The sequence below is a fragment of the Moraxella catarrhalis genome (genome assembly GCF_001632285.1).
GTDB classification, from domain to species: Bacteria; Pseudomonadota; Gammaproteobacteria; order Pseudomonadales; family Moraxellaceae; genus Moraxella; species Moraxella catarrhalis.
On record NZ_LWAH01000016.1, the window covers coordinates 115,344 to 230,686 of the forward strand.

Sequence of the window (115,343 nt, forward strand, 5' to 3'; positions counted from 1 at the left end):
CAAATTAGACGATTGACGCTTAAATCATGAATGATAATTTAAGCGTATTTTTAAGATTAACTATTTGTTTAAGGTCTTGACGGTTATTTGGTCTGTTTTAGTGTGAATTGATGATCTTATCTAAAATGCAATTTTGGGGCAGGCAAGATAAGTCAAGGTGCCTTAGTCTTTCTTGATACAGATGAATACACAATGTGTCAGGCGTGATAATATCTTTGATAGATAAACGAGAATTTAATAGATGCCCAATACAGTGATGATGGATGGGATAAAAAACATCAATACTTTGGGCAAAATGAGCTATCTGATAGTGCTGGGCATAGTATGTGATGGCATCAGGCCCAATCACACCCCATGGCATGTTTGCAACATGTCTTGAAAATCCAAATTGTTTGCGTATTTTAAGTATTTTTTGTTTTCTAGATTTATACCATGGTGGTACAAAATAGGGGTCGTAAGCTGATTTTAATAAGGCATGTAATAACTCACTTTCTTTGGGCAGGGCCAATATTGCTCCGTTGATTTTAGTATCATCTTCATATCCTAAAAGATAACCATGATTGGGCATGGTTATGGGTTTTAAGCAATACACATCACAATCAACATAGATGCCATGATTTGTCTTATTTAATAGCTCATAACGAAAAATATCAGAAAATAACGCATAACTGCCTGTGGCTTTATGCTTGATGATTTTTTCTTTGGGAATAATTAAGTTAGCATCGCATATATCAATACCAGATGGCACATCACTGATGGGTGTGTAGGCATGTAAACATACCCGATGCCCTTGTTGAACAAAAGAAGACAAACAAGCAGCGGAGAGTTTTCCGAGTGTATCACCAATCCATAATGCATGAATTATCGGTAAATTTTGGTTGGGATAAGACATAATAATATACCTGTTTTTGTACTGAATGTTGAGCTATTATTTAAAGCCAAGTGATGATGGTTTGCAAGATGATTGAATTGTTTTTTAAAAAATTTCTGTTAATATATGATGTAAATTATCATTTGTCAATTTTAGGCTTATTGCACTGCTCATTTATGAAAATATTACATGTTTTACTCACTCGCATGCCCATTCCACCGACCAAATATGGCGGCACAGAAAGAGTATTATGGGCATTGTATCAAGGGCAAACTGCCTTGGGGCATGAAGTTAAATTTTTAACCAAGCATGACAATAAGCACCCTGATGCTTTGGTGTTTAATCCTAATATTAGCCTTGAAAAACAGGTGGAAGGTTGGGCGGACATCATTCATTTTCATTTTTTATATCGTGGTGAGATTACGACACCTTTTGTCTGCACCACACACAATCAACAAATCACACCTGCTAGCTTTCCTAAAAATACCATTTTTTTGGGAAAATTACACGCCCAGAGAAGTGGTGGGCAAGCGTATGTTCATAATGGGCTGTATTGGGCAGATTATGGTCAGCCGAATTTAAATATGCCAAAAAATTATGTACATTTTTTGGCAAATGCGAAGTATAAAGATAAAAATCTCAAAGATAGTGTTACCATCGCCCGTCAAGCAGGCAGACCGTTACATGTTATCGGCAGTAAACGCTACTCTTTAAAATATAAAGCAGGCAAGTATCAACCTTATTATTACCAAGGGGCTGATTTGACATTTTATGGTATGCTTGGTGGGGATAAAAAAAATGAGGTCATTAAAAATTCAAGTGCATTGCTTTTTCCAGTACTTAATTATGAAGCGTTTGGGCTTGCGATGATTGAAAGCTTATATTTGGGCTGTCCTGTCATTGGCAGTCGGTGTGGTTCATTGCCAGAGCTGATTATCCCAGAGGTGGGCATTAGCACCCAAAGCAAATCAGAGATGGTAGAGGCAATCAAAAACATCGCCATATTTAATCGTAAGCATTGCCATGAATACGCTCAAGATAACTTTAATCATTTGGTCATGAGTCAAAATTATCTTCACTATTATGATAAAGTACTCAATGGTGAGTCGCTACATGACCAAGAACCAAGCGTAACACAGAATCTACCCACCCAATTTCATTTGGTGGCTTGACCATGAAAATTTTACATGTATTATTAACTTCATTGCCGATACCACCGAATGATTATGGCGGTACAGAAAGAGTATTATGGGCATTGTATCAAGGGCAAACTGCCTTGGGGCATCAGGTGCGTTTTTTACTCAAAGCCAATGCCAATCATGCACCTTATGTGCAGGTTTTTGATGAGTCAAAGCCATTACATGAGCAAATTGATGACTGGGCGGATATGGTACATTTTCACTTTCCTTATGAAGGTGAGTTACATAAACCTTTTGTTTGCACAGAGCACAGTAACAGTGAAGTTGAAAAAGAGTTTCCAATCAACACCATTTATCTGTCTTCTAAACATGCCGAAAATAATCACGCAACTTGTTATGTGCATAATGGATTATACTGGCCTGATTATGGCGAGCCAAATTTTAAGCCAAAAGATTACTGCCATTTTTTAGCCAAAGCATCTTGGCGTATTAAGAACTTACAAGGTGCTGTACGCATTGCAAAAAAAGCAAACAAACCATTGCATATTTTGGGGGGCAATCGCTTTAATATCCGTCGCAATCCCTATTGTTATTTATCTTCACGGTTGCATTTTCATGGAATGGTTGGCGGAGTAAAGAAAAATGAGCTAATTGCCAACTCACAAGCGTTAATCTTTCCTGTGTTGTGGCATGAGCCTTTTGGGCTTGCAGTCATTGAAAGCCTATATTTGGGCTGCCCTGTATTTGCCACACCTTTTGGGGCAATGCCTGATGTTGTTACCCAAGAAGTGGGGCTTTTGTCAGACAGTTATGCGGTTTTAAGTGAAGCCCTTAAAGATGTGGCACAATTTGACCGCCTTGCGTGCCATGAACATGCTAAGAGACATTTTAGTCATTTGTCTATGTCAAACGCTTATTTAGACTGTTATGAAAAAGTTTTGGCAGGTGAGAGCCTAAACCCATCACGACCCATTTCAAAATCAAATATTAAAGCTCGTCAAAAAATGTCAGATGAATAAAATTTTATGGTCATTAATTAATCAGCGAAATGCGACAGTAATATAAAAAAATCGTTTTCCAAAACTTCTATAAAAGCGTTTGACTATCTTGTTGAGTTTGGTGTATAGCGATTCGTTGGCATGATAAATATACTGGTGATTTTTTCTATCCTGCTCCAACTGACTTTCTAGATTTTTTATCTGACTGTCTGACTGCTGGCACAGTGCAGGGCATAACTGTAGTACTTTGCCCTTAGAGAGATAAGCACCAAACATGACATGGTCAATGGCATAATATTCATATTCATCAATACTTTTAATAAATTCTAGTAGCCGCTTAGCACCTGACTGGCTGATAATATAGCCAGCGGTGCCGACATGGGTGCTTTTTAGAGGGTTGAGCGTTCTGTTACCATGGTGATGGATACTTTTGCCAATATGAACCAATTCATGCTGAGTTTCAAGTTTTATAATATCAAACTCAAAATATAGCCAATCATTTTTAATAAAACAAGCTGCATCATTCCCCAAATAGACATCGTCCTCAAAAATTGCCATATAATCCAAGTTTTCATCAATCATCTGTTGCCATAGTGCTACATGGCTTAAAAAGCAGGCTTTTTCGCCATCGGTGAGTCTTTGGTTGTTGATGATTGGGATTGAAAGCTTTTGGGCATACTTGCTAATATCAGTGGGTGTTACTGCATCAAAAAACTCAAAGGCAATGCCTTGTTTGCCAAATTCACACATAATATGTTCTCTTCTTTTTGTGGCAGTTTTTATGCTGATGACAAAATTTTGTATCATGGTTTCTCCTTATTGTTTAACCACCATAGTATGATATATTTATCTAGGGTATAGCCCATCGATGCCATGGCAAGAATATAGCCATAAGCACCACCCAATAAGTCGCCACGAATGACATACTCTCGGATAAAAGAAAATACCGCCCGAAAAAAACCAGCGATGAGTGATGTGTTTTTGTTGTGGGTGAATTTATCTTTTGCCCAATCGTAACTATATCGGATATTTTTTAATAAAAAATGATGCAAATTGTCGTTGGTTAAATGTTTAAGATAACCATCTAATACCATGCTTGGCTTGCCATATTGATTGAGTGATTCGTGGACTTTTAAATCAGAATATTGAAAATGTTGGCGTGCATAAAGTCGTGATAGTTTGTCGGCATACCACCAGCGTGGTTGTATCTCAATGCCACAAAAGGTATTAACTCGTGCCACACTAAATACTTTATCGGTTTGCACAGGATTTTTGAGTACATCGGTAATGGCTTGTCGCAAGGGTTGGTCAAGGCGTTCATCCGCATCAAGCGCAAGCACATAATCGCCTGTGGCATAAGCTTGGGCAAGCTGTCGCTGTTTGCCAAAACCTTGCCAATCGGTATTGACATGCCATTTTGCCCCATAACTTTTGGCGATTTGGCGAGTGTTATCAGTACTGCCACTGTCTAACACAATGATTTCATCAACGATATCATGCACCGTCTCTAGACATGCTTTTAGATGTTTACTTTCGTTTTTACAAATCATCACCAATGACAGCGTGGATTTTTTTTGTGAGACATTAATGGGTTTTAAGTTTTGTGCCATCGCCACCGAATGTAAAAAAGCGTGTTCGGCTTGGTTGTGGGTTAAATCATACAGACAGGCATATTTATTAAATGTATATTGGGTAAAAAATAATGAATAAATCAGCCCATAACGACCTTGTAAGAATCGACCGTCAAGTAGGTATTGTTTAATAAATGCCCATAAAGGATTAACCACAACTTTATAAAACTTGCCCTTTTTGCCTTGAGCGTGCCTGTCATCTGCCCATGCTTTGGCATAATCTAAGCGTTTATTTAGCCAAAACAGTGGCGTGGGGGCGGTGTGGTGGTGTAAAAAACCACTTAATTTTTTGGTTGTTGCGTCATTTAATATCACAGATTCATGCACTAGGTTGTTGTCATATTGAAACTTTTTGGGATACAGTCGCCAATGGGCCTTAACCCCCCATAAGGCATTATCAATTTGATGCCCAAAGACAAAATCAAGCCGTTTGATGCCATAAACCGTATCGGTAGGGGGGTTTTTGATGACCTTCAAAATGCTGTTTTTGAGCTGTGGTGTCACCACTTCATCAGCGTCCAATGCCAAAATCCAGTCGCCTGTGGCATAAGCTTGGGCAAGCTGTCGCTGCCTGCCAAAGCCTTGCCAATCGGTATTGACATGCCATTTTGCCCCATGACTTTGGGCAATTTTTTGACCATCATCGGTGCTGCCACTGTCTAAAATGATGATTTCATCTACCCAATCGGCAATGGCAGGCAAAGAAACCTTAAGATTGTCAGCTTCGTTTTTGACAATCATCACGACAGATAATCGGTACCGCTTGGCTGTATTCATGATAATAAGCTTAGAAAATGGGTTGAAGATGAAACATTGAACAATGGGAATTTATTTTACTTAACTTTAAGTTGCTTTTCCAGTTATTTTAAACCTAGCCAAAAATATAATTTCTAGGTACAATAGCGACAAGCAATCATGGCAACATGAATGATCATTTAATCACGGTATTAAAATTTAATGAAACTCATCTTTTTTGCAAATGTTGTATTTATCATGGTCATGTTGGTGGCTTGTGGTGATGAACCTGCTGTATCAACATCAGCCAAGACAGCAACAACAGATCCCAAACAAGACTTTTATATCGGCTGCTATACCATTGACAAAAATACGCCTGCCAGTATTAAGATCAGTCAAGCACAAGGCGGCTACAAGATGCAAATGAAAGAACCAAACGATGCCGCCAAAACTTGGGATACGCCAGAGCCACTGCTTGTACTCACCAAACAAGATGGCTGGAAGTATTTTTCTACCAATGCCATCAATTTATCAGTCAATGATATCACCGATCAGGTTATCGTAAGACCTGACGGGCTATTGGTTATCGCTAAGCTGCATGATGCCAGTACGAACACCAATCCCATGCTTGATAGTCGCTATGCTGTTGCCTTAATGGGTGCGGTAAATACCATCTACCAAGTCGCTTGTGATGATAAACGCATTAATTTAATACAAGCGTTTTAACATAACCAATCACTGATTTGGGCTTAAGTACTAAAGGGTAAGGAAAAATGGTATGGGATTTTTAGGTTATTTGTTGATGGGTGGCATTGTTTATACCATTGGTTTTTTTATTAATCTTAAACGATTACACCCCAAGCGTCAGGCGGGTGCGGTCATTTGTGTCACACACCCAATCATGATTGGTTATTTGCTGGGATGTTTTATGATTATGCTTGGTGTGTCGGTATTGCTTGGGCGATTTGTATTACATCATGATGGGCCAGATTGGGCGTTTATTGGCGTGAATAGTTTGGTGGCAACAGTCGTATTTTATTTTGGTCTAAATCCTGACACGACCAAGATGAATCTGCCTGATTGACTGCGTAAAATTTTGATACTTTTTGACGCTGATCGCACTTGTGAGTGCGATTTTTTTTATGACAATCACAGTGATGCTGCGTACTAATATATCATAATAAAAACTAATGATATCATCATATATTATTATTACTAAAAAAATAATAAAAATAGTTATTTAATTTATTTAATATTACATAAATTCAATAACTTTATAATAGACACATAAAATAAATATAATCAAATACTTATAAATAAAAAAATTAAAATATCCATCTATATATTTTTATTAATTATAAATATATAGTTATTTATTCTTTATATAAATAATAAGGGTTTGGTTGGGTTTTCACCTTTACCTTTATCCAAAAAAAGCGTATGATACTTGTTAGGTTAATTGCTGATACTTGATCAGATCAGCAAGCGTAATTAAAAATTGAATAAAAAATCAGGAGTGTACGATGTCAAACAAATTATTTGACCTGATTGAATCATCAGGGGCGAAATGGGTGGATTTTCGCTTTACAGATACGCACGGCAAAGAGCTACATTTAACTTTTCCAGCATCGACCGTGGACGAAGATACGCTAGAAGATGGTAAAATGTTTGATGGCTCGTCAGTGGCAGGCTGGAAGGGAATTGAATCTTCGGATATGATTTTACTCCCTGATGCCAAAACAGCATATTTGGATCCCTTTTATGAATCACCGACTGTCGTGGTTAGCTGTGATGTGATTGAGCCTGCGACAATGCAAGGTTATGAAAAAGACCCCCGCTCAATTGCACGCCGTGCCGAAACTTATCTGAAATCAACAGGGATTGGCGATACGGCTTATTTTGGCCCTGAGCCTGAATTTTTTGTTTTTGATGATGTGAAGTGGCAAATTGATGAATCAGGGGCACAGCACAGCATAAGCTCCGAAGCGGCATCTTGGTCGTCAAATAAAGAGTATGCTTGGGGTAATAATGGTCAACGCCCAGCTTTAAAAGGTGGCTATGCGGTGACTGCACCCATGGATTATTATCACGACATGCGTGCAGTTATGTGTGATCGTATTGAAGATATCATGGGCGAGGGTCGTGTCGAGGTGCATCATCATGAGGTGGCATCGGGTCAACTTGAGATTGGTGTGTCTTTTAATACTTTGGTTAAAAAGGCCGATGAGGTTCAGCAATTTAAGTATGTGGTGCAAAATGTCGCCAATCAATTTGGTAAAACAGCAACCTTTATGCCAAAACCGATTGTTGGTGATAATGGTTCTGGCATGCATGTACATATTTCCATCTCAAAAGAGGGTGTGAATACTTTTTCTGGAGATGAGTACGCTGGCTTGTCAATGACGGCATTGTATTTTATTGGTGGTATTATTAAACACGCTCGTGCGTTAAATGCCATCACCAACCCAACCGTCAATAGCTATAAGCGTTTGGTACCACATTTTGAGGCACCGATTAAATTGGCGTATTCAGCATCAAACCGCTCGGCGTCCATTCGCATTCCACATGTCTCTAGCCCAAAAGCGGTGCGTATTGAGGCCCGTTTCCCAGATCCTGCAGCAAATCCTTATTTGTGTTTTGCGGCATTGTTGATGGCAGGCATTGATGGTATTGAAAATAAGATTGACCCAGGCGAGGCAGCTGATAAAAACTTGTATGATTTGCCACCAGAAGAAGAAGCATTGATTCCGACTGTGGCAGAAAATCTAGAAACTGCCTTAAAAGCTTTAAAACAAGATCATGCTTTTTTATTAAAAGGTGATGTGTTTAGCAAAGATATGATTGATGCTTATATTGATCTAAAAATGCAAGAAGTTCATAAATTAAATGAAGCGGTGCATCCGCTTGAATTTGATTTATATTATCGCTGCTAATTGCTGACTTATCAGTTGGCAGATGTTTATCGTTGAAATAAACCCCAAGCAGGTAGAACCTTTGGGGTTTATTTGGGATAAATGTTGAATTGAATAGCCCAAGCTTATCAGCGTCAAATTTTCTCTGAAAAATAAAAGCAGATGCGGTAAAATAAACCATATTTTACCGCATCTGATTATTATGACCGTTCAAAATCATCCAGCAGACAATCCACCAAGCTCATGGGCTTATCCAAAATCTCAAATAAAACAATATGATATTGCCATTATCGGTGCTGGTGTTGTCGGTATGGTCTGTGCCATTTTACTTGCCAAAAGAGGCAAGCAGGTCATTATTTTGGATAGTAAGCCTACCCCTAGTAAGGCATCGTTTGATCAGAGATTGGCTCAGCGAGATGCCAGAGTCTATGCACTCAATCTTAGCAGTATCGATTTATTAAAAAGTGCCGATGTATGGGACGGTATCACCAGACGCGCCGATTATGACCAAATGCATGTATGGGCGAGAGATGATTTTGGTGAATTGATTTTTCAAGATGAACACGCCTTTGAAAATATCATGCTTGGGTCTATGGTTGAGCCATCAGTATTGGATGAAGCACTTTGGCATCGTGCAAAAGCTTATGAAAATTTAACTTTAAAATATGAGATCAGCTTGGCGGCTCATGGCATGGCTTTTGATGAGATGCCTGACGGTGTGTGCATACGCTATCAAGCTGACAATCAAGCCAAGATGGTGAAGGCTAAGCTATTGATTGGTGCCGATGGCCGTGCGTCTTTGGTACGCCGTGAGATGGGGGTGGGGGTAGATACCTTAAATTATCACCAAAAAGCCATCTGCTGTGCCATACGAACCGATCAGCCACATGGTAACACAGCACGCCAAGTGATGTTGCCAACAGGCACTTTGGCACTATTACCCATTGCCAATCTCAATCAAGATGATCAATGCCGATGGCAGTCGATTGTTTGGACATTGCCCAAGCAGATTGCAGAGACATATTTGAGCGACTACCACCAAAATCCTGATAGCCTAATCAATAGGCTGGCTTTGGCAAGCGGCTATGTACTTGGGGATATTCATAAGATACAGTCGGTCGCAAGTTTTCCACTATCTGCACAAGCCGCCAATCGCTATCATAAGGGTTTAATCGCACTGATGGGTGATGCTGCACATGGGGTGCATCCGTTGGCAGGACAGGGGCTTAACTTGGGCTTATCTGATGTGAAGGCATTGCTGGCATTGGTAGATGTGTATCATGCCAAAAATATGCCCTTAAGCACACGCTTATTAAGCGATTATGAACGCACGGTCAAAGGGCATAATTCGCTGATGATGCATAGCTTTTCTATGATTAATTTTGCTTATACATCAGCACTGAGCAATATTTCTGTGATACGCCATGCACGCAGTGAGATTGTCAAGGCAGTTTCTAAGTCACCATCCGTCATGCGTCTGCTGATTGGGCGGGCCAATCGCTAAAGTAACTCGGTTTAATGCTTTGGTTTAATGCTTTGAATGTGCCTGATGAATCATCCAAATGAGCTAAACAGCACCATTAGCACAGGCGATACGATATTAACGATAAACCCAAAGCTGATGGCGATGGGCATAATCTGTGTACCGCCTGCCTGTAAGATGGTTGGTAGGGTGAAGTCAAGACTGGTTACACCGCCTAAACTCACAGCGACAGATGTCGAATAACGCATGACCCATGGGATAAAGATTAAGGCAATCACTTCACGAGCCAAGTCATTAAGCAGGGCGACACTGCCCCAAACCGCACCATAAGCATCTGTCATAATCGTACCTGATAGCGAATACCAGCCATAACCTGATGCCAAAGCCAAACCCTGCATCAGCGTGACTTCATGAAAAATGCTTGCAAAAATGATGCCTGATAAGGTGGTACAAAAAATAAATATGACACTGACCTGTAGACCTGTTTTATTGACCAAGGCTTGCTTTAATCCAATCCCTGATCCTTTTAGGCTGACACCCACCAAAAATAATAGTACCATTAGCAGAATCGTGGTCGTTTTTTCAGGCGGTATAAACCCAGCTGGCAAAAATTTAGCAGCCATAAATCCAATTGCCAAACAAATGAGCTGAGCCAAACTGCCCCTTAGGCTGATTTTGGGTTTTTGGTTGGGTAGTGTGTGTTTAGATAACTGATTTTTTTGAGTGAATTTATCAAAAAAAACCAAGCTAATCGCTCCAAAGCCAATGGTCAGTGTGATTAACACAACCAAATATTTGATAATGTCCCCAACCTTTTGCACCAAATCATCCACCAAACCAAGCTCAATACCAATGACAATCAAAATAAGATAAATCAGATAAGTCAGAGCCTGTCCACCAAATGCGGCCAACTTTTGTGATGTTGGTAGTGCAAAACCAACAAACATTGGACTTAAAATAAGTAATAATGTGATGATTCCCTGCATCCAATTCCCCAAATTCATCAAAGTAAAAATAAATCGGCATTGTAACATTTTTACAAAAAATTTTCGTGATTATCCACCATATTTTGGATATTAGCCATGTTAATTTTAGATTTGATATAAAATGAGTGGCTTAAAGTGAGTGAAAATCAGCAAATTGATAAAAAATGGTTTAGTTTTTGGTAACTTTGGCGTAAAATTAGATAAATTTTTATTGGAAATAGTCATGACCGCAACCGATCCAAAACTTACTCAAAAAAAATCTGCTGCCAAAGCTGCTTTAAGCCATATTGAAGATGGCATGATTTTAGGTGTTGGTACAGGCAGTACAGTCAATTGCCTGATTGAGCTTTTACCAAAAGTGCGTCTTAAGGGTGCAGTTGCCAGCTCACAGGTTACCGAGGATAAATTAAAGGCCTTGGGTATTGAGATTTATGATTTAAATCAATTGGGTGTGCTGGATTTATATATAGATGGTGCTGACGAGATTGACGCTAAAGGCAATATGATTAAAGGTGGTGGTGGTGCATTGACACGAGAAAAAATCGTTGCCGCCGCCTCAAATCGGTTTATTTGTATGGTAGATGACTCAAAAATCGTCAATACACTGGGCAAATTCCCTGTTGCAATTGAAGTTTTGCCTCAAGCGCGTTCTTATGTGGCGCGTGAATTGGTGGCAATGGGTGGCGATCCTGTATATCGTGAAGGGTTTGTGACAGATTATGGCAATGTCATTTTGGATACCTATGACCTTGATATTACCGATGCTGCCAAGATGGAGTTCACCTTAAATAATATCGTGGGTGTGGTTTGCCATGGTATATTTGCATCGCAGTCAGCGGATCTAATGCTAAAAGCTGGCAGCACAGGCGTGGACACTGTTGTATTTTAATAAAACTGTTGTATTTTAATAAAATAATTAAAATACAACACATCAATATAAAACACCGCATGATTAGGCTCATGCGGTGTTTTTTAGCGATTCATATCAAGGTCGGTACGAGGAATGTAGTAAATATAAAAGCTTATAAACATTGTTAAAAGCGATAATGAAACGATGAAAATCATAGGTGCAAAAGCGATATGAGCTGAGGCTGAATGTAGAACAAACGGCAACAAACCGCCGATAAGTGCGATGATGATATTATAAATGATACTGACGCTTGTTAATCGAATCTTGGCAGGGAATAGTCGCACGACAACCGAAGGAATTGCACCAATGATACCTGAAGCAAATCCAAATAGGGCAAAAAATATCAACCCATATTCACCACCATTACGCAAATGATTAAAAAACAAAGCCACTTGCATCGCCAAGAATAGGCTACCAAAAGTTAGCACAATACCAGGATTAAGCCTATCCACCAAAATGCCAAATATCAAGCAACCAATTGCCATAAATAAAATTGCAAGCACATTGCCAAACCATAAAACCGTTTCAGAGATTCGAAAGCTACCATCAATCAAATCTACCAATAAAATTGGCGTAAATATCAATAAACTGACCATAATACTGATTAACATTATGGCAGGAATAATACTGATGAGCATATTTTTATTGCAAATGATTTGAAAAAACGAGATTGACGACCTAGCAAAGCTGGTTAGTTTTGAGGTCAGTCGCATGGCTGTTGTGACTGTGCGTTGATCTATCTCATTGATTTTGGGTGGTGGTGTCATTGAGCTTGGGCTTATGCTGTGATCGGGCATTTTTGTATCTTCAGAAAGCTGAAACTCAATTGCTGGCAGATGATCAAGCTGCTTGATTTGTGAGTTGGTCAAAGTGGATAAACTCATGTTACTAAGCATTGACTCATGTTTGGGGCGAAATGACCGCTCAGAGTGTGCTTCTAAAAAAATGGGCGTTTCTTGCAAGTGTTTGTATGATATTAAGATTAAAATAACGCTTAATAAACCGCCACAAATAAACGGAATACGCCAACCAAAACTCATCATCTGTGCCCAAGTTAGCGTATCGTCTAGCCAGTTCATTAATAAAATTAAAAAAATCAAAGACAGTACACAGCCAGATAAGATTGCACCACAACCTACGCCAATATGGCGTGTTGGTAGATGTTCGGTGACATACACCCAAACGCTTGGCATGATGCCACCAATGGCAAGACTTTGGATAACTCGAGCAACGATAAAGATAATGGGGGCGATGAAGCCAATTTGACTATACTGTGGTAATAACCCGATGAATAAAGTGAATATTGTTATGCCCAGTAAACTGATGAATAGTGCAGGCCTGCGACCTTTGGTATCACCATAGTAGCCAATCATCAAACCGCCCAAGGGTCTGGCAATATAACCTGCTGAAAACAGTCCAAACAACTGCAGGCGAGAAAGCCAAGTATACTCCGTACCACCAAAAAAGATCTGTCGTAATAAATCAGACAGATATATAAAAATAGCAAAGTCAAAAAAAGCCACGCTGGCGATGAGACTTGTAATGAGAATGGCACTAAAATAGTGCTGGCTGGGTAATTGGTTGGCTGGCATGATAATCTTCTCATGAAATACCAATCAAACATACGGTTTGATGGTGCGAAGTATCGATAATATCTTGCAAATCTGATGCTTCATAAGATCTTATCAAAAGCAGATACACTAAATATCCATAAAGCATTGATTGCTCATGGATATTCTACAAATAAAACATACAAAACACTAGTATTATTTATACAATTTGGTTCAAGCTTTCATTTAGATGGTATATATTTGATGATTAATATCAAAGTAGCCAATCGATAGGCATCAGTCCAGCCAGCCAAATGATAATACGATCTTTATGATTCATGTGTGGTTCGTGATGCAAAATGACTGGTTGACCATTTTCGATGGTATGCCAATTAATATTACCTTTGGCGTCAAGTTTTAGTTCATAGGCTTGATGGGTGATGGCTTGGCTATTACTCAAAGCTTTGTGTAGCTGTCCTGCCAATTTACTATCTTTGATAAGAACACCAAGCTCGGTATTGATATTGGCTGAGCGTGGGTCGACATTATATGAACCAATAAATATTTGATCATCATCTACCGCAAAGGCTTTGGCGTGTAGACTTGTGGTGCTGTGCTGGCGTGTACGCCAAAAACGATTTTCGTTATCTTGGATACTCTGAGCACTAGATTTAATCTCAAAAAGATGCACGCCTGCCGCCAGTAGTTGCTTTCGCCAGTGTGCGTAACCTGCATGTACAATACCAACATCGGTGGCATCAAATGAATTGGTCAAAATACGCACCTCAACACCCATTTTAGCAAGCGTGATCAGTGTGTCGATACCTTCTTTGGTAGGAACAAAATAAGAAGAGATGATGCTGAGTTTTTTGCTTGGTTGACCCAATTGTGTTTGTAGCTGTGAAACCAAAAATTCATTAGGATCTGAGTGACCGTTTAATTTGATAACATTATCTGCTATCAAATCAATCTCTGTCCAAAAAAATGGTACTTGCTGGGCGAGTAAATCTTGCCCAATGGTTGAATTTTGCATGGCTTGGCGATAAGTGCGTAGCTCACGATCAGCATCTGAGCTGTCTTTGACTTTTTCAAGTTCATCAAATACCACAGGTTTGATGCCACTGATGTCATCTTTGTTGTCATGTTTGACAAGTGTTTCAATATCAAAGGATAGGGGTGAAGCCCAATAAATCTCAAAGCTTTGGGTAATTTTGCCAACGACATGACCAACTAACATGACATCCAAATCAGCAAAATGATTAACAGGTGCATTATTTAAATATTCATTACCGATATTACGACCACCTATGACACTGATTTTATTATCAAATGTCATGCTTTTATTATGCATACGCCGATTGGTGCGTATGGGATGTAACATATAGTTTAGACTACGGAAGCCACGATAAGGCATGGGATTGATTAATCTGACAGCAATATTTTTATGCTTTGAGATACGTAGTAGGAGCTGATCAAGTTCAGGTGAGCTATTAAAATCATCAAGCAGCAATCGAACAATCACACCACGATCAGCCGCTTCCCACAGGTCTTTAAGCATCAGTTGACCAGCTTCATCGTTATGCCAAATGTAGTATTGAATATCAATGGATTGGTTTGCCACATCAGTCAGCGTACTGCGTGCAGCAAACGCATTGGCACCTGTTGTAATCGGATAATATCCAGATTGATTGGGGTGATGATGGCTTTGGGCGTTGATGGCTGAGATGAGACCATCTGAACTGCCACCATGTTTGACCATTTGGTGACGCTCTTGAACCTGTTTGGTCAATGCCAGACTCTTTGGTAAGTGAGGCGTATCGGGCAAATTTTTGCAGCCAACAAGTAATACCAGCATGACAGTATGTATACTGATGACAAACAAAGAGCGAAAATGATGAGTCATGACTCAAAAAGTCTAAAAATTTGATTTATCATAGCAAATTTATCCAAAAAAAGAAGTGCTTTATTAAAATTTTACCAAACAAAATCGCTTCTTTTTTAATCATTTTGGCGATGATTGTTATCAAATGGCGAGCTATTACCAAATCATTTAACCACAAGTAAACCAATTAACCAAAAGCGGGCATTCGGCGAGGTACAGCATCCAAAAATTCACGGCGTGCGTCATGATTGGTGGTAAACTCACCCAACATGCTGGTGGTGCGTGTGGTGGATTGTTGTTTGCCAACACCACGCATCATCATGCACATATGACAGGCATCCATAATAACCGCAACACCACGGCAACCCGTCAGCTCTTCGATAGCACTGGCCACTTGCTTGGTTAAGTTTTCTTGGATTTGTAGACGGCGTGCATACATATCAATGATGCGTGCCACTTTAGATAATCCTAATACTTTGCCATCTGGCAGATAGCCAACATGGGCAACCCCATAAAAAGGTAGTAGATGATGCTCACATAGCGAATAAAATTCAATATTTTGTACCAAAACTAACTCAGGATTATCAGAATCAAAGACGGCATTATTAGCCACGGTTGCCAAATCCTGATGGTAGCCACGAGTAAGATAACCAAACGCCTTGGCAGCCCGCATTGGTGTGTCAATTAATCCATCACGGGTCAAATCTTCTCCTGCTGAGGAGATGATTTCGGCATAATGCTTAGACAGGATTTCGTAATCGTGGATAAAGTTTACGGTATCAGAATTTGACATATTTTAAGCGTCTAGTAAAAAAATGCATAGCTTATCATAAAATAGCGATTGATTTAACAAAAAACTGATTTTTTCATCACTTTTTGAGCGTTTATCAAACACTTTGGACGAGTTGATGTTTAAAATTAAGTTTACATTTGTACTAATTATATCCCACATTTTAAAATTCTATGCTATAATGGCAAAAATTTCTATCAAAAGGATAAAGTCATGTTACTAAAAGGTCAGCGTTTTGTGGTGACTGGGATTGCCAGTAAATTATCAATTGCTTGGGCGATCGCTGAAAGCTTGCATCGTGAGGGGGCGCAGCTGATTTTAACCTATCCGAATGATAAAATTAAAAAGCGTGTGGATATGGCTGCCGAAGCATTTGATGCGGTGGCGGTGATTGAGTGTGATGTTGGCTCAGATGAGTCGATTCAAGTGTGTTTTGATGAAATCGCCAAACATTGGGGCGTAGGTGACGATAAAGGCATCGATGGCATTGTGCATGCCATCGGTTTTGCCCCTGCCGATCAGCTTGATGGCGATTTTACCCAAGCAACCACTCGTGAAGGCAGTCAAATTGCCCATGATATCTCAAGCTACAGTTTTGTCGCACTTGCCAAAGCAGGGCGTGAATTACTTGCTGCACGCCAAGGCTCACTGTTGACTTTAACTTATGAAGGCAGTATTTCTGTATTGCCAAACTATAATGTCATGGGCATGGCAAAAGCAAGCCTAGAAGCTTCGGTACGCTATTTGGCATCATCATTGGGTGGTGAGGGCATTCGTGTCAATGCCATCAGTGCAGGCCCTATCCGCACGCTGGCCGCCAGTGGTATTAAATCATTTCGCCGTATGCTTGATGTTAGCGAAAAAATCGCACCACTTGGGCGTAATGTCAGCCAAGAAGAAGTGGGTAATGCTGCGCTGTTTTTGTTATCACCTTGGGCAAGCGGTATTACTGGCGAGATTTTATTTGTGGATGCAGGCTTTAATACCGTTGCCATCAGTGAAAAAATCATGATGATGGCAGGCGACGGCGAACAATAACAACGATTTAAAACTTTCATAAAAAGTTAAGTTGGTAGTGAGCAAAATTGTGCCAATGACATCAAACATTGGTACAAATATCCGATTTTTGGTATGATACACCATACCATTTAATTGTTGAGAGTGATTATGACCCAGCCTTTTTTGATCGCCCCATCGATTTTGTCTGCTGATTTTGCACGGCTTGGAGCGGATATTGAAAGCGTTCTTGAAGCTGGTGCAGATGTTGTGCATTTTGATGTGATGGATAACCACTATGTACCAAATCTAACTTTTGGTTCGATGATTTGTCAAGCATTAAAAGACTATGGCATCACTGCACCCATTGATGTACATTTGATGGTTAAGCCAGTTGATGGTATGATTGAGCAGTTTTTAAAGGCGGGGGCTGACATCATCACTTTTCATCCCGAAGCCAGTGAGCATATAGACAGAAGCCTTCAGCTGATTAAAGATGGTGGTGCCAAATGTGGTTTGGTCTTTAATCCTGCAACACCTTTATATTATTTGGATCATACATTGGATAAGGTTGATCAAATTTTGCTGATGAGTGTCAATCCAGGTTTTGGTGGTCAAAAGTTTATTGATGCAACATTAGATAAATTAGCAACTGTGCGTCAAATGATTGACGATAGTGGTCGAGACATTCGCTTGGAAGTTGATGGCGGTGTCAATGTGGCAAATATTCGCACCATTGGTGAAGCGGGTGCTGATATGTTTGTAGCAGGGTCGGCGATTTTTAATCAGCCTAATTATAAGGCTGTAATTGATGCCATGCGTGATGAGTTATCAAAGGTAAATCGATCATGACCATACCGCACCATCAAGCCCAAACCACGCATCACAACCCCCCAAAACCCAACAAACCCGCCAGCGTCGTACCGATGGGTTTTACCATAGGGCTATGTTTGGCAAGTTTGCTATTAAGCTTGGCAGGCTATGGATTTCGATTGATGTTTGGTGATGAGATGTCTGAGGTATTGCGTCATGCTGCTGTCGTTGTGCCTGTATTTGTGATTGGCATTCCGCTGATGACTTGGCTTGGTGCAACTGGACTAAATAAACTGGGTAAAACCAATATCCACCCTAGAAATGCTTGGACTTTTGGTTGGTTATTATCGACTGTTGCGATGTTATCCATTATGGGAGTGTATAGCTGATGCTCTCCAAGCTAATTCCTGATATCATCACGCCAAAAGATATCCCTAAAGGCTTGATTTTATTGCTTATTGTGGCGTGTTTGCTGGTGGGTTTATCAGGGCTTAGATATGGCGGTGTGGAAGGATGGCTTCATGTCCTTGAAAATTGGCTCGTCGCTTTGGTGGTGATTCCTGCCTTAACTGCATTGATCTCATTGCCTTTAAAGTGGCGTGATAGCACCTTTGATGTGCGTATGGTCTATTATTTGGGTATGTTTGTTGCACTTTTATTTATGTTGGCAAAGCTACGCTACTGGCGATGACTTGAAAAGTACCAAAATGATGCCATATACCAAGATAGACTAAAATAATGATGAGATGGCAATCATAATGACAAATCAAATTTCACAAACCATTGAAAATTGGCAAACGATGAGTATTGCAGAATGCCTATCATTTGTTGATGATTTGGTATATCATGCGTCTGATTCTGATGAAGAGGACACACTATCAATTTTACATGAGCTGTTTTTTCAGGAAATCAATGGGCGTGGTGATGAGACGCTGATTGATGCACTTGCTTCAGCCATTTCTCAGTTTATGGATTCTGCGACAGTTGAGGAGCTTGCACAGCAAGTAGAGCGGACATTAGGCATCGATTTAGCCAGATTATCAAAACTGGCACGCACTCAGCGATTAAACGCACAGGTACAAGCATCTGACGGTGAGCATCGCCCCAAGCGCAAGCGTCGTCAGCGTAAGCAGCAAGATCAAGAGGATTTGGGTACCAAAGAGCGTGTATCACGGTTGCAACATCCCAGCAAATCAAAAAAGACCAAAGATGGTTTTGTCCAAGAAACTTTGCTTGAGTTTATTGAAGAGTCATCAGGGGTGATGATTTTGCGAGAAGTGGGCCATGATCATGATGAGCCTTTGGTGAGTATTGCTTTTTCAGAGCAAGTCCAAGATATGCTAGGTGCTGATGCCAGAGTGGTTGGGCAAGCGATGATTCATGCTGCCATCGCAAGTGTTGTACAACGCCAAAGTAATTTTTGGCATGCACATGTGTATGATGAAGAACCAGCACATTATAGCTGATGTATTTGAAACTGATTCAATTGATTCAATTAAGAGATTAAATCATGCCATATTTAATCTCTTTTTATTTTGGCTATTTGGTTAACAGATGATGAATTGGCATTATTTTAATCTAATTAGCCTTTGATCGGTAATGATGATGTCCACCGACATATCCCAAGGCTGTTTGGGTAGCCGATCTGCCACTTGAAAATCATAACACCAAGCGATTTTTAGGCAGTTTTTGGCTTTTGCAAATGTGCGGTCATAGTAGCCGCCCCCCATACCAAGGCGTATACCGTCAAGATCAACCATCACCAAAGGGCAAATGATGGCATCCATGTGATTGGCAGATAATATCAGTTTTGAGCGGGGTTCATGCATACCTAGGCGATGCTTTTTAAGAGGTGTTTTATTCAGTGGTTGAATGATGGGGGCAAATGTCAAGGGTTTGTTTGGCGTGGTGATGGGTAAATACGCTTGATAGTCAAGTTTTTGACAAAATTGGGCAATGGTGGCGGTTGGTAGTTCACAAAATCCATCCAAATAAAAACCAATATTGGCTTTTTTGGGTAATAGCGGTATTAATTTATATAAAAATCTGGTTGCTAGGTAAGCGGATCTTTGACGCTCACAGTGACTAAGCGATCGTCTTTGCATACGCATGTGTTTACGCAAATGGACAGCGGATAAATTGGTTTGGTGGTTGGTCTTGGTCATTGTGTTTATATTTGGTAATGATTATTATTTGTTATTGAATCCTAGGTAAACTGATGGTATGCTAAATCATCTCATCATTTAGATAAAGTGGTACAATTCAGTTAGTAGAATTGCATCGCTGGTCGTATCACTCATCTTAAGCGACTTTTATCAAAAAATCAATGGAGTAAAATATGACAATACGCACCGAAAAAGACACCATGGGAGAGATTGCTGTACCTGCTGATGCTTATTGGGGGGCACAAACTGAACGCAGTCGCCAAAATTTCCGTATTGGCGGAGAAAGACTGCCAGAGCCTTTAATCCATGCGATGGCAACTGTTAAAAAAGCCGCCGCCATGACTAATGCGACACTTGGCCGCATCACTGACGAACAATCACAGCTAATCGTTCAAGCCTGTGATGAGATTTTGGCAGGTAAGCTTAATGATCAATTTCCGCTTGTGGTGTGGCAAACAGGGTCAGGCACCCAGTCTAATATGAATATTAATGAGGTTATCGCCAATCGTGCCAATGAAATTGCTGGTAAACCAAAAGGCAGTTATCAGCCGATTCACCCCAATGATCATGTCAATCATGCCCAATCGACTAACGACAGCTTTCCGACGGCGATTCGGGTGGCGGCTGCTCAAGAGATGAGTAATAAACTGTTGCCAGCCATTAATAATTTACGCCAAACATTGGCACAAAAATCAGCTGATTTTGATGAGATTATCAAAATCGGACGCACGCATTTACAAGATGCCACGCCGCTGACTTTGGGTCAAGAGTTTAGTGGTTATGTCATGCAGCTTGATTATGCTTTGGAGCGTATTGAGGCGGCCTTAAGCGGTCTTTATCAGTTACCATTGGGCGGTACAGCAGTCGGCACAGGGCTAAATAGTCATCCTGATTATGCTGTCAAAGTCGCTAAAGTTCTGGCAGAATTAACCAAGCTGAATTTTATCACAGCACCCAATAAATTTGAGGCTTTGGCCGCACGAGATGCCGAAGTATTTGCTTCAGGTGCACTAAAAACACTGGCAGCAAGCCTAAATAAAATCGCCAATGATGTGCGTTGGCTGGCTTCAGGCCCACGCTGCGGTCTAGGTGAGCTTAGCATTCCTGAAAATGAGCCTGGTTCATCCATCATGCCTGGTAAAGTCAATCCAACTCAGTGTGAGGCGATGACCATGGTGGTTACCCAAGTCTTTGGTAATGATACGACCATTTCTATGGCAGGGGCTTCTGGTAATTTTGAATTAAATGTTTATATGCCTGTGATTGGATATAACTTATTGCAGTCGATTCGTCTGCTAACGGATGCGATCAATAGCTTTAATGAGCATTGTGCAGTAGGCATTGAACCAATTTACGAAAAAATTGACCATTATTTACATCATTCTTTGATGTTGGTCACCGCACTCAATCGCCATATTGGCTATGAAAATGCCGCCAAAGTTGCTAAAACCGCTTTTAAAAATAATCAATCTTTAAAACAAACTGCCATTCAGCTGAACTTATTAACTGAAGCTGAATTTGATGAGATTGTGCGTCCAGAACAAATGGTTGCCCCAAAATAAACTTTTGATACTCAAACACCGCCAGCGATTTGGCGGTGTTTTTGGTTGAAAAAAAGCCATAATTTAGCGATAATAGCTTATTTGTCCATTATCATACGCCATTCATCATGACCACCACGCAAGCCCGTCTTAAAAAGCCCAAAAAACCTCGGCGTTCACAAGCTGATATCGTGGCTAATAATTTTTTAAATTCTGTTTTTCGTCCTGCAAAAAAGCAGCTGACTTTAGCATGGCTGTGCGATGTCATTAGCTTGCTATTATTCATGGTACAAGCTTGGATTTTGGTAATGATTTTTGATGGCTGGCTTTTGCCATTTATTCCTGAATTATCCCAGCATCAAGTGATGGCGATCGAGGCTTTGGCTGTTTATGTGATGGCTTTATTTGGCGTGATGTTATTACGCGCATTGATTGGTTATGCCAAAGATGCACTACTCACACGCATCGGTGTGCAAGCAGCCAGTGATGTGCGTCAGCGGCTATTGGTTAAACTGGGTGACATGGGTCCTGCTAGACGCTTTTTTGGCTCTGATGGTGCACTGGCAAGCAAAATCATTGATGAACCTGAGCATCTCATCGGTTATGCTCGCTTTGAAATTCAGAAAAAAACTGCCGTTAGTACACCAATTTTATTGGCAGTTTGTATTAGTTTTTTAAATAAAACTGCTGCAATGATATTACTGGCGACGGCACCACTGGTACCGATTTTTATGGCGATGATTGGTGTAGCAACTGCACGCAAAAGCCGTGAGCAGATGGATGCGATGGCACAGCTTGGCGGTCGATTTTTTGATTGGATACGAGGGGTGAATACACTATCTCGTCTGGGCGTGGTTGATATCGCTGTTAAAGATATTGATGTCAGTAGCGACAATTACCGTAAAAAAACCATGGCAGTGCTACGCATTGCTTTTTTAAATAGTGCGGTGCTTGAATTTTTATCGGCATTATCCATTGCACTTGTGGCTGTTTATTTGGGTTTTGGGCTGATTGGAATTTTACCTTGGCAATCTGGTGTTGTCATAACAACTTATAGCTCAGCTTTGATGATTTTATTATTGGTGCCTGAATTTTATGCACCACTACGCCGCTTGGGTGCTGAGTATCATGTCAAAGGTCAAGCCGTCGGTGCTGCCAAGGAGATGGTTGGCATACTTGATTTTAAACATAGCAAAACCGAGCTACATCAGGTGGATTTGATGGGAAAAGTGGGATTTTGTTTAAGGCAAGTGGCTGCCTTTGGTGATGATGGGCGAGTCAGGTTAACGCCGACGACGCTGCATTTTGTGGCAGGTAAATCAACATTATTAAAAGGGGAAAGTGGCGCAGGCAAATCGACACTTTTACAGATTTTATTGGGATTTGGGCAATATACTGGCGTGGTTGAGGTGTATGATGATCAAGGACACTATCGCTACGATACGCTGGATATGGCGTATCTTAGACATCAGTTTGGCTATTTGGCACAAATGCCAGCACTGCTGCCCATCAGTATTCGTGATAATCTGACATTGGCAAAATCTGATGCGACCGATGATGAGCTGATTGATGTACTAGATGCTGTTGGACTGTGGTCTTTGATCCGTGATTTGCCCGAGCAGATGGATACCATGCTTGGTGAGCGGGGTGGTGGGCTGTCAGGTGGTCAGGCACATCGCCTTGCCATTGCGCAGCTTTTGCTTCAAGATGCTAAGGTGTGGCTGCTTGATGAACCAACAGAACATCTAGACAGTGAGACTGCCTTTATGATCAAAGATTTATTAAAACGCTTATCAGTGCATCGGACGGTCATTTGGATTACCCATGATCAAAGTGTTGATATCGCCTTTGATGATATCCATCATTTAGGGGGTTATGATGAAATCAAATCAACCATTTAAGCTTCGTGAACTCATCAGTACCCAAGTTTGGGTATGGATCTTGGCTTGGCTTCTAGGGCTTGTGACTGTTTGGTCAGTCTTAGGATTATCGATGGTATCAGGGTGGTTTGTGACCATGTCAGCAGTGGCAGGCCTAGTTGCGGTAGGTACTCATACATTTAATTATATGATGCCAGCGGCCATTATACGCACCTTTGCCATTGCACGCACGCTATCTCGCTATGGTGACTTGATGGTATCGCATCATGCTGTCTTTGGGCTGTTAAAAGATTTGCGTGTACGATTTTTTGCCGATTGGGCAAGTTTGGATTTTAATGCCCGAAACCTGCAAAGACAGTCTAGCAGCCAAAAAATGCATCGCCTTGTCAAAGACATTGATGTTTTAGATGAATTTGTTTTACGCTTGATATCACCTTGGATTATGGCAATCGGTGCGGTGATTTTGGTGGCTGGTGTTACGCTGTTGCTATTACCCAAAGCATGGTTTGGGCTAGTGCCGATCGGCTTGGCGATTTTGATTGCTGCTTTTGTGGTATATCGTGGCATTCATTTGGCGTATGACGAGAGTACTATACTTGAAACTCGCAAATCAAAACTGCTGGATACCTTGCCAGCACTGACATCCTTGCTGATTTGGCATCGCTGGGATGCGTACATACATCAGCTGAGTGATTTGGATGCTCAGCAAACCAAAATAACACTGTCATCACATCGTCTACGCAGAATGGGCATGTTGGGGGTGCAAGTGGCACTGGCACTGGCGGCGACACTTATGCTTTGGGGTGTAGGGAGATTTTTTAGACAGACAGATAGTGTTGCTTTTACCATTGAGACATTAAATGATTATCCGATGATGAGTTCGGCGGTCGCACTGGCAGTATTTTTAGGATTGATGGGCTTGGGTGAGTTTATCCAAAACTTGATTGCTGAGCCATTGGCTTTGGGGCGTAGTCAGGTAGCCAAGCAGCGCCTCAACGAGATGCTTGTCGGCCAAAACGCTGCTCCCAAAATCAATTTTAATCAGATTACCAATCAGCAGGATGCTTTGACTTTATGGCTTAATAATGCCATTGTTAGGGCGCCAAATGCCATCATCAGTGCTCATATTCACCATGCCAAGATTCGCTCTGATAAGCCTTGCTTGATTATAGGTCCTTCAGGTGCTGGTAAATCCACTTTACTGCATACACTTGCCCAAGAGCATGATTTGACCTCGGGTGAGATTTGGTTATGTACCGACACCAAAAAATATCCGTGGCAGTCAGTTGATTTTGACCAATCACTGGGATTTTTGGGGCAAACAGTTGATATTTTTGATCAAACGCTGGCAGATAATCTTCGTTTGGGTAAACCAAACGCAACCGATGATGAGCTTATAACAGCTCTTAAAAAAGTAAATTTATTAACTTGGCTAAATAATCAACCAAAAGGTCTGGCAACTCGGCTCGGAGAATATGGTATGGCTGTGTCTGGTGGGCAAGCACGGCGTATCGCCTTGGCTCGACTGTTGCTATCCCCAAAAGCGGTCATGATGCTAGATGAGCCTTTTGCAGGCTTGGATCCAGATACACGCCACAATGTATGGTTGAGTCTAATTGATGCCCAAAAATCTGGTGATATTGGCTTGTTATTAATTTGCACCCACCAGCTGTGGCAACAGATGGGTGAGGTTCAGGTCATCAAAATCGAGGGTGAGGGTCAAGTTTAATTTATCACTCTGTGCTTTGCTTGACTAAGTCTTGATAAACTTGAATTGTATTATCGACCATATCATCAATCTCATAAGCATGCGTCATGGCAGGCGGAATGGGGTTTGATAATAAAAACTTAACACTTTTACACAGCATGATCGCAGTCTGTTCTTTGACCAATCCTTGGGGGTATAAGTCTCCTAGGATATCTGCAAAGGCACCTTTTGCCCAACCAATCACTGGTGTTCCTAAATGAATGGCTTGAAGTGCTGTCATGCCAATACTTTCGGGGTGATTGGCAAGCGATAATACGATATTAGCTGATGACAACCATTCACGCATATCAGGTGGATTTTTGCCGATAAAAGAGACCCGATCTTGTAAGCCCAAAGTATGCAGGCGTTGGACAAAATCTTCATAAAAAACACACTGATGAATGCGTGCTGTGGGGTCATCATCCATGATAATTGCGTGAATTTTTGGAAATTTTTCTTGTAGATTTCCTAAAATATCAATGAGCCATTCTTGACCATATTCAGGACCGATCGGTGTTGGAAAAACCAACCATTTTTTGTGTTCAAGCTCAGGAAATTGGGTAAAGGTTTGATGTAGCCAATGCACAGATGAGTGATGGCGATAGGGGTATTTTCGAACATCCACCCCACGCGGCACACAAATGATATCAGGCAACTTGATGGATTTATCAATTTTTTCTGATTTTACTTTTTCAAAAATTTTATTAAAATGTTTATCAATACTTTTAGATGCACTGATCAGCAAATCAACATGAAACAGTGCTTTTGAATAAGAATTGACAGGATAAAATCCGTATAAACTTGAAATAATTTTGGGGCGCTTGTCATTTGGAAAGGAATGCATTGCCCAATATAACACCCAAGCAGGCGTACGAGAATGTATGTGAATGATATCGGGCTGATGCTGTTCAATGATTTGACGAAGCTTAAGTGTGTGTATCAATGCCCACCAGCTTTTTTTGGGCATAGGTAGGCGGTAATATATTGCCCCATCACGCACAAGACGCACAACAAGCTTGCTATCGCTTGGAGCACTGCCGATGATGATAGACTCATGACCAGCTTTAATGAGCGCATGGGAGATGGGATAAATGCCACGCTCGGACTCATCATGCCTAAGCGAGGATGACAGTTGAAGAACTTTCATAACTTATTATCTGATGGGTCAATTGGTTTTATTTTCAAGAAAATCTAAAATTTTCTCAACATGCTCTTTGGCTTTGACATCCCGAAAACTACCAATCATCTCGCCATTTTTATTGTACACAAATGTAGAGCGTACCACGCCAAGATGGGTTTTGCCATACATCTTTTTTTCTTTGATGACATCGTAATATTGGCAAAGTTTTTCATCGGTATCACTAATTAAATCAATTGATAAGGCTTTTTTATTGATAAAATTTTGATGAGATTTGATACCATCTCGAGAGACGCCAAGGATATAAAATCCCAATGATTCAAGCTTGGCTTTATGATGACTAAAATCCACCGCCTGAATGGAACAGCCTTGCGTGTTGTCTTTGGGGTAAAAATACAAAATCAAGCCCTGATGACTTTGATTAAGCAGTTGATTGAGCTGCACAGCAGTGGCTTCTTGGGTATCGGCTGCCACCATGGTTAACTCAAAACTTGGCAGCGTGATGGTTTCGTTAGAATTTTGTAGCATTAGGTATCTCGTTGTCATTTTAATCATAACAGTTAAACGATGTATATTTTAGCAAAATTTACCCATGAAAGAACATTTTTATTCATCATAATTGCTTAGTAAGCATCAATTCTTTCTAAAATACATCAATTTGCAAATTTTTGTTTGGCATCATAATGACTTTGCGGTAGAATTATGCGTTTTTATTTTATGAATAACCAAATTGCCTTGCCATTTGGCTTACCGCTTTTGAATTAAGGCTTTAGCGATTATTATCTGGATAGAATATGACTTTATCATCCTATTTAAAAATTAATGAGCGTGGCTCATCCGTGCGTCAAGAAATCATTGCTGGCTTGACGACTTTTTTGGCGATGGTGTATTCGATCATCGTTGTGCCAAATATGTTATCAGCAGCTGGATTTCCTGCTGAATCCGTTTTTGTTGCAACATGCTTGGTGGCAGGCCTTGGTTCAATATTAATTGGACTTTGGGCAAATGTACCGATGGCGATTGGCTGTGCGATTTCTTTGACGGCATTTACCGCTTTTAGCTTAGTGCTTGGGCAAGGTGTGAGCATTCCTGTGGCACTGGGTGCAATTTTTTTAATGGGCGTGGTTTTTACCTTAATCTCGGTGACTGGTGTTCGTGCGTGGATTTTACGCAACTTGCCTGCATCGATTGCACACGGTGCAGGCATCGGCATCGGACTGTTTTTACTGCTGATTGCTGCCAATGGTGTGGGTTTAGTCATCAAAAATGATGCAGGTTTACCTGTGACAATGGGTGAGTTTATGTCGTTGCCTGTGATTTTATCTTTAGTGGGGCTGGCGGCGATTATTGGTCTTGAGCGATTACGCATTAAGGGCAGTATCTTATGGGTGATTATTACCATTACGATGATTGGGCTACTTTTTGATCCTGCAGTGAAGTCAGATGGTGCCATTTTAAAAGTACCAAGCTTTGGTTCAGACTCTTTATTTATGCAAATGGATGTCATGGGTGCGCTAAATACAGCGATTTTACCGGTGGTGTTTGCCTTAGTTATGACAGCAATTTTTGATGCAACAGGTACCATTCGTGCCGTGGCAGGTCAGGCAAATCTACTGGACAAAGATGGTCAAATCATCAATGGCGGTCGTGCTTTGACATCAGATTCAGTCAGTAGCCTGTTTTCGGGTATTTTTGGGACAGCACCTGCTGCGGTGTATATCGAATCTGCTGCCGGTACGGCAGTAGGCGGTAAGACAGGCTTGACAGCGATTGTGGTTGGCGTGCTATTTTTATTGATGCTATTTTTTCAGCCATTGGCATTTTTGGTACCAAGCTATGCTACCGCACCTGCACTCATGTATGTCGGTCTTTTGATGCTAGGCAATGTCTCAAGACTTGATTTTGAAGATTTTGTCGGAGCAATGAGCGGTTTAATTTGTGCTGTATTTATTGTTTTGACTGCCAATATTGTCACAGGAATTATGCTTGGTTTTGGTACATTGGTGCTTGGACGACTAATTTCTGGTGAATTTAACAAGCTTAATCTTGGTACCGTGATTATTGCTGTCGTGCTTGTCGCATTTTATGCATTGGGCTATGCCATTTGATACTAAGCACCCAAAAACTCTGTCAAAAATTAAAACCCACCTCAAAGTTAGATTGCTAATTTTGGGGTGGGTTTTAGGCTAAATCAGACTGGCTAAGGTCTCATAAATCTCATGTTGTTTGGCTTGGTTGGATTTTAGTTCGGTGTCAAGCTGAGCACCTTCGATGGCGTAGCGTACCACTTGATACTGTGGATGACTATCGGTGGCGGCGAACTGCTTTTGTTTTTGAGCCATCCAGTTTTGCCACACCTCAAACATATTAGCATCAGCATGAATGGCTGTTAGTAGCCCAGACCAGTTGCTGTTCATACCAATCTTAGAATCTTGAAAAATCACTTGCAAATACGCTTTGGTAAATCGACCTTGAATAGCACCCAATTCATCAGTGATGGATAAAATTGCAGTATTTAGCTGAGCGATATAAAGACCCACCACGGCATTTAACAGCTCTTCTTTATTTTTAAAATGATGAAATAGTCCGCCTTTACTGGTACCTGCAGTGTCCGCAACTTTTTGCATGGATAAATTCGCCACACCATCACTGACCATCAAGTGCTTGGCCGCCATGATCAACCCATGTTTAAGCTCCTCTGGTTTATTTTTTCGCTTTGTACCTGATGTGCCAGCGTGTAGATTGTTTTCACCAATAGATAAATTGTCATTCATATGATAAACCATTCAAAATTAAAAAATATTTAATAAAACTTATCGTTAATTGGGATAAATAAAATTGGGATAAATAACGGTAAAACTAAATGAAACCAACTGGTCGGTATTTTATAAAACTCTATGAGAATTTGCAAGCACAGATGCAGCAGGATGATGAATTTTATTTCTTAGCAGGCAAGGATGATTTACCAAAAATTATGCTACAATAAGGGGTGTTTTTATCAGTTTATTTGGAGCGTGCGATGTCAAATCAGAAAAAAATTCCCCATGTATTGATGATTTTGGATGGTATTGGCCATCGTGAAGAGACCAAAGATAATGCCGTTGCCGTAGCCAATACACCAAACTTAGATGCTTTATTTGCCAGCTATCCCAATGGGCTGATTTCTGGTTCTGGTATGGATGTTGGATTGCCAGAAGGCCAGTTTGGTAATTCTGAAGTGGGGCATATGAATTTGGGTGCTGGGCGTATTTTATTTCAAGATTCAACCCGAATTATGAATGAGATTGCCTCAGGAGAATTTTTTAATAATTCAGCATTGATAGATGCCATTCAAGCCACACTGAATAATAAAGGCGTGGTGCATATTTTAGGACTGTTGTCTGATGGCGGGGTGCATGCACACATTGATCATATTAAGGCGGCAGCTAAGCTTGCGTTATCTCAAGGCGCTATGCAAGTGTTTGTGCATGCGTTTTTGGATGGTCGTGATACACCGCCACAGTCTGCCAAAGGCTATGTGACTGATATTGAAGATTATTTTACTCAGCTTAATCAAGAATTTGAAGGTAATGTTAAAATTGCCAGCGTCATCGGTCGATTTTATGCCATGGATCGTGATAAGCGTTGGGATCGTGTGGAATCTTGCTACCAGCTATTAACCGAAGGCAAATCGGTCAGAACCGCAGATAATGCTCTAGATGCAATCAAGCAAGCATATGCTGCAGGGGAGACGGATGAATTTATCGCTGCAACTTTCATTGAAGATGATGGCGTGATTGGTGATAATGATGGCGTGATTTTTATGAATTTCCGTGCTGACCGTGCACGAGAAATCAGCTTGGCTTTTGTGGATACAAATTTTGATGGCTTTAATCGTCATATTGTGCCTGAGTTATCGGCATTTGTTATGCTCACCAAATACTCAGATGAGCTTGAAAATAATCCAAAAACCGACATTGCCTATCATCCAACAAGTCTGACAAATACGCTGGGCGAATATTTACAAAATTTGGGTAAAACCCAACTTAGAATTGCCGAAACCGAAAAATACGCACATGTAACCTTTTTCTTTAGTGGTGGTCGTGAAGATCTGTACAACGGCGAAGATCGCATTTTGATTAATAGTCCTGATGTGAAAACATACGACCTAAAGCCTGAAATGAGTGCCTTTGAGGTTACCGAAAAATTAAATAATGCGATTGACTCGGGCAAATATGATGTATTGATTGTCAATTATGCCAATGGTGATATGGTGGGGCATTCGGGGGTATTTGAGGCGGCAGTTAAGGCAGTAGAGGCGGTGGATCAGTGCATTGGCGAGGTGGTCAAGCATATTCGTGCCGCTGGCGGCCATTTATTAATCACCGCTGATCATGGTAACTGTGAGCAGATGCAAGACTACCAAAGTGGTCAGGTACACACGCAGCATACCACAGAACTTGTACCTTTTATCTATATTGGTGATAAAAAAGCGACTGTGCGTCGTGGCGGCAAGCTGTGCGATGTGTCACCAACACTGTTGGATCTGATGGGGTTAGATAAGCCAAGTCAGATGACTGGAGAGAGTTTATTGGTTTTTTGAGTGATTAAACAAAGAAGGTTTGGTATGCGATTTTCGGCAGTAATAACGGCTTTATTGATTGGTGCGATGGGCTATATGAGTGCATTTGCCAATCCACGGGCTTTTGATGATCAAGCAGATGTAGACGATCTGATAATAGATACGCCTGCTTTGGATGTAGCACCAAATCATTTGTATGGTATTGACGGTTTGCACTCTGGGCGAGTGCCTTTGAATACCATCAGTCCCACCACGCTCAAAACTTTTGTACAAGTGGTTGATTTGATGCGTCGTGAATACATTGAGCCTGTAGATGATGAGATGTTGTTTTATCACGCCATTCATGGGATGCTAAATCGTGTGGATCGCAATGCTGAGTTTCTTGATGCGACTGCCTTTGCCAATCTTAGCTCATTTACCACAGGTAATGTGGCAGGCGTGGGTCTAAAGGCAGTTTGGAGGAGCCAAGATGCACATTGGGTGGTGACTGAAGTGATTGCCGATAGCCCTGCCAAAAGTGCAGGCATTAATGTTGGTGATTATCTACACCAGATTGGTGATATTAAACTTAACCAATCCCAAACCGAAAATGACATCATTCAGCTTTTAAGTGGTATCGCAGGCTCAAGCGTTGATATCACTTATTCAAGAGCAGGTCGATCCAAGCAATCCGTCAATGTCATTCGTAACCAAGCTCAAAAGAGTAGCATTGAAGTTTTTGTTCAAAATGGTATTGCTGTCATCAAACTTCCCGTCTTTCAAAATAACACCAGACAAGATATAATTGATCGCCTTGCCTTAATAGAAGGGCAGGTTCGGGGTGTGGTGATTGATTTACGAAACAATCCTGGCGGCGTGCTTGATTCAGCCGCTGAGGTGGCCTCTTTATTTATGCGAAAGCAAGTCGTTACCCAAGTCCAAAACCGAAGTGGCATAGAAAGGGTGATAGAAACGCATGGTTCACCCGTACTAGAATCCATGCCAGTGATTATTTTACAAAACCGCTATTCGGCATCAGCAGCTGAAGTACTGGCAAGTGCATTGCAAACCCATGGGCGGGCAATGATCGTGGGTGAGGCGAGCTACGGTAAGGGTTCGGTGCAGTCGGTCATCGCTTTGGGAAATCATCAAGGGATTAAGATAACTACCGCACATTATCTAACGCCCAATGGCAAAAAAATCGATAAAATCGGTGTGGTGCCTGATGTGAGTTTTAAACCACCTTCTAACGATTCACAAGACGATGAATGGTTGCGTTTGAGCCTAGATTTGATGGAGCGAGTAAAAACAAACCAAAGTTGATTTAAGACAACCAAAATCGCCATCATAAGATTATCAAGTGACGCTTTTGATGGCTAATTTTATCAGTGAGTCTGTACCAGCCCATGCCTGATGGCAAGGTGCGTGAGTTTGACATCGCTATCAATGCCCAGTTTATCAAAAATCCGATAGCGATAAGTATTGACTGTTTTGGCGCTTACAAATAGCTGATCGGCAATTTGCTGTGTACTTTGACAGTTAACAACCATCATGGCAACCTGTTTTTCACGCTCAGATAAGGCATCAAAGGGCGACTCTTTTTGTTCACCAAGTACAGTTTCGGCAAGCTGCTCGGCAACATCATGACTAAAATAACGCGATCCTGCGTGTACTTTTTTGATGGCACGAATCATCTCATCAAGCGGCGTGCCTTTGGTAATATAGCCATTGACACCCGCTTTTAAAAGCATGGAAGGATATGGCTGAGCTGTCAAACTTGAAACAGCAAGTACCTTGATGTTTGGATTAAACTGTTTAATGCGTCGAGTGGCTTCTACACCATTGATATTTGGCATATTGACATCCAACAAAACAACATCAGGACTTATGGCGCGCACCTGTATCACCGCACTGTCGCCATCAATCGCTTCACCGATAACTTCAATATTTGGATCGTCATCAAGCATCCGAGTGATGCCCATTCTTACCAAATCATGGTCATCTACGACCAAAACTTTAATACTCATCAAACGCCCATACTATTTATTGATTAGAATATTGTAACAAGAATTTAGGTTTGTGTCGCCATTTTATTGCAAAATCATGCATTAATAAATGAGATTTGGCTAATCTATCATTTTAGATATAAAAAGAGCCCAAGATGACTTGAGCTCTATGATGCTGAGCAACTATTAGCCTTTTAATATTAGCCTAGCCTTTTAAAGCTTTAATTGCGGCATTCAAGCGGCTCTTGTGGCGAGCGGCTTTGTTTTTATGGATAATGCCTTTATCAGCCATACGGTCAATGACTGGCACAGCTTTGTTATAGGCTTCGGTTGCAAGCTCATAAGATTTTGCTTCAATTGCAGAATTGACGCGTTTGATGTAGGTACGCACCATAGAGCGTTGAGATGCGTTGTGCTGACGACGCTTAGTATTTTGACGAGCGCGTTTACGAGCTTGTGCAGAGTTTGCCATAGGGTAAATCCTTAAAAAGTAAAATGCTAAATTATAAAAAGTGGGGCAATGTGTTTGAGGAAGACACACCGCTTGGACAATATGCCGTCTATGATACCAAAATCTTGGCAATCTCACAATATGCAAATAAAAATTTTCTTAGTCGATTGACTGACGGACTTGGTGCTTGATTTTTTTGATGGATTTTGTGCTAGAATAATCTAGAACAAGAAATGTAAAATCAGCACTTGGTGCAATCGCTTGATTGCTTGAAGATAATTTATGTATTATTTAGCGTGAGTGAAAATTGATGAAAACCAAAGCAATCTTAATCGGTGGTTCGAGTCGAGTGGGCGAGGCACTGGCACAAGAGCTTGCACTGATCTATGAGTCGGTGATACTCATCACGCGTACTCAGCCGCGTGCCATGAGTGCAAATATGCAGGTGTATCATGTGGCGGATTTTCGGGCACTTGCATCGACCATTGAGACGGTGGCGATTGGTGCTGATACAGATGCTTTTAGTTGTCTTGGTGTCTCAAAACAGCAAGTACCAAGTCATGATGAATTTTATCAAGTCAATGTCCTGTATAATTTAGAATTTGCCAAAGCGTGCAAACAAAAGGGCGTGCAACAGTTTTATTTTTTATCCAAAGAAGGTGCTGATACCCCCAATCATGATGATGAGCTAACTGCCAAGGCAGATGTAGAATATGATTTACGCACGCTCAGCTTTGATACATTGGCAATTTTTCGTTTGTATCGCTTAACCTTACCCAAGCACCGCCTGAGCCTAAAAAGCCTCGGCAGTCAAGCACTCAATGGTGTATTATCTACACTCAATAAAAACAAACGCGCGCTTGAGCCAAAACAGGTCGCCGCTTGTATGGCGATTACCGCCTATAAGCATAACCATCAGCCGCAGCTACGCACACCAAACCAAGCCACGATCATCACACATGAACAGATGCTCAACAGCGTCATTCGCCCCAATAAAAAATCCAAATAACCAAATCTTCATCCAAGATGGCTATCTGATGTGTGATTAAGCGTAACACGGTTTAATTGGTGATTAGATTTGGGATATGGATTGGCTGGTCTTGATTTGACCACCCAAATAAAATCCGTGATTACCTACATTTTTTGGGCATTTTGTGCTAAAATATTGCCTTATTTTTAAGGTATTTGTGCATGGGTTTGGTGATGAGATATTTACCATAACCGTGTAAATTAATCGTTTGTAGCAAGGATTATTTATGAGTGATTCGGTCAGTCCAATTGGCATTGTCGAAGAATTAAAGCGTTCGTATTTGGATTATGCGATGAGTGTCATCGTTTCTCGCGCGCTACCTGATGTGCGTGATGGACTTAAGCCTGTTCACCGCCGTATTTTATATGCCATGCATGAGCTTGGAAATGATTATAATAAAAAATACCTCAAATCGGCGCGTGTGGTCGGTGATGTGATTGGTAAATATCATCCACATGGCGATACTGCCGTCTATGATGCCATTGTGCGTATGGCACAAGATTTTAGCTTGCGTTATATGCTGGTCAATGGTCAAGGTAATTTTGGGTCAATGGATGGTGACCCGCCAGCAGCCATGCGTTATACAGAAATGAAAATGCAGAAGCTAACGCATAAAATGCTTGCCGATCTTGATAAAGAGACTGTCGATTGGGAAGATAACTACGACGGTTCGATGAAAATGCCAAGCGTGTTGCCTGCTCGCATTCCAAATTTATTGGTCAATGGTGCAACAGGGATTGCTGTTGGTATGGCAACCAATATGGCACCACATAATCTCACAGAAGTACTCAATGCCTGCTTAGCATACGCCGAAGATCCAAATATTTCAACCGATGAGCTAATTAGCCATATTTCAGGGCCGGACTTCCCAACGGGCGGCATTATCCATGGCAGAAGCGGTATCATCGATGCTTATCGTACTGGCAAAGGTCGTTTGCACATTCGTGGTCGCTATCACATTGAGCCAATGGGCGACAGCGGTGCAAACAAAGACCGTGAGCGCATTATTTTTACACAAATTCCCTACCAAGTTAATAAAGCCAATCTGATCAAGCATATCGCCGATTTGGTCAATGCCAAAAAAATTGAAGGCATCACCGAAATCCGAGATGAATCAGATAAAGAAGGTGTGCGAGTGGCGATCGATTTACGCCGTGGCGAAAATTGTGAGGTAATGGTTAATAATTTATTTAACCAAACGCCACTTGAAACAAGCTTTAGTATTAATATGGTGGCATTGGATAATGGTCAGCCTAAGCTTATGACGCTGCGTGACTTGGTGGCGGCGTTTATTCGCCATCGTCAAGAGGTGGTCACACGCCGTACAATTTTTGAGCTGAATAAAGCATTGGCACGTGGGCATTTGCTTGAAGGATTGGCCATTGCACTTGCCAATATTGATGATATCTTACAGACCATCAAGCAATCAGCCAATCGCAGTCAAGCTCGAGAAAATTTATTGGTGCGTACTTGGCAGTCAGCTGGTGTTGTCGCCATGCTTGACGCAGCAGGTGCTAAATCTATCCGCCCTGAGATGATTGATGGCGAGGATCTCAAAGCACCGTATGGCTTGATTGAGAATAAAACCCGCTATCGTCTGTCACCTGACCAAGTGAACGCCATTTTGGATATGCAGTTGCATCGTTTGACTGGGCTTGAGCAGGATAAATTAACGGGTGAGTATCAAGAAATTTTGGGTGAGATTGCACGCCTGACCCTGATTTTGGATGATTTTGATGTCTTAATGGGTGTGGTGCGTGCCGAATTGATTGACATTCGTGATGAATTTGGTGATGAGCGTAAAACCGATATTGTCGATGCGCGTCATGACTTTAATCGTGAAGATTTAATCCCTGAACAAACGGTTGTTTTGACGGTTTCTCGCACAGGCTACGCCAAGACTCAGCCGATCAGTGACTATCAGGCCCAAAAGCGTGGGGGTAAAGGACGCTCAGCGACTGCCATGAAAGAAGATGATGTTATTGAGCATTTGTTGGTAACCAGTACGCATGCCCATATTTTATGCTTTACCAATACAGGTCGTGTCTTTAGATTGCGTGGTTTTGAAATTCCGATTGCCAGTCGTGGCTCAAAAGGCCGCCCTTTGGTAAATTTGATTAATCTTGAGTCAGATGAGTTGGTCACAGCAATTTTGCCTGTCAATGACCTAAAAGACGAAAATAGCTTTGTGTTCTTTGCAACAGCATCAGGGACAGTCAAGCGTGTGGCTTTATCACAATTTGCCAATCTGCGTGCTGGAGGCTTACGAGCGATTGATCTAGCAGAAGGTGACACATTAATTGGTGTTGCGATCACCGATGGCGAACAAGAGATTATGCTATTTAGTAATGAAGGTAAAGCCATTCGCTTTAAAGAACAGAGTATCCGTGCCATGAGCCGAGTTGCCAAAGGCGTTCGTGGTATGCGTGTGAATCTGCTTGCGACAACTGATGAAGAAGAGCTGTTGGATGAAGATGGCGATGAAGTCGGCGATGATTTTGCGGTGAGCCGAGTGGTGTCTTTGGTGGTTGCACCCAAACAAGGTGAGATCTTGTGTGCTTGCGAAAATGGTTTTGGTAAACGCACGCCGATTGATGATTATCCAACCAAAGGCCGTGGCGGCAAAGGCGTTATTGCAATCAAGACCTCTGAGCGTAACGGACAATTGGTCAAGGCGATTGCAGTGACTGGCGAGGAAGATGTCATTTTGATTTCGGATAAAGGCACTTTGGTGCGTACGCCTGTGGCTCAGATTGCTAATGCTGGTCGCAATGCTCAAGGCGTTAAGCTGATTCGCATTGCTGATGAAGAGGTATTGGTTGGCATGGCATGTGTTGAACATGATGACGATGAAATCGAAGAGTCAGAGGTATTGGCTGATGTGGTGCAACAGGCATCCGAGTCTATTCAATAAATATTCAGCCAAGCTTATTGGCGTGGCTTTTTGGAATTGTCAATCATGTTGCACTTATATCATTTGAATAACTCTCGTTCTTTTAGAGTGGTTTGGCTGCTTGAAGAGCTTAAATTGGCTTATGGCTTAGAGTATCAGCTCCATTTGATTGAGCGTGATAAAAAAACTTTTTTAGCGCCCAAAAATCTTGAGCAGATTCACCCCATGGGGAAGGCACCGATTTTAATCGATGACAGACTGCCTAAGGGGGAGCAAGTTTTGGCAGAATCTGCACTGATTTTATCTTATTTATTAAAAGCTTATGATTCTAAAGCGTATTTTTATCCTGCCGCAGCTGCCCCAAAAACACAAGCCAATGACAAAGTATGGCGTGATTATACTTTTTGGATGCATTTTGCAGAAGGGTCAGTGATGCCACCTTTGGTGATGGGGCTGATTTTAGATAAAGCTCGCCAAAAATCTCCTTGGTTTGTTAAACCTGTACTCAATAAATTCAACTTAAGTATTCATCAGATCATTTTGGATAAGAATTTGATGAATGCTTTAAAGATGCTAGAGACGGCTTTGTCTGATAAGTTATACTTAACAGGTCAATTTAGTGCCGCTGACATACAGATGTATTTGGCAGTGTATGGTGTACGCTTGCGTGGATTGATACCACAAACGCACACCAATACGCATGCTTGGCTTGGCACTTGTGAAGGTCGCCAAGGTTTCAAATCCGCTATTTCTTTGGCAGGTTCACCTTTATAATTAGGTAATTACCAAGGAGATGATGGTGATGAACAAGAATAAACCAGTCATTTTACAAAACAGTGGCGTCAAGATTTTGGTGGGCATGCTATGTTTCTTGAGCTTTGTGGCAGGGTATTTTGCCCATCAGTCACGCCAAATGAATTATTGCAAATCTATCAACCAAATACCCATCATTCAAAGCGGTATTGTGATTTGCCAAATTAGCAATCCAAATACTTAAAGATCAAGATAGATAGTATGATACGCCTTTGATGGGATTTGGCTTATTTCGTTAAAATTTCTGCCAATTTTGATTTATTATGGATATTATCCCAATGAACCAATGCTTGTAAGCGTCTTTTATAAACTTCTGATAAAATTAAATTTTTACTGTCAGTTTGTTGTTTAAGCAGAATATCTTTTAAGGCGGTGCAAATCAGTCCATAAAATACTGGTGTGATAGCTTTGAGATCTTGATTAGACCAAGATTGGATGAATCTTTGCCAGTATCGCTGTATTTGACTTTTATGAATATCACCCAAAGCAGCAATGACAAAATACGCACAGCTTTGAGTCGTTGTTGTATCATCTTGTAAGAGTTCATTTGGTAATGTGCTGACTGTGGCAATGATTTCATCTAATAATGGACTTTTAAAACTTGCCCAATTGGGCAGTTTGGGCAAATTAATCTCTTGTCGCTTAAGATGGTTAGATAATGGTAAATGTGCTTGTGCCATGCCTGAGTGTTCGATGACAAATGCCAAAGGATCAGATTTGAGCAAAATGGGAGTGTAAATCAGATGCAGTCCGATTTCGGTGATTGCATCGGTGGCGTCGTGGCGGTTATAGTTAATTAACTCAACTTTTGGGCTAAACTGTCCTTCTCGACCAATGGCTTTTAATTTTTGATAAATATCGCTATTTAACCACCATTTTAAGCTAGAGCCTTTTGGTAGCAGTTCGGTCAGCTGCCTAAGTGTTGCCATAGCTTGTGCCTTAGATTCGGGGCGTGTCAGGTCATATTGACTTGCCAAAACGCCATAAATATAATCCGATAAGCTCACCGCACCCTCGATGGCATCACGCATTGCAGCTATCCCGTGAGATTTTAGGTAAGTGTCAGGATCATGATGATCGGGCAAAGTTAAAAATTTAAGCTCACGGCCATCGTTTAAGACAGGTGCGGCAATTTCTAGCGTACGCCACGCTGCTTTTTGCCCTGCATTATCACCATCAAAACATAAAGTCAGCTGATTATTATAGCGTAACAGTCGCTCAATTTGCTTTTCGTTGGCGGCAGTACCCATAGGCGCTACCGCCCCATAAATCCCTGCTTGGTATAAGGCAATAACATCCATATAACCCTCAACCAGTAGGTAGTTTTTGGCTTTTTGTTTGCGTGATTCATACAGACCATACAAAATCTGCTGCTTTTGAAAAACAGGCGATTCACTTGAGTTGATGTATTTTGGGTTTTCATCACCTAGGCTTCGCCCAGCAAAGCCCACAACACGCCCTTGATTATCACGAATGGGGAAAATCACCCGATGACGCAATAAGCAAAAAGTCCTGCCATTGCTTTTAGATGATTCTCGAACCAAACCTAATATTTTCAAACCCTCAATATCCTGAGGGAAAACTTGTTCCAAGTGCTGCCAACCGTCAGGTGCATAACCTAGGCCAAAGGTTTGTATGGTCTCTTCGGTAAGGCCACGATCTAAAAAATACTGTTTTGCAAAAGTAAAACTGCCAAGCATCGACCGATAATAGTCATGCACTGCGGTTAATAGACTGTATAAATCACCTTGTGCTGCATTGGGTGGCTGAGCCAAAATGGATGCTTGAGTGCCATAAAGTTCATTCACTTGACTGGCGTGATGGCTTGGATTAGCCAATCCAGAATAAGTATCGTATGCTGATAAATCATCGGTCCAGTCGGTTGCTGGTGATGGGTGTGTATCGGACTGATGATTGGTGAGGTTTTGAGCAGTGTGATTGGGCAAAGGTTGAGTTGGGGGCTGAACACCCTGAGTCTTAACGGTTTTTTTGTATTTAAATTTTTTTTGATAAGTGTCATCTTTGGGCAGCTCGATACCCGTTTGTTCGGACAAGAATTTGACCGATTCAATAAAGCTCATCCGTTCAAATTCTTTTAAAAAAGTGATCGGATTGCCCTTGGTGTGGCAGCCAAAGCAATAATATAAGTTGGTTTCAGGATTGACATAAAAGGAAGGCGTTTTTTCACCATGAAAGGGGCAACAGCCTTTGTATTCACGACCTGCCGCTTTGAGCGTGGTATGCTTGCCAATGATTCCCACTAAGTCAGCTTGACTATTGAGCTGCTCAATGATGGACTCGGGGATATTCATGTCCAAAATTCCAATTGATGTAATAATCTCAGGCGACCATACACCGCCTGAGATTATAATTAACATAAGGTTATAATTAACAAATGATAACTTGCTTAAAAACTGGCATTAGCGTGGTATTTGATTTAATTGTCCAGCGTCTGCCTCTGCTGATGGCAAGTCTAAACTGATGGCAGGGCGATGATTTGTACCACCAGCTGTAGGAATTTCTTCTGGGACTTGGGTTGTGGCAGGTAAGCTAATCGCACCTGCTTGGTTGATGATTTGGGTGCGTGTTGCGCCATGATATTGACCTTGATAGTTGTCAAGATTTTCGCTGACACGCCCCAAACGCCCAAAGCTTAGTGCTGATAATACCTTTTGTGTGCGTGTCTTGGCACCCGTATCACTGAGGCGTACTGAACCATCTTGATTGAGATATTGCGGATAATTAATTTGGAGTAACTGCTTGTACTGTTTGGCGGTCTCAGTCAAGCCAAGCTTTTGATTGCTATAAGCCAAAATTGCGATAGCTTCTGGCACACCTGTGGACTGTGGATAGTATTGAAACACCCACTTAGCTCGGTTGGCAGCAGCCACCATCGCATCACGCTTGACATACCAACGCGCTGCCGCCAATTCATGCTCAGCAAAGTCATTATAAATGGCAATCATGCGTTGTGCGGCATCGGCAACATATGGACTATCAGGATAGTGCTTAAGCAGGTTTTGAAAATCTCGGAAAGCTAGGCGTAGATAAGTCACATCACGATGAGATTGATCAAATCTAACCAAACGAGAAGCTTTGGGAGCGCCGCCCATATGAGTAACGCCTTGGACATATAACGCATAGTCTACCGAGCGGCTGTTTGGGTATCGGTGAATAAACTCTTCTGTACTTTGTAGAACTGCTTCAAAATCATTGGCTTTATATTGGGCATAAATGAGATCTAGCAGTGCCTGCTGTGCATATTGACCTGTCGGATAAAAGGTTCGGATGTTATTTAGTGCTTCAATGGCGTTGCGATTTTGATTTTTATCAAGTGCTTCACTGGCTTCTTGATAATATGCAGCATCTGTTTTTTCAGCCGTTTCTACGGTATCAGCCTTGCGGTCAAACAGTCCATTCACGCTCTGGCAGCCTGTAACAGTCAAAGTCGCTGCCATCATGGCGGCAATCAGCTTGTTTTGTGATTTCATAGGAATTCTCATGAATTGGTCTAAATTTGGGCTAGTTTAGCATGTTTTTATGGGTCTGACAATGAATGTCTATTGGCTGTATAAACACACAAAACCTATTTAAAAGATTGCTTGGATAATGAGTAAGGCCAGCCAATTTGATATATTTTGGATAAAAGTAAAAATGCGTTGATATATCAGCGGCCTGTCTTATCAAATTTGATAAAATGTGCTAAAGTGGTCTAAATTTACTCTTGGGCTTTATTATGAATCATGATGAATTGATGGATAACTTGGTCAATCAGGCACCTGACTGCGGCATAGGTGAGGATAGTGATGCTGATGATCTGATTGATGCAGATGAGACGACCACCCAAACACCGACCCAAATTCATCTGACGCATAGTGTCAGTACCGAGCAAATTGGCATTAGGCTTGATAAGCTTTGTGCGGATATTTTTGGGGGGTTTTCACGCGCAAATTTAAAAAAGTTCATCGATGAGGGTCAATTGACGGTTAATGGCAAGGTGGTTAAGCCAAAATATGCGGTCAAAGTGGGCGATATATTAACGCTAGAAGCTGTCCACGAGTCTCATTCAGAGGATTTGCCTGAAAATATTGATATTGATATCATTTATGAAGATGAGGCGGTGATTATCATTAATAAACCTGCAGGTATGGTGGTGCATCCTGGTGCTGGTAATCGTACGGGTACTTTGGTGAATGCACTGCTGTATCACTTTCCCAAGCAGGCACACTTGCCACGAGCGGGCCTAGTGCATCGCATTGACAAAGATACAACAGGGCTACTTGTCATCGCACGCACAAAATCAGCTCAGCTATCTTTGATTAATCAGCTTAAGGATAAAAGCGTCTACCGTCATTATCAATGTATTGCTTTGGGTGCAGTGCATGAAGTGCTTCGCCATGCTCAAATTGATGCACCCATTGGTCGGCATAGCACCCATCGGACTAAGATGGCAGTGAAACAAACGGGCAAGCCTGCTTTAACGCACATTGTCAATGCCAAGTATTTGCATGAGCGTTACAGTCTTTTGGATATTCATCTAAAAACAGGTAGAACGCATCAAATACGCGTACATTTGTCTTATGTTGGTCATCCGCTGGTCGGCGATCCTGTCTATGGCACATCGCCGCGTTCAGGTTTATCCGACAGGCAAAGATGTGCAATTTTGGATTTTGGCAGGCAGGCACTTCATGCATACATGCTGGGTTTTATTCATCCTGTTACTGGCGAGGCGATGAAATTTCATGCACCGCTACCTAAAGATATGCAGCAGCTGATTGAGATCTTAAACGATGATACCCAATGAAAAGATGACGCTGCCTTTGGATATTCTTTATCAAAATGATGATGTGTTGGTTATACAGACTCATACTGGTGTATCTGATAAAGCCGATCGGCTGATAGGTCATGATGATAATCAATTGGCACTTTATGGCAAATTTAATATGGCACTTCATGTCAATGATATGCCATCTTGGGTACTGAATCGACGAGCCAGGCTACTTGCTTGGCTGTATGAGCAGGCAGGTGCTAATCAAATCCACTGGCTAAATCAAGTCCATGGCAATGTTGTGATTGATGTTGATCAGACAAGATCGCAGTCGTTAAGCTTGGCAGATGCCTTGATCACTCAGCGTGCTAAGACAGCACTGGCGATCATGACAGCAGATTGTGTGCCTATAGCGATATTTGAAAAAAATGGCAGTACGGTCGCCTGTATTCATGCAGGGTGGCAAGGGCTGGCCAATGGCGTAATCGCCAAAACAGTCGCTTTGATGCCAACTTCTTACAAGCTATTTGCTGTCATCGGTGCGTGCATCTCACTGCCAGCGTATGAAGTGGATCAGCACTTAGCTGAGCATATCATTGATGAGGTGGTAACAAATAAACTCGTCTTACTTGATAGGCAGGTGCTGTTTGATATGCTGATCAAACCTTCTCATAACAGTGATAAGGCATATATTGATATTAAGAGATTGGCTCAGTTGCAGCTTGAAAAATTTGGCATAACAGTGCTAAACGATACCGTGCCATGTAGTTATTTATCACCTAAATATTATTCGTACCGTCTCCAAACTCACACCAATCGCCCAGCAATCGGCAGAATGGCAATGCTTATCATCAAAAAATAACCGCTGATATGATGCTGTTTTATCGGGATATTTAGGTATTGGGATATTTGGGTGATGTATGATTAATTTGGTAAAAAATATCAATTACGCAGGATTATCAATATCAATAAATTTTGCATCAATGCCCAATTGTTGATTGATGACTTCACCGAGTCGGATCACACCGCCACGCTCTGTGGCATGATGACCTGCAGCAAAATAATCTACACCAAGCTCACGCGCCATGTGTGTTGTGCGTTCAGAAATTTCGCCTGAAATAAACGCATCACAGCCCATGGTTGCCGCTTGCTCAATCATATCTTGTGCGCCGCCTGTGCATAGGGCGATTTTATTTAGTCGGCGATCGCCATCGGTGGCGGCAATATGTAAGGGCGTGCGTCCTAAAACTTTGGTAATTTTATCGGCAAATTCGGATGCCAAAATAGGGTTTGTGGTTGTCACATTACCAATCGGGTGCTTTTGGTTGGGATACAATGCGCCCGTAATCGTCAAATCAAGCATATCAGCCAAGGCGCGATTATTGCCAATGTCAGGATGGGCGTCAAGTGGCAGGTGATAAGCAATCAATGAAATACCATTTTGCATAAGTTTACGCACACGCACGCCCTTCATGCCTACCAAAGGTTGGTCTTCACCTTTCCAAAAATATCCATGATGCACCAAGATCGCCTGTGCTTTGGCTTGGATTGCTTGATCGATTAAGGCTTGGCAAGCGGTTACTCCAGTGATGATCCGTTTAATGGGTCTGCCTGCATCAACTTGTAATCCGTTTGGGCAGTAGTCTTGGAACTCATGAGCATTAAGATAGTTGTCACAAAACTTGACCAAAGCTTGGACGCTGATGGTTGTCATAAATTTTCCTATGCAAATTTAAGGTATTGTATTCGCTTTTGAACGATTATGCAAATGTATAGATAGCTTAAGAAACCAACCGTTTTGCTTGTATTAAGCACAGTTTGCCCCTATTATTGAGCTATCAGCAGCCAAAAGTGAGTGCCTTAATGTCGGACAAATCACCAAATCCTCATTTTTCCCCTGAGCAAGTGCATGAAATTACTGAGCAATTTGCCATCAGTGGCATGACTTGCCAATCGTGTGCCACACGCATCGAAAAAGTACTAAGCAAAAAGTCCGCCATTCATCAAGCGACAGTCAATTTTGCAACAGAGGTATTGCATATCTCTTATGATGCCAATCAGACCAATCGTGATGAGGTGATGGCTTGGGTGGCAAAAACAGGCTTTGAGGCTGTGCCAATGGCGGATCGCCAAGACCAACACAAGATGCCTTGGGATTTGATGATTCTTTGGGGATTGTCATTGCCGTTTTGGGTGGGCATGCTTGGTATGTTGTTTGGATCACACGCATTGATGATGCCTGTGTGGATTCAGTTTGTCTTGGCAAGTGTGGTGCAAGTTGTGTTCGGTGCACGCTTTTATTTGGGTGCTTGGGCGAGCATTAGGGGCGGGCTTGCTAATATGGATGTCTTGGTCGCACTTGGTACAACAGCAATTTGGGCGTATTCAAGCTATGTATGGCTGACCGATTTGCACGCCATGCATATGGTATATTTTGAAGCATCGGTGATGGTCATTGCATTTGTTAGGCTTGGTAAATATCTTGAGCATCGAACCAAAACACAAAGCCTAAACAGCTTAGGCTTATTGACGCAGCTGATTCCTACAGAAGTCAATCGGCGTATCGATGATAAATGGGTCAAAACCAACATTGATCATATTAAAGTTGGCGATGTGCTACTGGCTAATACTGGTGATAAGATCGCCGTGGACGGTGTGGTGCAAGGCGGATTTGGTGTCTGCAATGAATCTCATCTGACAGGCGAAAGCTTACTCATTGATAAGAATATCGGTGATACGGTGTATGCAGGCAGTAGCGTAGAAGATGGCTCAATACACTACCAAGCAGCCGCAACAGGCACAAAAACTCAGCTTGGTGATATGATGTCAGCACTTCAAGATGCACAAGGTACTAAGGCAGATATTGCCAGATTTGCCGATAAAGTTGCGGCTGTCTTTGTGCCTGTGGTGGTTGTATTGGCGATGATGAGTTTTTTGGTCAATTATCTACTTGGTGCAGATTTTGATATCGCATTAATGCGTGGCGTCGCTGTGCTTGTGATTGCTTGCCCTTGTGCGCTTGGACTTGCAACACCTGCTGCGATTATGGCAGGCATGGGCACAGCAGCACGCCATGGCGTATGGTTTAAAGATGCGGTCAGCCTTGAGTCTGCTGGTAGCATTGATACCATCATTTTTGATAAAACAGGCACGCTGACTTTGGGTCGTCCAAGTGTCCAAAAAATCCAATGCTTAAGCAGTAAGATAAATAAATCGCAGGCCCTTGGGTTGACAGCAAGCATAGAGCAGTATGCCAACCACCCTTTGGCAAATGCCTTGGTGGAAGCCGCCAAAGATAAAAATTTACCTTTATATGAAGTATCTGATATCCAAAGTACCACCGGTCAAGGGCTGATGGGGTATGTTGATGGCATCGGACAACTAAAAGTGGGAACGCCCAAATTTATTGGTCTAGAGACATGGCAGGCAGATGACCACTGGTCGGATGCAAGCTTGGTTGGGTTGGCTATCGATGATGAGCCGATGGCGGTTTTTGGTCTGAGCGATACACTAAAGGCAGACGCACACAGCATCATCGGTCGCATTCATCATGATGGGATCAAGACTTATTTAATGAGCGGTGATCGCCAATCCGTTGTCGATGGCGTAGCAAATCAGCTTGGTATTACCGCCGCTTTTGGGCAAATGTCGCCAAGAGATAAGATGTCCGCCATTGAGACATTAAAAACCCAAGGTAAGCGGGTTGTTATGGTTGGTGACGGTGTCAATGATGCACCTGCGATGGCAGCATCACACGCCAGTTTTGCAGTCGGCAGTGCCACTGGCGTCGCTAAGCATACCGCATCAGCACGCTTGTTGGGCGATTCGCTGAACCATGTTTTTTATGCTTATCGTATCGCGCGCATGACTTTAACCAATATTAAGCAAAACTTCTTTTTTGCATTGGTTTATAATTGTATCGGCATTCCATTGGCTGCAATCGGGCTACTTAATCCCATGATGGCGGCAGCTGCGATGGCACTAAGCTCAATTTCGGTGCTGTTAAATGCCATGCGACTAAAGCGTGTCAAGCTTACGCCGCATGATATGCACTCAGATAAATCCGTGGGCTAATATCATCTGTCTTGTTGACTGAATAGGGGCTGGGCTAAATTTGGCTGATAAAAAATAATTATTCTTATTTATACAATATTTGTTATAATAGCGATATTTTGATCGACCAATTAATATCAGGTTTTTTATGCCAAATTTAACCCTTTTTACCCATTTTAAAAAGCAGCGTGGCTCAACCAATCAGATTTTGGCATTGTTTTTGATTGCGCTTGCTGTTTCTGCATTGATTGTCGCTGTGATTGGCTATAAATTTGGCTATCGTCAAGGCATGCACAGTGTTGAGCGTACTGTCTTAGCAAAGCATGATACAGCAGTCAATGTCAGTGAGCTGACCGCTGAAAATGTGCGGCTAAAGCAGGAGATGACAACTGCCATACAAGAGCGTGATATCAGTCGATCGACACTAAATAATCTGCGTACAGATTATGACAATCTAAAGACAACCAATTTACAACTTGAGCAGGTCAATGAGCTGCTAAAAAATGCAGTTGCCGAGCAGGGCGGTGTGGCATTATCTATCATGGCATCAGAAATCATTGCTTTACCAAATGATACCTTTGAATATCGCTTTGATGTATCCATGCTTGATATTTCTGGAAAAGCCGTTAAGATGATTCCTAAATTGACTTTACTAAACGAAACCAGTATGGTTGAGATACCGCTTGAGCCATCAAGCTATGATATTCGTGGTGTGGCAAATATTCGTGGTCGATTTATCATGCCTGACGGCTTTGAGCCGAAGCAAATGAAGCTTGAGCTGGTCGCTGGCAATCAAAAAGTTCAGCAGTTGTATAATTGGCAAATTGGCAAAATCATCACCAATGCACCACCTTCATTGGCACAAATGTCACATTCAAACCACCGACCAATTGAAAAAAGCACGCAATAATTTATGGGTACTTTTTATCACAAATACAGGCGAGGCAGTGGCTTTCGCCTGTTTTATATTAACCAAATTTATATTAACCAAAATTGAAATTTCCAGCAGCAATACGATATGACGAAGCAGTGCAGCAGTTATTTTTTGATTAAGGCAGTCCAAGATTTTAAATCACCTTCCAAACATCGGTCAGATACCGATGTCATCACCGAAACCAAAATTCAAGTCAAGCAGCCCAAGCTGTACACAGTGATTATGTATAATGATAATTATACGACCATGGATTTTGTGGTATATGTACTCGTTGAGATTTTTCAGCACAATATTGATAAGGCGTATCAGCTTATGATGCAGATTCATGAGTTGGGACAAGCGGCGGTTGCCTTGTTGCCTTATGACTTAGCTGAGATGAAGGTAGATGAAGTAACGGCATTGGCAGAACAAGAGTCTTATCCGTTACTTACGACGATTGAGCCTGCCTAATTTTTAGATTTTATTATAAGGATTATTATGCTAAGTCCTGAATTGTTAACGATTCAAGAATTTATGCTGAAGTTTGCTAAGCAACATTCACATCAATTTATCAGCGTTGAGCATTTGTTGATGGGTTTATTAAAAGATGCGTTTACCGTCAGAGTGCTTGAGGAGTGCGGTGCTGACAGTGAATTTATTTTATCAAGTATCAAGCAATATCTTAAAGATTTCATGCCCAAGCGTGAAGATGTCGACCCATTGCCAACCAAAAGCCTAAATCGTGTGATGCAGCGTGCAATTTGGCAAGTGCAAGCCAGCCAAACCCAGCAGCTGGTCAAACCCATTGATGCACTTGTCGCAATTTTTAAAGAAGAACGCAGTTATGCCAATGAGTTGATCCAGTCTTGTGGCGTGGATATTTTATCGGTTACTCGTGCAATTTCGATTCATCAGCGTTCTGCACATGACGCTTATGACGGTGTCGACGAGTCTGCCAATCAATCGACAAAGCCCAAGCAAAATCCGCTGGATGCTTATACTTTAAATCTTAATGAGCAAGCAAAGCAAGGTAAAACCGACCCTTTGGTTGGGCGGGCAGATGAAATTGAACGCACCGTCCAAATCCTTTGCCGCCGCCGCAAAAATAACCCGCTTTTGGTTGGTGATCCTGGTGTTGGTAAAACAGCCATTGCTGAGGGTTTGGCGTGGCTGATTGTGAATGGCAAGGCGCCAAAACCGCTTGCTAATGCGACAATTTATAGCTTGGATATGGGTGCGCTGATTGCAGGTACTAAGTTTCGTGGTGAGTTTGAGACACGCATGAAAGACTTGATTGATGAGCTAAAAGATACACCAGAGTCAATTTTATTTATTGATGAGATTCATATGATGATTGGGGCAGGTGCGTCCATGGACAGTAGTATGGATGTATCAAATCTAATCAAGCCTGCACTTGCCAAGGGGTATATTCGCTCAATTGGCTCTACAACATTTGCTGAGTATCGCCAAATTTTTGAAAAAGATCATGCACTATCTCGGCGTTTTCAGAAAATAGACATTAAAGAGCCTTCGGTATCTGATACAATCACCATTTTACAGGGGTTGAAAGGATATTACGAAGATTTTCATGGCGTGGCATACACCGAAGATGCCATTGAAGCGGCTGTTAAATTATCTGTCAAGCATATTCATGAAAGATTTTTGCCCGATAAGGCCATTGATGTGATCGATGAAGCAGGCTCTTTTGTGCGTTTGCATCATGATAAAGTCACCAATCATAGTCAAATGGATACCCAAAAAACCTCATCATCAATCCAAGTCGATATTGATATCATAGAACAAGTGGTCGCAAAAATCGCACGCATACCGCCCAAATCTGTCTCTCATGATGATAAGAATATTTTAAAAAATTTAAACGCTAATCTAAAGCAGATGGTCTTCGGTCAAGACCAAGCCGTTGATACGCTTGTTGATGCGATTTTGCTTGCACGCTCAGGATTAACCCATCCTGATAAACCCATTGGCTCATTTTTATTTTCAGGCCCGACAGGTGTTGGTAAAACTGAGATCAGCCGCCAGTTGGCTTATTTGCTTGGTGTGCCTTTGGTGCGGTTTGATATGAGTGAATATATGGAAGCACATACGGCATCACGGCTGATCGGTGCACCGCCTGGCTATGTGGGGTATGATCAAGGTGGTTTATTAACCGAAAAAATTCAGCAAAATCCACATTGCGTGCTACTTTTAGATGAGTTAGAAAAAGCGCACAGTGATGTATTTAATTTGTTGCTGCAAGTGATGGACCATGGCACATTAACAGATAATAATGGACGCATGGCATCATTTAAGCAGGTGATTGTGATTATGACGACCAATGTTGGAGCAGATAGCATCAGCCGCCGATCGATGGGGTTTACACAGCAAGATCATCATAGCGATAATCAAAATGCCATACAGCGTACATTTAGCCCTGAGTTTCGCAATCGCTTGGATGCCATCGTAAATTTTGCACCATTACCGCCCGAGGTGATTGGCGATGTGGTTGATAAGTTCATAACCGAATTATATGATCAATTGCTTGATAAAAATATCATCTTATCTGTGGACGATGAGGTGCGTTTGCATTTGGCAAAAAAAGGTTATGATCGCTTAATGGGTGCAAGACCCATGGCAAGAACCATTCAAGAGCTACTCAAAAAACCGCTATCAAAACTGATTTTGTTTGGCGATCTAAAGCAGGGTAAAGAAGGTGTGAAAGTGGCTGCAACCATGAAAGATGGTGCGATTAATTTTGAGACAATTGATACCAAATTGACTGGTAAAATTAAGCCAAATTGACTATAATTTATTTGGATTTATTTATTAACTGATTGATGATCACTAAAAAGGCAAGGTTATGGCAACTGTACTAGACGGCAAGGCATTGGCAAAAAGCATTGAAAGCGAACTGTCAGTGCGTGTTGAGACATTAAAACAAAAAACAGGACGCACGCCAATTTTGGCAACAATTTTGGTGGGTGATGATCCAGCATCAGCGACCTATGTACGCATGAAAGGCAATGCCTGCCAGCGTGTCGGAATGGATAGCATGCGTGTTGATATGCCAAAAGATACCACAACTGATGAGCTGCTTGCTAAGATTGATGAGCTAAATGATAATCCAGATGTGCACGGCATTTTATTACAGCATCCTGTGCCAACTCAGATTGATGAACGAGCTTGCTTTGATCGCATCAGTTTGGATAAAGATGTCGATGGCGTCACCTGCCTAGGCTTTGGGCGTATGTCAATGGGTGAATCTGCTTATGGCTCATGCACACCACAAGGTATCATGCATCTGTTGACACATTATGGTATTGAACTTGAAGGTAAGCATGCGGTTGTCGTGGGTCGTAGTGCCATCTTAGGTAAGCCGATGGCGATGATGCTATTAAATGCCAACTGTACTGTAACAATCTGCCATTCACGCACCAAAAACTTAGCTGAGTATCTCGCTTCAGCTGATATCGTTGTTGGTGCTGTTGGTGTACCTGAATTAATCAAAAAATCATGGATTAAGCAAGGTGCGGTCGTCGTTGATGCAGGATTTCATCCAACCGATCAAGGCGGCTGTGGGGATATCGAATTGGACGGTATCGAGGCCATCGCTTCTGCTTATACGCCAGTGCCGGGCGGTGTTGGTCCAATGACCATCAATACGCTTATCCGTCAAACTGTCGAGGCCGCCGAAAAAGAAGCAGGTTTGTAATATTACGATAGATTTTTACTTTTGAATAAAATCCCACTTGTAAAGTCATGCAAGTGGGGTTTTTATTGAGCATTAATCATAGCAAGTGCTTATTTTGTATTTATATAGACAAATTTTGATCGCCTATCTTAGTGCGTCATACTGCCTATTTGCACATTATATGGCAATATTTGATAAATTTACAAAAGATTTACAAATTGTGTCAGATTTTTACTTAAAAGTATCAAAATTTTGTGGTAGCATTTATACGAGATGATTATAGATCGCATCCTATTTGTTGGAATGGCAGATCCGTCATCGGGGTGTGATTATAGTTTATAGTCTCCTCTTTTTTTAGATGATTTATTTAAAGGATAATTGATATGAAAAAATTATTTGCAGGCGTGGCGTTGGCTTCTGTAGCATTGGCAGGATGTGCATCAAAGCAGCTTGATGATAAGCGTTTGATGATTGTTGAGGGTGAAGTTAAGCAGGTGCAAGTTCAAGATTTGCGTAGCTTCCAAGTAGAGATCGCACCTCGTAAAGCTGTGTGCGAGCTAACCAATAACTTGGGTGAAACCGTGCAAGCAGAATGCTTACAATATCGCCGTACTTTTGATCGTAATTTTAATGTGCTAAGTGGTGATATTGAGGGTTTCCAATACGAGCCAGGTTTCCGCTATGTATTAGACCTAAAACAAGAGCGTCTATTAAATGAGACAACTGGTCAAGTTGTTCCAAAATGGACTTTGAATAAAATTATCTCAAAAACACCTGAAATGCTATAATTATCAGCTTGTTTCAATCAATGTTTCAATAAGTGTTTCAATAAAAAACCAAGCTCATTGCTTGGTTTTTTATGATTGAGATTAGCATTGACTAAATCCTGAGCTAATATTAATGGCATCAATACGCTGTGCTGTCTTCATGGCATTGGTAGCGTGGATAGCCAGTCCACCTTTGGCGGTTTCTTTGTATTTATCCATCATATCCATGCCAGTTTCTTTCATTGTGGCAATCGCTTTATCTAATGAGACATGATGACTGCCATCACCTCGTAGTGCAAGACGCGCAGCATTAATGGCTTTGACCGATGCCATGGCGTTTCGTTCGATACAAGGGACTTGAACCAGTCCTGCAATTGGATCGCATGTCAAGCCCAAATTATGCTCAAGTCCAATTTCTGCTGCATTCAAGCATTGAGCAACACTGCCGCCTAAAACATGAGCCAATCCTGCCGCTGCCATGGCACAAGCAGAGCCAACCTCACCTTGACAGCCAACTTCTGCCCCTGAAATTGAGGCATTTTGTTTAATGAGTGCACCGATCGCACCTGCAACCAACAAAAATTCACGCACCCCTTGGTAGCTAAATGCTGGAATAAATCCACGGTAATAATGTAATACAGCAGGAATGATGCCCGCCGCACCATTGGTAGGTGCTGTAACGACCTTTCCGCCAGCGGCATTTTCTTCATTGACCGCCAAGGCATATAAATTCACCCAATCCATGGCAAGCAGACCTCCATTGCCTGAATACCCATATTCTTTGGATAGTTGCTCATACAGATCTTTGGCACGGCGTTTGACATTTAAGCCACCGGGCAAAATCCCATCAACTTTACAGCCTTGAGTGACGCAAGCTTGCATGGTGTCCCAAACATCGTTTAAATACGCTTTAACATCATCAATATCTCTTAGGGCGGTTTCATTGGCAAGCATCAAATCGGCAATGCTTAAATCATGTGCTTGGCATAATGCCGCCAACTCTTCTGCACTGTCAAAATCATAAGGGTAGGCTGATTGAGTATCTTGAGATGGTGCTAAGTGAATTTGCTGCTCATCTTTGATAAAGCCACCGCCAACAGAATAATAAGTCTGTGCCAACTGTTCACCATCATCAAGTATGGCGATGAGTTTCATGCCATTGGGATGCTCAGGCAATGGCGTGTCATCCCATAAAAGATGTTCGTTAGCATCAAATGCAATCTGATGCGTGCCGCCCAACATCAACCGACCTTCTTGGTAGATGGGCTTTAAATATTCTTCGGTTCGAGTGGTGTCAATTGTAGATGGTTCATGCCCTGATAAACCAAGCAAAATAGCGGTATCTGTGGCATGACCTTTGCCCGTTGATGATAAAGAGCCATATAACTCAATGGTAATTTGACGGACGCTGTCCATACGATCGCCAAGCAACACCAAAAAACGATTGGCTGCCACCATGGGGCCGACCGTATGTGAACTTGATGGTCCGATGCCGATTTTAAACAGTTCAAAAACGCTGATCATAAAGCATTATTCCAAATATAGTTATCTATACAATTGATTATAATGGATTACAGCCTTATGAGCAATTGATAATAAATTTTGATGATTTGCCGACTTATCAAATGTTACCAAAGGCTAAAATACGATAATGAATCATGGCGATAAGTGTGATATTTAATCTATTTTTAATCATGATCAATTTTTCAAATAATTGTTTTTGAAAAAATTAATAAAATGAATTGCAAATGGGAATAATTATTGTTATTATAAGCCTGTAAAGTAAAAAACATGAATCATTGTTGATCATGAAAATCTCTCAAGTTTATCGGTATCGAAAGCGAAAGGAGTCATCTGATGTATGTATGTATTTGCCATGATGTAAAAGACTCACAAATCAAGACTGCGTTATCATCAGGCGTATCAGGTATGAAGGGTCTTCAAGAGTCTTTATCTGTTGGTACTTGTTGTGGTTGCTGTGTACCGATGGTTCAGGATTTGATTGATGAGCATCAAGCCAATGTGATCGCCATTGATGTGATGGCAGGTTAAGAAACTTTGATTATTAATGTTTCTAAATTATTTCTGATTTTTATTCGATATTGACTTTGGGCGGTCTGTTGAACAAAATAAGCAAATAAACCGAGTGGTTAATCAATCACAATTTATACCAATTCTCATTATAGATTATATTTTATATTTAAAATCAAAAAGTTATATCTATCCTAAAAATCATCTGCCTAGTTTTATGCAGATGATTTTTTGTTTTACTTGTAAATGCTTATCAGATTGCAAAGCGTTCGCGGTTCAATATCCCTACAAAGCTAAGATAGACGATTTGAAATTTTATGATAAGATAGTGGCCAATATAGTTACCAATCGCTATTTAAAACAGTGTTATCAATTTGGTATATTACTAAGGAGTTTTATCATGAAATCATCTCAAAAAGTCATTGATTATCTTAACTTTTTATTAGGTGGTGAGCTTGGTGCTCGTGATCAATACTTCATTCATGCACAAATGTATGCGGAGTGGAGTTTTGGTAAATTATATGATCGTATTTATCACGAAATGCAAGATGAGACAGGACATGCACAGTTATTAATTCAGCGTATCTTGATGTTGGGCGGAAAGCCAAATATGCAAGTGGGCGAAATTCAGATTGGCTCTGATGTGCCAAGTATGCTAAAAAGTGATCTTGAGCTAGAGTATCGTGTTCAAGAACATTTAAAAGAGGGTATCGCATTGTGTGAGACAGAGCGAGATTATGTGACACGAGATATTTTGGTGCGTCAGCTTGAAGATACTGAGCAAGATCACGCCCATTGGCTTGAAAAACAGTTGCGTTTGATTGATTTGATGGGTCTACAAAACTACCTGCAAAGTGTGACTGCTGAAGTCAATCAGCAGGGCAATGCTCACTAATTGGGAGTGATTATGAAAGGTAATAAAGAAGTTATCCGTGCGTTAAATTTGGTATTGGGTCAGTCACTCATTGCGATCAATCAGTATTTTTTACATGCACGCATCACCAAAAATTGGGGCGTCCATGAGCTTAATGAAGTATTTTATAAGCAATCCATTCAAGAGATGAAATGGTCTGATGAGCTTATCGAACGAATTTTACTGTTAGAAGGTTTACCAAACCTACAAGATCTTGGCAAGCTTTTGATTGGCGAAGATGTTGCTGAGATTTTGGTATGTGATTTAAAGCTTGAAAAGCGTAAACATGATATATTGGTAGAAGCGATTGGTATTTGTGAGGATCATCGTGACTATGTATCACGAGAGATTTTGGTGAAGCTAAAAGATGAAAATGAAGAGTACGAAGATTGGCTGACCACGCAACAAGAACTGATCGAAGATATGGGTATTCAAAACTATATCCAATTAAAAGCTCAAGATAATGATTAATTGATTTGAATAAAAATTGATTTGAATAAATCAGTCATTGAGTTTCACAAAAACCGCCTAATCAGATAGGCGGTTTTTGGCTAATCAAAGGTTAAATCATTAAAAATGATAATTTAGACCCAGCCGAGTTTTACTGTCAATTTTATTGTCAGTCATTGGGCTATTTTTTTGGGCATTTGATAGCCATTCGATACGCTGATTAACAAATGCACTGACTTTTGGTGTGACTTGATAATTGACTGTCGCTGTCACAAAGGGCGACCAACCAGAATCGGCTTGATATGCGGTATGATTGGTTTTTAAGGCCTCGGCATCTAAAATGCCATAGTAGTACTGATTGTAATCTTTACTGTGCCAAGTTGCACCAAATTCTGGATATACCGTCCAAGCATCTTTATTAAAGCGACTTAGGTGCGATAAAGTGACAGTCTGACCATCATGCCGATCAAGCACATCGGTGGCAGCTTTTGCTTTTAGACCACCGTAAGGGGTGATATAAAGATAGCTTGCATGGGCGAGTGCTGACCATTGACGCTTATTAAGCTGCTTAAGTTCTATGGCATTGGCATGATTGGGGTCAAAGCTCTGACCATCATAAGTTAAGCCGATACGCACATGGTGCTTGTTATCCTTATAAGGGTAAAAACCCGCTTCAGCACCTTCGATATACCAACGATTATTATCATAAAAAGCTTGGGGCATGATAAAAACAGGATCTTTGGCATGATAAGCGGTCGCATTATAAGTCGCATTGACGCCAAGTCTTAGGCTGGCATCATGATCAATCGGTAAGCTTTGGGCGTATGCGGTGGTCGTTAGCCCACAGATCACAGCTAAGCTGAAAGTTTTTATGTTCATTTAAATTCCTTCTTGGGTAGGTATGTATCCATAATACATCGCTTTGGTCGAGTGGTCAAACGGCACATCAGCTCATAGCCAATTGTCCCTGCACACATTGCCACCTCATCTATCGTGGGCGAATCGCCCCACAGCACAACAGGCGTATTAATGGCGATATCAAGCCCATCAATATCAATCATAAACATATCCATGGCAACTCTACCAATGATATCGCATAAGTGGCGATTGCCTGAAGTATCGGTCACGCTGACTTTAGCACCCATCACCACTCTGGGGTAACCATCGCCATAGCCAATACTGACAACAGCAATTTGATGTGGTTTTTGTGCTGCCCACAGTGCACTATAACCGATACTGTCGCCAGCTGCCAAGGTGTGAATTGCCATCACTTGTGCCGATAGCGTCATGGCAGGCATGAGATTGAGTGCTTTGGCTGATTGATCGGTGATGGGCTTAGAGCCGTACAAGGCAATACCAGCACGCACCCAATCATGATGCTGGTGCTTAAAATTAAAAATCCCTGCTGAATTACACAAACTGGCAAGCGTATCAGGTGCAAACGATCGAATACACGCCAAGGCTTGATCAAATTTGCTGATTTGTTGTGCATTTAGTGGGTGTGATTTGTCATCTGCACATGCAAAATGACTTGTCAAAATTAGCCGATAGCCTGCATCGGCCAACGATTTGGCGGCCGTGATGATGTGATCGTCATTAAATCCTAGGCGGCTCATGCCCGTATTGTATTTTAGCCAAATGGTATGGCAAAATTGGTCTTGCTTGGGCCGATGAGACAATGCCCATATGAGCTGATTTTCATGATGAATCAGACAGCCAAAATCATGGTCAATTGCCACTTTCCACTCATCTAAGCTGAACGCACCTTCAATCAGTACGATGGGTTTTTTGTGATTCATGCCATCAAGTACTTGCTTGACCGCCATGGCTTCAGACAAACACGCCACACCAAAGCCATCGGCATGGATCAAAGCAGGGACGGTTGCATCTATGCCATGACCGTATGCATCTGCTTTGACCATAGCAAGTACTTTGGTCGTTGGGTCAAGCTGGCTTTTGATGATTTGCAGATTGTGTGTCAAAGCATTAGGGTGGATGGTGATAGAGGTGCTACGCATCGTATTCATTATTCTTAAAATTATTCATCGATATCATAATCTTCAGGCATATCGCCTGGAATTAAATCATCAAATCGGACATATTCACCAATGAATTTGAGCGGCACTTTACCACGCTCACCTTGACGGTTTTTGCCGATGATAACCTCCGCCAAATGCTTGATATCATCTTTGTCTTGGTGATAATAATGATGGCGATATACAAATAAAATCAAGTCAGCATCCTGCTCAATTTGCCCTGATTCACGGATATCTGAAATTAATGGTCGCTTGTTTGGGCGGTCTTCAACTTTGCGGTTAAGCTGAGATAGAGCAACCACAGGACAGTTAAGCTCACGCGCCAGTGCCTTTAAACTGCGAGAAATCTCGCCCATTTCATTGACTTTGTTATCGCCCATACCAGGCACACGCATCAATTGCATATAATCAATCAAAACAAATCCCAAACCGTCAGGGTGGTTTTTGGCAATCCTACGGCAAGTGGCTCTGATTTCAGAAGGGCTAAGATCTGAACGGTCATCGATGTATAAATGCTTGTCTTGAAGCAAAGTGACGCCATTCATAAAACGCCCCCATTCATCTTCGTTCATATTCGCCGACATTAGACGCTTCATATCAATACTGCCCCATGCTGCCAACATACGCATAGCAATCGATTCAGCAGGCATCTCCATCGAAAAAATGGCAACTGCTTTATTAGACATCAGTGCCGATTGTGCAAAATTTAGTGCCAAAGCCGTCTTACCCATCGCTGGGCGAGCTGCCAAAATGATTAGGTTGCCATTTTGAAAACCAAGTGTTTTATTATTAAGCTCAATAAACCCTGTATCAAGACCAATCAGGCCATTAGGGCGTAAGCGAATGTCGTTAAGCTGAGTGACGACATTTGCCATGACATCATCGATACGCTGTGGGCCTGTTTTACTACTACCTTTAGCAAAGCTCTCCCCAATACGAAAAATATCCGATTCAATCGTATCTAAAATCTCTGTGATGGTTTGCTTTTTTGGGTGATATGCCAAATTTAGCATATGATTGGCGGACGAAATCAGCTGACGATATACCGACATTTCTCGTACTTTTTCGGCATAATTGATGAGATTAAAATAATTTGCCGTGCTTTGATTGATGGTAATGAGATAGTCTTCACCGCCTGCTGATACCAGCTGACCAATGCGACTTAGATAATCATGCACCATGATGCTATCGTATGGCTCATTGACACGCGCCAAATGACTGATGGCATCAAAGATTTTTTTGTGTCTTTCGCCATAAAAATCATTGGCGTTGATGATATTTTCTATGTCTTCAAATGAATCATTAATACTCATCAAGCTTGCCAAAAGTGAACGCTCCATCTCAATGCTGTGAGGCGGCTGAAGCGTAAGGAGGCTGTCTTTTTTATCGTTCGTGTTGGTCATGTCAGTATTTGGCTTATGCAAAAGGTCGTACAAATAGGATTTATGTTTGGTAATCGCTATAAATAATGATAAAATCCGGCTGGAAAATATGCCATAAAAAAACTTAAATTGTACCATAAAAACCTTGTGAGAATCTTCAAAAATGCCTAATTTTGATAAAAATATCATCAATAAATCGCTTGACAATCAGGCGAATTATCCGCTCAATCACACACCTACTAAGCCAATGCTCATCACCACAGGTGAGCCTGCTGGCATTGGTATGGATATTGTGTTGGATGTGATCGATGCTGGCGATTTATCAGAAGGTATTTGGCTGATCACTGCCGATAAATCGGCATTTATTGCACGAGCCAAAGTACTTATCAAGGTAGGCAAGCTTAGCAAAGTACCTGATTTTTATGTGATTGATGTGCCTGACAAAATAGATCACATCACAGAAAATTGGCTGGATAGTCAGTTAACTGATAATTTAAAAAATCAATCAAAAAACCATCCTTTGGTGATTGTTTTAAATATAATTTGCTGTGATGAAGTTATCGCAGGTCAATTAAACACCGCGAACGCTGCCATGGTAGAGCGGCAACTACATTTGGCACATGTGTTAGCAAAAATGCATCAAATCCGTGCCATCATCACCGCTCCTATACAAAAATCTGTGATGATTCAAGCAGGCATTTGCCTTGATAATGGCGATATATTTAGCGGTCATACCGAATATTTTATGCACAAATCAAACTGTCATAAAGTCGTTATGATGCTTGCTAATCGTGTGATGAAAGTGGCACTGGTAACAACACATTTGCCGCTCAAAGATGTTACTTACGCCATTACCGCCAATGAAATCAAGAAAACCGTCAGGATTACTCATCAAGGATTGATGACACAATTTGGTATTTTATCACCCAAAATTTTGGTTTGTGGTCTTAATCCACATGCAGGCGAAGACGGGCATTTGGGTGATGAAGAAATTTTCATTATCAATCCTGCCTTAAAAGTATTGATGGCTGAGGGTATTAATATTTCTTATGCCATGCCTGCTGATACACTGTTTACACCGCAGCACTTGGCAAACTGTGATGCTGTGATTGCTATGTATCACGATCAAGGTCTTGCGCCGCTTAAGTCGCATGGTTTTGGTGATACAGTCAATATCACTTTGGGCTTACCTTATGTGCGTACATCGGTAGATCATGGCACTGCACTGGATTTGGCAGGGACAGGCAGGGCGTCTAGTAGTAGCCTAAAACAAGCGATTTTTTATGCCAATAAAATGTCACTATCTGGCTTTGATTTTGCATAAATTTGCAAAATTCATCATGAAAATTTTCACGCTCATCATCGAAACATGGTATGATGATCACAATTTTTATTCAGCGTTCAATCATCAATTATGCACATTATCCCAAAGTCTCCGCAACAAGCCAAGCATGCACCCCGTAAGCGTTTTGGTCAAAATTTTTTACATGATACTCATGTTATCTCTCAGATTGTGACCGCCATTCGGCTAGATAGACAGGATAATTTGTTAGAGATTGGGCCAGGTCTTGGGGCATTAACCGAGCCTTTGCTTGCTGAGGTTGATGGCATGACAGTGATTGAACTTGACCGAGATTTGGCATCCCAGCTGAAGATTAATATTGGTGCCAATAGTCATCCTGATTTTACGATCATCAATGATAATGCGATGCATATCAATTATCGTGCGTTGGCAGAGCAGATTGGTAAAGGTGCTTTTCGGGTGGTGGGCAATTTGCCTTATAATATTTCTACACCGATTTTATTTCGCTTGCTTGAATTTAGTGATGTGATCAAAGATATGCACTTTATGCTCCAAAAAGAAGTGGTTGATCGTATCACGGCTGAGCCTAATTCAAAAGAATATGGCAGATTATCGGTGATTATGCAATATTATTGTCAATCGGATTATCTGCTCACCGTCCCCAAAGGGGCGTTTAATCCACCACCCAAAGTTACCAGTGCAGTTTTTCGGCTAACACCTTATAAAACTAAGCCCATTACAGCGATGGATGAGTCGGTATTTGCTTTGGTGGTTCGTGAAAGCTTTAATCATCGGCGTAAGACTTTAAGAGCAATTTTTAAGGCAAATGGACTGCTGCCAACTTTAGATGAATCAGATTTTGAAAAAATCGGCATCAGTCCAAGTGCACGCCCTGAGACATTGCGTGTGCATGAGTTTGTTTTACTTGCTGATTTGGTCGTCAAAAACCGTCAGTCATCATCTTAATCATTAATTGCTGAGTATGAATACAGAACAAAAACACTACCGCCATCACTATGTTATCGGTGACTTACAAGGCTGTTTTGGTGCATTTAATGAGCTATTAAGTGCGTTAAATTTTGATGAAACCCAAGATAAACTTTGGCTTGCAGGTGATATTGTCGCACGAGGTGAAGATTCGCTTGCCACACTCAGGGAAGTAAAACGCCTATCAGATATTGGCGCACTGACCACAGTGCTTGGTAATCACGATATTACCTTAATTGCCACTTGGCGGGGTGTCTTAACCCCTAAGCCAAAAGACAAGACGCTACCGATTTTTGAAGCGCCTGACTGTGATGAGCTGCTTAACTGGCTTCGACAGCAGCCACTTTTGGTGTTTCCAGATGACAAGACCGTACTGACACATGCAGGCATTCCGCCCAATTGGTCCATCACTGAGGCGGCAGGATACGCCAAAGAGCTTGAAAAGCAGCTGTCAGGTAGCCTAAGACAGCTAGATCGATTATTGCCAAATCTTTATAGCAAAAAAAGCGAAGCGTGGTCAGATGACTTAAATGGCTACCAAAGAATGCGTGCCATCGCCAACTACTTTACTCGCATGCGTCTTTGTACCCAATCAGGGCGATTGGAGTTTTCTTTTAAAGAATCACTAAAAGATGACATGCCAATGGATTTTCGCCCTTGGTTTTCTTGGTTTGCGGTACGAGAAAGACGCATTTTATTTGGACATTGGGCAGCGTTAAACGCTGAAGTAGCGACCAAATTTGTGCGTGCACTTGATGGCGGCTGTGTATGGGGTGGTAAGCTTGTAGCTTATCGGCTGAGCGATGGGGCGGTGATATCCGTTGGCGCTCATTGCCCATGATGATATGATGGTTGCTAATGACCCAAAATTTCATTTATAATTTGTTGTTGGTTTTAGATTTTATATCTAAATTTTTTAAATTATTTTTAAGTTAAGCAAAGGATATTTATGGCAATCTTAACCATGAAAGCGTTGGACTTGGCAGGCAAGCGTGTGTTAATTCGTGAGGACTTGAATGTTCCCATTAAAGATGGTGTCATCACCAGTGATGTGCGACTACAAGCCGCTTTACCAACCTTAAAAGATGCCTTAGCAAAAGGTGCTGCGGTATTAGTCGCATCACATTTGGGTCGGCCAACCGAGGGTGAGCCTGACCAAAAATATTCGCTGGCACCTGTTGCTGACTATTTGTCAAAGCATTTAGATGCACCCGTACGCTTTGAGGCTGAGTATCTAGATGGTGTAGAAGTGGCGGTAGGCGAATTGGTTTTACTTGAAAATGTACGCTTTAATGTTGGCGAGAAGAAAAATTCTGATGAACTATCAAATGCTTACGCCAATCTTTGCGATATTTTTGTGATGGATGCTTTTGGTACTGCACACCGTGCCCAAGCATCAACTGAAGGCGTCATTCGTGCTGCTATTGGGCAAGGCAAGCAGGTTTGTTCAGGTAATTTATTAACTGAGGAGTTAAACGCTCTGTCACGAGCACTTGATAATCCTGCCTCACCAGTGCTTGCAATTGTTGGCGGCTCCAAAGTCTCAACCAAGCTTGATGTACTGACAAGCCTTGCTCAAAAATGTGACAGTATCGTCGTTGGCGGTGGCATCGCCAATACTTTTTTGGCGGCAACAGGCGTGAATGTGGGTGCATCATTATATGAGCCTGATTTGATTGATACCGCTAAACAAATCATGAAGAAAACCAACATTTTATTGCCATCTGAAGTGGTGGTGGCTGACAAAAACGAGATTGATTTTGATGACTTTTTAGGTTCGCTTGAGAAGGCAGCAGCAACGGTCAAGCCTATCAATGAACTTAATGATACGGACATGATTTTGGATATCTCAAAAGCAAGTGCCGATGAGATTGCCAAGCATATTCATAAGGCCGCTACCATTTTATGGAATGGGCCTGTGGGCGTCTTTGAGGTTGATAAATTTGGCACAGGCACACAAGTGCTAGCAATGGCTGTCAAAGACTCGTCAGGATTTAGCATTGCAGGTGGTGGCGATACATTGGCAGCGATTGATAAATACCAAGTAGCAGATGATGTCAGTTATCTATCCACAGGCGGCGGTGCTTTTTTAGAGTTTGTAGAGGGCAAAACCCTACCTGCAATCGCAGCACTTAAGTTAGCATCTGATTAATTATTAATTTAATATATTTAAACTTAAGGCATTGTTACAAGCTCTATTATTTTTTGTTGTATTATTAAATTTAGGGCTTGTCAAATGCAAGTTGGCTGACTAAACTAGTCATATTTGACGACTTTCGTCATTTCAAAACACACAAGAGAGAATAACACATGAAAAAAATCCTACCTGCCGCTGTTTTTGCTATTTTATTGGCTGCCTGCAGTCAACAAACTCAAGATTCAGCCAGTCAAGCTGCATCATCGGCCGCTGAGGATACCAAAGCAAATGCTACTGTTGTCGCCCAAGAAGCAGAAGCGGCAGCACAATCGACAGGTAACGCTGTTGAGAATGCTGCAGAAACAGCTTCTAATGCTGCCAAAAACCTTGGTGCCGCCGTTAACGAAGTGACTGCCAATGAGCAATCTGCCGAATCCAGAGCACCTGAAGACCAGCAGTATTAATTTGTTCGACACATACTTAAAGCCATCCTTTGATATCGGCTTTTTGAGTATAATTAACTTGGTGTATAATCTTTGCTTATGGTATAATTCACCGATATTTTTTGATTATTTTAGGAGAGTATGATGGCATTGGTTTCATTACGCCAATTATTAGACCACGCAGGCGAGCATAGCTATGGTTTGCCAGCGTTTAATGTCAATAACCTAGAGCAAATGCGTGCCATCATGATGGCTGCCGATAAGACAGACTCTCCTGTCATTGTACAAGCTTCGGCAGGTGCACGCAAATATGCTGGTGCACCATTTTTGCGTCATTTGATTTTATCGGCGATTGAAGAGTGGCCCCATATTCCTGTGGTTATGCATCAGGACCATGGTACCAGCCCCGCAGTCTGTCAGCGTTCCATTCAGTTGGGATTTAGTTCCGTCATGATGGATGGATCATTGCGTGAAGATGGCAAGACCCCAGCTGATTATGAGTATAATGTTGCCGTCACAAGAGAAGTTGTTAAGATGGCACATGCTTGTGGTGTGTCTGTCGAAGGTGAGATTGGTGTGCTTGGCAGTCTTGAAACTGGTATGGCAGGCGAGGAAGATGGTGTGGGCGCTGAAGGCGTCTTGGATCACAGTCAGCTACTTACTTCTGTAGAAGAAGCACGCCAATTTGTTGCCGATACCAATGTGGATGCACTTGCCATTGCGGTCGGAACTTCTCATGGTGCTTACAAATTCACTCGCCCACCAACAGGTGACATTTTGGCGATTGACCGTATCAAAGAAATTCACGAAGCTTTGCCAAATACTCATATCGTTATGCACGGTTCAAGCTCAGTACCTCAAGAGTGGCTAAAAATTATCAACGAAAACGGTGGTAATATTGGCGAAACTTATGGCGTTCCTGTTGAGCAATTGGTTGAGGCGATCAAGCACGGTGTGCGTAAAATTAATATCGATACCGACTTACGCTTGGCAAGCACAGGTGCAGTTCGTAAATTTTTGAACGACCATCCAGCAGAGTTTGATCCACGCAAATATTTGGCAGCTTCAATGAAGGCAATGGAGGAGATTTGTGTTGCTCGCTACGAAGCTTTTGGTGCTGCAGGTAACGCAAGCAAAATTCGTCCAATCAGCTTAGAAAAAATGGTTGATTATTATCAATGATTGGTATGATCTCAGGACAGGTGCAGTATCTTAATGCACCTATTGCTTGTATTTTGACCTCAAATGGTGTGGGTTATGAAATTGAGTTACCCATACCTAGCTTTTGTCAGCTGACCATTGGCACTCAGACCGCTGTCTATGTACATCATCATGTCCGAGAAGATGCCATAAATTTGTTTGGTTTTATGGATCGTCATGATCGTGATATTTTTAGAAAGCTCATCAAAATTAACGGCGTAGGTGCTAAAATGGCGTTAGCAATGCTTTCAACCCTAAGCGTTGCCGAGATTAAACACGCTATTGAAACAGATTATGATGCAGCTTTGGTGCGTGTACCGGGCATTGGCAAAAAAACTGCTCAGCGTATTTTGCTTGATTTAAAGGGTAAGCTCAATGAGTTTGGCGAAATGCACCCAATGACAGCAGAGGGTTTATTTAATCAACCTGCCGATAATTCCATGTTAATCATTGCTGAGGTTGAAAGTGCTTTGATGAATTTGGGTTATAAGGAAAAAGAAGCACAAGTGGCCATAAAAAACGCCCAATCTGATGCTAAAAATAATACTTCTGATCTTCTAAAAGCAGCACTGCGTCAGCTTTCGGGGTTCTAATTGCGATATGATTAATAAAAACCAGCCAAAGCATGTGGCTGGTTTTTATTAATCATTAATGGATAGCATGGATAATAACGCTTGCATACTGGCGGATCGAGTCAAATTGGGATTGGTGACTAAGCCTAAATGTCTTTGAAGTTCGATATTTTCTGCCATATCAATTTTAATCAAATCTTGGTTAATCAGCGTTTCAGGCAATACTGACCAGCCCAAGCCGACCGAGACGAGCATACGAATGGACTCGAGCGGATTGGTGCTCATCGTTGCATAAGGACGCAAATTATGCTTGGCAAACTCAGCTAAGGTAATTTGGCTGGTGAATGTATTGGCAGCTGGTAAAATTGCTGGATAGTGTGCCAACTGAAGTAAGCTGACCTTGGATTTTTGAGCCAATGGACTGAGTGTACCTGTTACAAAATATAATGGGTCGCTCCATAAGGTATGATAATTAAGGCGTCTGTCAAAAGTCGGTGGCAGAGTCAAAAAAGCCAAAGAAATTTCACCTTCAAGTACTGCCTTATGAGCTTCTTCAGAATCCACAAACCGAACTTCAAGCTGAACCGCTGGATAAGTCTGAATGAATCGTTTGAGTACGTGCGCAAGATGATGCAGTCCAATATGATGGCTGGTGCCAATGACTAATCGACCAGAAGCAACTTCTTTGGCATGTTGCAAGCTTGCTTTGCAGGCTTCATAGTCATCCAGCCACCGCCGTACAAAGGGTAGTAAATCATATGCAGCAGCCGTTGGGATAATGCTACGACCAACCGTATCAAACAACGCCGTCCCAAATTCATCTTCAAGATTCTTAATACGCTTACTTACAGCAGGTTGCGTAATATAAAGCTTTTCGGCAGCACTAGAGATGCTGCCTGTCTGCATAACTGCAACAAAAGTGGCAAGATTTGTGGTATTCATCGCTCAATCCAACATATCAATAAATGTCAGCATATTGCTGTATTAATCATAGCTTAATATATTCCAAAAAGTTTTGCAATAAAAATTTTAGGGAATGATTATTATTACGGTTAGTTTAATGGCCAAACTTTTAATTCCAAAAAGTTTTCAAATTTATAAAAATTATAAATTATTGTTATTCTAAAAGTATGCTATAATGGCAAAATTACCCAGTCCATGACAGTGTTGGAGAATAAAATGGCAGGCAAAACCTTATACGACAAACTTTGGGATGACCATTTGGTCAGACAGCGTGATGATGGTTCATCGCTCATCTACATTGACCGTCAGCTTTTACATGAAGTGACCTCGCCTCAGGCCTTTGAAGGTTTGGCACTAAACGGTCGCACGCCTTGGCGGTTGTCTGCCAATATCGCAACCCCTGACCATAATGTACCCACCTCACTTATGGAGCGTAAGCAGGGCATGGCAGGAATAGCTGATGACACATCTCGCATTCAAGTCAAAACCCTTGATGATAATTGTAAATCTTTTAATGTCATGCAGTTTGGCATCAATGACATTCGCCAAGGCATCGTGCATGTGGTCGGGCCAGAGCAGGGTTTGACTTTGCCTGGTATGACCGTGGTGTGCGGTGATAGTCATACTGCCACGCATGGGGCATTGGGCTGTTTGGCTCATGGCATTGGTACATCAGAGGTTGAACATGTGCTTGCGACCCAATGTTTGGTTGCCAAAAAAATGAAAAACATGCTGGTGCGTGTGGATGGCAAATTGGGCAAAGGCGTTACCCCAAAAGATGTCGTGCTTGCCATCATCGCTAAAATTGGCACGGCAGGGGGGACAGGCTATGCCATAGAATTTGGCGGACAGGTGTTTTGTGATATGTCCATTGAGGGGCGTATGACTGTGTGTAATATGGCAATAGAGGGCGGTGCTAGGGTTGGTCTTGTGGCGGTGGATGATAAGACCATTGACTATGTCAAAGACCGACCTTATGCCCCAACAGGCGATGATTGGGAGCGTGCGGTAACCTATTGGAACACACTACATTCTGATGATGATGCCCATTTTGATGCGGTAGTTGTGCTAAACGGTGATGAGATTGAGCCACAAGTGTCTTGGGGAACCTCGCCTGAGATGGTGATTGCAGTTTCGCAAAATGTGCCAACGCTGGATATGGCACGAGACGATGTGCAGCGTAATGACTGGATGCGAGCTTATCAATACATGGGCTTGACAGCAGGACAGCCCTTGTCCGATATTGTGCTTGACCGTGTGTTTATCGGCTCTTGCACCAACTCACGCATCGAGGACATTCGTGCAGCAGCAGAAGTTGTTAAGGGTCACAAAGTCGCTCCAAGCATCAAGCAAGCGATGGTTGTGGCAGGCTCAGGACTGGTCAAAGCACAAGCCGAACAAGAAGGGCTGGATAAAATCTTTATGGATGCAGGCTTTGAATGGCGTGAACCGGGCTGTTCTATGTGCCTTGCCATGAATGCTGATAAACTACAAGCTGGCGAGCATTGTGCCAGTACCTCCAACCGCAACTTTGAAGGTCGTCAAGGCAATGGTGGACGCACGCATTTGGTATCTCCTATCATGGCAGCAGCAGCGGCAATTGCAGGGCATTTTGTGGATGTGCGGACATTTTAGCACTCAAAATCATTTAGAGCAGCTAATCACTGGTTAAAAAGTCGTTTGGCATCAAAGAGCGTTGGCCAGCTGATTTTAATGGTCTTTCAATCATCAGCTCATCGGCGCATCTGTCATGTGGATTAATTGATTAAAAATAACCATTTTTTGGAGACAATCATGGAAAAATACACCACCGAACAGGGCATCGTTGCCCCACTTGACCGCTCAAATGTGGATACCGATTTGATTATCCCCAAGCAGTTTTTAAAATCCATCAAACGCACAGGCTTTGGCGATAATTTATTTGATGAACTGCGTTATTTGGACGAAGGATTTTTGGGGCAAGACATTAATAAGCGTCCCAAAAACCCTGATTTTGTGTTAAACCAAGCCCGCTATGCTGGGGCAACCATTTTACTTGCTCGCAAAAACTTTGGCTGTGGGTCTAGCCGTGAACACGCTCCGTGGGCATTGGAAGAATATGGCTTTCGCACCGTGATTGCCCCAAGTTTTGCTGATATTTTTTATAATAACTGCTTTAAAAATGGCATGTTACCTGTTGTGCTAAGCGATGGCGATGTTGATGACTTATTTAACGAATGTTTTGCCAATGTCGGTTATCAGCTGACGGTAGATTTACAAAATCAAACGGTGATTTCACCAAATGGCGGACAATATCATTTTGAGATTGATGCGTTTCGTAAGCATTGTTTGTTAAATGGTTTGGATGATATTGGCTTGACTTTGCAACACGCCGATGACATTAAAGCTTTTGAAGAAAAAGCCAAAGCGGACAGACCGTGGGTGTTTGCAGAGTTGTCAGTATAGTAATTAGTTTAAGTATTTGTTAACATAGTTAAATTTAACTTGTGAGGTTTTATGAGTATTCAATATTGGCGCATGCAATTACACCCAGACCACAGTACATTTTCAAGTTTTTATGCTCACACTAGTATTGCCAAAGGTTTTATTGGTTTGGATTTTAAACAAGAAAGTAATGCTGGCGATTTATTAACATTGCAAGATGACGATAAATTAGGTTATCAAAAGAGCTATTTACCTTTTGCAAGAGATATGAAAATTGGTGATATTGTTTTAATTGTATCCCATCATAATCCAATTGCCATTGTTAAAATAACAAGTGATTATAATTACATTCGTCAAGTTATTCCCGAACTTGGAATTTGGTTTCGTCATTTTAGACAAATTGATAAAGATAATATTATTTATTATTCAGATTTTGAGACCAATAAAAATAATTATCAGTCAATCACAATGACTAATACAATTTCACCGCTAAAAAATGATGATTCACAATCGATGCAATTGATTCAAGAAATGATAAAATGGGAAAAATCACATAATCCAGATTCGGTTTATTGATAATATAATTTGAATATCTTGTAATTTAATTTTAAGGAAATCTCATGACCAAAAAAATCGCAATTCTAAACGGCGATGGTATTGGGCCTGAAATTGTCGCCCAAGCTGTCAAAGTGTTAGATAAACTCATTGAGCAAGGGCTTGATGTGTCCTATGAATACGCCAAACTGGGCGGTGAAGCCTATGACGCTTATGGCTTGCCATATCCAAGCCAAACCCAAGAAATCGTACAAAAAGCTGATGCGGTGTTATTGGGGGCGGTTGGTTCGCCTAAGTACGATGACCTTGACCGCCCATTGCGTCCTGAGCGTGGACTGCTTGCCATTCGCAAGGATTTAAATTTATTTGCCAATTTACGCCCTGCAATTTTGTATAAAGAACTGGCTGATGCTTCTACATTAAAACCTGAGGTTGTGGCAGGGCTTGATATCTTAATTGTCAGAGAATTGACAGGGGACATTTATTTTGGTGAGCCACGGGGCATTGTAACCCTTGACAATGGCGAGCGTGAGGGCTTTAATACCATGCGTTATGGCGAAAGTGAGATTCGCCGCATTGCCAAAGTGTCCTTTGAGGCTGCCCAAAAACGCCGTGGCAAACTGTGCAGTGTGGATAAAGCCAATGTGTTAGAAACCACCGAACTTTGGCGGCAGATTTTTACCGAAGTTGGCAAAGACTATCCAGAGGTTGAGCTTAGTCATATGTATGTGGATAATGCTGCCATGCAATTGGTCAAAAATCCCAAGCAGTTTGATGTGATTGCTACAGGCAATATCTTTGGCGATATTTTGTCCGACCAAGCGTCTATGCTCACAGGCTCTATTGGCATGTTGCCATCAGCAAGCCTAAACGAGACAGGCAAAGGTTTGTACGAGCCGTCTCATGGCTCTGCCCCTGACATTGCAGGGCAAGATAAGGCAAATCCACTGGCGACCATATTATCGCTTGCCATGTTGGTCAGATATAGCCTAAATGATGAACAGCGAGCGGTACAGATTGAGCGGGCGGTACAAAAAGTGTTAGAGCAAGGCTATCGTACAGCGGATATTTATGAAGATGGCACGACGCTTGTGTCTTGTGATGAGATGGGTGAGGCGGTTCTTAATGCACTGTGATTTTGGGTAAGAAAATAAGCCATTGAGTGACAATCATGCCTTACATTATACTGGCGACTTATTTTAAGTTGCCAATGGTAGCGGCTGATCATACGGCAGTTGCACTGATCAGTGTCTGGACAAATTTTTTGGGCAAACGGTGGGGGCGAATCGTTTTTTTGTCATTGATGACACAAGCTAAAGTGATTGTCGCTGTTGTGGCAGGCTTGTTTTGATTGGGGCGATAAATACTTTGATGTATCATCAAGCTGGCTGGTCTAATACGCACCTCATCAACCGTTACTGCCAGCTCATCATCAACCAGCAAAGGCGTGTGATATGTAATGTCTGCATGACTTACCACAAAATGCACCGCTTTGCGTGATTCTTTATTAGCGTCGTCATCCAAGCTTAGAAAATAACCATCATAGCCAAGTGTCGTCAGCCAATCACGCCGACAATTTTCAAAAAATACCAAATGATTGGCATGATAGACGATACCGCCAGCATCCGTATGATTGATATACACCTTATAAGTTTTTTGAAAATTTACCATAACTTTGCCATAATTATCCAAACAATACGATTGGGTCAAGTAACCAATCCCCCAATCATTGTACACTGTTTAATAAACGCTTACCAGTTTGTGTCTGGTATTTCGTTTTAGGATGTATAAAGTTCACAAAATCTCATCAAAAATTGTTACAATACCAAATCATCAAAAAATACACATTTAAAGAGAAAATAATGACGACATTTGTCAGTTTTAATATTAATGGGCTGCGTGCAAGACCGCATCAACTTGAGGCAATCAGAGATATTTTGGGTGCAGATATTATTGGCTTACAAGAAACCAAAGTACATGATGCACTTTTTCCAGTAAACATGGTACAAGATTTGGGCTATCATGTCGAATTTTTTGGTCAAAAGTCGCATTACGGTGTAGCATTGGCGTCTAAGATTGCACCAACATTTGTCCAAAAGGGCTTTCCTTTTGGGCATGATGACGCACAACGCCGCTTGATTCACGCACGCTATGATTTTGATGGGCGGAGTATCGATGTGTTAAACGGATATTTTCCCCAAGGTGAAAACCGCAGTCATGAAATCAAATTCCCTATGAAGCGTGAATTTTATGCCGATCTCAATCGCTATATTGATGAACTTCAGGCTGATGGTCGTGAGCTGATTATCATGGGGGATATGAATATCTCACCAGAGGATATTGATGTGGGCATCGGTGCAGCCAATGCCAAGCGATGGCTTGCCAAAGGGACTTGCTCATTTTTACCCGAAGAGCGTGCGTGGTATCAGATGCTGATGTCTACAGGTTTGACGGATACTTATCGCTTGTTTTATCCAAAAAGTCATGATGAGTTTAGCTGGTTTGATTATCGCTCACGAGGATTTGAGGATACGCCTAAGCGTGGGCTACGCATTGACCATATTTTATGTACAGATACTCTAAAAAATGACTGTGTGGCAGCAGGCATTAGCTATGATATCCGTGCAATGGATAAGCCATCAGATCACGCACCCATTTGGGCAAAATTTAATCTATAAAATATGCGTATCAAGGACAGTATCGGTCTGACACATGATTGGCTGGATAAAACTGATGAACTTAAGGCTATTAACAGAAAACACATCTACACCAAATGATTTAATCATGCAAATATCTCCTTAATCTGAACTAGCGTCTAAACTTAGCGAAGCTTAACTTTTGAAGAACTTTAATCATCATAACAAGTTTTTTGGTACTTGCCAAATATTTATTTATCGTGATTGGTACTAAAAATTTGGCAAAATCTTGATGATTGATTTTGAATAATCTGTTACAATACTTGGTATATTTTTATTGAATTTTTATCAAATTCACACATTAAAAAATTGCATATTGGGTATATTATGAGTTCGCAAAATCAACCACAGCGTAACGAAGCCGCCATTTCGGAAAATGAGCTAATCGCACAGCGTCGTACAAAACTGGACGCCTTACAACAAAAAGCCAAGCAAGCAGGCAAAAGTGCTTATCCTAATACCTTTAAGCCCAAGAACTATTGTGGTGATTTGCAAGCACAGTTTGATGGCGTTGATAAAGCTACCATTGAAAGTGGGGATAAGGTGTATGCTAAGGTTGCAGGTCGTGTGATGCTCAATCGTGGCTCGTTCATTGTGATCCAAGACATGACCGACCGCATTCAGTTATATGTGGATCGTAAAGGCTTACCAAGTGAGACGCTTGAGCTGATTAAGTCATTGGATTTGGGTGATATCGTGGCGGCAAGTGGCTATATTGGGCGTTCAGGCAAGGGAGACTTGTATGTGCATCTTGAAGCATTTGAGTTATTGACCAAATCTTTACGCCCATTGCCTGATAAATTTCATGGCTTGACTGATACAGAAGTCAAATATCGCAAGCGTTATTTGGATTTGATGGTCAATGAAGAGACACGAAACACATTTGCCATCCGTGCCAAAGTAGTGGCGGGTATCCGTGCATTTTTGACCCAAGAACGCTTTATGGAAGTAGAAACACCGATGATGCATGTGATTCCAGGTGGTGCGTCTGCACGCCCTTTTGTGACGCATCATAATGCATTGGATATGCAGCTTTATTTGCGTATTGCACCTGAACTGTATCTTAAGCGATTGGTTGTTGGTGGCTTTGATCGTGTGTTTGAAATTAACCGTAACTTCCGTAATGAAGGGGTTTCAACACGCCACAACCCTGAATTTACGATGATTGAGTTTTATCAAGCTTATGCTGATTATAAGGATTTGATGGCCTTGACTGAGCGTATGCTTGAGACATTGGCGATGGATATTTTGGGATCGACTGATGTATCGTATCAAGGTGAAGTGTTTAGCTTTAAAGGTCCTTTTAAGAAAATTACGATGTTTGATGCCATCTTAGAATACAATTCTGATTTTAGTGCCGATGATATCAATGACCGTGAATTTTTGGCAAAATTTGTCAAAGATGAATTAAAACAGGAGGTTAAACCAAGTTTTGGTCTGGGGAAATTACAAACCATCGTTTTTGAAGAAACGGTAGAGACCAAGTTGCGTCAGCCGACTTTTATCACTGAATATCCTGCCGAAACTTCTCCCTTGGCACGCCGAAATGACACCAATCCACATGTAACTGATCGCTTTGAGATGTTTATTGGTGGTCGTGAGCTTGCCAATGGTTTTAGCGAGCTTAACGATCCAATTGATCAAGCTGAGCGATTCCGTGCCCAGGTGGCTGAAAAAGATGCTGGTGATGATGAAGCCATGCATTATGATGCTGATTTTATTGAGGCACTTGAATATGGCTTACCGCCAACAGCAGGCGAGGGCATTGGCATTGACCGTCTTGTGATGCTGTTTGCTGACGCCGCCAGTATCCGTGATGTGATTTTATTCCCACACATGCGTCACAAATAAGCCTTTTACCCTATGGATAAGCAATATCAGGTCTTAGCCCGAAAATATCGACCCAAAAACTTTTCTGAACTTTTGGGTCAATCACATGTCGCCCAAGCACTGTCAAATGCCATTGATACAGGCAGATTGCACCATGCGTATCTGTTCACTGGAACTCGTGGCGTGGGTAAAACGACCATCGCACGCATTCTTGCTAAGTGCTTAAACTGTGAAACAGGCATGACAAGTCAGCCTTGCGGTGTATGCGATACTTGTATTAGCATTGATCAAGGGCGATTTTTGGATCTGATTGAGATTGATGCAGCTTCTCGTACCAAAGTTGAAGATACCAGAGAGCTGCTTGAAAATGTCCCTTATCCACCTGTACAAGGTCGTTATAAAGTCTATTTGATTGATGAAGTGCATATGCTATCTACGCATTCTTTTAATGCACTGCTGAAGACTTTAGAAGAGCCACCAGACTATGTCAAATTTGTATTTGCAACTACCGACCCCCAAAAACTTCCCATTACGATCATTTCACGCTGCCTGCAATTTGTTCTGCGTCCACTACCGCAGGCTTGTTTGTCTGATCACTTAGCCAAAGTATTAGATGCAGAAAAAATCCCTTTTACAGAAAATGCCTTATGGCAATTGGCAAGTGCGGCAAAGGGTTCGGTGCGTGACGCACTGTCGCTGACCGATCAAGCGATTGCCTTTGGTGGTGGTCAGATTCAAACAGATACGGTCTTATCGATGCTTGGATTGGTAAATCGTACTGATGTGCTTGAGATTATTGAGACAATTTACCACGATGATCGAATGGTAATCAGCCAACTTATCACCAATATGCGTGATAAAATGGTCGATGCTACTGCAATCTTTGACGAACTCATTGACTGCATTCATCAAATGGCACTCATGCAGGTGTTGCCTGATATCCCTTTGGATATGAATGATGAACAAGCACATCAAATTAAACGCTTATCATCTGCCATCAGCTCGGATATCTTGCAACTGTATTATGAAATTTTAATCAAAAGCCGAGACGGCATTCGCTTGGCAAGTACGCCAATGCAGGCTTTAGAGATGGGTATCTTAAGGTTGTTGGCATTTCGACCGCTGGCAGAAGGACAGGTGACTGTTTTAAATGATACGCCAGCAAAGCAGCCAGATGGTGCTGACAACCCAAATAACATGCCTGATGATATCGTTGACGGTCTAAAAGATCAAGCCTGTGCTGCTGGTGAAATTAATGCGTTATCTACCGATAGCCGTTTTGATAGCGACAAGCAAGATGATTTGAATGATTTGGCATCACAGATAGGCACTGAGTTAATCTTAGATCAATTAGACAATGACAATGTAAATACAAAAGATGGTCAAGATACTAACCAATTTGCTCATACCGATCAAGCACAATCTACCAATATAGCCGTCAATTTGACCGTATCTGAGGAAAATTTTTGGGTAAAACAGCCCCAGTCTGATCCACCTGAGCAGTTGCAAACTGATGAAGATTTGCCAAGTGATCATGATACACTCACCCAAATGGCCACCGAACCATCACTTGCGGTTATGTCGGATAGTAGTGATACCGATGAGCTTACAGCTGATTTTACTGAAGATTTGCAGTCAGTCCCAGCAGTTACAGTAGCGGCATTGGCTAAGGTTGATAGTAATAAAAAAGCACCACATCAAGCAGATCTGACAGCTCATCAGCCAGCTTCACACAATTTGGATCAACAGCCCATCAGTCATTTTGACCATATTAATCCGTCAAAGCCTTTGGCACACCTGCCCAGTCAACCGATGACCAAAGCCCAAATGCTTGAGCAGCTAAAGCCCACACCAATTGAGCTTGAGGGGGGCTGGACAAGTGAAAAATGGGACTATTGGGTACATTTGGCGCGTGAAGCAGGGCATTTTGCACCTGATGAACTTGCTTTGATGAGCACGAGTGTGATGGCAGGTGATATCGCTGGCGAAAGCCGTTTATTGGTTGCCGAGATTAACTCTCAAGTTCAATCCAGTTTTGAGAATTTGCATGCCAAATTTTTAGAATATTACCCACAAATTAAACTGTCTTTAGAGCCTGTGCTGGTGGATTGTGCGTTAGAAGTGCCAAAATCTCGCTTATCTGATCGTCATCGTCAAGTGCAGATGCAGGCTCAACATCAGCTGGTTGATAGCCCAGTTTTTCAAACACTTTGGCAAGGTGGTTTTATCATCGATGATGGCACTTCAGTGCTCAATCAATCTAAGTTACTTATTGACTAAAATTTTGGTGAATAAAGCACATTTTTCCATACCTGATGATGGCATATATCCCAAAAACTTAAAAATATTAAGCAAATATTGCCCAATCATTGGGTTGTTAAAGTTACGCAAAAGCTGTTAAGGTTATGCAAAAAATATTACAATGAGATACATTTTTTCTGAACAATCTCTTGCTAACAAATTAAAATTCCTTTATAGTTGGTAACCATAATTTTTGAGAGTCTTATTAAATTATCTTTAATTTAAAGGATTTGGCATTGTATGTCCAACACCAAGCAAATCATAACTTAATAATGACTTTTTGACGATAAAATTATGCTAAAAATGACTGATTAGTCATTATTTTAATAACATAATATTAAAATTTATTAAAATTCTATTATGATTTGCTTTTTATTAAATTCAAATCATTTAAATTAATTAAATAAAACTAAATAATTTGAGGTAAATATGTTGGATAATTTACGAGGTATGGCGGTTTTTTCAAGCGTCGTTCGTCACGGTTCATTTAGTGGTGCAGCCAAAGAGCTTGGCATTACAACGAGTGCTGTAAGTCAGCAAATTCGCTCTTTGGAAAATGATTTGGGCGTCTCTTTGCTACATCGCTCAACCCGTAAGCTAAGTCTAACCGAAGCTGGCGAAAGTCTGTATTCATCAGCCACTCAAATGGTAAAAGCAGCCGAACAAGGGCGTGACAGTGTTATTCAGCTAAAAGATGAGCTTTCAGGCAGTCTGCGTATTGCGACCACCCCAGAGCTTGCTAAGGCTTATTTACTGCCTGCCTTATCTGATTGGTTGGTTGAGCATGATAATTTATCATTGAATATCATCTCACGAGACAATTTGGATATGATTGAAGATCGTGTTGATGTGGCTTTATTATTGAGTGAACAAGCTCAAGGCATCGCCCTAAAGACTGTCGAGCAAATGCTGATTGCTTCACCAGAATATATCAAAAATCACGGCGATGTAGAAAATGTTAAGGCATTGGCAACGCATACGATGATTATTTGTGGCGAAAAACCAAGCGAAAGCATCGAGTTTAAAGATGCAAACGGTAAGCAGTCTGTACGAGTAAGCTCAAGAATCATCACCAATAATCATGCCATCGCATTAAACTTGGCTGCCGAGGGCTATGGTATTGCCAAGACCAATGCTGTTGATGCTAAGGCGTTGCTTGAGTCAGGTAAAGTTGTTAAGATCCTACCAAATCACAGTTTGCCCATACTGACTTTGAGCGCTGTCACCATCTCAAAAGAACAAACAACGGTCAAGGCACAAAAGTGCATTGAAGTACTTGAAGCGCACTTTAAGAATTAATTTAATTAAGTTTTTAAACCCTGCATTATGCAGGGTTTTTTATGGATGAAATATGATAAAAAGGATAAAATAAATATCATGTTTCCACCCATTTTAAATATTTTGACACGGCCAAACTTAATAGAATGCGTTTAATAAGTATCAGCAGATTTTTAAATATGCAGCAGCCAATCTTTGGCGGCTTTGACCAAAAAGTTTTCAAAGCTTTTCATCGCTGGCGTTTGGCTACGCTGGCGGTGCTTGTACAGTAAAAATTCATACCCAATCTGTGGCTCATGAATCGGAATCATGACCAAACCTTGCTCGTCTACCCAAGTTTTGGCATAGCCAAGTGTCATGGTAATCCCCAAGCCTTCTTTAACCATGCCCAAAGCCGTTGATAAAAAGTTAACTTGGTAATCACTGCGAAATAGGCGTGTGCAGATATCCAAAGTCAACTTTTCACGAATATGATCGGCAAACGGTGCTTGCACGGTAATCAAATCACCTTCGCTCAAATCTTGCCATGTCAAAACCTTTGAATCTGCCAGGGGGTGATCTGCACGCACCACCAACCCAAAAGACGACCGAAACAGTTTGGTTTGTATCAGATCATTACTATGCAAAAGATCAGGTCCAAGCCCAATATCCGCATCTAGCATTTGCACATGGCTTGCCACCTCTTCAATTGGGCAATCAATTAAAGTGACTTGAATATCAGGATACGCTTCTTTAAACAAGCGAATTAGCCTCGGTATCGAGAATGCTGACAGTTGCTGAGGTGCTGCAATACGCACTTTACCTTGATGAAAGTCTTGTAAATCATTGACCTCATGACGCATAAGTTGCATATCGTTAAGCACCTTATTGGCATGGGGCAAAACCGTTCACCAGATTCAGTCAAATGAATTTGCCGTGTTGTACGGTCAAACAATCGAGTATCCAGCTGTTTTTTTCCATCTCTTTAATCAAGCCGCTCAGCGATGATTGTGTCAAATGCAATTCGGTTGCAGCTTTACTAAAACTGTGATGTCGTGCGATGCTGGCAAATGCTCTAAGCTGGCGAAAAGTAATATTCATAGGAGTATCCAATAAGTATAATAAAAATTCCATTTGTACGCTGTATTGACTTATTTTATGATAAGTATCAGCATATTAGCAAGCATCATTTATCAAAAATATCACCAGCCAAACACGGAGTATTTTATGGCAGATTTATTTGAAAACCCAATGGGATTGTGCGGTTTTGAATTTGTGGAATTTGCAAGTCCAACCCCAAATTTACTTGAGCCATTATTTGAAAAAATGGGTTTTAGCCTGGTTGCCAAACATCGCTCAAAAGATGTCTTATTATATCGCCAAGGGGGAATTAATTTTATGGTCAATCGTGAGCCAAATTCAGAAGCAATGTATTTTGCTCAAGAACATGGACCATCTGCGTGCGGTATGGCGTTTCGTGTGCGTGATGCACAGTATGCTTATCATCGAGCCATTGAGCTGGGTGCTAAGCCTGTTGAGATACCAACTTCGGTGATGGAGCTTCGCTTGCCTGCCATTCGTGGTATTGGTGGTGCACCACTGTATTTAATTGACCGATTTGATGAAGGCAAATCAATTTATGACATTGATTTTGAGTTCATTGATGGGGTTGATATTAATCCTGTGGGTTATGGTTTTAAGGTCATTGACCATTTAACGCATAATGTTTATCTTGGACGCATGGATTATTGGGCAGGGTTTTATGAAAAACTGTTTAACTTCTAAGAAATACGCTATTTTGATATTAAAGGTTAATATACAGGGCTGACAAGTCGTGCTATGACAGCACCCGATGGGCTGATTCGCATTCCTTTAAATGAAGAATCTAAACAAGGTGGCGGTCAGATTGAAGAATATTTGATGGCATTTGGCGGTGAGGGCATTCAGCATATTGCACTATTAACTGATAATTTGACCGATGCGATTGATCAGTTAAAAGCAGCAGGCGTACCTTTGATGACAGCACCCAATGATACTTATTATGAGATGCTAGATGAACGCTTACCCAATTATGGTGAGCATGTCGATTCTCTGAAAACTCAAGGTATCTTACTTGATGGGACAACACAAAACAGCCACCCAAGATTATTGTTACAAATTTTTTCAGAAACAGCACTTGGGCCCGTATTTTTTGAGTTTATTCAGCGTAAAGGGGATTATCGAGAAGGATTTGGTGAAGGTAATTTTAAAGCATTATTTGAATCACTTGAACGAGACCAAATTCGCCGTGGTGCTTTAAAAATTTAACGAAATGAATGGGTGTACCGACCTATAAAAAATCTTGTCTTTATTTTTTAAATGTCTTAAAAATAGGATATGATACATGGTTGGCATATCCTATTTTATCATTTGAAGCAGAGGTATAAGTTTAATACAAAAAGATCAACTGATTATCGCTTGTATCATTTTTTGATTTGATGATACTTGACCATGATTGTTATTTTTAAATACAAGTGATGGTAACAAAGTTTTTAAAATGATACCATTGATGGAACAAGCATAGATATGGGTATTTTATACTGTATTGTGTGATTTTTAGGGATTATTTATGAATTCAGATACATTATTAACCATGCGACCCATCAAAGCGGTTGCTATTGCAGGTGTTCTGGTTGCACTACTTGGTCTGACGATGATTGCTTGGAGCTGGGTACCGCATTTGTCTTTATTGGTTGTGATTGCAGCACTGTTATTTTTTGGTTTATTAAATAAACTCAAATTTGAGCAAATGCAAGCATGCATGATTGGCAGTGTGGGATCGGCAATGGGTGCGATTTATTTATTTTCTTTCATCGGTCTTTTGGTTTCTGCTTTGATGATGTCAGGGGCAATCCCAACATTGATTTATTATGGATTTGAGATATTATCAGCCAAGGTATTTTATCTGTCGGCATTTATTTTATCATCGGTTGTGGGCATCGCCTTAGGCAGTGGATTTACCACTTGTGCAACCGTGGGCGTTGCATTTTTGGGTATGGCAACCGCTTTTGGAGCAAATCCTGCCATTGTGGCTGGTGCTGTCATCTCTGGTGCGTTATTTGGTGATAAGATGTCACCTTTATCAGATACAACGAGTATCGCCGCCTCACTTGTTGGCGTTGATTTATTCGACCACATTAAAAATATGATGTATACTACCGTGCCTGCTTGGGTCATCACGGCCATAATTTTTTGGTATTTATCAGCCACCAATACCATCAGCGACCTTGCAGGCATTGCCATACTCAAAGAGCAACTTTTTAGCAGTGGCTTAGTGCATGGTTTTTCATTAATACCTTTTGCTGTTCTTGTCATTTTGGCCATTTTACGAGTCAATGCTATCTATACCATTATTGCAACCATCATAACAGCACTGATGATTACCTACACACATTCAAGCCCAAGTTTGACCGATTTGGGTGGATGGTTTTTTGCTGGATATACGCCAGCAGAAGAGCTGGCATTGGGTGATGTGGCAAAAATGGTATCACGGGGCGGCTTACAAAGTATGTTTTTTAGTCAACTGTTGGTTATTTTGGCATTGTCTTTGGGTGGGCTTTTGCAAGGATTGGGTATCTTGCCAGCATTATTAGATGGCATGCGTCATTTATTAACCCATGCCAGTCGTGGCGTGGCAGCCGCAGCATTTACCTCACTTGGCATTAATGTTTTGGTGGGTGAACAATATCTGAGTTTATTATTATCAGGCAATGCCTTTTTACCAGAATATCAGCGATTGGGTTTGCATCCAATTAATCTATCACGCACCATTGAAGATGCAGGCACGGTGATTAATCCTTTAGTGCCATGGGGTGTCTATGGTGGGTTTTTGGCTGGGACTTTTGGGATGCCAGTGATTGAGTATGTGCCGTATGCGTTTTTTTGTTATTGGTGCTTTTTATTGACACTGTTTTTTGGGATAACAGGATTGACCATTACACGCTTATCACCCAAGTTGACATAGTGCCAATAGGGCGTTTGTATGCTTGATAAGTCTTACTCTTGAGAGCTTAAAATGTGTGATATGTTGATAAAATGGCTATGATTGGTGTATCAGATGAATGAAAATTGTTACACAAGAAAAACTTTCATCATTTTTATGATAAAATACAAAGTATCTGAAAAAGGGGATAATTCATGAAATTCATCAAGCAAAATAGCCATCATTTGGCAATGTTACTTGCGATGACCACTGGTGCTCATCAAGCACACGCATTTTCGGTTGATAACAGTCAGCAGCGTATAACAGTACAGCCCACTTATGTGCAACCTGCTCAGGTAATCACCTCTCAATCTGTGTATGTTGAACCGACAGCCCAAGTAACCACAACGACAAATGTGAGCGTGCAGGCAGTACCACAAGCACCCCAAGAGCATGTGGTGTCACAAGAAGGCTATGCACAAACCCAACTGAATATTCAACCACAAGTCATCTCAAGCACCAAAACCCAAACAACCGCTTACACCACCACCTTAAACGCCCAAACAGCCATCTTAAATGACCAAAACAGCTATACAAATAGTTTTTATGCGTTGCCCATCAGTACACGATCGGCAGCGGTTTTGGTCTATGATTTACAAGATGGCAAGCTCATTTATGGTAAGAATGCAGATGTTCAACGCTCAATAGCTTCTATCAGTAAAGTCATGACCGCCATGGTCATTTTGGATGCTGAGCTTGATATGCGTGAAGAAATTACTTTGATTGCCTCTGACTTGATTGGTGCAAAACAAGCAAGCACACGCCTAAAAGCTGGTGACCGCATGACACGATCTGAGTTTACTTTGATGATGCTCATGCGTTCTGAAAACCCTGCTGCCAAAGCATTGGCACGCACTTACCCCGGTGGATATGATGCTTTTATTGCTGCAATGAACCAAAAGGCGTATGATTTGGGCATGTATCAAACGAAATTTAGTGATTCTTCAGGTTTAGATCCACGCAATATGTCATCAGCCAATGATTTATTAATCATGATGAAAGCGGTCAATAGTAGTCCACGCTATCACAGTATCCGTAATTTTTCCACAGCACCACATTATGATTTTTATATCGCCAATTATGGCAGTGGCGACCGTATCTATAAAGGCAATAATACCAATCGCCTAGTACGAGAAGGTGCTTACCCAATTGGTGTCCAAAAAACAGGCTATATTCGTGAAGCTGGTTATAGTGTTGTGATGGAAACTAACATTAACAATCGCCCAGCCATTGTTGTTTTATTGGGTGCATCAAACAGTGCAAACCGATGGAGCGATGCTGAAACCATTTTAACTGAATTGGCTTATCGCCAGTAACTTTGATTGGCTAATCATTTGGCTGAATAGCAAAAGCCACCCAAAACTGTTATTTGGGTGGCTTTTGGTTTTTTTTGAACTGCCCCAAAAGTTAGACGCTAACCTTTGGGCATTTTTTTATGATTAAATTTTATGGCTACCTTTGATTGTGATACAGGCAAGTATTGGCAAGTTAATCTTTGCTATTTTGAAGATTGGGGTCAGCAAAAACGACCACTTCTTCTTCAAATTCAGGTTTGACTTTAACCACAAAGTCCTCTCTTGATAGGCCCATCATCAGCGGAATAGAGCTTGCAACATAAATGGAAGAATATGTACCAGCAATCAGACCGATAAATAACGCCACAGAGAACCAATACAGACCATCACCACCTAAGAACAGCATGGCAACAACCACAACAAACACCGTACCGACAGTCATAATGGTTCGTCTTAAGGTTTCTGTCAGTGATAAATCAAGCACCTGACGGGGTGTTAAACCACGCACTCGGCGAAAATTCTCACGAATACGATCATAAACAACGATTGTATCATTCACCGAATAGCCAATCAAAGCCAATACAGCTGCCAAAACCGTCAAGTCAAATGGCCAGCCCATGATGGCAAAAATACCAACAACGATAATCACATCATGAAATAAAGCAAGTACGGCACCCAAAGCCAGCTTGAACTGGAATCGTGTTGCAACATAAATGAGCATCATACCAAGTGCAACAGACATCGCAAGCAGTGAATTTAGGTAAATTTCATTGCCCAGTTGGCTGCCGATAATGCTAATGCTATCAATGGTTGATGGATTATTTGGAAAATTAAGAATCTGATCCAAAGAAGCACTTAGATTTTCAGCTGAGCCATCTTGGGGCGGTAAGCGTACCAAAAGCTCTTGGCGAGTTCCTAGGTATTGGACAACCGCATCATTAAAGCCATTGTCAGCCAATGCTTTAATGACTTGTGCTTGCTCAACAGGCTGTTCATAAGCGACATTGGCTGACACACCACCTGTAAAATCCAAACCAAAGTTTAAACCCTTGACAATGATTGCTATCAGCCCTATGAGTATAGACAATACCGAAAATACTATCATGGGCTTTTCAAGCTTCATAAAAGGAATGATACGCTGATTAGCGATGAGTTTGACACCACCGGCTTTTTCGGCAGCTTCATCACCAGCGTCGGCAATCAATGATTGATCGGCAAGAGCATCTTGATTTGTGGCAGCATTGGCACCTTTACCATCACGACGCGGCACACGGCGACGGCGTGGTGGCTGTGCTGCATTTGGGTCGATAGGGTTATTTTCATTATTCATTTTTAACTCCTAACCGATGCTAAGTTTGGTTAAGTTTTTGCGATGACCATACCAAATTTGAATCATGGCACGAGTGACTAAAATCGCAGTAAACAAAGAACTGATAATACCAATTGCAAGCGTGATTGCAAAACCTTTGATTGGTCCTGTTCCGATGGCAAATAAGATAAATGCAATTAATAGCGTGGTGATATTGGCATCAAAAATTGAGCTAAATGCACGATCAAAACCTGCCACAATGGCGGATTTTGCACGAGTACCATTGGCAAGCTCTTCACGAATACGCTCAAAAATTAGCACATTGGCATCAACCGCCATACCAATGGTCAACACAATCCCAGCAATACCAGGTAGGGTGAGCGATGATCCTAAAATGGACATAATGGCAACCATGATAATGACATTAAAGGCTAAAGCAATATTTGCAATCACACCAAATGCACGATAAAACACAATCATCCATAAAAATACCAACAGATAGCCAACCTGTGTAGAGAATAATCCTTTATCGATATTATCTTGACCCAAAGATGGGCCAATGGTTCGCTCTTCAACAAAGTACATCGGTGCCGCTAACGCGCCTGAGCGTAACAGTAACGCAAGCTCGCCTGCTTCTGCATCTGAATCTAAGCCTGTGATCACAAATGAAGAACCAAGTACCGCCTGAATGGTAGCACGGTTAATAATGCGTGACTCGGTATAAGGTGTACGCACCTCAACAAGCTCGCCAGTTGATGAATCTTCTTGGAAGCTGACCTTTTGCTTATTTTCAATAAATAGCACGGCCATCTGCTTGCCCACAGCAGTGCGTGTGGCATTTTGCATGAGTCTGCCGCCTGCTGTATCTAGGGTAATATTTACCTGTGGGCGTCCATTCTCATCCAAACCCGACTGTGCCCCTTGAACACGCTCGCCTGTGATGATGGTTTGGCGTTCAAGCAACATGGGCTGACCGTCCAAAGAACCAAATGCAAAAGCTTCGGTACCTGCAGGTGGAATACCGCCTGCATAATTCATATCGTGTTCGCTCACCATGCGAAACTCAAGATTGGCGGTACGACCCAAAACCCGTTTGGCTTCTGCGGTGTCTTGTACACCAGGCAGTTCAACGACGATGCGGTTGGTGCCTTGAGATTGTACCAATGCTTCAGCCACGCCAAGCTCATTGATACGATTTCTTAGTGTGGTTAAGTTTTGACCAACAGCATATTCATTAATCTCTTGAATTTTGGCATCAGTATAAGTCAGCTCAAGTGCCGCACCTTCAGTATCAGCAAAGGGGCGTAATGCAAAGTCTGCACCCACTTGATTTTGTAGGATAGATTGAGCACGTCCACGATCATCTGTATTTATAAAGGTAAGCACCATGCCATTATCAGTGATACGCAGGCTTTGAACAGGGATTTGCTCACCACGCAGTGTACGGCGTACATCTTGACTGGCAGTTGCAAGACGCTGTTCAAGTGCTTTTGCCATATCAACTTCTAACACAAATCTCACACCACCACGCAAATCTAAGCCCAATTTCATGGGAGCTGCACCCAAATTACGCAGCCATTCAGGGGTGGTTTGTGCCAAATTGAGTGCGACTACATACTGTTCGCCCAAGTCTCGGCGCAGCACTTCTTGTGCCTTAAGCTGATCTTCAGCATTTGATAAACGAAGTAATGCGCTGTTATTTTCAAAGCGACCATTATGGTGATTTAATCCTGCCTGTGTCAGCAGACCTTCAGCTTGTGTTAGCACATCTTGAGTTAATTGTGTGCCTGCACTCGCGCCTGTAATTTGCACAGCAGGCTCATCAGGGTATAGGTTGGGTAATGCGTAGATGCCAGAGATAAATAGCACCACAACAATTAATATATATTTCCAAGCAGGGTAGTGCATAGGGTATTCTTATTAATTAGATAGAGCAAGATAATGGGTCAACCCCATCACGCTGCGAAAAAGACCGACCCAAGCAACTTGATTGATTTATCCAAATCATTGCTTGGGCTTAGGATGGATTAGATATTGTCAATGGTGCCTGTAGGCAGTACCATGACTACGCTTGCACGCTGAATCTTAACCTCTGTTGAATGATTCAATGTGATGACAGCATAATCACCCTCAACCTTTTTAATACGGCCAATCAAACCACCAGCAAAGACAACTTCATTACCAACAGTCAAGCCATCAACCATGGCTTTGTGTTGCTTGTTGCGTTTAGATTGTGGACGAATGATTAAAAAATAAAAAATTGCAAAAAAAGCAACAGGAATGAGCAAATTCATCAATAATGACTGCTGACCTGCAGGCGCACCTGTAGACGCATGTGCGGCGGTAATGGCCAAGTCTAACATCAATAACTCCTAAATATCAAAAGACGGTTAATCGTTTTGGTCATGATCCAAAACCACCGCTCATTTAAAAATATAAACTTTACTTGATGAATTCATCCAACCAAATCACACAAGTAAAAGTCAAAATAACGCATATCATAGCATATTTTTATAGGTCTGGTATGGATTTTTAGTGTTGTTGCTGTTGCTTAATAAAATTCGCTTAAAACAATACTTGCACATCGCTTAATTTTCACTTAATATGGGCGATAATTTTTACAACATTACAGTGTTATGCCCCGACCGAGAACCCAAAATCTGGCAAATTTGTCTTTTGTTTCTATCGCTATTTTTACTGTATCAGTAGCGGCTATATTTATCCCCTCAACGGCATTTGCTGCGTTTGAGCTTGGTGGCACACCGACCAATCTTGCGTTATTGATTTTTTTTATTTGTTTATCTTTAGTCGTGTCATTTTTATGCTCTATTTCTGAAGCGACATTGTTAACCATGACACCTTCTTATATTGACACGCTTGAAGAAGATAATCCCAAAGGAGCGGCACTGCTTAAGAGTGTGAAAGTTGACCACATCGAAAAATCAATTTCAGCAATTTTAACACTCAATACTGTTGCCCATACATTAGGTTCGCTTGGTGCAGGCGCGCAAGCAGTGATCGTTTTTGGTAATGCATGGTTTGGGGTATTTAGCGGTGTGATGACTTTGATTATTTTGATTGGCACAGAAATTATCCCAAAAACCATCGGAACGGTATATTGGCGACGATTTGCTATGCCTGTGGCGTATTATGTGCGTACAATCAATGTGGCATTATTACCCATTATTTGGGTGACTGAAAAAATTTCACGCATGTTGACTCGTGGCAATCAAGAAATTGGTTTTAATCGCCATGAGTTTTTGGCACTTGCCAATCAAGGGGAAAGCTTGGGGCAGATGAGCGAGATGGAAACTCGTATTATCAAAAACTCTTTGGCATTGGGCATGATTAATGTAGAAGACATTTTGACGCCTCGTTCGGTCGTTAGTGCGTTTGATGAAAATATGACGGTAGGCGATGTCTTTGCCAGCTATCCCAAACTACCTTTTTCTCGTTTTCCAATCTTTGATGAAGATTTGGATAATGCCACAGGGTTTATATTAAAATCCGATTTACTGATCGCTAAGGCAAATCAAGAAATTCATACACCCATCAAGCAATTTCGGCGTGATATCAACTTTGTATTTGCCAAAATGAAACTATTTGATTTGTTGGATTTGATGTTAAAAGAGCAAGTTCACATCGCTTTAGCGGTAGGAGAATTTGGTGAGGTTAAAGGATTGGTGAGCTTAGAAGATGTGCTAGAAACCTTGCTTGGTCTTGAGATTGTTGATGAATTTGACCGTGTTGATGATATGCAGATTTTAGCACGCCAACTCATGGATAAACGCATGGCACGCTTGGGGGCAAAACTAGAAGAAGATGCACCGTTTGATGAAAAGTAGGCTGGCTCTAATAAATAACTTCTAAATGAAACAAAATATAACAATTTGCCATCATACTTTAAGCTTACTGTGTTATTTTGGCTTAAGATTACTCCGTCATACATCATGGCGTATTCATTCATTGATAAGTATATTGAGTATAAGGGTTGGTTTATGAAATACAGCACCCGTTCTGTTTTAAGAAAAGCCGTTGCCGCAAGTATGCTGACGGCAGTGATTCGGTCGGCCATTCAATTGACAGGCAAGTCTTTTGGTAAAGGTGCTAGTATTGGCTTATTTATTGGTATGATTGGCGTACAAAGCTTAATCACTACCAATGCTTATGCAATCAGTGAACAAGATGTCAGCCGATACGCTTCAAGTATGAGTAGCGCCGCCAACGCTCAAAATATTGCCCAAATTTCAAGATTGATTGATGATGATGCCATCATTTCATTGTCTCGGGGTGGCAAAACGACCAGCTTGGATAAAGAAGGCTACTTGCAACTGCTTCAAAAAAGCTGGGCCACATCCAGCGATTATCGCTATCGTATTAATGTGGCAGATGTGGTAGTAACAGGCAATCAGGCTAGAGCTCAGATTGTAACTACCGAGACTTGGACTCAAGATGGTAAGCCTGTGACAATTAAGACCGCTTCTCGAGCCACTTTTTCGCAGGTTGGTAATAATGCCGTATTATTAAGATCAGTGTCACAAGTCACCGTTGATTAAGGCAAGTTTATCAACCAATTTGAATGAACCACCGTTTTTAGGTCAATTCGGTGGTTTTTATTGCCCATTGGCCATCCAAATGGTTGCCAAATTTGTCAAAATAAGGCATTATTATCGTTCAAAAATCAAGTTGGGTTATTTTGCCAATCCTCCATGATAACAATCACTGAGTTAGGCCACCAAAGGACATAACAATGAAAAAACACACCAAATCTTCGATCTCAACACAAATTTTAAAGCCGCTCAGTCTTGCCATTTCATCTTGTATTTTGGTTGCTTGTAGTAGCACAGGCACACCTGCTAAACCTGTTAGCCAAACCCCAAAACCCATACCTCAAGCTAAGCCCAGTCAGCAGATTAATATCTCGTCAGGTAATACTAATTTGGGTAATACTAAGACTGGTGCAGATGTAGATGTTTTGGATGTTCAGATGCTTGATGCATTAGAAGCGTTATTACAAGCGACTGATATGAGCATGGTGGAGGGTGATGAACTGGCGATTCAACGCTATGGTAATTTATGGGATCGGGTTCGCCGTGGTTATCGCATTAATGAGATGACCAATGCACGCATTGAAGCTCAAAAATCATGGTTTTATACTCGCCAAACCTATTTAGATCGCTTGACTGCGCGTGCTTCTCGCTACCTACATCATACGGTCGCCGAAGCTGAACGCCGTGGCATTCCCTCTGAATTGGCACTTTTGCCAATCATTGAAAGCTCATATGACCCAACAGCGACCAGTAATGCCGCCGCCGCTGGTCTTTGGCAATTTATTCCTAGCACAGGTCGAATTTATGGCTTGAACCAAAGTGCCACATATGATGGTCGCCGTGATGTCATTGAATCAACGCGTGCCGCTTATGACTTTTTAACAAGTTTGTATAACCAATTTGGTTCTTGGGAGCTGGCTTTGGCGGCTTATAATGCAGGGCCTGGGCGAGTTTCGCGCGCCATCAAAGCCAACCAAGATCAAGGATTGCCAACAGATTATTGGTCGCTTAAGCTACCGACTGAAACCATGAACTATGTACCAAGATTCTTAGCAGTCGCTCAAATTGTGAGGTCGCCAAATACTTATGGCATCAATTTACCCGCCATCGCTAACCACAGTCATTTTAGAACAGTGCCAGTGAATTATGGTGTCAGCCTATCTGAGGTTGCCACAGTGACAGGTTTGTCAGTCAGCGAGCTTCGTTTATTAAATCCTGCACTGTTAAATTTTACCGTGGATGAGATTGGTCCAAATCGTATCGTCATTCCTGACAGTTTGCCGAACCAAATCGATAATCAGCTGGCTTCTTTAAAAGGCTATGGATTTGGTGGCGATTATATCGCAACAGCACCTGCCCAGAGCATCACCTATGTGGTACCTAAGTCTGGTGCTACAGCCAACACCAGCTCTCAACAAGAATTAATCGCAGCCAATACACTACCAACCACCATCGCACAAGTTACACCAAATAATACCATTGTGCAAGAACCAGCTTTATCAAAATCTGAGATAAATTTGATTGCAGCAGAAATTCAAAAAACCAGTCCTGAAGTGCCTGCAATTAGCCCTCAAGATGGCAATATTCAGCTAAATGCGGTACAAACTGGTCAGTCGGTTTTGGATGCTCGTGGTGAGACTAAAATGTTGAGTTTTGCAGATGGGCCAAAAACTCAAGCTGTAGCACAGCAGCCCACTCAGCCTGTGCAAGTAGCTGTAACACCGCCTGCTCAGCCTGTACAAATAACAGTGGTCAGTCCTACTCCTGAACCAATCTCTCAGCCCAAGCCTCAGCTTCCACCTGTCACAGCTTCGATACCAGTCGTCTCATCGCCACCTGTCTTAGTCCCACCGCCACCAAGTCGGCCTCGTCCTGAACCTGCATCAAGACCCAAGCCAAAACCTGAAAGCTACACCGTGCGTGCTGGTGATAGCCTAACATCGGTTGCGGCTACTCATGGATTAACGGTCGGTCAGCTTGCCAGTTATAATAATTTGGCGAATGATGCACATATCTTGATTGGTCAAAGGCTATGGCTTGTCGCTGGTAAAGTCAAACGCCAACCAGTATCAGCACAAACACCATCTCGCCAAAGCACATCAACCGCCAATACCAATTCAGCAACCCATAAAGTATCTGCTGGCGAAAGCTTAACTGCCATCGCTCGCAAATACAACATCAGTTTACACGCCTTAGCCAAAGAAAATGGCTTAAGTGTCACAGATGGTGTCTTAATTGGTCAAACACTCAAATTGCCCAGCGATGCCAAAACAGCCAATACCACAATGGCTAATACATCCAGCTCGCCATCAGTGAATAAACCTGAAAGCTACACCGTGCGTGCTGGTGATAGCCTAACATCGGTTGCGGCTACTCATGGATTAACGGTCGGTCAGCTTGCCAGTTATAATAATTTGGCGAATGATGCACATATCTTGATTGGTCAAAGGCTATGGCTTGTCGCTGGTAAAGTCAAACGCCAACCAGTATCAGCCCAACAGACATCACAAGCCACCCAGTCTACTAAAAATAATCAAAGCACCGCCACACATCGCGTTCAATCAGGTGAAAGCTTAACTGCTATCGCTCGCAGATATAACATCAGTTTACACACCTTAGCCAAAGAAAATGGCTTAAGTGTCACAGATGGTGTCTTAATTGGTCAAACACTCAAATTGCCCAGCGATGCCAAGGCTGAAAGTAGCACACCATCTCGTTTGGGAAATACCAAAAATAATTCGACACGCACGCCTGCCAATACAAATATTGGTATCACTGAAAATTATACCGTCAGATCTGGTGACAGCCTAACCATGCTCTCCAATCGTTTTGGCGTAGCAATCGGTGATTTGGCGACAGCAAATGGTTTGGCTTCTAATGCCAATTTGCGTATTGGTCAAACTTTAAAAGTCCCCAAGCTAACGACGACATACACCGTCAAAGCAGGCGATGGGCTTATCGCTTTGGCACGACGCTATGGTATTAGTACCCAAGAGCTTGCCAAAATGAATAACTTAGAACCTACTGCCGATTTGCGTATTGGGCAGGTTTTGACTGTTCCAAATAAATAATTTATACAAGGTCTTAAAACAACAAGCAACCAACTTTTTTAAAGCTGGTTGCTTGTTGTTTAATCAGCTTGTTATTCACGGTTTTATCATTTAGCATATAAAAAAAGCGGAAAACTGATTTTCCGCTTTTTTTATATGGAAATTGCCACTGATGGCATTTATGCCTGCTCAATGTCAGCTTTAAGTTTGACATTATGTGCTTTGAGTGCTGTTGGCATACGCTCACCCAGCTTGTCAAAAAGTTCAGCATGGCTCTCAAGCTCTTTGATCCAAGCATCTTTGTCTTGACTGGTGACAAGCTCATATTGTGCTTTGGTAAAATCAGACTGATCCCAATTGATATCATCATAGGTTGGCACTAAGCCAATCGGAGTGCGGACAGCGTTAGCAGTACCTTCACAGCGTTCGATGATCCATTGCAGAACACGCATGTTCTGACCAAAACCAGGCCATACAAAGTCACCATTTGTATCACGGCGGAACCAGTTGACTTTGAACATTTTTGGCAACTGGTTGCCTGCCGCCTTGGCTTTTTTGCCAAGATTTTCACCCATTTGTAGCCAATGGTTGAAGTAGTCTGCCATGTTATAGCCAGTAAATGGTAACATTGCAAATGGATCACGGCGTACAACACCTTGTTGACCTGTAGCGGCGGCGGTGGTTTCAGAACCCATGGTTGCCGCTTTATAAACACCATCTACCCAATCAAATGCTTCTGATACCAAAGGCACAGTATCTGCACGACGACCGCCAAAGATAAAGGCAGAAATTGGTACACCTTCGGGGTTTTCCCATTGTGGATCGATGGACGGGCATTGTTTTGCAGAAACGGTAAAGCGTGCATTGGCATGAGCGGCACGCTCTGCACCTGTGTGTGGCTCACGCTTCCAGTTGGTCAAATTTGCTGGCGTTTCTTTGGTTTTACCTTCCCACCAAACTTCACCATCATCGGTGACAGCGACATTGGTGTAGATAACATCAGAACCCAAAGTACTCATGCAGTTTGAGTTGGTTTTGGTGTTGGTACCTGGTGCGACACCAAAAAAGCCCGCTTCTGGGTTGATGGCATAAAGCTTACCATCTTCAGATGGCTTAATCCATGCAATATCATCGCCAACCGTTTCTACTTTCCAGCCTTCATAGCCTGCTGGTGGAATAAGCATGGCAAAGTTTGTTTTGCCGCATGCCGATGGGAATGCCGCTGCGATATAATGTTTTTTGCCTTGTGGGTTGGTTACACCTAAGATGAGCATATGTTCAGCCAACCAACCTTGTTCACGCCCCATGGCAGAAGCGATGCGTAATGCTAGACATTTTTTACCAAGCAAAGCGTTACCGCCATAGCCTGATCCATACGACCAAATTTCACGAGTTTCGGGGAAATGTACGATATATTTATCATCATTGCATGGCCATGCCACATCTTTTTGCCCTTCAGTCAATGGCGAGCCTACAGTATGTACACATGGCACATACTCGCCATCAGCCCCAAGCACATCATAAACCTCTTTGCCCATGCGTGCCATCTTTCGCATACTGACGACAACATAGGGACTGTCTGTAATTTCGATGCCAATATGGGCAATATGACTACCTAAAGGACCCATACTAAAAGGTACGACATACATGGTACGGCCTGCCATGCAACCATCAAACAAATCGTTAAGTTTGGTACGCATTTGGCTTGGCTCGACCCAATTATTGGTCGCACCTGCATCGATTTCTTCTTTTGAGCAAATATAAGTACGATCTTCGACACGTGCAACATCTGTCGGATCTGAGAATGCCAGATACGAATTTGGGTGCTTGTCTTCATTTAATTTGATCATGGTGCCGTTTTTGATCATCAGATCGATTAGGCGCTGGTTTTCTTCTTCAGAGCCGTCGCACCATTCGATGGCAGCAGGTTTGGTCAAAGCGGCAATTTCAGCCACCCAATGAATCAAGGCTTGGTGACGAACAAAATCTGGAGCAGTTATCTTTGCAGTCATGTTGAGATCTCATTTTATGAAAATTGGCGTTCCACTGTTTTTTGTATAGGCAGGCTTATAAAGCACCAAAATTGTAACAAAATAATGCAGTGATGCTGTGAAAAGCAGTATTAAACCATAAAATATACAGAAAGATAAGTACTATAATTAAATTAAATAGATATATTTTTAAAATTGATGTTTAATGATAAGATATTATAAAGTGTGTTTGGCTGTATTAGAGGTTAATTTAGCAAGCATACCAAAAAAATGCTACAATTTGATTAAATCATTTGAATCAATGGATTAGGATAAGTTATGGCTAAAGCTAAATCAAGCTACATTTGCCAAAATTGTGGGGCGATTTATGGAAAATGGGCAGGGCAATGTACAGACTGCGGTGAGTGGAATACTCTTGTTGAGGCACCTAACACCAGTTTGCCACATCATCATAAATCAAAAACTACCACAGCACCCAGAAAAACCGCTAACTATGCTGGAGCGGTGAGTGCTGTGATGACATTGGACCATGTTGGCGTTACGCTAGAAACACGCATGCCAACGGGAATTGGTGAATTTGACCGAGTGCTTGGCGGTGGACTTGTGGCAGGCTCGGTGGTGTTAATTGGGGGCGACCCTGGTATTGGCAAATCCACAATCTTACTACAAACTGCCATTAACATGGCAGCAGGTGATTCACTATCGGGTTCTGCTTTATATATCACAGGCGAGGAAAGTCTGTCGCAGGTTGCCATGCGTGCAGTGCGACTTGGACTACCAACCGATCGCCTGCGTGTCTTAGCCGAAACTAATGTTGATACCATTTGTGCAGCACTCACCACCGAACAGCCTGCCATTGCTGTCATTGATTCAATTCAAACACTCTTTACCGAAGCCATACAGTCCGCCCCCGGAGGGGTTGCCCAAATCCGTGAATCCGCCGCCGTCTTAACCCGTTATGCCAAACAGACAGGCACGGCACTGTTTTTGGTGGGACATGTTACCAAAGAAGGAGCATTGGCAGGGCCTCGTGTGCTAGAACACATGGTGGATACGGTGCTGTATTTTGAGGGTGAATCAGACAGTCGTTTTAGAATGATTCGTGCCATCAAAAACCGTTTTGGGGCGGTCAATGAGTTGGGAATTTTTGGCATGACGGATACAGGATTAAAGGAGGTTGCCAACCCCTCCGCCATTTTTCTAAGCCGCTATGATAAGCCCATTGCAGGGTCGGTGGTGATGGTCAGCCGTGAAGGTACACGCCCCCTACTTGTGGAGGTGCAAGCCTTGGTGGATGACTCTCAGGGTCAACCCAGACGCATGGCACTTGGGCTTGATTATCAGCGTCTGTCCATGCTCCTTGCGGTTATGCACCGTCATGGTGGCATTCACACCAGTGGTATGGATGTGTATGTCAATGTTGTAGGCGGTGTTAAAGTTATGGAAACTGGTTCAGATTTGGCGGTGCTGATTGCTTGTGCATCTAGCATCAAAGAAAAACCACTGCCTGTCAGACTGTGTGTATTTGGTGAGGTGGGATTGTCTGGCGAGATTCGCCCTGTGCCAAATGGTCAAGAACGCCTAAAAGAGGCAATGAAGCATGGTTTTACCCATGCCATCGTCCCTAGAGCCAATGCACCTGCAGCCAATCATCCACAATTTAAAAATATTCAAATCATTGCGGTTGATAGGCTTGATGAAGCGATTTATCAAGCTTTTGAGATTAATGCAGGTTAAACACCATATGCCTATTGAATTTTGGACCGATGGCTCATCGCTTATAAGCCCAAAAAATCCACCACAAAATCACTGCTTGGCTGGGCAAATAACTTGCTTGGTGTGCCAATTTGCTCAATTTGCCCATGATTCATAATGACAATTTTATCAGATATGGCTTGAGCTTCTTCTTGGTCATGCGTAACCAAGATGCTGGTGATACCAATTTCACGCTGAATGTCTTTGAGCGAATCACGCAGCGATTTACGCACTTTGGCATCAAGCGCGCCAAAAGGCTCATCAAGTAGCAGCAGCTTAGGCTCGGTTGCCAGTGCACGTGCCAAAGCAACACGCTGACGCTGGCCACCTGATAGCTCATGCGGATAGCGGGTTTTGGTGTGGCTAAGTTGCACCAAATCAAGCAGCTCATCCACACGCCGATCGATTGTATTGGCAGAAGGGCGTGTATTGCGAGGCAACAGCGTCAAGCCAAAAGCAATGTTTTGTGCAACCGTTTGATGTCGAAATAACGCATATTGCTGAAACACAAAACCGATACCACGGTGTTGCACTGGTATATCAGTTACATCGATACTGTCAAAATATATCCGCCCGTTGTCTGCATTTTCAAGACCTGCAATGATGCGTAGCAAAGTTGTCTTGCCACAGCCTGATGGACCTAATAAAGTTGTCAGCTCACCTGTTGAAATATCAATGCTGATTTCACCTAAGGCAACAAAATCCCCGAAAGTTTTATGGATGTTTTGGATTTTAATACTCATGTTTAATACTCATAGAAGATAACTGTTTAGAAAGATTAATAAATATATGTAAATTTTGATGTAAGTATTACTTAACCAAAATGTCATCAGTGCTATTTTTTATGGCTCATCAATCCTTGAGCGACCAAAGTAATCAAGGCAAGTAGTGCAAGCAAGCTTGAGAGTGCAAATGCCAATGTAAATGCATATTCGTTGTATGCAATTTCAATCATTAAAGGCACAGTGTTGGTCTCGCCTCGGATATGCCCAGATACTACCGATACCGCCCCAAATTCACCCATAGCGCGTGCATTGGTTAGGATAATGCCATAAAGCAGCGCCCATTTGATATTGGGTAAAGTGACTTTCCAAAACATCTGCCAGCCGTTAGCACCAAGCGTCAAAGCGGCTTGTTCTTCGCTGTCGCCTTGAGCCTGCATAAGCGGAATCAGCTCTCGTGCGATAAATGCAAAGGTGACAAATAAAGTTGCAAGTACAATCCCCGTTGTCGCAAAAATCACCTGAATCCCCATACTCTCAAGATAGCCGCCAAGTCGTGTATTGGCACCAAAGACCAGTACAAACATCAAGCCCGCCACCACAGGCGACACGGCAAAGGGCAAATCAAGCAATGTGGTGATCACAAATTTGCCACGAAATTGATGGCGTGTAATCAAATACGCCAACGCTACGCCAATGATCGTATTGATGGGTAAGATAATCGCTGCTGTGATTAAAGTCAGCTTAATAGATGCAAGTGCATCAGGCTCAAGTAGTGCTGCTTGATACGCTTGCCATCCTTCTTTTAGTGCTTCATAAAAAACAGACACGAGTGGCACAACCAGCATGACGCCCATAAATACCACCGCTATGCCAATCAAACTCCATCTAACCCAAGGTTTATCACGGGTGGCAGGATTTTTTTGGTATAAATAAGAGCTTGTATGAGACATAGTTGACCTTAGAGTATGATTAAGATAGTTGTTATCATGATAAATCAGTTGGTTTTTGCGCCCAGTCTGGCTGAGAGTTTCCACTGGATAAAATTCATGGTAAACAAAAAAACCAATGAGATTAAAAGCATAAATAACGACACGCAAGCTGCACCTGCGACATCAAATTGCTCAAGCTTTGAGACAATGATTAAAGGCAAAATCTCCGATTGCATGGGGATATTGCCAGCGATAAAAATCACTGAACCGTACTCACCTGTGGCACGAGCAAACATCATACCAGCACCGATTAGCATTGCTGGGCTAATCTCGGGTAAAATCACACGGCAAAATGTGGTCAAGCGACCAGCACCCATCACCGCTGCCGCTTCTTCAAATTCTACTGAAAGCTCAGCAAGTACTGGCTGCACTGCCCGTACAATAAAAGGAAAGCTAACCACCACCAAAGCCAGCCAAATACCAATCGGTGTAAACGCAATTTTTATTGGCTCATTAAACAGCAGTATCCCAAGGTGTGTAAACCATTGACCAAACAAGCCATTGGGTGCATAAAGTGTGGCAAGAGCGATGCCAGTTACCGCTGTTGGCAGGGCAAACGGTAGATCAACCAAAGCATTTAAAAAGGACTTACCCCAAAACTCATAACGCACCAACACCCAAGCTGCCAGCGTACCAAAAATCAAATTGGTCAGGGTGGCAAGCATTGCCATGGATAAAGATAGCTTAATTGCTGCAAACACTTGTGGCTCACGAATCGTCTGCATGATGTCATCAAAACTCATTTGTAATGTCGTCAAAATCATCATCAAAAAGGGTAAAATCACCAACAAACCAAGTGCAAAGATACTAATACCCATACTTAGCCCAAAAAATGGCATCACTCGGCGTGCACGATTTTTGAGGGGTATTGGCTGATTTAGCATGATAACAATCCTAATGATACGATGGATACTTGGTGATAAATTCAAAAGATAGCTTTACTTTACGGCATTGGTTGATAAACTTTAAGTGTAAAAATTGACTTTTTATTTTCCTTTATAGAATTTAGATATCAAATTTAGACCAATGTAGCATGCGATACCATCATCTTGTATCTTTTGAAGGATAATAGAGCTTTTCAAACTTTATCAAACATGCGATAATAGCAAGGTTTGGCATGATCAGATGACTGATGCTATGCCATTTTAACTAATCAAAACGCTGTAGGCGTGAACTTGGATGATTGGCGTTCGTAATTCGCCTTAATCTAAAATAAACTATAAAGAGATGACTATGATGATGAAAAATAAATGGATGCGTGGTTTGGCGATTTTGGTGTTGAGCTTACCGACAGTGACTTATGCAAAAACTGCTGCCCCCAAAGCGTCTGAAGCACCTAAAGTATCGTTAACCCAAGAAGAGCAAATGGCTATAGATTTTTGTGATTTTTCAGCGTATGGTGTGATGCATATTGCTGGCGATCATCAAGGTGGTGCAACAAAATCTGAGGCACTAACCAACCATGATAAGCGTATGGCTGAGCTGAAGGATCTCATCGACCTTGACCCAGAGACCGCCACGATGCTTGATAAGTATTGGAAAGGTGCTATTGATAGAATATTCCAAGAATCGGTTCAAAAAACCGACGCCGAAAAACAAGCGTTTGTGATGGGTGTGGGCGAGTCATCTTTTTATTCTTGCCTTGATCAAGTGCTTAAAACTCCCAAAAACTAATCACAATGCTATAAGCTTGATGGTATTTTTATGACCGAAACGACTGTTAAAAATTTTGATGATTTACCACTATCCGAGCCAATTTTAAAGGCGGTGCAAGCATTAAAATTTGATCAATTAACCCCCATTCAAGCACAGATTTTGCCACATACATTGGCAAATCAAGATGCCATTGGACAGGCACAAACAGGCACAGGCAAGACAGCGACATTTTTGATTACCATCATTGAGTCGCTGTTAAAGCGTCCGTTTCAAGCTGATGAAATTCGCTATCTTGGCGAACCTAGAGCATTGGTTTTGGCACCTACCAGAGAGCTTGCACAGCAGATTTTGGCAGATTGCCGTGAACTGACCCGATTTAGCCAGCTTTATAATTTGTGTATTACAGGCGGCTCTGATTTTGATAAACAACTTGAGCAGTTGCATAAAAGACCGCTGGATATTTTGATTGGCACACCGGGGCGTATCATCGATTGGGTTAATAAAGGCGAGCTTTTTTTGGATCGTGTTGAGGTATTCGTGCTTGATGAAGCTGATCGTATGCTGGATATGGGTTTTATCCCTGATATCAAGCGTATTGTCAGACATATGCCAAGCAATACCGAACGCCAAAGCCTATTATTTTCGGCAACTTTTAATCAAGATGTGATGAATCTGGCTTATCGTTGGCTACATCAGCCAGCATTTGTTGAGATTGCACCTGAAAGTAAAACCAATCAGGCGATTGATCAACAATTTTATTTGGTCACTGAGCGTGAAAAAACGAGCGCACTTAAGCAAATTTTGGCAGATGATTCGGTGAAAAAAACGATCATTTTTGCCAATCGCAAAGATCAAGTTAAACGCCTATACGATTATTTGCGTCGTCATCACAAGGTTACGATGCTGTCTGGAGATGTGGCTCAGCAAAAACGAGAGCGTTACTTGCAGCGTTTTAAAGATGGTGAGGTCAATGTACTGGTAGCAACCGATGTGGCAGGGCGTGGCATTCATGTGGATGATGTGACGCATGTGATCAATTATACTTTACCTGATATGCCCGATGACTATGTGCATCGTATCGGTCGTACAGGGCGAGCGGGTTTGAGTGGTGTGTCCATCAGTTTTGTTAGTGAAAATGATGCCTTTAACTTGCCTGCACTTGAACGGCATATTGATCAAAAATTCAAACTCAATCAATTTGAGTTTTTAGATGAGCATAAATAGGAATCATGAACACATGTACCCTGATTTATTAGACCCTGCTCATATTCCATTATCACTATACATTCACATTCCTTGGTGTGTCAAAAAATGCCCGTATTGTGATTTTAACTCGCACGCTTTGCCAAGCCAAGTACCATTTGAAAACTATATAGAAGCATTGCTTAGCGATGCTGTATCACAACAAAGCTTGGTATCAAATCGTCAAATTGATACGGTATTTATCGGTGGTGGCACACCATCGTTATTGCCCATTGAATCGTTTAAACGATTATTTGACGGATTGCGGTTAATTTATGATTTTGCACCGACATGTGAGATAACACTCGAGGCAAATCCTGGCACACTTGAGCATTCACCTTTTGATGAGTATCTCACTATCGGTATTAATCGCTTATCCATTGGCGTACAAAGCTTTGATCACAACGCCTTAACAGTGTTGGGGCGTATTCACAATCCTGATCAAGCATCAAATGCCATTCGTGCTGCACGCATAGCAGGTTTTGATCGTGTCAATGCAGATTTGATGTATGGCTTGCCCAATCAAAACCCATCAAAAGCGGTGAATGATATTCAAACTGCCATTGATGCTGGTGCAACTCACTTATCTTGGTATCAACTGACGATAGAGCCGAATACGACCTTTTATTGTACACCACCACAGTTGCCAGATGAAGAGATCATGGCAGAAATTGAAACTTTGGGACAAAGTGTACTGACAAAGCATGGATTTTATAATTATGAAGTCAGTGCTTGGCATGGTCCAAATGATGCTCCATGTCAGCATAATCTGAACTATTGGCAATTTGGCGATTATTTGGCAATCGGTGCTGGAGCACATGGTAAGTTGACCTTAAAAAATCACCCAGATTACCAAGATGGCATTTATCGTTATCAAAAATCACGTCAACCTAAGGATTATCTTGCGTTTGAAGATGCACCCAAAATGGTCAACTTTGAGCGTATCTCTGATGACAATTTGCCGTTTGAATTTATGATGAATGCACTGCGATTAAAAGATGGGGTAAGCACTGATGTGTTTGAAACGCGTACGGGGCTATTAATCAGCACGATTGATAATGAGATGCTGCCTTTACAACATCAAGGATTGATGGTTTTGGATCCATTACGCATTGCACCGACCCGTCTTGGGTTTCGATATGTGAATTATTTGGTCAGTCAATTTATATAAACTGATAGATAGAAAGACCTACTCATCTGAGTGGGTCTTTTTTAAGATTAACTTAAGATAAAATTAGAAATTAAGCCAAAATTAGATTTTCTTTTCAACTTTTTGTGCGGTGTCTGATACGGCTTCGCCAGCTTTTGAGACATCTTTACCAAAACCTTTTATAGCGTTGCAACCAGTCAAAACAACAACGGCAGCGATAGAAGCAACCAGTACTTTTTTCATGAGCTATTCCTTAATGATTTAATTAAATTCATGTATGAAATTCATGTGAATCTGTAAACTCACCCTACTATCTTAACGAAGTTTTTGATGAATTTCTAGCAATAGATGTGATTTTATAATACTTTATTACACTTTGTAAACTTTTGGTAGGGTTTATAAATTTTATCTTTGAATTCAATCAAAATATGGCACAATAGGTCGTTTCAGAGTACAATAGGTAGCATCGCCATATTTGTTAGTAAAGTTCATGTCACAGTTTTCAGATGCACTCATTCATATCGTGCTATTTTCCCCAAAAATTCCCAATAATACTGGCAGCATCATCCGCTTATGTGCCAATACAGGTGCTCAGCTACATTTGGTCAAACCGCTTGGATTTGAGTTGGATGATACTCGCTTAAAACGGGCAGGGCTTGATTATCATGAATACGCAACTTTAAGCGTTCACGATAATTGGCAAGAGACAAAATCGGCACTAAAATCGTTGGGCGTGGAGCGTATTGTTGCCATGACGACCAAGTTTAGCCGTCCGTTTTATGAATATCAATTTAAGCTGGATAATGATCAGCATAAAGTCGCCTTGGTATTTGGTTCGGAGACCGATGGATTACCTGAAGAGGTGCGTGCTGATATTGGTGCTAATCATTGGCTACGGCTGCCTATGTTGCCAGATTCACGCAGTTTGAATTTAGCCAATAGCGTTGGTATTTGCCTTTATGAAGTATGGCGTCAACTTGGGTTTGTGGGCGATATTGGGCAAAGTGTGGGCTATCACAAACCCACATCAAGATAATACAAGCTATGCGTTGCGGCTTGAACACGGCTGGTCAAAACAAGCCCCAACAGGGGTATACGGTAATGCCCTTAACAGTGCTATCGCCAATTTGAGCTAATCAAGCTGTCTTTAATCAGCGGCTGGTTTGACTTAGGGTGTTGGCGTACTCTACCAACGCCACCTTAATTGCCATTGCCTTAGAGCAATCCTTATGAGCCATAATCTGATTTAAGGCATCTAAAGCATGAGGCTCAGTATGGCTAATCACCAAAGCAATGTTGGCAAGTGCCTTTTGGCGGTAAGTGTTGGTAGCCTTTTGGCGTGCTGGTGATGTGGTGCTGTCTGTCATAAAAAACCCTTGCAAAAATCAAAAACCATGGCATAATAAAGATCAGGGGTGGCTAACTTCCTTGTTAGCCCCTAGCCTTTGCAACTTTGGTACTTACTTGGGCTAGGCATCATCTTAGTAAGCAGAACCGCTTATCAGTAGCAAGATGATGACAACGATGAGTTTGATTAAGGTTTTCATCACTTTTTCCTTCTGCTAGTGAGTGTACAGTAGCTTGGTTGTTACAGTAGTCTTGCTACCAGCCCCAAAGCCAAATAATTTTATTAAATTATTTGGCTTTTTTATTGCTTTAAAAATGATTAACCCCCAAACCGCTTATCTGATGATAGGCGGTTTTTTATTGCCCAAATAAACACCCCTTTATGGGCTTTTTATTGCCTTAAAATGGCTTGACATGGGGTATGTCAAGCCAAATCCGCCATGGCAAGCTGTGCCAGATAGTTTGAACGGCTTTTGTATAGCGATTTGTGAGCCGAGACTTTTTCGTCAATTTTGGCAATCAGATGGTTAGGTAAGGTAATGTTGATTTTGTGGCTTTTTATGTCATATTTTGACAAGTCCACATCTACCCATGCCCACATCATACCGTCAAATTGGCTGTTTTGGGTGTGTGCATCAAAATTGGTAGGCAATGGGATTTCTTCGCCATCTGCTACCAAGCCACTAAAATGCACATCAAGGCATTCTAACGCCATTTTGTGTATGTCTTGCACTCATCGCACGCACTGGCAAGATTTGGCACATCGGGAAAAAAGATGCCATGGGCGGTTTTATCACCGCCTTTTAAGATTGCAATGGGGTATAACATCATCGTCTCTTAGTTATCGAGGTGTTGCAAGGGCTAAGCGTTTAGCCCTGCTTGTCTCATAATGCTGTCAATGGTGGGGTGTTTAAATTGCTGATGACTACCGCCGTTTGATTTGACACGATACCAAAAAATATGTCTGTGAAAATTATGAAATCAGTCAGAAAAAAGCAACTTTTGGCAGATTGGTTTGAAATTTGAACAAGTTTTTAACTTAGAGCTGTTTTGCCCAAAGCTCAACTGCTTCCATGATGATGATGTTTTTGGTTTTGCCTGATTGTTTGGCAAGCTCATCAAGTAGCTCAGCAAACTCTATGGGGACTTTAAAACCGATGGGTTTTACCCCACGGCGTGCATCGCTGTCTTTTTGGATTTGAGCACGAGTTTTGGGATTGGCAACGATTTTTGGCATTTGACTTATCCTTAAATTGTTGGTAAGATATATTTAGATTTTAGGAGTGAAGCGATGGCGAAGCCCACCGCCCCCCAGCCTTTACAGGCTACCTGCTTAGTAAGCGTTGTTGTTTATTAGTAGCAGGATAACAATGATGATAACTTTGAAGAGCGTTTTCATTGTCTTATCTCCTAAGGTCGCCACCACTTACATAGGTCGGTGGCGGTAACCTATCAGGCTTGGGTGTCCTACCACCCTTGCTTGATGGTTTGTATTATAGTTTAAAATACATTAAAAGTCAAGTAATTATTACGGTTTTGTATGAAATTGTTATGATTATTTGGCTTTTTTATATTTAAAATGAACCGCCCATCACCTGATGAGCGGTTTTTTAATCAAAAAGGACGACTATGGCACTCACCGAACACACCAAACGCCAAATACACGCCCATACCAAAAGATGCTACCCCAATGAGTGTTGTGGTTTAAATGATTGTGATGACCAAACTTTGATCATAGCAGGCGTGTAAATCTTTTTTGCCATCTAAATTTATGCTACAATATCACTATTTATAACAACAATATGAGCGAACTATGTTTCAATTACATCCCACGCTGGCCAAAGATACCTTTTTGGTTGGTGATTTCCCATTATCGACCGTGCGTTTGATGAATGATTGCCAATTTCCTTGGCTAATTTTGGTACCTCGTGTTTCAGGCATTAAAGAAATCTATGAGCTGTCAGCGGCTGACCAAGTGCAATTTTTGCGTGAGTCAAGCTGGGTATCTAGCCAAATGGCAAAAATTTTTGGTGCAGATAAGATGAATGTTGCCGCTTTGGGTAATCAAGTGTTGCAGCTACATTTTCATCACATCGTACGCTACCAAAATGATGCCGCATGGCCAAATCCAGTTTGGGGTCATGAAGCGATGCCATATACCCAAGAGGTACTCAGCCACATGCAGCAAACGCTGATGATGGCATTGCGTGGTCATCATCAGATGCCATTTGATTGGAAAATGGATGTTTGATAGGTGGTTGAGGATGTTATTAGCATGAATGTTCATGGTTTGAAATAGGCTGCTTGTGCGGCCTATTTAAGTATTAACCATGTTCAATCACCTGATAAACATTATTTTGACCGTATCGCTGATCAAATCAGATCATTAATTGGAATACAGTAAATGACTTTACAAAGTATTGACAAAGTACCCAAATTATACTTACTGACGAATGATGATGAGCTGACAACTTTATTAGATAAGCTTGAACGGGTGTTTGATACAGGTGCGGTGTCATTACTGCAAGTGCGTCGTAAGTCCACCTTGAAACTTTATGATTTGGCGACAGTGTATCGAGAAGCTGAAATGATCGTCAGTCTTGCGAATGATTATGATATTAAAGTCGTTATGAATGATAGTCTAGAGCTTGCATCACATTTTGGGACGGGGCTTCATTTGGGTCAGCGTGATGGTAGCGTACGGGTCGCCAGAGAGATTTTGGGAGACCATGTGGTGATTGGTCGCACCTGTCATACAGACCTTGCTTTATTTAAAGAAGCTAAGCGAGAAGGGGCAACTTACGGTGCTATGGGTACAGCATTTGCATCCATCACTAAGCCACGCGCCAAAATTATCTCAAAAGACATATTAAAAAAAGCCTGCGAACTTGATTTTCCTTTATGCGTGATTGGTGGTATCACCCTTGAAAATATCCATCAGCTTCGAGATAAGTTAAACGGTGCAGCCATCGATTATATTGCTGTGACAGCTGATATTATGGGGCATTCGGTTGATACCATTGCAGATAAGTGCTTAGCGTGGCAACAAAAACTTAACACTTGGTAATACGATGATTGATACATTTAAGCCCAAATTAGATTTGCCAACCAAGGCAAATTTTAAGACAACTTTACCCTTACTTGGCGGTGCTGATTTGAGTTTTTGGCTTGCACTGGCAGCCAAAAGTGAAGAGCGGCTGATTGTGATGATCGCCAATCATCAAAATGAACTGAATCAGTTGGATACTGAGCTGTCTTTTTTTGGCATTGATGCACATGTTTTTCCAGATTGGGAGATTTTGGCTTATGATCAGCTGTCTGTTCATCAAGACATTATCTCAGAGCGTATTGCTTTACTAACGAGAATGCCAACAACTGGTGTCTTATTGGTCAGTACTCAGACATTGATGCAACGTATCGCACCACCAAGCTGGCTGATAGGACAGCATTTTGATTTGGCTGTCGGTGATAAATTTGATATTCATGAACAGCGACTTCGATTAACCAAAGCAGGCTATGTGCAGACGGAGAATGTGTTTGAGCCAGGAGAATTTGCGGTTCGAGGCAGTATTGTTGATATTTTTGCCGTTGGTCAAAGCCTACCTTTTCGTCTTGATTTGTTTGATGATAACATTGAGACGATCAAATTTTTTGATCCTGACAGTCAGCGTACTTTATCCGATAATGATTTAGCTCAGCTAAAAAAAGATGCCCAAGCAGGCATGAATACGCATCATGCCCAAAAGCTGCCATCATCTGCCAAAATCACCGAATTTCGCCTGCTGCCTGCTAGAGAATTTCCCTTGGAAGCAGGCAAAGAGATGTTTCGCCAAAATTTTGCGAGCCTGTTTCCTAATGCCAGCGCCCGCAAGATAGAATTTTATAATGATGTCATGGCAGCCATTGCTCCTCAGGGAATTGAGTTTTATGCACCGTTATTTTTTGAGCTTGACGCATGGATGAAAACAGGCAATTTATTTAGCTATTTGCCCGATGATACACTGGTGGTTAGTCATGATAATCTTAGTGCTTGTCATGATGAGTATTATCAGCAAATCCAAGCACGCCATCATTCTCGTGCACATGATAAATCATTGCCGATTATGCCGCCTGATTATTTATTTTTGGCGAATAATGAATTTCATCAAGTATTGAAAGCCTATCCCAGAGTTGTTATCAACACAAACCACGATACGGCAAAAATTGGTGCCATGGAGAGTTTACCGCCGCCGATTTTACCGATTAATCATCAAGCTGCCAAGCCTTTATCAGAACTGCTATCATTCATAAAATCAGGGCAAGTACCGATTTTATTGGTCGCTGAAAGTGCTGGTCGCCGTGAAATTATTCTTGAGCTATTAAAAGATAAAGTCGCTGTCAAAGTGGTTGATAATTATCAAGAATTTATTAATAATTTAGATGATTTTAATACTGATTGTATTGCTTTGAGTGTTGCACCGATTGAGCGTGGTCTTTGGTTGCGTGATGAAACTGGCGGATTATGCATCATCTCAGAGACACAAATTTTTGGTAGGCAGGTGCTTCAAACACGCCGTCGTCGTCAATCAAGTGTTTCACAGGCTTTTTTGATTAAGTCGGTAACTGAGTTGACCGAAGGGGCGTTGGTGGTTCATCTTGAACATGGCATCGGGCGTTATCAAGGTTTGGTGGTGCTGGATGTGGGTGAAGGTGAGCAAGAATTTATTCATCTAAAATATGCCGATGATGCCAGTATTTATGTACCTATTACCAATTTGGCACTGATTGGGCGATATAGCGGCTCAGATTTGCAGACAGTCAGCCTGTCTAAAATTGGTTCGGGCAAATGGGAAAAAGCCAAGCTAAAAGCTTTGGAACAAATCCATGATGTTGCCGCCGAGCTTTTAAATGTACAGGCTCGTAGAAATGCTAAATCAGGCATCAGTTTTGATATTGATATGTCTCAATATGAGCTATTTGCCAGCCAATTTGCTTTTGAAGAAACCATCGACCAAGCTGAAGCTATCCATGCAGTGATGCACGATATGAAGCAAAATAAGCCGATGGATAGGCTTATCTGTGGTGATGTTGGTTTTGGCAAGACCGAAGTGGCGATGCGTGCGGCATTCATTGCTGTTCAGGCGGGCTATCAAGTTGCCGTACTTGTTCCAACGACGCTTTTGGCAGGGCAGCACGAGGACAGCTTTTTAAATCGCTTTGCTGATTGGCCCATTAAGATTGAAAGTTTATCACGATTTGGCAATAAAAAACATCAAGATGCCATTTTAGCAGGGCTGGCAGATGGTACGGTGGATATTGTGATTGGTACGCATAAGCTCATTCAGGACGATGTTAAATTCAAACAGCTTGGTTTGATGATTATTGATGAGGAACATCGTTTTGGCGTACGGCATAAAGAGCGTATTAAAGCACTACAAACCAATATTGACAGTTTATCAATGACTGCCACCCCGATTCCACGCACCTTAAATATGGCGTTATCGGGCATGCAGGATATTTCTATCATTGCCACACCACCTGCCAGACGCTTGGCGATTAAGACTTTTTTATTACCCAAATCTGATGAGACAATCAAAGAAGCAATTTTACGGGAGATACTCAGGGGCGGACAGGTATATTATCTACATAATGATGTTGCTAGTATCGAGGCAGCAGCTGACACACTGCGTGAATTGGTCGGTGAAGCACGAGTAGCGGTAGCACATGGGCAGATGAATGAGCGTGAGCTTTCGGTGGTGATGAATGATTTTTATCATAAAAAGTTTAATGTTTTGGTTGCTAGCACCATCATCGAGACAGGTATCGATGTGCCTAATGCCAATACCATCATTATTCACCGAGCGGATAAATTTGGTATCGCTCAGTTGCACCAGTTGCGTGGTCGTGTGGGTCGCAGCCATCATCAAGCATACTGCTATCTGATGGTGCCATCATTGAAAGGATTATCAAGCGATGCCAAAAAACGCCTAAATGCCATCACCAGAGCCAACACTTTGGGTGCAGGGTTTATGCTTGCCAGTGAAGATTTGGAAATTCGTGGTGCTGGGGAAATTTTAGGCAAAGAGCAATCTGGTAACATGCAAACCATTGGTTTTGGCTTATATATGGATATGCTTGAGCGTGCGACCAATGCCATCAAACAAGGCAAGACACCGAGTCTTGCCACACCACTGGATTTGGTTAGTGATATTGATATTCATGCATCGGCACTGATACCTGATGAGTATTTGGGTGATGTGCATGAGCGTTTGGTATTTTATAAAAGAATCAGTAGCTTAGATGATGTCAATCAGCTCATAGACATTCGTACTGAGATGATTGACAGATTTGGCACATTACCCACCCAAACCCAAAATTTATTTGCGGTGCATCGCATTCGCATACGAGCCAAAGCCTTAGGGATTGCTAAGATTGATGCAACCCAAACCACCATCAGTATTGAGTTTCGTGCCGATACGCCGATTGATGGATTGGCGATTATTAAGCTGATTCAGTCCAATGACGGTTATCGCATGAATGGTGCAACGGCCATCCGATACACCAGCCAAGAGCTTATGGATACCCAAGCTAGAATTGACAAGGTGAATGAGCTGTTACTATATTTTGAATCTACCAAAACTGCCTAAAACCAATCTTCCAAAATAAATATCGTATTGGACTTTTGTGTTGGTGGGGAGATTGGGCGGTTTTTGGTAGGCACGGTGTCAGTTGGTGTAGGTTTAGGCTGAGATGGCGATTTTGTATGGCTATGGATGATGATCGGTATTGGGCTTTTGGTCACTTGAATGTGCTGACACCCACTTAAGCTGATCAGGCCAACTGTCATACTGACCATAAATAACCGCCTTTGGGTATAGCCGACTGTCACCTTAGTTGGGATACTCATTGGCATTATTTTGACCAAATCGGATCACGCACCGTGCCTGATGTTGGGATGGTGCGTATGGCATTACTTGATAGCGAACGGATCATCAGCTGGTTTTTATTGCCTTGGTTGGATGTATATATAATCCGTGTGCCTGATGGTGAAAAGCTGGCTGATACATCAGTGCCTAACACCCTAAAACTTTGTTGGATACGGCCTTTGGTATTGGCGATGATGATTTGTCCACCTGATAAATATACAAGCTTTGATCCATCTGGGCTTAAGCGTGGATTGGTGGCATAAGAGGCGATTTGGGTGCTATGCGTCGTGCCAAAATCATAGCGATATAGGCTTTGGTGGCGTGTACCTTTATCAGCAGTATAAATAAATCCTGACGCATCTGCCAAATAATTTGGTGCATTCTCAGCACCGTTGAATGTAGTGAGCGTATCTAAGTGATTGGTATGTAAATTAAGACGATAAATGTTCGGGTTATTATTCTCGTGGCTACCTGAAAATAAGATACTGCCACCATCTGGTGAAAAACTTGGTGCCAAATTATGACCCCAAAATGGCGTGACAAGCTTTGGTGTGCCACCTGATACAGACACAATATAAATGATGGGCAGATTATTTTTTGTTTGTACACTATAAGCAATACTCAAGCCATCGGGGGAAAATGTCGGCGTTATAATTGATCCATTGACGGTATCTAGCGTACGGATAAGCTGACCGCTTGGATCAATTAATTTAAGAGATGAGATTTTATTTTGTGGCGATCCGCTTTCTTCCACATAGGCGATTTTACCCATCAAATCTGATGGCTGGCCTGTGATGATTTGATAGATTGTATCGCTGATTTGACGATAGGCAGCTTGGATAGAAGCAGGGTGGTTATCGCTAATTTGGGTATGCTTGACGCTTACCAAACCATTGGCAGTATCAATAATTTCATAGTTAATTGCAAGCTTATTTCCCAAAATTTGATGCGACTGTGCCAAAATAATATATTCAAATCCTCGGTTACGCCATGCGGTCAGATTATTCAGAATGTCGCTATTCGTCTGAGTGTGCTGTGGCAGGTTTTGGTGAGTAGTACCAAGACCTGCCAGGCTTAGATAATGACTCATTTGATGAGCTTCTGAAAAAGGCATGACTGCCACGGGGTATTGACTCGGAGCAACTTGTTCGCTAATCACAATCAATTCATCATCAGCATAAGTGTGCGTCAAAGCGGCAGAAAAGCTTATGGTCAGAGCAAGGCAAACTTTGGTAATGGGTGATTTCATAAAAACTCCATGACGATTAGTGATTAGGCTCATTGGTTGTTTGGTTATTATCCATAATTAGCTGCTCTGTGGTGAACTGCAGGCGGATACTGTCACGCATACCGCCAAGTTCATAAAATGGTGCGGCAGCATATACCGCCGCTTCTACAGATTCACGCAAATCAGGATGGCCACCACCGAATTGGATTGAGGTTACATCGCCTTGTTGATTCATATTAACCTGAAAGGTGATGGTTTGATTGGGCTGCTTAGGATAGCGTTGCCAAATGGCTTCAATACGATGTTTGACCGAGGTGATGGCGGCATTGATTTGTGCTCGGCTTGGCGTAGACTCGGTATGATTTGACTGCTCAAGGTCTGAGACATGATTAGAATATTCAGCCAGCTTGGCGTGAGCGTTTGTTGGTTGATTTTGTATATTTGGTGAATTTGATTCAAAGGGTGCTGAGTTGGGTGGTGGATGATACGCTTGGGTCGTGGTGGCAGAAGTAGAAACCTGTGGGTGATAACGATGCTGATTTTGAGCTTGCATAAATGCATTATCATTATCATTGGCAGTGATGGTACTTGAAGTGTTGGTGGCAGTTGGCTTGTTTTGATCGGCATGATGATTGCTCAAGGCCGTCTTGACACGATTAAAAGCCTCTTGACCTACCAAAGCGGTCTGAATAGTAGTATTGGGCTTAGTAGGCGGTGTAATCAGTGGTGCTGCTACCGCTATGATGATGACGGTATGTAATAAAACACTGGCTAAAATTGGTAAAATTAGCGCAGATTTATCAAAATTGACTGTTGGATGATTATCGGATAAACGCATCGATTGATTTGCCTTATGAATTATCATGCATTATTGAACAGATTCGCTAAGCAAACTCACTTGGGTGATACCAACATTTTGAATCAATGCCATAATCTGCATAATTCGGCCGTAGGCATTATCTGCATCGGCATTGACCATCACTTGTAAATCGGTATTGTCTTGGTGCATCTGGCGTAGCAGGGTATCTAGCTTGTCAGGCGTGATTGGCACATCGATGGCATTTTTATGGCTGACATACAGATTGCCATCTGCCTGAATGCTGACAATGACAGGTAGCTTGTCAGCTTGTGTGATGGGTTTGGTCTGCTCTTTTGGCAGTGATACCTCAATACCTGTAGCAAGCATTGGTGCTGTTACGATAAATATCACCAAAAGCACCAACATCACATCAATGTAAGGCACAACATTCATGTCACTATTTAGCGGTCTTTGGCGACGAGCGAATCGATTGGAAGTTACCATAATATGCTCTATAAAATAGTATGCTCTATAAAGTTGATGCGGTGTTCTTTTTTGCCAGATTTGTCACCAATGCACTTATTAAGCCTTCACAAAATAGGCTACGATTTTCATACAGTGTATTGGATTTGGTGGCAAAGTGATTATATGCCATCGTCGCAGGAATGGCCGCAAATAAACCAAGTGCTGTTGCAATCAATGCCTCAGCAATGCTCGGTGCAACGGTTGCAAGACCAACCGATTCGGCTTGACCCAAGCCAATAAATGCATTCATAATGCCCCATACTGTACCAAATAGTCCGATATAAGGTGAAACAGAACCAATCGTTGCAAGCGTTGATAATCCTTTTTCAAGATGCACCTGCTCACTGCCTAATGCCATACGCAAGCGACGCTCAACGATTTGCACTTTTTTATCATCACTTAGTGAAGAATCTTGGTCTTGGTGATTTTGATCATAAAAACCTGTATAAAAAATCAGCTCAAGCCCTGCACGCTCTGATTCTGCTTGCACAACAGACAGCTGATGATCGATATCATCAGTCCAAAACCATCGCTCAAATCGCTCATCAAACTTGGCAATACCGCCAATTTTGGTACCCAGATGAAAAATCAGTACCCAACTGATTGTAGACAGCAAAAGCAGTATCGCCATGACCAATTTAACAACAACGCTTGCTTCAATGACCAGCGAAATTAGGCTAATGGATTCGTTCATAATTGACAATCACAATAGGCAAAAAAGATACTTGGCATTATAGCATAAGTTAATAAATTTGCGACAGATGGGCAAAAAGTCATCGCTTGTCTATCGCCCTAAAATCGCCATTTAAATAGAAAATTGCAGGTTTTGATGATTTTATTTACAATACATGGTTTATTCATGCGTCCAAGCCCTCATATAGACCCATGAATAAAATAAAATCTGATGTATCAATGTACTTAAATTGATGCTTTTTCATACCCTTTATAAGATAACTATCATTTAAAAATATGCATTCTACCGATAATTTACCAGTCCTTGCCAAAGACAGACATTATTTAAATAAACTAAAACAGAAAATGAATTCTACCACAGGCGATCTAAAAACTAAGTGCAAAATACGCTATGATGCTATCTATGAGCGATCTGCCGAACAGGTCGCCAATCGTATGGATAGCATACCAAAAAATCTATCAGAAAAACTTAATCATGATTTACCCGTGACTGCTGAAGCCGATACGCTAATTCAAGCGATCCGTGATCATCAAGTGGTGATTATCGCAGGTGAGACGGGTTCTGGCAAAACCACGCAACTGCCTAAGCTTGCTATGATGGCAGGGCGTGGCATCACAGGTCAAATTGGCCACACACAGCCACGCCGATTGGCTGCACGCTCGGTAGCGATGCGTATCGCTGAAGAGCTTGGCGAGCCACTTGGTCAGACGGTGAGTTTTAAGATTCGCTTCACCGAAGAAGGTGGCAAGCACTCTATTGTCAAGCTGATGACAGATGGGATTTTACTTGCTGAATTAGGCTCTGATAAGTTTTTGGCAAATTATGATACCATCATCATTGATGAAGCACATGAGCGTAGCTTAAATATTGATTTTATCATGGGCTATTTAAAGCGTCTTTTACCCAAACGCCCTGATCTAAAAGTTATCATCACCTCCGCCACTTTAGACACCCAAAGGTTTTCTGACTATTTTGCAGCGAATGGCAAACCTGCACCTGTGTATATTGTCGAGGGTCGTAGCTATCCTGTTGAGGTGCGCTATCACCCCTTGACCGATACCATCGTATCTAGCCAAGATGATGATGCATTTGATGATATTGAGGACAATCTGCCACGCGCTTTGACAGCAGCGGTTAATGAATGCTTTGAAGATGCACGCACCAAGGGGCATCCAGATCAGGCAGATATCTTAATTTTTGCGGCAACAGAAGCTGAAATCCGTGAGCTACAAGAAGTGCTGATGTTATATGCGCCTGCCCATACAGAGATTTTGCCGTTATTTGCACGCCAAAGCTATGGTGAGCAGCAAAAAATCTTTGCACCGTCAGGTAAAGGGCGACGTATCATCATCGCCACAAATGTCGCAGAAACTGCGTTGACAGTGCCTAATATTCGCTATGTGATTGATTTGGGTTTTGCCAGAATTTCTCGCTATAACTATCGATCACGCATCCAAAGACTGCCCATCGAGGCAATCAGTCAAGCCGCCGCCAATCAAAGAAAAGGGCGGTGCGGTAGGGTAGCACCTGGGGTGTGTATTCGGTTGTATTCTGAAGAAGATTTTAACAGTCGTCCAGAATTTACCGAACCTGAAATCCTACGCACCAATTTAGCATCAGTGATTTTACAGATGGAGCGTCTTCAACTTGGCGATGTGAATGCCTTTGACTTTATCACACCGCCTGACTTACGATTGGTGAATGATGGCCGTAAGCTTTTGATAGAATTGGGAGCACTTGATGATAAAAGTTTTACCAAAACACGCGCCAAAAAGGGACGCACACAGCTTAGCAGTCTAACCAAAATCGGACAACAAATGGCAAAAATGCCCATCGATCCACGCTTGGCTCGCATGCTTGTGGCAGGTGATACCTTTGATTGCTTGGCGGATATTTTAATCATCGTGTCAGCGCTGGCGGTTCAAGATGTGCGTGAACGCCCAATCAATAAGCACGCTCAAGCCGATCAAAAGCATGCGTTATTTCGTAAAGAAGATTCAGATTTTTTATTTTATTTAGAATTGTTTGCAGCACTGTTTGATCAGCATTCAACCAATGACAATCAAGCACTTAGCAGTAATGCTCGCCGCAATTTTGCCAAAAAACATTATCTAAGCTACGCACGCATCCGTGAATGGCAAAAAACTCACAGGCAGCTTAGTGAGATGATGGCAGAGATGGGTTTTGAGATTAATAAACAAAAAAATCACCAAAATGATGTGAAAATTGATACCAAAAAGGGTGTTCGATTATCACTTAAGTCTGGTACCTCTCATCAAAAATCCATCAAACAAGCACTCGTGGGGGCTAAAGCCCTAAAAAATGACATTGATAACAAAACAAGCATTCATTATGCCAATATTCATCGTGCACTTTTGAGTGCACTTTTGTCATTTGTGGCGCATAAAACCGATACGGTGGGCGAATATTTGATGGCTCGTAGCCAAAAAGCCCGTATTTTTCCTGCCAGTACGCTTCATAAAAAGGGTGCTCAGTGGGTCATGGCGTTTGAGGTGGTGGAAACTTCGCAAGTTTATATGCGT

106 protein-coding genes and 1 pseudogene (1 of these 107 only partly in view) are annotated in these 115,343 nt (G+C 41.8%); 66 read left to right on the top strand and 41 right to left on the bottom strand.

Going from position 1 to position 115,343, the window contains the following annotated elements:
- Positions 1-97: 97 nt before the first annotated feature.
- Complete coding sequence (locus A4U55_RS06920; RefSeq protein WP_063454157.1) at positions 98-892, bottom strand: glycosyltransferase family 32 protein; 795 nt, start codon at positions 890-892, stop codon at positions 98-100.
- A 68-nt stretch (positions 893-960) separates the two neighbouring features.
- Here A4U55_RS06920 and A4U55_RS06925 point away from each other — a divergent pair, with 68 nt between their 5' ends.
- A complete protein-coding gene (locus tag A4U55_RS06925) occupies positions 961-2,043 on the top strand; it encodes a glycosyltransferase family 4 protein (protein WP_080534147.1) in 1,083 nt (360 codons plus the stop codon).
- A gap of 2 nt (positions 2,044-2,045) precedes the next feature.
- The gene (locus tag A4U55_RS06930) at positions 2,046-3,029 is read left to right on the top strand and encodes a glycosyltransferase family 4 protein (protein WP_003668253.1); all 984 of its coding nucleotides are present in this window, start codon (positions 2,046-2,048) and stop codon (positions 3,027-3,029) included.
- Positions 3,030-3,050: 21 nt separating this feature from the next.
- On the opposite strand, the gene A4U55_RS06935 is transcribed toward A4U55_RS06930, so the two are convergent.
- The gene (locus tag A4U55_RS06935) at positions 3,051-3,815 is read right to left on the bottom strand and encodes a glycosyltransferase family 25 protein (protein WP_003657904.1); all 765 of its coding nucleotides are present in this window, start codon (positions 3,813-3,815) and stop codon (positions 3,051-3,053) included.
- Complete coding sequence (locus tag A4U55_RS06940) at positions 3,812-5,416, bottom strand: glycosyltransferase family 2 protein (RefSeq protein ID WP_049149329.1); 1,605 nt, start codon at positions 5,414-5,416, stop codon at positions 3,812-3,814. The genes A4U55_RS06935 and A4U55_RS06940 overlap by 4 nt, the downstream gene beginning before the upstream one ends.
- Before the next feature lie 180 nt (positions 5,417-5,596).
- Here A4U55_RS06940 and A4U55_RS06945 point away from each other — a divergent pair, with 180 nt between their 5' ends.
- From A4U55_RS06945 to A4U55_RS06960, 4 genes are all read left to right on the top strand, one after another.
- Positions 5,597-6,100: a hypothetical protein gene (locus A4U55_RS06945; protein WP_003665743.1), complete on the top strand. Its 504-nt coding sequence runs from the start codon at positions 5,597-5,599 to the stop codon at positions 6,098-6,100.
- 52 nt (positions 6,101-6,152) lie between these two features.
- Entirely contained in the window at positions 6,153-6,458 is a 306-nt protein-coding gene (locus A4U55_RS06950) for a DUF4149 domain-containing protein (RefSeq protein WP_003657909.1), read from the top strand.
- Positions 6,459-6,897: 439 nt separating this feature from the next.
- Complete coding sequence (glnA, locus tag A4U55_RS06955) at positions 6,898-8,307, top strand: type I glutamate--ammonia ligase (protein ID WP_003657911.1); 1,410 nt, start codon at positions 6,898-6,900, stop codon at positions 8,305-8,307.
- A 181-nt stretch (positions 8,308-8,488) separates the two neighbouring features.
- The gene (locus tag A4U55_RS06960) at positions 8,489-9,790 is read left to right on the top strand and encodes an FAD-dependent oxidoreductase (RefSeq protein ID WP_003657916.1); all 1,302 of its coding nucleotides are present in this window, start codon (positions 8,489-8,491) and stop codon (positions 9,788-9,790) included.
- A gap of 50 nt (positions 9,791-9,840) precedes the next feature.
- Here A4U55_RS06960 and A4U55_RS06965 read toward each other — a convergent pair whose 3' ends face one another.
- A complete protein-coding gene (locus tag A4U55_RS06965) occupies positions 9,841-10,755 on the bottom strand; it encodes a lysine exporter LysO family protein (protein ID WP_003657918.1) in 915 nt (304 codons plus the stop codon).
- Between the two features lie 139 nt (positions 10,756-10,894).
- Between A4U55_RS06965 and rpiA the strand changes: the two genes are divergently transcribed.
- A complete protein-coding gene (rpiA, locus tag A4U55_RS06970) occupies positions 10,895-11,644 on the top strand; it encodes a ribose-5-phosphate isomerase RpiA (RefSeq protein WP_003663743.1) in 750 nt (249 codons plus the stop codon).
- 83 nt (positions 11,645-11,727) lie between these two features.
- On the opposite strand, the gene A4U55_RS06975 is transcribed toward rpiA, so the two are convergent.
- The 3 genes from A4U55_RS06975 to folE form a co-directional block, all read right to left on the bottom strand.
- Positions 11,728-13,257, bottom strand: a complete 1,530-nt coding sequence (locus tag A4U55_RS06975; RefSeq protein WP_003659952.1) for an MFS transporter — start codon at positions 13,255-13,257, stop codon at positions 11,728-11,730.
- 232 nt (positions 13,258-13,489) lie between these two features.
- A complete protein-coding gene (locus tag A4U55_RS06980; RefSeq protein WP_003657922.1) occupies positions 13,490-15,118 on the bottom strand; it encodes a phospholipase D family protein in 1,629 nt (542 codons plus the stop codon).
- 166 nt (positions 15,119-15,284) lie between these two features.
- Positions 15,285-15,890 (bottom strand): GTP cyclohydrolase I FolE, encoded by a 606-nt coding sequence (folE, locus tag A4U55_RS06985; RefSeq protein WP_003659947.1) that lies wholly within the window; start codon positions 15,888-15,890, stop codon positions 15,285-15,287.
- Positions 15,891-16,100: 210 nt separating this feature from the next.
- Here folE and A4U55_RS06990 point away from each other — a divergent pair, with 210 nt between their 5' ends.
- From A4U55_RS06990 to A4U55_RS07010, 5 genes are all read left to right on the top strand, one after another.
- The gene (locus A4U55_RS06990; RefSeq protein ID WP_003657926.1) at positions 16,101-16,925 is read left to right on the top strand and encodes an enoyl-ACP reductase FabI; all 825 of its coding nucleotides are present in this window, start codon (positions 16,101-16,103) and stop codon (positions 16,923-16,925) included.
- A gap of 129 nt (positions 16,926-17,054) precedes the next feature.
- A complete protein-coding gene (gene rpe / locus A4U55_RS06995) occupies positions 17,055-17,735 on the top strand; it encodes a ribulose-phosphate 3-epimerase (RefSeq protein WP_003657929.1) in 681 nt (226 codons plus the stop codon).
- Entirely contained in the window at positions 17,732-18,085 is a 354-nt protein-coding gene (locus A4U55_RS07000; protein WP_003659940.1) for a hypothetical protein, read from the top strand. Before rpe ends, A4U55_RS07000 begins: the two co-directional genes overlap by 4 nt.
- Positions 18,085-18,387, top strand: coding sequence for a hypothetical protein (locus A4U55_RS07005; protein ID WP_003659938.1), 303 nt, complete (start codon positions 18,085-18,087; stop codon positions 18,385-18,387). Before A4U55_RS07000 ends, A4U55_RS07005 begins: the two co-directional genes overlap by 1 nt.
- A 67-nt stretch (positions 18,388-18,454) precedes the next feature.
- Positions 18,455-19,162 (top strand): structural protein, encoded by a 708-nt coding sequence (locus tag A4U55_RS07010; RefSeq protein WP_063454158.1) that lies wholly within the window; start codon positions 18,455-18,457, stop codon positions 19,160-19,162.
- Between the two features lie 102 nt (positions 19,163-19,264).
- Here A4U55_RS07010 and A4U55_RS07015 read toward each other — a convergent pair whose 3' ends face one another.
- Positions 19,265-19,861, bottom strand: a complete 597-nt coding sequence (locus tag A4U55_RS07015; protein WP_003661645.1) for a 5-formyltetrahydrofolate cyclo-ligase — start codon at positions 19,859-19,861, stop codon at positions 19,265-19,267.
- Between the two features lie 173 nt (positions 19,862-20,034).
- Between A4U55_RS07015 and fumC the strand changes: the two genes are divergently transcribed.
- From fumC to A4U55_RS07030, 3 genes are all read left to right on the top strand, one after another.
- The gene (gene fumC, locus A4U55_RS07020; RefSeq protein WP_003663732.1) at positions 20,035-21,423 is read left to right on the top strand and encodes a class II fumarate hydratase; all 1,389 of its coding nucleotides are present in this window, start codon (positions 20,035-20,037) and stop codon (positions 21,421-21,423) included.
- 107 nt (positions 21,424-21,530) lie between these two features.
- Positions 21,531-23,303, top strand: a complete 1,773-nt coding sequence (gene cydD / locus A4U55_RS07025) for a thiol reductant ABC exporter subunit CydD (protein ID WP_004463003.1) — start codon at positions 21,531-21,533, stop codon at positions 23,301-23,303.
- The gene (locus A4U55_RS07030) at positions 23,281-25,011 is read left to right on the top strand and encodes an amino acid ABC transporter ATP-binding/permease protein (protein ID WP_003669541.1); all 1,731 of its coding nucleotides are present in this window, start codon (positions 23,281-23,283) and stop codon (positions 25,009-25,011) included. Before cydD ends, A4U55_RS07030 begins: the two co-directional genes overlap by 23 nt.
- Before the next feature lie 4 nt (positions 25,012-25,015).
- On the opposite strand, the gene A4U55_RS07035 is transcribed toward A4U55_RS07030, so the two are convergent.
- The gene (locus A4U55_RS07035; protein WP_003657946.1) at positions 25,016-26,176 is read right to left on the bottom strand and encodes a glycosyltransferase; all 1,161 of its coding nucleotides are present in this window, start codon (positions 26,174-26,176) and stop codon (positions 25,016-25,018) included.
- Positions 26,177-26,194: 18 nt separating this feature from the next.
- Complete coding sequence (locus tag A4U55_RS07040; RefSeq protein WP_003657947.1) at positions 26,195-26,695, bottom strand: peroxiredoxin; 501 nt, start codon at positions 26,693-26,695, stop codon at positions 26,195-26,197.
- A 266-nt stretch (positions 26,696-26,961) separates the two neighbouring features.
- Here A4U55_RS07040 and A4U55_RS07045 point away from each other — a divergent pair, with 266 nt between their 5' ends.
- A complete protein-coding gene (locus A4U55_RS07045) occupies positions 26,962-28,275 on the top strand; it encodes an NCS2 family permease (RefSeq protein ID WP_003665782.1) in 1,314 nt (437 codons plus the stop codon).
- Between the two features lie 78 nt (positions 28,276-28,353).
- Here the strand turns inward: A4U55_RS07045 and A4U55_RS07050 are convergent, their stop codons facing one another.
- On the bottom strand, positions 28,354-28,941 hold the full coding sequence (locus A4U55_RS07050; RefSeq protein WP_003665781.1) for a TetR/AcrR family transcriptional regulator: 588 nt from the start codon (positions 28,939-28,941) through the stop codon (positions 28,354-28,356).
- A gap of 89 nt (positions 28,942-29,030) precedes the next feature.
- On the opposite strand from A4U55_RS07050, the gene A4U55_RS09325 reads away from it, so the two are divergent.
- From A4U55_RS09325 to A4U55_RS07060, 3 genes are read left to right on the top strand one after another with little or no spacing between them, the layout of a single operon-like run.
- Positions 29,031-29,153 carry a hypothetical protein gene (locus A4U55_RS09325; protein WP_003657953.1) on the top strand — a complete coding sequence of 41 codons (123 nt, stop codon included), beginning with the start codon at positions 29,031-29,033 and terminating at the stop codon, positions 29,151-29,153.
- A 33-nt stretch (positions 29,154-29,186) separates the two neighbouring features.
- Positions 29,187-30,749, top strand: a complete 1,563-nt coding sequence (gene gpmI / locus A4U55_RS07055) for a 2,3-bisphosphoglycerate-independent phosphoglycerate mutase (protein ID WP_063454159.1) — start codon at positions 29,187-29,189, stop codon at positions 30,747-30,749.
- Positions 30,750-32,030, top strand: coding sequence for a S41 family peptidase (locus tag A4U55_RS07060; RefSeq protein ID WP_227513442.1), 1,281 nt, complete (start codon positions 30,750-30,752; stop codon positions 32,028-32,030).
- A 62-nt stretch (positions 32,031-32,092) separates the two neighbouring features.
- Here the strand turns inward: A4U55_RS07060 and A4U55_RS07065 are convergent, their stop codons facing one another.
- Positions 32,093-32,734: a response regulator gene (locus A4U55_RS07065; protein WP_003657958.1), complete on the bottom strand. Its 642-nt coding sequence runs from the start codon at positions 32,732-32,734 to the stop codon at positions 32,093-32,095.
- A 184-nt stretch (positions 32,735-32,918) separates the two neighbouring features.
- Positions 32,919-33,185, bottom strand: a complete 267-nt coding sequence (gene rpsT, locus A4U55_RS07070; protein WP_003657959.1) for a 30S ribosomal protein S20 — start codon at positions 33,183-33,185, stop codon at positions 32,919-32,921.
- Between the two features lie 23 nt (positions 33,186-33,208).
- Here rpsT and A4U55_RS09065 point away from each other — a divergent pair, with 23 nt between their 5' ends.
- The 5 genes from A4U55_RS09065 (at position 33,209) to A4U55_RS07090 (ending at position 38,084) form a co-directional block, all read left to right on the top strand.
- Complete coding sequence (locus A4U55_RS09065) at positions 33,209-33,355, top strand: hypothetical protein (protein ID WP_003657961.1); 147 nt, start codon at positions 33,209-33,211, stop codon at positions 33,353-33,355.
- Between the two features lie 119 nt (positions 33,356-33,474).
- A complete protein-coding gene (locus tag A4U55_RS07075) occupies positions 33,475-34,173 on the top strand; it encodes an NAD-dependent epimerase/dehydratase family protein (protein WP_003657963.1) in 699 nt (232 codons plus the stop codon).
- A 247-nt stretch (positions 34,174-34,420) separates the two neighbouring features.
- A complete protein-coding gene (gene gyrA, locus A4U55_RS07080) occupies positions 34,421-37,108 on the top strand; it encodes a DNA gyrase subunit A (protein ID WP_063454161.1) in 2,688 nt (895 codons plus the stop codon).
- A complete protein-coding gene (locus A4U55_RS07085; protein ID WP_080534139.1) occupies positions 37,109-37,861 on the top strand; it encodes a glutathione S-transferase in 753 nt (250 codons plus the stop codon). It begins immediately after the preceding gene.
- 28 nt (positions 37,862-37,889) lie between these two features.
- Positions 37,890-38,084 (top strand): hypothetical protein, encoded by a 195-nt coding sequence (locus A4U55_RS07090; RefSeq protein ID WP_063454253.1) that lies wholly within the window; start codon positions 37,890-37,892, stop codon positions 38,082-38,084.
- Between the two features lie 43 nt (positions 38,085-38,127).
- Here the strand turns inward: A4U55_RS07090 and A4U55_RS07095 are convergent, their stop codons facing one another.
- Both A4U55_RS07095 and A4U55_RS07100 read right to left on the bottom strand, forming a co-directional pair.
- On the bottom strand, positions 38,128-40,212 hold the full coding sequence (locus A4U55_RS07095; RefSeq protein ID WP_063454163.1) for a DNA primase: 2,085 nt from the start codon (positions 40,210-40,212) through the stop codon (positions 38,128-38,130).
- A gap of 108 nt (positions 40,213-40,320) precedes the next feature.
- On the bottom strand, positions 40,321-41,391 hold the full coding sequence (locus A4U55_RS07100; RefSeq protein ID WP_003657972.1) for an outer membrane protein assembly factor BamD: 1,071 nt from the start codon (positions 41,389-41,391) through the stop codon (positions 40,321-40,323).
- A gap of 245 nt (positions 41,392-41,636) precedes the next feature.
- On the opposite strand from A4U55_RS07100, the gene rluD reads away from it, so the two are divergent.
- Both rluD and A4U55_RS07110 read left to right on the top strand, forming a co-directional pair.
- Positions 41,637-42,704 (top strand): 23S rRNA pseudouridine(1911/1915/1917) synthase RluD, encoded by a 1,068-nt coding sequence (gene rluD, locus A4U55_RS07105; RefSeq protein ID WP_003668270.1) that lies wholly within the window; start codon positions 41,637-41,639, stop codon positions 42,702-42,704.
- On the top strand, positions 42,691-43,530 hold the full coding sequence (locus A4U55_RS07110) for a polyphenol oxidase family protein (RefSeq protein ID WP_003665774.1): 840 nt from the start codon (positions 42,691-42,693) through the stop codon (positions 43,528-43,530). Before rluD ends, A4U55_RS07110 begins: the two co-directional genes overlap by 14 nt.
- Positions 43,531-43,614: 84 nt before the next feature.
- Here A4U55_RS07110 and A4U55_RS07115 read toward each other — a convergent pair whose 3' ends face one another.
- Positions 43,615-44,382, bottom strand: a complete 768-nt coding sequence (locus tag A4U55_RS07115; protein WP_063454164.1) for a Nif3-like dinuclear metal center hexameric protein — start codon at positions 44,380-44,382, stop codon at positions 43,615-43,617.
- A 149-nt stretch (positions 44,383-44,531) separates the two neighbouring features.
- Between A4U55_RS07115 and A4U55_RS07120 the strand changes: the two genes are divergently transcribed.
- The 6 genes from A4U55_RS07120 (at position 44,532) to A4U55_RS07145 (ending at position 52,110) form a co-directional block, all read left to right on the top strand.
- The gene (locus A4U55_RS07120) at positions 44,532-46,742 is read left to right on the top strand and encodes a heavy metal translocating P-type ATPase (RefSeq protein WP_063454165.1); all 2,211 of its coding nucleotides are present in this window, start codon (positions 44,532-44,534) and stop codon (positions 46,740-46,742) included.
- A 127-nt stretch (positions 46,743-46,869) separates the two neighbouring features.
- On the top strand, positions 46,870-47,631 hold the full coding sequence (locus A4U55_RS07125) for a hypothetical protein (protein ID WP_063454166.1): 762 nt from the start codon (positions 46,870-46,872) through the stop codon (positions 47,629-47,631).
- Between the two features lie 108 nt (positions 47,632-47,739).
- The gene (locus A4U55_RS07130) at positions 47,740-48,105 is read left to right on the top strand and encodes an ATP-dependent Clp protease adaptor ClpS (protein WP_003663483.1); all 366 of its coding nucleotides are present in this window, start codon (positions 47,740-47,742) and stop codon (positions 48,103-48,105) included.
- Between the two features lie 27 nt (positions 48,106-48,132).
- Entirely contained in the window at positions 48,133-50,433 is a 2,301-nt protein-coding gene (locus A4U55_RS07135) for an AAA family ATPase (RefSeq protein ID WP_003663482.1), read from the top strand.
- Positions 50,434-50,491: 58 nt separating this feature from the next.
- Positions 50,492-51,343, top strand: coding sequence for a bifunctional methylenetetrahydrofolate dehydrogenase/methenyltetrahydrofolate cyclohydrolase FolD (gene folD, locus A4U55_RS07140; RefSeq protein WP_003659896.1), 852 nt, complete (start codon positions 50,492-50,494; stop codon positions 51,341-51,343).
- Between the two features lie 362 nt (positions 51,344-51,705).
- Complete coding sequence (locus tag A4U55_RS07145; RefSeq protein ID WP_003657987.1) at positions 51,706-52,110, top strand: DUF4377 domain-containing protein; 405 nt, start codon at positions 51,706-51,708, stop codon at positions 52,108-52,110.
- A gap of 81 nt (positions 52,111-52,191) precedes the next feature.
- Here A4U55_RS07145 and A4U55_RS07150 read toward each other — a convergent pair whose 3' ends face one another.
- Positions 52,192-53,613: an L-serine ammonia-lyase gene (locus A4U55_RS07150; RefSeq protein ID WP_038519408.1), complete on the bottom strand. Its 1,422-nt coding sequence runs from the start codon at positions 53,611-53,613 to the stop codon at positions 52,192-52,194.
- A 333-nt stretch (positions 53,614-53,946) separates the two neighbouring features.
- On the opposite strand from A4U55_RS07150, the gene A4U55_RS07155 reads away from it, so the two are divergent.
- The 3 genes from A4U55_RS07155 to bfr (A4U55_RS07165) all read left to right on the top strand — a co-directional run bounded on the left by A4U55_RS07155 (position 53,947) and on the right by bfr (A4U55_RS07165) (position 55,504).
- On the top strand, positions 53,947-54,141 hold the full coding sequence (locus tag A4U55_RS07155; protein ID WP_003659890.1) for a (2Fe-2S)-binding protein: 195 nt from the start codon (positions 53,947-53,949) through the stop codon (positions 54,139-54,141).
- A 379-nt stretch (positions 54,142-54,520) separates the two neighbouring features.
- The gene (bfr, locus tag A4U55_RS07160) at positions 54,521-55,015 is read left to right on the top strand and encodes a bacterioferritin (protein ID WP_063454167.1); all 495 of its coding nucleotides are present in this window, start codon (positions 54,521-54,523) and stop codon (positions 55,013-55,015) included.
- Between the two features lie 12 nt (positions 55,016-55,027).
- A complete protein-coding gene (gene bfr, locus A4U55_RS07165) occupies positions 55,028-55,504 on the top strand; it encodes a bacterioferritin (protein ID WP_003657997.1) in 477 nt (158 codons plus the stop codon).
- A 99-nt stretch (positions 55,505-55,603) separates the two neighbouring features.
- Here bfr (A4U55_RS07165) and A4U55_RS07170 read toward each other — a convergent pair whose 3' ends face one another.
- The 3 genes from A4U55_RS07170 to dnaB are packed head-to-tail and all read right to left on the bottom strand — an operon-like array spanning position 55,604 to position 59,039.
- Complete coding sequence (locus A4U55_RS07170) at positions 55,604-56,362, bottom strand: MipA/OmpV family protein (RefSeq protein ID WP_063454168.1); 759 nt, start codon at positions 56,360-56,362, stop codon at positions 55,604-55,606.
- Positions 56,359-57,501, bottom strand: coding sequence for an alanine racemase (alr, locus tag A4U55_RS07175; protein WP_003673160.1), 1,143 nt, complete (start codon positions 57,499-57,501; stop codon positions 56,359-56,361). The genes A4U55_RS07170 and alr overlap by 4 nt, the downstream gene beginning before the upstream one ends.
- Positions 57,502-57,521: 20 nt before the next feature.
- The gene (gene dnaB, locus A4U55_RS07180; RefSeq protein ID WP_003658004.1) at positions 57,522-59,039 is read right to left on the bottom strand and encodes a replicative DNA helicase; all 1,518 of its coding nucleotides are present in this window, start codon (positions 59,037-59,039) and stop codon (positions 57,522-57,524) included.
- A 25-nt stretch (positions 59,040-59,064) separates the two neighbouring features.
- Here dnaB and pdxA point away from each other — a divergent pair, with 25 nt between their 5' ends.
- From pdxA to ruvA, 7 genes are all read left to right on the top strand, one after another.
- On the top strand, positions 59,065-60,225 hold the full coding sequence (gene pdxA, locus A4U55_RS07185; RefSeq protein ID WP_063454169.1) for a 4-hydroxythreonine-4-phosphate dehydrogenase PdxA: 1,161 nt from the start codon (positions 59,065-59,067) through the stop codon (positions 60,223-60,225).
- A 90-nt stretch (positions 60,226-60,315) separates the two neighbouring features.
- Positions 60,316-61,170, top strand: coding sequence for a 16S rRNA (adenine(1518)-N(6)/adenine(1519)-N(6))-dimethyltransferase RsmA (gene rsmA, locus A4U55_RS07190; protein WP_063454170.1), 855 nt, complete (start codon positions 60,316-60,318; stop codon positions 61,168-61,170).
- Positions 61,171-61,186: 16 nt separating this feature from the next.
- Complete coding sequence (locus A4U55_RS07195) at positions 61,187-62,032, top strand: symmetrical bis(5'-nucleosyl)-tetraphosphatase (protein ID WP_063454171.1); 846 nt, start codon at positions 61,187-61,189, stop codon at positions 62,030-62,032.
- Positions 62,033-62,140: 108 nt separating this feature from the next.
- On the top strand, positions 62,141-63,343 hold the full coding sequence (locus A4U55_RS07200) for a phosphoglycerate kinase (protein WP_063454172.1): 1,203 nt from the start codon (positions 62,141-62,143) through the stop codon (positions 63,341-63,343).
- 158 nt (positions 63,344-63,501) lie between these two features.
- Complete coding sequence (locus A4U55_RS07205; protein WP_063454173.1) at positions 63,502-63,792, top strand: lipoprotein; 291 nt, start codon at positions 63,502-63,504, stop codon at positions 63,790-63,792.
- A gap of 123 nt (positions 63,793-63,915) precedes the next feature.
- Positions 63,916-64,953, top strand: a complete 1,038-nt coding sequence (fba, locus tag A4U55_RS07210; protein WP_063454174.1) for a class II fructose-bisphosphate aldolase — start codon at positions 63,916-63,918, stop codon at positions 64,951-64,953.
- Positions 64,950-65,564, top strand: coding sequence for a Holliday junction branch migration protein RuvA (gene ruvA, locus A4U55_RS07215; RefSeq protein WP_063454175.1), 615 nt, complete (start codon positions 64,950-64,952; stop codon positions 65,562-65,564). The genes fba and ruvA overlap by 4 nt, the downstream gene beginning before the upstream one ends.
- A gap of 48 nt (positions 65,565-65,612) precedes the next feature.
- Here the strand turns inward: ruvA and A4U55_RS07220 are convergent, their stop codons facing one another.
- Positions 65,613-66,485 (bottom strand): LysR family transcriptional regulator, encoded by an 873-nt coding sequence (locus A4U55_RS07220; RefSeq protein WP_003658020.1) that lies wholly within the window; start codon positions 66,483-66,485, stop codon positions 65,613-65,615.
- 237 nt (positions 66,486-66,722) lie between these two features.
- Here A4U55_RS07220 and leuC point away from each other — a divergent pair, with 237 nt between their 5' ends.
- The 4 genes from leuC to leuB all read left to right on the top strand — a co-directional run bounded on the left by leuC (position 66,723) and on the right by leuB (position 70,621).
- Complete coding sequence (gene leuC, locus A4U55_RS07225) at positions 66,723-68,141, top strand: 3-isopropylmalate dehydratase large subunit (protein ID WP_003658022.1); 1,419 nt, start codon at positions 66,723-66,725, stop codon at positions 68,139-68,141.
- A gap of 159 nt (positions 68,142-68,300) precedes the next feature.
- Positions 68,301-68,951, top strand: coding sequence for a 3-isopropylmalate dehydratase small subunit (leuD, locus tag A4U55_RS07230; RefSeq protein WP_003658024.1), 651 nt, complete (start codon positions 68,301-68,303; stop codon positions 68,949-68,951).
- A 51-nt stretch (positions 68,952-69,002) separates the two neighbouring features.
- The gene (locus A4U55_RS07235; RefSeq protein WP_003658027.1) at positions 69,003-69,506 is read left to right on the top strand and encodes a hypothetical protein; all 504 of its coding nucleotides are present in this window, start codon (positions 69,003-69,005) and stop codon (positions 69,504-69,506) included.
- A gap of 44 nt (positions 69,507-69,550) precedes the next feature.
- Complete coding sequence (leuB, locus tag A4U55_RS07240) at positions 69,551-70,621, top strand: 3-isopropylmalate dehydrogenase (RefSeq protein WP_003658029.1); 1,071 nt, start codon at positions 69,551-69,553, stop codon at positions 70,619-70,621.
- A gap of 88 nt (positions 70,622-70,709) precedes the next feature.
- On the opposite strand, the gene A4U55_RS07245 is transcribed toward leuB, so the two are convergent.
- Positions 70,710-71,156 (bottom strand): thioesterase family protein, encoded by a 447-nt coding sequence (locus tag A4U55_RS07245; protein ID WP_003661661.1) that lies wholly within the window; start codon positions 71,154-71,156, stop codon positions 70,710-70,712.
- A gap of 191 nt (positions 71,157-71,347) precedes the next feature.
- Between A4U55_RS07245 and xthA the strand changes: the two genes are divergently transcribed.
- The 4 genes from xthA (at position 71,348) to A4U55_RS07265 (ending at position 77,611) form a co-directional block, all read left to right on the top strand.
- Entirely contained in the window at positions 71,348-72,163 is an 816-nt protein-coding gene (gene xthA, locus A4U55_RS07250) for an exodeoxyribonuclease III (RefSeq protein ID WP_003658034.1), read from the top strand.
- A gap of 345 nt (positions 72,164-72,508) precedes the next feature.
- Positions 72,509-74,032 carry a lysine--tRNA ligase gene (gene lysS, locus A4U55_RS07255; RefSeq protein WP_003659869.1) on the top strand — a complete coding sequence of 508 codons (1,524 nt, stop codon included), beginning with the start codon at positions 72,509-72,511 and terminating at the stop codon, positions 74,030-74,032.
- Positions 74,033-74,044: 12 nt separating this feature from the next.
- Positions 74,045-76,291 carry a DNA polymerase III subunit gamma/tau gene (dnaX, locus tag A4U55_RS07260; protein WP_063454176.1) on the top strand — a complete coding sequence of 749 codons (2,247 nt, stop codon included), beginning with the start codon at positions 74,045-74,047 and terminating at the stop codon, positions 76,289-76,291.
- A gap of 450 nt (positions 76,292-76,741) precedes the next feature.
- Positions 76,742-77,611, top strand: coding sequence for a LysR family transcriptional regulator (locus tag A4U55_RS07265; RefSeq protein WP_003659866.1), 870 nt, complete (start codon positions 76,742-76,744; stop codon positions 77,609-77,611).
- Between the two features lie 152 nt (positions 77,612-77,763).
- On the opposite strand, the gene A4U55_RS07270 is transcribed toward A4U55_RS07265, so the two are convergent.
- Together A4U55_RS07270 and A4U55_RS07275 are read right to left on the bottom strand one after the other, a co-directional pair.
- Positions 77,764-78,441 (bottom strand): LysR substrate-binding domain-containing protein, encoded by a 678-nt coding sequence (locus tag A4U55_RS07270; protein ID WP_063454254.1) that lies wholly within the window; start codon positions 78,439-78,441, stop codon positions 77,764-77,766.
- A 49-nt stretch (positions 78,442-78,490) separates the two neighbouring features.
- On the bottom strand, positions 78,491-78,670 hold the full coding sequence (locus tag A4U55_RS07275) for a LysR family transcriptional regulator (protein WP_226889880.1): 180 nt from the start codon (positions 78,668-78,670) through the stop codon (positions 78,491-78,493).
- A gap of 126 nt (positions 78,671-78,796) precedes the next feature.
- On the opposite strand from A4U55_RS07275, the pseudogene hppD reads away from it, so the two are divergent.
- From hppD to A4U55_RS07290, 3 genes and pseudogenes are all read left to right on the top strand, one after another.
- A pseudogene (gene hppD / locus A4U55_RS07280) lies at positions 78,797-79,876 on the top strand (4-hydroxyphenylpyruvate dioxygenase).
- Between the two features lie 301 nt (positions 79,877-80,177).
- The gene (locus A4U55_RS07285; RefSeq protein WP_003659863.1) at positions 80,178-81,572 is read left to right on the top strand and encodes a Na+/H+ antiporter NhaC family protein; all 1,395 of its coding nucleotides are present in this window, start codon (positions 80,178-80,180) and stop codon (positions 81,570-81,572) included.
- A 173-nt stretch (positions 81,573-81,745) separates the two neighbouring features.
- Positions 81,746-82,906 carry a D-alanyl-D-alanine carboxypeptidase family protein gene (locus tag A4U55_RS07290; RefSeq protein ID WP_003658052.1) on the top strand — a complete coding sequence of 387 codons (1,161 nt, stop codon included), beginning with the start codon at positions 81,746-81,748 and terminating at the stop codon, positions 82,904-82,906.
- Positions 82,907-83,078: 172 nt separating this feature from the next.
- Here A4U55_RS07290 and secF read toward each other — a convergent pair whose 3' ends face one another.
- From secF to yajC, 3 genes are all read right to left on the bottom strand, one after another.
- Positions 83,079-84,215 carry a protein translocase subunit SecF gene (gene secF / locus A4U55_RS07295; protein ID WP_003658054.1) on the bottom strand — a complete coding sequence of 379 codons (1,137 nt, stop codon included), beginning with the start codon at positions 84,213-84,215 and terminating at the stop codon, positions 83,079-83,081.
- Between the two features lie 9 nt (positions 84,216-84,224).
- A complete protein-coding gene (gene secD / locus A4U55_RS07300; protein WP_003658056.1) occupies positions 84,225-86,102 on the bottom strand; it encodes a protein translocase subunit SecD in 1,878 nt (625 codons plus the stop codon).
- A gap of 119 nt (positions 86,103-86,221) precedes the next feature.
- Complete coding sequence (yajC, locus tag A4U55_RS07305) at positions 86,222-86,557, bottom strand: preprotein translocase subunit YajC (RefSeq protein WP_003658058.1); 336 nt, start codon at positions 86,555-86,557, stop codon at positions 86,222-86,224.
- Positions 86,558-86,830: 273 nt separating this feature from the next.
- Here yajC and A4U55_RS07315 point away from each other — a divergent pair, with 273 nt between their 5' ends.
- From A4U55_RS07315 to A4U55_RS07325, 3 genes are all read left to right on the top strand, one after another.
- Positions 86,831-88,039 (top strand): CNNM domain-containing protein, encoded by a 1,209-nt coding sequence (locus tag A4U55_RS07315; protein ID WP_003673873.1) that lies wholly within the window; start codon positions 86,831-86,833, stop codon positions 88,037-88,039.
- Between the two features lie 153 nt (positions 88,040-88,192).
- Positions 88,193-88,750 (top strand): DUF4440 domain-containing protein, encoded by a 558-nt coding sequence (locus tag A4U55_RS07320; protein ID WP_003668293.1) that lies wholly within the window; start codon positions 88,193-88,195, stop codon positions 88,748-88,750.
- A gap of 194 nt (positions 88,751-88,944) precedes the next feature.
- Complete coding sequence (locus A4U55_RS07325; RefSeq protein ID WP_063454177.1) at positions 88,945-91,815, top strand: LysM peptidoglycan-binding domain-containing protein; 2,871 nt, start codon at positions 88,945-88,947, stop codon at positions 91,813-91,815.
- A 158-nt stretch (positions 91,816-91,973) separates the two neighbouring features.
- On the opposite strand, the gene A4U55_RS07330 is transcribed toward A4U55_RS07325, so the two are convergent.
- Positions 91,974-93,806: a phosphoenolpyruvate carboxykinase (GTP) gene (locus A4U55_RS07330; RefSeq protein WP_063454178.1), complete on the bottom strand. Its 1,833-nt coding sequence runs from the start codon at positions 93,804-93,806 to the stop codon at positions 91,974-91,976.
- A gap of 297 nt (positions 93,807-94,103) precedes the next feature.
- On the opposite strand from A4U55_RS07330, the gene radA reads away from it, so the two are divergent.
- Positions 94,104-95,522 (top strand): DNA repair protein RadA, encoded by a 1,419-nt coding sequence (radA, locus tag A4U55_RS07335; protein WP_003658076.1) that lies wholly within the window; start codon positions 94,104-94,106, stop codon positions 95,520-95,522.
- A 41-nt stretch (positions 95,523-95,563) separates the two neighbouring features.
- Here radA and A4U55_RS07340 read toward each other — a convergent pair whose 3' ends face one another.
- From A4U55_RS07340 to cysT, 3 genes are all read right to left on the bottom strand, one after another.
- Positions 95,564-96,283 (bottom strand): sulfate/molybdate ABC transporter ATP-binding protein, encoded by a 720-nt coding sequence (locus tag A4U55_RS07340; protein WP_003658078.1) that lies wholly within the window; start codon positions 96,281-96,283, stop codon positions 95,564-95,566.
- A gap of 92 nt (positions 96,284-96,375) precedes the next feature.
- On the bottom strand, positions 96,376-97,215 hold the full coding sequence (gene cysW / locus A4U55_RS07345; protein ID WP_003669590.1) for a sulfate ABC transporter permease subunit CysW: 840 nt from the start codon (positions 97,213-97,215) through the stop codon (positions 96,376-96,378).
- A 44-nt stretch (positions 97,216-97,259) separates the two neighbouring features.
- Complete coding sequence (cysT, locus tag A4U55_RS07350) at positions 97,260-98,138, bottom strand: sulfate ABC transporter permease subunit CysT (protein ID WP_003659848.1); 879 nt, start codon at positions 98,136-98,138, stop codon at positions 97,260-97,262.
- A gap of 349 nt (positions 98,139-98,487) precedes the next feature.
- On the opposite strand from cysT, the gene A4U55_RS07355 reads away from it, so the two are divergent.
- The 3 genes from A4U55_RS07355 to hemW are packed head-to-tail and all read left to right on the top strand — an operon-like array spanning position 98,488 to position 101,323.
- On the top strand, positions 98,488-98,928 hold the full coding sequence (locus tag A4U55_RS07355) for a hypothetical protein (protein WP_063454179.1): 441 nt from the start codon (positions 98,488-98,490) through the stop codon (positions 98,926-98,928).
- 30 nt (positions 98,929-98,958) lie between these two features.
- On the top strand, positions 98,959-100,134 hold the full coding sequence (locus A4U55_RS07360; RefSeq protein WP_003658087.1) for a DEAD/DEAH box helicase: 1,176 nt from the start codon (positions 98,959-98,961) through the stop codon (positions 100,132-100,134).
- Positions 100,135-100,147: 13 nt separating this feature from the next.
- Positions 100,148-101,323, top strand: a complete 1,176-nt coding sequence (gene hemW, locus A4U55_RS07365) for a radical SAM family heme chaperone HemW (RefSeq protein ID WP_003658089.1) — start codon at positions 100,148-100,150, stop codon at positions 101,321-101,323.
- Positions 101,324-101,404: 81 nt separating this feature from the next.
- Here the strand turns inward: hemW and A4U55_RS07370 are convergent, their stop codons facing one another.
- Positions 101,405-101,545: an entericidin A/B family lipoprotein gene (locus A4U55_RS07370; RefSeq protein ID WP_003658093.1), complete on the bottom strand. Its 141-nt coding sequence runs from the start codon at positions 101,543-101,545 to the stop codon at positions 101,405-101,407.
- A 247-nt stretch (positions 101,546-101,792) separates the two neighbouring features.
- On the opposite strand from A4U55_RS07370, the gene A4U55_RS07375 reads away from it, so the two are divergent.
- The gene (locus tag A4U55_RS07375) at positions 101,793-102,338 is read left to right on the top strand and encodes a tRNA (cytidine(34)-2'-O)-methyltransferase (RefSeq protein WP_003658094.1); all 546 of its coding nucleotides are present in this window, start codon (positions 101,793-101,795) and stop codon (positions 102,336-102,338) included.
- Between the two features lie 115 nt (positions 102,339-102,453).
- Here the strand turns inward: A4U55_RS07375 and A4U55_RS07380 are convergent, their stop codons facing one another.
- The 4 genes from A4U55_RS07380 to A4U55_RS07390 form a co-directional block, all read right to left on the bottom strand.
- Positions 102,454-102,669 (bottom strand): hypothetical protein, encoded by a 216-nt coding sequence (locus A4U55_RS07380; protein ID WP_003668189.1) that lies wholly within the window; start codon positions 102,667-102,669, stop codon positions 102,454-102,456.
- A 404-nt stretch (positions 102,670-103,073) separates the two neighbouring features.
- On the bottom strand, positions 103,074-103,382 hold the full coding sequence (locus A4U55_RS07385; protein ID WP_227513443.1) for a type II toxin-antitoxin system HicB family antitoxin: 309 nt from the start codon (positions 103,380-103,382) through the stop codon (positions 103,074-103,076).
- The gene (locus A4U55_RS09215; protein WP_003659842.1) at positions 103,355-103,477 is read right to left on the bottom strand and encodes a type II toxin-antitoxin system HicB family antitoxin; all 123 of its coding nucleotides are present in this window, start codon (positions 103,475-103,477) and stop codon (positions 103,355-103,357) included. Before A4U55_RS09215 ends, A4U55_RS07385 begins: the two co-directional genes overlap by 28 nt.
- A 211-nt stretch (positions 103,478-103,688) precedes the next feature.
- On the bottom strand, positions 103,689-103,886 hold the full coding sequence (locus A4U55_RS07390; RefSeq protein ID WP_003658103.1) for a ribbon-helix-helix domain-containing protein: 198 nt from the start codon (positions 103,884-103,886) through the stop codon (positions 103,689-103,691).
- Positions 103,887-104,228: 342 nt separating this feature from the next.
- Here A4U55_RS07390 and A4U55_RS09330 point away from each other — a divergent pair, with 342 nt between their 5' ends.
- The 4 genes from A4U55_RS09330 (at position 104,229) to mfd (ending at position 109,275) form a co-directional block, all read left to right on the top strand.
- Complete coding sequence (locus A4U55_RS09330) at positions 104,229-104,357, top strand: hypothetical protein (RefSeq protein ID WP_013107953.1); 129 nt, start codon at positions 104,229-104,231, stop codon at positions 104,355-104,357.
- A 105-nt stretch (positions 104,358-104,462) separates the two neighbouring features.
- A complete protein-coding gene (locus A4U55_RS07395) occupies positions 104,463-104,900 on the top strand; it encodes an HIT domain-containing protein (protein ID WP_003658105.1) in 438 nt (145 codons plus the stop codon).
- A gap of 153 nt (positions 104,901-105,053) precedes the next feature.
- Positions 105,054-105,716, top strand: a complete 663-nt coding sequence (locus A4U55_RS07400; protein ID WP_003659837.1) for a thiamine phosphate synthase — start codon at positions 105,054-105,056, stop codon at positions 105,714-105,716.
- A gap of 4 nt (positions 105,717-105,720) precedes the next feature.
- On the top strand, positions 105,721-109,275 hold the full coding sequence (gene mfd / locus A4U55_RS07405) for a transcription-repair coupling factor (RefSeq protein WP_063454181.1): 3,555 nt from the start codon (positions 105,721-105,723) through the stop codon (positions 109,273-109,275).
- On the opposite strand, the gene A4U55_RS07410 is transcribed toward mfd, so the two are convergent.
- From A4U55_RS07410 to A4U55_RS07430, 5 genes are read right to left on the bottom strand one after another with little or no spacing between them, the layout of a single operon-like run.
- On the bottom strand, positions 109,272-109,541 hold the full coding sequence (locus A4U55_RS07410) for a hypothetical protein (RefSeq protein ID WP_227506555.1): 270 nt from the start codon (positions 109,539-109,541) through the stop codon (positions 109,272-109,274). The two genes, mfd and A4U55_RS07410, sit on opposite strands and share 4 nt — an antisense overlap.
- Positions 109,541-110,803 (bottom strand): PD40 domain-containing protein, encoded by a 1,263-nt coding sequence (locus A4U55_RS07415; RefSeq protein ID WP_003664748.1) that lies wholly within the window; start codon positions 110,801-110,803, stop codon positions 109,541-109,543. Before A4U55_RS07415 ends, A4U55_RS07410 begins: the two co-directional genes overlap by 1 nt.
- A 16-nt stretch (positions 110,804-110,819) precedes the next feature.
- Positions 110,820-111,620, bottom strand: coding sequence for a cell envelope integrity protein TolA (locus A4U55_RS07420; protein WP_003673866.1), 801 nt, complete (start codon positions 111,618-111,620; stop codon positions 110,820-110,822).
- A gap of 30 nt (positions 111,621-111,650) precedes the next feature.
- Complete coding sequence (gene tolR / locus A4U55_RS07425; RefSeq protein WP_049155840.1) at positions 111,651-112,085, bottom strand: protein TolR; 435 nt, start codon at positions 112,083-112,085, stop codon at positions 111,651-111,653.
- A 25-nt stretch (positions 112,086-112,110) separates the two neighbouring features.
- Positions 112,111-112,800 carry a MotA/TolQ/ExbB proton channel family protein gene (locus A4U55_RS07430; RefSeq protein WP_003659829.1) on the bottom strand — a complete coding sequence of 230 codons (690 nt, stop codon included), beginning with the start codon at positions 112,798-112,800 and terminating at the stop codon, positions 112,111-112,113.
- 275 nt (positions 112,801-113,075) lie between these two features.
- On the opposite strand from A4U55_RS07430, the gene hrpA reads away from it, so the two are divergent.
- Positions 113,076-115,343, top strand: partial view of an ATP-dependent RNA helicase HrpA gene (gene hrpA / locus A4U55_RS07435; RefSeq protein WP_003671316.1) — the 5' portion only. 1,905 nt of this gene lie beyond the right edge of the window; the window shows 2,268 of its 4,173 coding nt (coding positions 1-2,268); it begins with the start codon at positions 113,076-113,078; its stop codon lies off the right edge, out of view.

Coding starts and splice junctions, on each gene's coding strand:
- A4U55_RS06920 (WP_063454157.1), bottom strand. CDS start 892: ATGTCTTATCCCAACCAAAATTTACCGATAATTCATGCATTATGGATT.
- A4U55_RS06925 (WP_080534147.1), top strand. CDS start 961: ATGATTGAATTGTTTTTTAAAAAATTTCTGTTAATATATGATGTAAAT.
- A4U55_RS06930 (WP_003668253.1), top strand. CDS start 2,046: ATGAAAATTTTACATGTATTATTAACTTCATTGCCGATACCACCGAAT.
- A4U55_RS06935 (WP_003657904.1), bottom strand. CDS start 3,815: ATGATACAAAATTTTGTCATCAGCATAAAAACTGCCACAAAAAGAAGA.
- A4U55_RS06940 (WP_049149329.1), bottom strand. CDS start 5,416: ATGAATACAGCCAAGCGGTACCGATTATCTGTCGTGATGATTGTCAAA.
- A4U55_RS06945 (WP_003665743.1), top strand. CDS start 5,597: ATGAAACTCATCTTTTTTGCAAATGTTGTATTTATCATGGTCATGTTG.
- A4U55_RS06950 (WP_003657909.1), top strand. CDS start 6,153: ATGGGATTTTTAGGTTATTTGTTGATGGGTGGCATTGTTTATACCATT.
- glnA (WP_003657911.1), top strand. CDS start 6,898: ATGTCAAACAAATTATTTGACCTGATTGAATCATCAGGGGCGAAATGG.
- A4U55_RS06960 (WP_003657916.1), top strand. CDS start 8,489: ATGACCGTTCAAAATCATCCAGCAGACAATCCACCAAGCTCATGGGCT.
- A4U55_RS06965 (WP_003657918.1), bottom strand. CDS start 10,755: ATGCAGGGAATCATCACATTATTACTTATTTTAAGTCCAATGTTTGTT.
- A4U55_RS06975 (WP_003659952.1), bottom strand. CDS start 13,257: ATGCCAGCCAACCAATTACCCAGCCAGCACTATTTTAGTGCCATTCTC.
- A4U55_RS06980 (WP_003657922.1), bottom strand. CDS start 15,118: ATGACTCATCATTTTCGCTCTTTGTTTGTCATCAGTATACATACTGTC.
- folE (WP_003659947.1), bottom strand. CDS start 15,890: ATGTCAAATTCTGATACCGTAAACTTTATCCACGATTACGAAATCCTG.
- A4U55_RS06990 (WP_003657926.1), top strand. CDS start 16,101: ATGTTACTAAAAGGTCAGCGTTTTGTGGTGACTGGGATTGCCAGTAAA.
- rpe (WP_003657929.1), top strand. CDS start 17,055: ATGACCCAGCCTTTTTTGATCGCCCCATCGATTTTGTCTGCTGATTTT.
- A4U55_RS07000 (WP_003659940.1), top strand. CDS start 17,732: ATGACCATACCGCACCATCAAGCCCAAACCACGCATCACAACCCCCCA.
- A4U55_RS07005 (WP_003659938.1), top strand. CDS start 18,085: ATGCTCTCCAAGCTAATTCCTGATATCATCACGCCAAAAGATATCCCT.
- A4U55_RS07010 (WP_063454158.1), top strand. CDS start 18,455: ATGACAAATCAAATTTCACAAACCATTGAAAATTGGCAAACGATGAGT.
- A4U55_RS07015 (WP_003661645.1), bottom strand. CDS start 19,861: ATGACCAAGACCAACCACCAAACCAATTTATCCGCTGTCCATTTGCGT.
- fumC (WP_003663732.1), top strand. CDS start 20,035: ATGACAATACGCACCGAAAAAGACACCATGGGAGAGATTGCTGTACCT.
- cydD (WP_004463003.1), top strand. CDS start 21,531: ATGACCACCACGCAAGCCCGTCTTAAAAAGCCCAAAAAACCTCGGCGT.
- A4U55_RS07030 (WP_003669541.1), top strand. CDS start 23,281: ATGAAATCAAATCAACCATTTAAGCTTCGTGAACTCATCAGTACCCAA.
- A4U55_RS07035 (WP_003657946.1), bottom strand. CDS start 26,176: ATGAAAGTTCTTCAACTGTCATCCTCGCTTAGGCATGATGAGTCCGAG.
- A4U55_RS07040 (WP_003657947.1), bottom strand. CDS start 26,695: ATGCTACAAAATTCTAACGAAACCATCACGCTGCCAAGTTTTGAGTTA.
- A4U55_RS07045 (WP_003665782.1), top strand. CDS start 26,962: ATGACTTTATCATCCTATTTAAAAATTAATGAGCGTGGCTCATCCGTG.
- A4U55_RS07050 (WP_003665781.1), bottom strand. CDS start 28,941: ATGAATGACAATTTATCTATTGGTGAAAACAATCTACACGCTGGCACA.
- A4U55_RS09325 (WP_003657953.1), top strand. CDS start 29,031: ATGAAACCAACTGGTCGGTATTTTATAAAACTCTATGAGAATTTGCAA.
- gpmI (WP_063454159.1), top strand. CDS start 29,187: ATGTCAAATCAGAAAAAAATTCCCCATGTATTGATGATTTTGGATGGT.
- A4U55_RS07065 (WP_003657958.1), bottom strand. CDS start 32,734: ATGAGTATTAAAGTTTTGGTCGTAGATGACCATGATTTGGTAAGAATG.
- rpsT (WP_003657959.1), bottom strand. CDS start 33,185: ATGGCAAACTCTGCACAAGCTCGTAAACGCGCTCGTCAAAATACTAAG.
- A4U55_RS09065 (WP_003657961.1), top strand. CDS start 33,209: ATGCTAAATTATAAAAAGTGGGGCAATGTGTTTGAGGAAGACACACCG.
- A4U55_RS07075 (WP_003657963.1), top strand. CDS start 33,475: ATGAAAACCAAAGCAATCTTAATCGGTGGTTCGAGTCGAGTGGGCGAG.
- gyrA (WP_063454161.1), top strand. CDS start 34,421: ATGAGTGATTCGGTCAGTCCAATTGGCATTGTCGAAGAATTAAAGCGT.
- A4U55_RS07090 (WP_063454253.1), top strand. CDS start 37,890: ATGAACAAGAATAAACCAGTCATTTTACAAAACAGTGGCGTCAAGATT.
- A4U55_RS07095 (WP_063454163.1), bottom strand. CDS start 40,212: ATGAATATCCCCGAGTCCATCATTGAGCAGCTCAATAGTCAAGCTGAC.
- A4U55_RS07100 (WP_003657972.1), bottom strand. CDS start 41,391: ATGAAATCACAAAACAAGCTGATTGCCGCCATGATGGCAGCGACTTTG.
- rluD (WP_003668270.1), top strand. CDS start 41,637: ATGAATCATGATGAATTGATGGATAACTTGGTCAATCAGGCACCTGAC.
- A4U55_RS07110 (WP_003665774.1), top strand. CDS start 42,691: ATGATACCCAATGAAAAGATGACGCTGCCTTTGGATATTCTTTATCAA.
- A4U55_RS07115 (WP_063454164.1), bottom strand. CDS start 44,382: ATGACAACCATCAGCGTCCAAGCTTTGGTCAAGTTTTGTGACAACTAT.
- A4U55_RS07120 (WP_063454165.1), top strand. CDS start 44,532: ATGTCGGACAAATCACCAAATCCTCATTTTTCCCCTGAGCAAGTGCAT.
- A4U55_RS07125 (WP_063454166.1), top strand. CDS start 46,870: ATGCCAAATTTAACCCTTTTTACCCATTTTAAAAAGCAGCGTGGCTCA.
- A4U55_RS07130 (WP_003663483.1), top strand. CDS start 47,740: ATGACGAAGCAGTGCAGCAGTTATTTTTTGATTAAGGCAGTCCAAGAT.
- A4U55_RS07135 (WP_003663482.1), top strand. CDS start 48,133: ATGCTAAGTCCTGAATTGTTAACGATTCAAGAATTTATGCTGAAGTTT.
- folD (WP_003659896.1), top strand. CDS start 50,492: ATGGCAACTGTACTAGACGGCAAGGCATTGGCAAAAAGCATTGAAAGC.
- A4U55_RS07145 (WP_003657987.1), top strand. CDS start 51,706: ATGAAAAAATTATTTGCAGGCGTGGCGTTGGCTTCTGTAGCATTGGCA.
- A4U55_RS07150 (WP_038519408.1), bottom strand. CDS start 53,613: ATGATCAGCGTTTTTGAACTGTTTAAAATCGGCATCGGACCATCAAGT.
- A4U55_RS07155 (WP_003659890.1), top strand. CDS start 53,947: ATGTATGTATGTATTTGCCATGATGTAAAAGACTCACAAATCAAGACT.
- bfr (WP_063454167.1), top strand. CDS start 54,521: ATGAAATCATCTCAAAAAGTCATTGATTATCTTAACTTTTTATTAGGT.
- bfr (WP_003657997.1), top strand. CDS start 55,028: ATGAAAGGTAATAAAGAAGTTATCCGTGCGTTAAATTTGGTATTGGGT.
- A4U55_RS07170 (WP_063454168.1), bottom strand. CDS start 56,362: ATGAACATAAAAACTTTCAGCTTAGCTGTGATCTGTGGGCTAACGACC.
- alr (WP_003673160.1), bottom strand. CDS start 57,501: ATGCGTAGCACCTCTATCACCATCCACCCTAATGCTTTGACACACAAT.
- dnaB (WP_003658004.1), bottom strand. CDS start 59,039: ATGGTACAATTTAAGTTTTTTTATGGCATATTTTCCAGCCGGATTTTA.
- pdxA (WP_063454169.1), top strand. CDS start 59,065: ATGCCTAATTTTGATAAAAATATCATCAATAAATCGCTTGACAATCAG.
- rsmA (WP_063454170.1), top strand. CDS start 60,316: ATGCACATTATCCCAAAGTCTCCGCAACAAGCCAAGCATGCACCCCGT.
- A4U55_RS07195 (WP_063454171.1), top strand. CDS start 61,187: ATGAATACAGAACAAAAACACTACCGCCATCACTATGTTATCGGTGAC.
- A4U55_RS07200 (WP_063454172.1), top strand. CDS start 62,141: ATGGCAATCTTAACCATGAAAGCGTTGGACTTGGCAGGCAAGCGTGTG.
- A4U55_RS07205 (WP_063454173.1), top strand. CDS start 63,502: ATGAAAAAAATCCTACCTGCCGCTGTTTTTGCTATTTTATTGGCTGCC.
- fba (WP_063454174.1), top strand. CDS start 63,916: ATGGCATTGGTTTCATTACGCCAATTATTAGACCACGCAGGCGAGCAT.
- ruvA (WP_063454175.1), top strand. CDS start 64,950: ATGATTGGTATGATCTCAGGACAGGTGCAGTATCTTAATGCACCTATT.
- A4U55_RS07220 (WP_003658020.1), bottom strand. CDS start 66,485: ATGAATACCACAAATCTTGCCACTTTTGTTGCAGTTATGCAGACAGGC.
- leuC (WP_003658022.1), top strand. CDS start 66,723: ATGGCAGGCAAAACCTTATACGACAAACTTTGGGATGACCATTTGGTC.
- leuD (WP_003658024.1), top strand. CDS start 68,301: ATGGAAAAATACACCACCGAACAGGGCATCGTTGCCCCACTTGACCGC.
- A4U55_RS07235 (WP_003658027.1), top strand. CDS start 69,003: ATGAGTATTCAATATTGGCGCATGCAATTACACCCAGACCACAGTACA.
- leuB (WP_003658029.1), top strand. CDS start 69,551: ATGACCAAAAAAATCGCAATTCTAAACGGCGATGGTATTGGGCCTGAA.
- A4U55_RS07245 (WP_003661661.1), bottom strand. CDS start 71,156: ATGGTAAATTTTCAAAAAACTTATAAGGTGTATATCAATCATACGGAT.
- xthA (WP_003658034.1), top strand. CDS start 71,348: ATGACGACATTTGTCAGTTTTAATATTAATGGGCTGCGTGCAAGACCG.
- lysS (WP_003659869.1), top strand. CDS start 72,509: ATGAGTTCGCAAAATCAACCACAGCGTAACGAAGCCGCCATTTCGGAA.
- dnaX (WP_063454176.1), top strand. CDS start 74,045: ATGGATAAGCAATATCAGGTCTTAGCCCGAAAATATCGACCCAAAAAC.
- A4U55_RS07265 (WP_003659866.1), top strand. CDS start 76,742: ATGTTGGATAATTTACGAGGTATGGCGGTTTTTTCAAGCGTCGTTCGT.
- A4U55_RS07270 (WP_063454254.1), bottom strand. CDS start 78,441: ATGCAACTTATGCGTCATGAGGTCAATGATTTACAAGACTTTCATCAA.
- A4U55_RS07275 (WP_226889880.1), bottom strand. CDS start 78,670: ATGAATATTACTTTTCGCCAGCTTAGAGCATTTGCCAGCATCGCACGA.
- A4U55_RS07285 (WP_003659863.1), top strand. CDS start 80,178: ATGAATTCAGATACATTATTAACCATGCGACCCATCAAAGCGGTTGCT.
- A4U55_RS07290 (WP_003658052.1), top strand. CDS start 81,746: ATGAAATTCATCAAGCAAAATAGCCATCATTTGGCAATGTTACTTGCG.
- secF (WP_003658054.1), bottom strand. CDS start 84,215: ATGAATAATGAAAATAACCCTATCGACCCAAATGCAGCACAGCCACCA.
- secD (WP_003658056.1), bottom strand. CDS start 86,102: ATGCACTACCCTGCTTGGAAATATATATTAATTGTTGTGGTGCTATTT.
- yajC (WP_003658058.1), bottom strand. CDS start 86,557: ATGTTAGACTTGGCCATTACCGCCGCACATGCGTCTACAGGTGCGCCT.
- A4U55_RS07315 (WP_003673873.1), top strand. CDS start 86,831: ATGCCCCGACCGAGAACCCAAAATCTGGCAAATTTGTCTTTTGTTTCT.
- A4U55_RS07320 (WP_003668293.1), top strand. CDS start 88,193: ATGAAATACAGCACCCGTTCTGTTTTAAGAAAAGCCGTTGCCGCAAGT.
- A4U55_RS07325 (WP_063454177.1), top strand. CDS start 88,945: ATGAAAAAACACACCAAATCTTCGATCTCAACACAAATTTTAAAGCCG.
- A4U55_RS07330 (WP_063454178.1), bottom strand. CDS start 93,806: ATGACTGCAAAGATAACTGCTCCAGATTTTGTTCGTCACCAAGCCTTG.
- radA (WP_003658076.1), top strand. CDS start 94,104: ATGGCTAAAGCTAAATCAAGCTACATTTGCCAAAATTGTGGGGCGATT.
- A4U55_RS07340 (WP_003658078.1), bottom strand. CDS start 96,283: ATGAGTATTAAAATCCAAAACATCCATAAAACTTTCGGGGATTTTGTT.
- cysW (WP_003669590.1), bottom strand. CDS start 97,215: ATGTCTCATACAAGCTCTTATTTATACCAAAAAAATCCTGCCACCCGT.
- cysT (WP_003659848.1), bottom strand. CDS start 98,138: ATGCTAAATCAGCCAATACCCCTCAAAAATCGTGCACGCCGAGTGATG.
- A4U55_RS07355 (WP_063454179.1), top strand. CDS start 98,488: ATGATGATGAAAAATAAATGGATGCGTGGTTTGGCGATTTTGGTGTTG.
- A4U55_RS07360 (WP_003658087.1), top strand. CDS start 98,959: ATGACCGAAACGACTGTTAAAAATTTTGATGATTTACCACTATCCGAG.
- hemW (WP_003658089.1), top strand. CDS start 100,148: ATGTACCCTGATTTATTAGACCCTGCTCATATTCCATTATCACTATAC.
- A4U55_RS07370 (WP_003658093.1), bottom strand. CDS start 101,545: ATGAAAAAAGTACTGGTTGCTTCTATCGCTGCCGTTGTTGTTTTGACT.
- A4U55_RS07375 (WP_003658094.1), top strand. CDS start 101,793: ATGTCACAGTTTTCAGATGCACTCATTCATATCGTGCTATTTTCCCCA.
- A4U55_RS07380 (WP_003668189.1), bottom strand. CDS start 102,669: ATGACAGACAGCACCACATCACCAGCACGCCAAAAGGCTACCAACACT.
- A4U55_RS09215 (WP_003659842.1), bottom strand. CDS start 103,477: ATGTTATACCCCATTGCAATCTTAAAAGGCGGTGATAAAACCGCCCAT.
- A4U55_RS07390 (WP_003658103.1), bottom strand. CDS start 103,886: ATGCCAAAAATCGTTGCCAATCCCAAAACTCGTGCTCAAATCCAAAAA.
- A4U55_RS09330 (WP_013107953.1), top strand. CDS start 104,229: ATGAACCGCCCATCACCTGATGAGCGGTTTTTTAATCAAAAAGGACGA.
- A4U55_RS07395 (WP_003658105.1), top strand. CDS start 104,463: ATGTTTCAATTACATCCCACGCTGGCCAAAGATACCTTTTTGGTTGGT.
- A4U55_RS07400 (WP_003659837.1), top strand. CDS start 105,054: ATGACTTTACAAAGTATTGACAAAGTACCCAAATTATACTTACTGACG.
- mfd (WP_063454181.1), top strand. CDS start 105,721: ATGATTGATACATTTAAGCCCAAATTAGATTTGCCAACCAAGGCAAAT.
- A4U55_RS07410 (WP_227506555.1), bottom strand. CDS start 109,541: ATGCCAATGAGTATCCCAACTAAGGTGACAGTCGGCTATACCCAAAGG.
- A4U55_RS07415 (WP_003664748.1), bottom strand. CDS start 110,803: ATGAAATCACCCATTACCAAAGTTTGCCTTGCTCTGACCATAAGCTTT.
- A4U55_RS07420 (WP_003673866.1), bottom strand. CDS start 111,620: ATGCGTTTATCCGATAATCATCCAACAGTCAATTTTGATAAATCTGCG.
- tolR (WP_049155840.1), bottom strand. CDS start 112,085: ATGGTAACTTCCAATCGATTCGCTCGTCGCCAAAGACCGCTAAATAGT.
- A4U55_RS07430 (WP_003659829.1), bottom strand. CDS start 112,800: ATGAACGAATCCATTAGCCTAATTTCGCTGGTCATTGAAGCAAGCGTT.